Origin of the sequence: Kitasatospora sp. NPDC057015 (assembly GCF_042673745.1) — a bacterium.
Classification (GTDB): Bacteria; Actinomycetota; Actinomycetes; order Streptomycetales; family Streptomycetaceae; genus Kitasatospora.
In genome coordinates this window covers 1-113,849 of sequence record NZ_JBHUSG010000032.1, presented here as the reverse complement: position 1 = coordinate 113,849, position 113,849 = coordinate 1, and the positions used below count along the sequence as shown (strand labels likewise).

Below are 113,849 nucleotides of genomic sequence, written 5' to 3'. Positions count from 1 at the left end.
TCGTCGGACCACCCGACGACGAACCACCCGAACCACCACTGCTGCCACAACCCGTGAGCACCAGCGCACCGGTCACACAAGCAGCCGAGAGGAGAAGTGCAGATCGGTTCAAGGGAGTTACCACCTTAGGAGTTGATCTGAAGCCACCCGGGGGAGGGCAGGGCGGGGCGCGGGGCCGACCCGGGAGGGGCGGGGGTCGGGTCTCGCCGGTGCGCGTCCCTGCCCGGGGTCGGGCGTCGGATCGGGGTTGCGGAAGGTCTGGTGCTTCCTGGGTGTCGCCAGTCTTATCCCGGTGCCGGGGGGCGGAGCTAGGGCGGTGCCTCTCCGGTTATCGAATCGTTGCTGCGCAGTCATGCGCACAGTGGTGCAGAATCACGCAAGAACGGACAGATCGACCGTGAGAATCACGGCTTCACTGCGCAGTCGTGCGTAATGCTCTCTGTGATCGAGCAGAATCACGCATGGTGGGATGGTGTGACCGCTGGGTCCGGAGGGCGCCGTCGACGGCTGACGGGGCGTTCGGCCCGTCCCGTCCGGAAGCGGCGGTGAGGCGGTGTCAGCCGTCGGCGCGGTGGCCGAGTGGTGCACGTCGGAGGGGAGTTGGGGCCCGGCGCAGGGGGGTGGTTCGACGGCGGACGGCTACCGACGGGTACCTATAACGATTGTGGGATCAGATGGCACGAAGGCCGATGTATCGGCCGCCCTCACAGCGCGTCCCTAGTAGCTTCACGATTCGTGATCAGAACCTTCTCCCGCGTGCTGCCCGTGGTGGCCGCGGTCCTGGCCCTCGCCGCCTGCGATCCGACCACCCCGGCGCCCGCCGCGCCCAAGGCCGCCGCCCCCGTGGCCGCGACCTCGTCCGCCCCGCCGTCGACTCCCGCGTCACCCGTACCGCCCCCGGCGCCCGCCCCCGAACCGGCCGTCACCACGGAGGCCGCTCCGCCCGCGCCCGCCACCCCGTCGCCCGCCCCGTCCAAGGCCCCCGCGCCGGTCAAGACCGCGGCCCCCGCGCCCACCAAGGCCCCCGCGCCCGCCCCCACCACGGCGGCCCCGCCGGCCGAGCCGGCCGGCAGCTGTGCCCACCACACCGTCGGATCCTGCGGCTGGGACGTCGGCGTCCAGCCCTCGCACACGGGCCAGACGGCCGAGTGCAAGGACGGCTCCGCCTCGGACTCCGCGAACTTCAGCGGTACCTGCTCCGGCCATCAGGGCGTGCGCTACTGGTTCAAGTGACGCCGTGACCGCCGTGACGTCCTGACGCCTTGAGGCCTTGGCGCGCGGAACACCGGAGGGGGGCCCCCCCCGGAGCGGGGCGCCGCCGGGGTTGGGGCGCCGCGCGGCGGGCGCCCCGTCCCCCGCCCCCCCCGGCGCCACGGGGGGGGCGGCGGGCCCCCCGGGGGGGCCGCGCGCTCCCCCCCGGCCCCGGGCCGGGGGGGGGGGGGCCGCCTCCGGTGTTCCGCGTCCGGGCAGGTCAGGAGGGGTGGGCGCCGACGGCGTCCCGGATCTGCGCGCCGAGACCGCCGTTGACCCGGGCGCAGTTCGCGCAACAGAAGAAGCGTCCGGAGACCTCCACGCCATGGCCGACGATGCGCACCTGGCACTGCTCGCAGCGCGGCGCGAGCTTCTCCATCGCGCACTCGAAGCTGTCGAAGGTGTAGGTGTCGCCGGTGATCGTCTTCACCTCGAAGGCCAGCCAGTAGTCGTTGCTGCAGACGTCGCAAACCGCCATCGGATCGCTCTCCCTTCCTGTGGGCGCTGACCTGCCGGACGGCGCTCAGCGACTCCCAGTGTCGGAGCGGCCCCCGGGAGCGGCCATCGGCACTGCGCCATCCGGGGGACATCCGGTGGCGTCCGAGGGCCGTCCGGGGGCCGGCGGCGTTCAGGCCTGTGCCGCGGCCAGCTCCTCCAGGGCCCGCACGGCGCGGTCCGCGTCGTCGGCGGCCACGAAGAGGTGGTCGTGGTGGAAGCCCGCCACCACGTTGCAGCTGATCCCGTCCTCGGCGAGTCGGCCGGCCACCGCCGCGGTCAGGCCGACCGCCTCCAGCGCCGAGTGGATCTGCAGGGTGATCCAGGCGGCCACGTACTCGTACCGCAGGCCCAGGTCGTCGGCCTCCTCCTGCCGGACCACGACGGTCACGCCCTCGGGCTCGGCGACCGTGACCACCGGCCGCATGCCGGGCGGCACCTTGGCGGGCAGGGTGCAGTACACGTATCGCCCCGGGTTGAGCTGGGGGTGCATTCCGCTGAGCAGCTTCGCGAGATCTCTTTCACCGGCCATGGCGGCCACCGTAGCGGCTGGGTGGCCGGGTGTCCCGCCCTCGGCGGGTGTGGCGTCCGGACGGTGGCGGGGCGGGTCGAACGCGACCGGCGGGGCGTCCGGGGCCCGTGCGGCGGGCGGGGCGTTCGGGATCGGAGGGGCGTTCGGGGTGCGGGCGGTACGGGCGGCTACGCGTCGGCTGCGGCCTCCCGGGCCGCCCGCTCCAGCCGGTCCCGGTGGTCCGCCCACCACGCCTGGTCGCCGGGCGCCATGTTCTCGCCCCCGACCCGCTGGCCCACGGCGCCGTCGAGGAGCTCCCGGACGATGTCGGCGTGCCCGACGTGCCGGTCGGTCTCGGCGATCATGTGGACCAGGCTCCGGTGCAGCGTCACCTCGTTGCGATCCCCCCAGGGCACCCGGCCGACCGCGTCGAGGGGCAGGGCCTCGATCGTCGCGTCGGAGTGGGCCCAGGTCCGGCGGTACAGCCCGACGATCTGCTCGCGCGTCTCGTCCGCCCTCGCCCACAGGTCCGAGTTGGGTTCCGCGTCGGTCGCGATCCAGAGCCGCGGTCCGTCGAACGGCCGCCCGTAGGTGTCGCCGAAGTAGAGCGCTTCGGCGCCGGCCAGGTGCTTGACCAGGCCCAGCAGGTTGGTGCCGGTGGGGGTCAGGGGTCGGCGGACGTCGTACTCCGACAGTCCTTCGAGCTTCCAGAGCAGGGCGTCGCGAGCGTCCTGGAGGTAGAGCTGGAGGTCCGACTTCGGGTCAAGTCCGGTCATGGGTACCAGTCTTGCGGTCGCACGCCGCCTGTCCACCGGATTTCGCGGGCACCCGGTCGCCGCCGTGGATCCGCGCGGCGGGTGCGGCAGGTGTCGTGGGCGATGCGCGGACCGGAGCCGTTCCGCCGTGCTCCCACTCGTCGGGGCCCGGCCTCGGAAGGGCGCGTGCAGCGGTGCGGGCGACAGTCGGAATCCGTTGACGAGCGACAGTTAGCGATATATCGTCGAGGTATCGAGACAGTTACTTCGAGACTGTCCGCAACGAGAGGTGGTGGGCGTCATGCGCCCGGGAAACCGATATGGAGAGCAAGAGGGAGGCGGGCGCGGCGGACGTCGTCGCGGCCGTGGCCCGGAGTTCGGGGAGTTCCCCGGTGAGGGGTTCGAGGGGCGGCGGGCCTTCGGGTCGTTCGGGCCGCCGTTCGGTGGCGGGCCCGGTGGCCCGGGTGGTCCGGGGTTCCCCGGACGGCCGCCCGGCGGGCCGTTCGGCCACGGATTCGGCGGCCACGGCGGTCGCGGGCACGGCCCGCGGGGCCGGCGTGGCGGCCGGGCCAGGCGGGGTGACGTCCGGGCCTCGCTGCTGGCGCTGCTCAAGGAGCGGCCGATGCACGGGTACGAGATGATCGCCGAGATCGGCGAGCGCACCGGCGGGGCCTGGCGCCCGAGCCCGGGCTCGATCTACCCGACCCTCCAACTGCTGGAGGAGGAAGGGCTGATCACCGCGCAGGTGGTGTCCGGCAAGCGTCTGGTCTCGCTCACCGAGGCGGGCCGGGCCGAGGCCGAGGCGGGGGCGGACGAACCGTGGGCGGAGGCCGGCCGGGAGGTCGACTGGGAGGCCGTGCAGGAGGTCGGCCAGGCGCTCGGCGCGGTGGACGCCGCGATCCGGCAGGTGATGGCCACGGGCACCGAGGCGCAGCGGGCCAAGGGGCTCGCCGTCCTCACCGAGGCCCGCAAGAAGCTCTACCTGATCCTCGCCGAGGATGACTGAGCGGCACGGGGGGAGGGGACGGGCGGTGCCGCCGCCCGGCCGCGGCGCCCGCGCCGTGCGGCGACCGCCCGGCCCGCGGGGCCACGGCGCGGTCCCGTACGGCGCGGGCCCGTTCCCGGTGGTCCCCGTACGGCGGGCCCGGTGCAACGGGCCCGGGCGGGTTCAGTCCCGTACGGCGAACAGGGCCGCGCAGACCAGCAGCAGCACCGCCCAGCCGAACCAGAGCCAGCCGTTCGTTCCGATCGTCACGCTGTACAGGCTGATCAGCACCAGCAGGCCGGCGGCGAGGTAGGCCGCCTGCCGTCCGCGCCGGGCCGCGTCCTGTGCCCCGCGCCGGTGCGCGCCCGCGCGCACGGGGTGTCGTCCGGCTCGCGCCATGCCCGTCCTCCTGCCCCGCGGGCGGCCGTCCAGGCCGTCCACGCCGTCGGACGCGGCGCCCCCGTCAGCCGGGCGAGTGCCCGGACTGTTCGGAGCCGACCGCGGACTCCTCGGCCGGGCGACCCGACGCCGGCCCGTCGAACTCGTAGCGCCAGTGCCACCGGTAGCCCCGGTGCTGCTTGGCGCGGACGTAGACCAGCGTCTCGGCCGGCACGTCGCCGTGGGCGGGTACCGGCACCCGGTAGGTCTTGGGTACGCCGTTGAACGGCCCCAGCGGGATCGGCAGGATCCTGCCGTCCAGAGGTCCGCCGATGAACTCGGTGTCCGCGTTTCTCACTCCACCAGCCTCTCACCTCGGCGCATTCCGTGCGGCCACGGGTGCGGGCGGGGCCCGGCCGGCCCGTGGCCGTGACCCGCTGTGACGAGGGGGTGCGATGTGACGGGGGATGCACCGCCCCCGGTCATCCACAGGTCCCTCACACCCTTATCCTGCTCTGTACGCCCTCGGGTCATCACCCGGGTCAGCGGGCCCGTACGGGCCGGGTGAGGCGCGCGTCCGTGTGCCCGTCCGCCGAGCCGCAACTCTCGTACTCCGTACCGCGACCCGGAGCGTCGGCCGTCCGGTGACCCCGGCTCCGGCCGGGTGGCGGTGACGACAGGACCGGGCCTGCGGGAAGCAGCGGGGCCCGCGTGGTGTTGCCTCGCATGAGTTGCGTCGATGCTGTGCCGCACCAGGCACGGCAGGTGTACGGAAGGGGCCCGATGGAAGCCAGCAGCAGGTGGACGACCTGGTGGCAGAAGCGCGATCGTCAGCGGGTCCGCCCGGTGGCGTCGGACAGCCCCGCCGCCCGACTGGATCAGCTGCTCGGCGCCGTCCGCGCCGGCTTCCCGCTCGCACCCGCCGCGCATCCGGCCGGTTATCGCTGTTCCTGTGACCGGGTCGGCTGTCCGGCCCCCGCCCAGCACCCGGTGTCCTTCGCCTGGCAGACGCAGGCGACCACCGACCCCGAGCAGCTCGCCCGCTGGCTCTCCCGGGACCCGCAGGCCAACTTCATCACCGCCACCGGCCGCGCGCACGACGTCCTGGACGTCCCGGCCGAGGCCGGGGTGCTCGCCCTGGCCCGGCTGGCCGAGCTGGGGATCGGCGGTCCGGTCGCCGCGGTCGGCGAGGACCGCTACCTGTTCTTCACCGCCACCCGGGGCACCCCGGTGGACGAGGACGAGTGGTGGCCCAGCGCGTTGGACTCGACCCCCGACACCATGTCCGAGCACCCCGGCCTGCGCTGGCACTGCCGCGGCTCGTACACGCTGCTCCCGCCGGCCGCCCTGCCGGACGGCTCCGAGGTGCGCTGGCTGCGCGGGCCCGAGCAACCCCTGCCGGACCCGCTGCGGGTCCTGGACGTGCTCACCGACGCCTGCACCGAGGTGGGCGCGGTCGCCGAGGAGCAGTGGCTGATCGGCTGACCCGCCGACCTGTCCGATCCGCCCCGCCCGCCCGACCCGTTCGTCCGGGCGCTCCCGGGCGTACCGGGCCCGGCCGGAGCCTTCCCGGCGGCGGGCCCGGCCGGCCGCTCAGGGCAGGGTGAGGATCTCGGCGCCGTCCGCCGTCACGACCAGGGTGTGCTCGAACTGGGCGGTCCGCTTGCGGTCCTTGGTGACGACCGTCCAGCCGTCCTCCCAGATCTCGTAGTCGTAGGTGCCCAGGGTGAGCATCGGCTCGATGGTGAAGGTCATCCCCGGCTTGATCACCTCGGTGGCGCGCTCGCTGTCGTAGTGCGGGATGATCAGGCCGGAGTGGAACGACGTGTTGATGCCGTGCCCGGTGAAGTCCCGCACCACGCCGTAGTCGAAGCGCTTGGCGTAGGACTCGATGACCCGCCCGATCACGTTGATCTGCCGCCCGGGCTTCACGGCCTTGATCGCCCGGTTCAGCGACTCCCGGGTGCGCTCGACCAGCAGCCGGGACTCCTCGTCCACGTCGCCGCAGAGGTAGGTCGCGTTCAGGTCGCCGTGCACGCCGTGGATGTAGGCGGTGGCGTCGATGTTCACGATGTCGCCGTCCTGCAGGACGGTCGAGTCCGGGATGCCGTGGCAGATCACCTCGTTGATCGAGGTGCAGACGGACTTCGGGAACCCCCGGTAGCCGAGGTCGGACGGGTACGCGTCGTGGTCGCACATGTACGCGTGCGCGACGGCGTCCAGCTCGTCGGTGGTGACCCCCGGCGCGATCAGCTTCGCGGCCTCCTCCATCGCCTGCGCGGCGATCCGGCCGGCGATCCGCATCTTCTCGATCGTCTCGGCGCTCTGCACCTCGGGCCCGGTGTACGGGGTCGGTGCGGGCCGGCCCACGTACTCGGGGCGGGCGATGTGCGCCGGAACCTTGCGGGTGGGGGACTGGATGCCGGGTACGAGAGCCATGACGGCGAGTCTATCCGTCGGGTCCCGGCCGGCCCGGCGGTGTGTGCGCGGGCCCCGCCGGGCATGATCGACACGAGGCCGAGCAACGGACGTCCGACCGACAGGAGAGGCCCGAGATGGCTCTGGGATTCAACCGCAAGCCCACCGGGAAGCCGGGCGAGTGGTTCTACTGCATCAAGCACGCCAAGGTCGAGGAGGGCCCGGAGTGCCCGGCCAAGGACCGGCTCGGCCCGTACGCCTCCCGCGAGGAGGCCGGCCAGGCGCTGGCGATCGCGGACGAGCGCAACCGGGAGTGGCGCGACGACCCCCGCTGGCGCGACGGAGCGCCCGAGACCAGGGAGGACTGAGCGCCGTCACCCGGTGCCCGGCGCGCCGTCCGGGCCGGCCGCCGTCCGGCCCGGTGACCGCCGCCCGGCGGGTGTCACCGGAGCCGGCCCTCCAGGACCAGGGCCCAGGCGAGGCAGCCGAGGGCGCCGGTCGAGGCCACCGCGCGGACGACGTTCCAGCGCACCCAGGTGCCCTCGAAGTGCGCGCGCAGCCCGGCGAGGTCGGCGATCCGGTCCGGGGCGCCGGCGGCGGCGAGTTCGTTGTTGAGCGGCACGTTGACCGCCGAGGTGATCACGAACATCACCCCGTACAGCACGATCGCGGCCACGATCCACGGCAGCACCGACCGCGCGGCGCCGCGCCAGTGCAGTACCGCGGTGGCCCCGGCGAGCAGGATCGCGCCGCCGAAGCCGACCCCGAACCAGCCGTTGAGTATCGAGGTGTTGATCCGCTGCATCACGTCGACGAAGGTGCGGTCGTCCACCCCGCCCAGCGCGATCATCACGGAGCAGGCGTAGGCGTAGAAGAGGCCTGCGGTGAGGCCCATCGTGACGGTCGCCGCGAACAGGGTGGCGCATCTGAGCACTGACATCGTGGTCTCCCGGGGCTGAGGTCCTGGTCCGGACGGTTTCTGTCGCCCTGTCAGTCAACCGCCGCGGCCCCGGGCGGGCCATGGCCGAGAGGCTCACCGGCATACGCGGGCGTCCAGGCACTGTCCTAGACTCGGCGGTATGGACGCACTCGCCGGCCTGCTGGACGGGCCGAGGGCCCGGGGCGCCTTCCTGCTGCGGTTGGTGCTCGACCCGCCGTGGTCGCTGCGGATCCAGGACCGCGCGCCGCTCACCCTCCTGCTGGCGGAACGCGGCGGCGCCTGGATCGTCCCCGACCGGGCGGAGCCGGTCCGGCTGCGGCCGGGCGACATCGCGGTGGTCCGCGGCCCCGAGCCGTACACCATCGCCGACGACCCGGCCACCGAGCCGCGGATCGTGATCCACCCCGGTGAGCTGTCCACCACCCCGGACGGCCGGGAACTGTGCGAGGACATGACGCTCGGGGTGCGCACCTGGGGGGACGGGCCGGACGGCTCCGCCGTGCTGATCAGCGGCACCTACCAGCTGGACGGCGAGGTGAGCCGCCGGCTGCTGGCCGCGCTGCCGCAGGTGCTGGTGCTGCCCGCGGACGCCTGGCGGAGCCCGTTGCCGGCGCTGCTGGCGGAGGAGATCGGCCGGGAGGAGCCGGGGCAGGAGGTGGTCCTGGACCGGCTGCTCGACCTGCTGCTGATCGCCGTCCTGCGGGCCTGGTTCTCCCGCCCGGAGGCCGGCGCCCCGGCCTGGTACCGGGCGCAGGGGGATCCGGTGGTCGGGCGGGCGCTCAGGCTGCTGGACGAGGACCCGGCCCGCCCCTGGACGGTGGCCCTGCTCGCCGGCGAGACGGGCCTGTCCCGTGCCGCGCTGGCCCGCCGGTTCACCGAACTGGTCGGCGAGCCGCCGATGGCCTACCTGACCGGCCGGCGGCTCGCGCTGGCCGCCGACCTGCTCCGCGAACCGGACGCCACCGTCGGCGCGGTGGCCCGCCGGGTCGGCTACGGCAGCGCCTTCGCCCTCAGTACCGCCTTCAAGCGCGAACGCGGTGTCAGCCCGCAGGAGCACCGCGCGGGCGTCGGGGCCGGCCGTCGCTGAACGCCGGCCCTCGGCAGCAGGAGTGACGCGTCGTCAGCCGACCGGCTGCGGGCGCAGCTCCCGTTCGGCCTTCACCGCCGCGACGTGCGGGTCCGTCCGGGCGTCGTACGCGAGCAGCCTGGGCAGCGCCGAGGCCAGCGCCCCCACGCCGACCACGCAGGCCAGCCCGCCGGCCCAGATCGAGCCGCGGACGCCGATCACCCCGGCCATGGCGCCCACCCGGACCTGGCCCAGCTGCGGGCCGACCGAGTAGCTCAGCAGCTCCACCCCGGCCAGCCGGCCGCGCAGTTCGTCCGGGATCGACTGGTTCCACATGGTGGCCCGGCCCAGGCCGCTGACGTTGTCCGCGCCGCCCGCCACGGCCAGCAGGAGCAGGACCAGCCAGATGTTGCCGACCAGTCCGGCGCCGGCCATCGCCGCGCCCCAGCCGAGCGCCGCGAGCACCACCATCCGGCCGTGCCGGTGCACCCGGGAGGCCCACCCGCTGGTCGCCGAGACCACCAGGGAGCCGGCCGCGGCCGCGCCGTACATCAGGCCGAGGGCCCAGTGCGCCCCCAACTCGTCGGCGAGGAAGGGGAAGACCGCGTTGGGGAAGGCGAACAGCATGGCGCAGACGTCCACCACGTAGGTGCCGAGCAGCTCGGGCCGGCTGCGGGCGTACCGCAGGCCCGCCGCGATCCCGGCCAGCGAGGGCTTCTCGGCGCCGCTCGGCGGCGGCACCGCCCGCATCCGGGCGAGCAGCAGCAGGGAGGCGGCGAAGGTGGCCACGTCCAGCGCGTAGGCGGTCTGCACCCCGGCGAAGGCCACGATCAGCCCGGCCAGCGCCGGGCCGAGGATCGAACCGGCGCTGCGGTAGAGCGAGTTGAGTGCGTAGGCGGCGCTCATCTGGTCGTGCGCCACGATCCGCGGGGTGAGCGTGTCCAGCGCCGGGCGCTGCAGGCCGTCCAGCGCCGCGACCAGGGCGACCACCACGTACACCGGCCACAGCAGCGGCGTCGGCAGCAGCGCGTTGAGCAGCAGCAGCCCGGAGAGCAGGCCCAGCCCGGCCTCCGCGGCCAGCACCAGCTTGCGGCGGTCCAGCGCGTCGGCGAGCGCGCCGCCCCAGAGGCCGAAGACGATCAGCGGGATCAGTTCCACCGCGCCCACCAGGCCGACCGCGACGTAGGAGCCGGTGAGCTCCTTGATCTGCATCGGCACGGCGACGTACGTGAGGAAGGAGCCGAAGGTGGTGACGCAGCCCGCACTCCAGAGCAGCCGGAAGTCCCGGGAGGAGTGCCAGGGGGCCAGGTCCGGGCGCAGTCCGCGCAGCAGGGCGCGCAGTCGGCCGGTATGCGGGGGTTCGTCGCTCACGAAGGGGCATCCTCCGCCGTGCGCCGGTGGTCGCGCAACCGGATTTCCGGCGCCCGCCGGAACGGCCGCCCACCCTGCTGCGCCCGGTTCGCCGCGCGGCGGGCCCGGTCACCAGCGGGCGACCGGCGGCGCCGCCAGCCGCCGGGCCAGCGCGGACAGCCGGCCGCCGCCCCGCGGGCTCTCGCCGGCCGCCGCGCCGACCAGGTGCTGCACCAGTTCGAAGGGCTCCGCCGGGGCGTCCTCGACGGTCAGCGACTCGTGCGCCAGCGCGGCCAGCTCCCGGTCGCCGGTCTCCAGCGCGAGGACGGTCGCACCGGCCCGGCGGGCGTCCAGCACCCGCTCCAGCAGGGGCGGCCCGGCCGCGCCGGGGGCCACCACCAGGAGGGTCTCCCCGCGCCGGGCCGCCGCCAGCCGCGGCAGGCCGTGCGCGAGGTGGGCGGGCGCGCCGGCCGGCACCCGGTGGCGCAGCAGGGTGGGCGCCAGCTGTGGCACCGCGGACCAGCCGGCCTCGTCCTCCAGGTGGGCGGCCAGGTGCCAGGGCTCGTACTCGGCCGTCCCGACCAGCAGCAGGCCCTCGGCCGAGCGCCGGGTGACCGAGCGCCGCAGCGCGCCCGCGAAGGTCCTGGTCGACTCGATCCAGCCCGTCCCGGCCAGGGATTCCCGGAGTGCCGAAACTCTCACCGCGTCCATGGCGTCAAGGATGTCGTGGGGCCCGGGCCTTTGGCAGGATCATCGACATGACTTCCCTCGAATCAGCGACCAACCCGGCCCACGACCTCCCCGACGTCTCGCAGCTCGTCGTCGGCGTCCTGGGCGGCACCGGCGACCAGGGCCGGGGTCTGGCCTACCGGCTGGCCAAGGCCGGCCAGCGGGTGATCATCGGCTCCCGCACGGCGGAGCGGGCCGAGGCCTCGGCGGCCGAGCTGGGCCTCGGGGTGCGCGGCGCGGACAACGCGACCACCGCCCGCGAGAGCGACGTCGTGATCGTCGCGGTGCCGTGGGAGGGCCACGCCGCCACCCTGGCGGCCCTCCGGGAGGACCTGGTCGGCAAGATCGTGGTCGACTGCGTGAATCCGCTGGGCTTCGACAAGCAGGGTGCCTACGCGCTGAAGCCGGAGGAGGGCAGCGCCGCCCAGCAGGCCGCCGCCCTGCTGCCCGACTCCCGGGTCACCGCGGCCTTCCACCACCTGAGCGCGGTGCTGCTGCAGGACGAGACGATCGAGGAGATCGACACCGACGTGATGGTGCTCGGCGAGGAGCGCGCCGCGACCGACGTCGTGCAGGCGCTGGCCGCCCGGATCCCCGGCATGCGCGGCGTCTTCGCGGGCCGGCTGCGCAACGCCCACCAGGTGGAGTCGCTGGTGGCGAACCTGATCTCGGTCAACCGCCGCTACAAGGCCCACGCGGGCCTGCGGATCACCGACGTGTGACACCCGGCCCGGCCCGTACGGGCGCAACGCCCGGGCGCTGCGGGCACCGGAACCGCGCGGTGCGTCCGGGACCGCCCGCCGTGTGCCGGTGGGTCCGAGCCCCCCTCGGTCGCGCCGAGGGGGGCTTCGGCGACAATGGACCCGGACCGTACCCGGCCTTAGGAGCCCCCCGCCATGCCCCGCACCGCCCTCTACGCCTCGATCGTCCTCATCCTCGCGGTGTCCGCCGCGGTGGTGTCCTTCGTGCAGGGCAACTGGCTGGGCGTGGTCTGGGTGCTGCTGGCGGGCGTGTCGAGCAACATCGCCTGGTTCCACGTCCGCAAGGAGCGCCTGGCGAAGGCCGCCGCGGCGGCCGGCCCGGCCAGCTGAGCGCGGCGGCGGCCCGGGGCCGGTGACACGGGGGCCCCTACGCGGGCCCGGCGGGTCGCGCGGGGGCACGCTCGGGCCGCACGGTCCTGCGGTCGCCCGCCCGGTGACTGCTCAGTGCTTCCAGAACTGGAACAGGCCGACGCCGTCCCAGATCACCCTGCGGTCCACGCCGAACAGCTCGGTGATCTGGTAGACCACCTCGAAGAAGAGCCGGTTCACCTGGGGCTGCCACAGCAGGGCGAACACGGCCAGCATCCCGTACATCGCGAACGGCTCGACGGCCCGCCGCACCTTCGGCGAGAGCCACGGCTCGGCGATCCCGTAGCCGTCCAGGCCGGGCACCGGCAGCAGGTTCAGCAGCGCGGCGCTGACCTGGAACATCGCCAGGCAGGCCAGCGCCGCCGGTAGCGGTGAGATCGTTCGACCGCCGACCTCGACCAGGTGGCTCGGGTCGTCGAACCAGCCGGCGCCCACCGCCGTCAGCAGCACGCCCGCGAACAGCACGTTCACCAGCGGCCCGGCGGCCGAGACCAGGCTGTTCTTCAGCCGCCCCCGGATCCGGTGGCGCTCGATGTACACCGCGCCGCCGGGCAGACCGATGCCGCCCATGACCACGAAGACCACCGGCAGGACGAAGCTGAACAGCACGTTGGTGTACTTCAGCGGGTTCAGCGTCAGGTAGCCCTTGGTGCCGATGCTGATGTCCCCGCTGTGCAGCGCGGTGCGGGCGTGCCCGTACTCGTGCAGGCACAGCGAGACCATCCAGCCCGCCACCACGAACAGGAACACCCCGAAACCGGCGTTCCCGTAGCCCGACCAGACGGCCCAGCCGGAGGTGCCGAGCACCGCCAGCAGCACCCAGAACACCGGGCTGATCCGGCGGTCCCCGCTGCGCGAGCGCCGTGCTTCGGCAAAGGTCATGAGGGGTCTGCTCCGGAGGTCGGGGTCGGGGCGCGGACGGGCACGGGTGCCCGTGGAGGGCAGGGGACCGATCATGCCCGGCCGCCCCGGCCCGGACAAGCCGCCCCGGGTGAACGTACGGGACGGCGCGGCGGGTTCCTGCCCCGCCCGCGGGCGACGGGCCCGGTGTGCCCCCGGCCGGCCACCGGGCCCCGGAACCCGTCCCTCCGGTGGACCGGACGCCGTCCACCGCATATATGGGCGTGCGGGGTGCCGGGCGTCGATCAGAATGGGCGGGTGCACTACGGCATCCTCGGTACCACCACGGCCCACCACGACGACGGGACGGCGATCCCGCTCGGCGGCGCCCGGCTGCGCGCCCTGCTCGCGGCGCTCGCCCTGCGGCACGGCCGGCCGGTCTCCGCCGACCTGCTGGTCGAGGAGGTCTGGGGCGACGAGCCGCCGCAGGACGCGTCCGCCGCGCTGCAGACCCTGGTCGGACGGCTGCGGCGGACGGTCGGCCGCGCCGAGATCGGCTCCGGCCCGGCCGGGTACTGGCTGACCGGCCCGGACACCGACCTCGCCGAGTTCCAGCGCCTGTCCACCGAGGGCCGCCGGGCCCTGGAGGCGGGCGACCACGCCCTCGCCGCCGAGCGGCTGCGCGACGCGCTCGCCCTCTGGCGCGGCGCCGCGCTCGCCGACCTGCCCGACCGGGCCGGCCCGGCCGTCCGGCTGGAGGTCCAGCGCGAGGAGGTCCGCCGGGACCGGATCGCCGCCGACCTCGGCCTCGGCCGCGCCACCGAGGTCACCGCCGAACTGGCCGGGCTCGCCGAACAGCACCCGTTGGACGAGCAGGTGCAGTACCTGCTGATCCGCGCGCTGCACGACAGCGGTCGCGGCGCGGAGGCGCTGCGCCAGTACGAGCGGGTACGGCGCGCGCTGGCCAGCGAGCTGGGCGCCGACCCGGGCAGCCGACTGCGCCGGCTCCAGCGGGAGTTGCTCCACCCGACCGACCACGACCCGGCCGACCACGACCCGACCGCCGCCCCGGCCGACCGCGACCGGAGCCCGGCCCCGGCCGGCCGCGACCAGGCCGCCCCGCCGGTGGCCCCGAGCCCGGCCGCGGCGGGCTCGCCGGCCCCCCGACTCCCGCGGGAGCAGTCACCCGGCGAGGAGCCGGCGCTCCGCGACCAGCCGCCGCAGCCCGCCCCGCGCGCCGGCAACCTGCGGGCCAGGCTGACCAGCTTCGTCGGCCGGGAGGCCGACCTGGCCGCGCTCCGGGCCGCCCTGACGGCGGGCCGGCTCACCACGCTCACCGGCCCCGGCGGCTCCGGCAAGACCCGCCTCTCGGTGGAGGCCGGCCGCGCCGAACAGGCCGCCGGGCACTGGCCGGACGGCGTCTGGGCGGCCGAACTCGCCCCGCTGGAGAGCCCGGAGGCCGTTCCCGGCGCGGTGCTCTCCGCGCTGGGCCTGCGCGAGACGGTCCTGCACACCGGCAACAAGGTCGTCGAGGTGATCGAGCGGGCCCCCGACGACCCCGTCCGCCGGATCGTCGACCACTGCGGCCGGCGCCGGATGCTGATCGTGCTCGACAACTGCGAGCACCTGATCCAGGCCGCCGCCGACCTCGCCGACCGGCTGCTCGCCGAATGCCCCGGCCTGACGGTGCTGGCCACCAGCCGGGAGCCGCTCGGGGTGCCCGGGGAGACGGTGCTGCCGGTCGAACCGCTGCCCGACCCGGTCGCGCTGCGCCTGCTGGCCGAGCGCGCCGCCGCCGCCCGGCCGGGCTTCGACCCGGCGACCGATCCGGAGGCCTGCGCGGAGATCTGCCGCCGGCTGGACGGTCTGCCGCTCGCCATCGAACTCGCCGCCGCCCGGCTGCGGGTGATGACGCCGCGCCAGATCGCCGACCGGCTGGACGGCCGCTTCGCCCTGCTCACCGCCGGCAGCCGCACCCTGCTGCCCCGCCAGCAGACCCTGCGCGCCGTCGTCGACTGGAGCTGGGACCTGCTGGGCGAGCACGAACGCGCCGTGCTGCGCCGCCTGTCGGCCTTCGCCGGCGGCTGGACGCTGGAGGACGCCGAGGCGGTCTGCTCCGACGAGGCGGATGTGCCCCGCGCGGAGGTCGCCGACCTGCTGCTCTCCCTGGTCGACAAGTCCCTGGTGGTGGCCGGCCTCGACACCGACGGGCCGCCGCGCTACTGGATGCTGGAGACCATCCACGAGTACGCGGCCGAGCGGCTGGCGCAGGCCCCCGCCGACGACGTCCACCTCCGCCACCTGCGGCACTACCGCGACCTGCTCCGGGACTCCGAGCCGGACCGCTACGGCCCGCGGCAGATGGCCCTGCTCGGCACGCTGGAGCGGGAGCGGGACAACATCCGGGCGGCGCTGCGGCGCGCCGTCGACCGCGGTGAGGAGCAGGACGCGCTGGTCCTGGCCCTCGGCATGAGCTGGTTCTGGACGTTGCGCGGCTACAGCGCGGAGGCGCACACCTGGTTCGACGCGGTGGCCCGGCTCGGCCCGGACCCGTTCGCGGACGGGGCGCCCGCGCCCGAACCGCTGGCCGCCGACATCCTGCACTGCCCGCTGCCGATGGCCCCGGCCGTCCTGGACGAGGCCCGCCGCCAGCTGCGGATCAACCGGCTGATAAGCCTGTTCGAGGGCAACCTGGAGGTGCTGGGCGACCAGGACGCCACCGACCTGGCCCGCCGGATCATCCGGACGTACACCCGGGACCTGCCCCAGTCCTACCGCTTCCCGGCCCTGATGCGGGTCTTCGCGGCCTTCCTGGCCGGCCAGTTGGAGGACATGAAGGAGATGCTGGACGACGCGGTGGCCGGCTGCCGGGTCCACGGCAGCACCAGCGACCTGGCGTTCATCCTGCAGATCCGGGCCAAGATGATGAACGACTGGTCCGGCGGCCTGGCGGACGGGATCCGGGACGGCGAGGAGTCCCTGGCGCTGTTCACCCGGGCCGGCGACCGCTGGGGGATGTCGCAGGCGCTGGCCGCCCGCGGCGAGTCGCTCGCCACCGCGGGGGAGATGGAGCAGGCCGCCGCCGCGTACCGCGAGGCCATCGGGCTGGCCCAGGAGCTGGGCGCGCCGCAGGAGGTGCCGATACTGAGGGTTCAGCTCGGCAACACGATGATGGGCACGGACGTGGAGGCCGGGGAGCGGGAGGTCCGGGCGGCGCTGGACACGCTCGGCGAGGGCCACCAGGGCGGCAACGGCGCGGTGTTGTACGGCCGGCTGGTGCTCTGCGGCGTGCGCATGGTGCGGGGGGACTTCCCCGGGGCGCTGCACGAGCTGGATCTGCTGGACACCGAACAGCACTCCTTCGGCCCGCTGGTGCCCGAGGTGGTGCCGTCGATGATCGCCTGCACCCGCGGCTGGGTGGTCGCCCGGTCCGGCCGGCCGGAGGAGGGGCTGCGGCTGCTGCTGGACGGCTGGTCCCGACTGCGCGAGGTGAAGGGCCAGGCGGGGATCTTCGCCGAGCAGATGACGGTGCTGCTGGTGCCGGCGGCCGCCGGCGTGCTGCGCGCCTTCGCCGAACGCGACGGTGACCTGGAGTGCGCGCGGGTGGCCGTCCGGCTGCTCGGCCGGCACGAGCGGATGAACGGCCCCAAGGGCGGTCCGCTGGAGGTGCTGGACCGGCAGCAGACCTGTCAGCGGCTGCGGAGCATGCTGGGTGACGAGGCGTTCGAGGCGGCGTACGCCGAGGACGTCTCCTCGGCCACCGAAGGGACGGCCTGGCTGCTCGACTCGATCAGCGAGGTGCTGCGGGCGCGGGGCATCGAGGCCTGAGAGGCCCGGCCTGCCCGTGGTGTCAGAGGTCCCGAACGCCCCGAAGCCCTGCGGCTGTCGGAGCCGTCAGGGCGTTCGGGGCCTTCGAGGCCGGGCGCTCCGGCCGGCGGTCAGGTGCGCTTGCGGAACCGGGCCACGGCGAGCGGCGCGAAGATCGCGGTGACGGTGACCGACCAGATGACCACGATCAGCACGGAGTGCGTCAGCGGCCCACCGTTGAGCAGGTTGCGGCAGGCGTCCGCGAGGGCGGACAGCGGGTTGTAGTCGGTGAACGACTGCAGCCAGCCGGGCATCGAGTCGGTCGGCGCGAAGATCGAGCTGCCGAACTGCAGCGGCATGATCACCAGCATCGCCACCCCCTGGACGGCCTGCGCGCTGCGCAGCGCCATGCCCAGCAGCATCGAGATCCAGACCATCGACATGCCGAACAGCAGGGACAGGCCGATGGCCGCCAGCACCTCCAGCGGGCCGGTCTTCACCTGGAAGCCGAGGATCAGCGCGAAGACGATCAGGATGGTGAAGGAGAGCAGGGCCCGGCAGGTCTCCGCCGCGATCTTGGAGACCAGGACGGCGGAGCGGCCGATCGGCAGGGTCCGGAAGCGGTCCATCACCCCGGTCTGGAAGTCGCTGTTCAGGCCGGTGCCGACGGCCATCGCCAGGGTGATGCCGGTCTGGCCGAGCAGACCCGGGATCATGTACTGCTTGTAGGCGTCCTGGTTGCCGGAGATCGCGCCGCCGAAGACGTAGACGAACAGCACGGTGAAGATGATCGGCATCAGCACGGCGTCGAACATCGACTCCGGGTCGGCCTTGATCCGCATCAGGTTGCGGCGGGTCAGCGCGCCGATGTGGCGGAAGGTCGAGCGCAGGCCGATGCGCTGGTCGGGGTCGGCGGCCGGGGCGCGGACCGCGGGCGGGGTCAGGGTCGCGGTGCTCATGCGACGGGCTCCTTCACGGGGGCGGGGGCGGCGTCGGCCACGGCGGGCTTGCCGGTGATGGTCAGGAAGACCTCGTCCAGGCTCGGCACCTTGGTGTCGATCCCGGCGATGCCGAAGCCCCGGGTGCCCAGCACCCCGACCACGGCGGTCAGTTCCTCCTCGCCGGCGATCGGGACGGAGAGCAGCCCGGTGTCGGTGGAGAAGGTGGCGGCGGCGATGCCGCTCTCGCGCAGGCAGCGGGCCATCTCGGGCAGCTCGGCGGGATGGACGGGACGGACCTGCAGGGTCCGGCCGCCGACCTGGGCCTTGAGCTCGGCGACGCCGCCGGCGGCGATCACCCGGCCGCGGTCGATCACGGTCAGCTCGTCGGCCAGCTGCTCGGCCTCCTCCATGTACTGCGTGGTCAGCAGGACGGTGGCGCCCTCGGCGACCATCCGCTGCACCTCGTCCCAGACCTCGTTGCGGGTCCGCGGGTCGAGGCCGGTGGTGGGCTCGTCCAGGTACAGCACCTTGGGACGGCCCATCATGCTGGCGGCCAGGTCGAGCCGGCGGCGCATGCCCCCGGAGTAGGTCTTGGCGGTGCGCTTGGCGGCCTCGGTGAGCGAGAAGCGCTCCAGCAGCTCGGTGGCCCGCTCCTTGGCGTCCTTGCGGGAGAGGTCGAGCAGGCGGCCGATCAGGTAGAGGTTCTCGTAGCCGGAGAGCATCTCGTCGACGGACGCGTACTGGCCGGTGAGGCCGATGGTGCGGCGCAGCTGCTTGGGCTGGCGCACGACGTCGTAGCCGCCGACGAAGGCGGTGCCGGCGTCCGGCTTGATCAGCGTGGAGAGGATGCGGACCAGCGTGGTCTTGCCGGCGCCGTTGGGGCCGAGGACGCCGAGCACGGTGCCCGGGCGGACGGTGAGGTCGACGCCGTCGAGGGCCTTGGTCTGCCCGTAGTGCTTGACGATGCCGCGGACCTCGACGGCGTTGCCCGGATCGGCGGGGGCCCGGTCGTTCCGGGGGGTGGCGATTCGTGTCATGCTCCGAGACTGCCCGGCCCCACTGTCAGAGCGCTGACAGCCTGCTGTCGGGGCGGGCAGCTCGCTGTCACGCCCGCGGCCGCCCGCCGGCACTCCGCCGTCACGCCTGTCCGCCGCCCCGCCCGCCGGGCAGCGGGAACGGCAGGTGGCGGGCCCCTGCCGGGCCCGCCACCTGCCGTTCCTTCATGCCGAGCGCTGTTCGGCCGCGGTCACTTGAAGGTGTGCTCCGGCGCCGGGAAGCTGCCGGCCGAGACGTCCGCGGCGAACTCGCGGGCGGCGTCGCCGAGCACGGCCCGCAGGTTGGCGTACTGCTTGACGAACTTCGGCACCCGGCCGGCCGTCATGCCGGCCATGTCCGTCCAGACCAGCACCTGGGCGTCGGTGTCGACGCCCGCGCCGATGCCGACGGTCGGGATCGCGAGCTGCTCGGTGACCTGCTTGGCGAGTTCGGCCGGCACGGCCTCCAGCACGACGGAGAAGGCGCCCGCCTGCTGCACCGCCTTGGCGTCGCGCAGCAGCTGGTGCGCCGCCTCGTCGCCGCGCCCCTGGACGGGGTAGCCGCCGAACGCGTGGACGGACTGCGGGGTCAGCCCGATGTGCGCCATCACCGGGACACCGGCCTCGACCAGCAGCTCGATCGAGCGGGCGCTGCGCTCGCCGCCCTCCAGCTTCACCGCGCCGACGCCGGCCTCCTTCATCAGGCGGGCGGCGTTGTGCATGGCCTGGGCGGGGGACTCCTGGTACGAGCCGAAGGGCATGTCGGCGACGATCATCGCGCGCCGGGTGCCCCGGACGACGGCGGCGGAGAGCATCACCATCTGATCCATGGTCACCGGCACGGTGGTCTCGTAGCCCAGGTGGCAGTTGCCGGCCGAGTCGCCGACCAGCAGCACCGGGATGCCGGCCTCGTCGAAGACGCCGCCGGTCAGGGCGTCGTAGGCGGTGAGCATCGACCACTTCTCACCGCGCTGCTTCGCGGCGGCGAGGTCGCGGACGGTGACACGTCGGTTGGTGACACCGCCGTAGAGGGTGGCGGTGGTGGACGCCTGGGTCGGGGCAGGCGTGGGCGAAGAAGCGTTCATCGAACAGGCTCCTGAGAGGGTTGTGGTCTCGTGGCGCCGTACGGCGTCCCCGGATCACCTCCATGCTTGCACGGCTCGACGCGCGCGCAAAGAGGCGTGCGGCCCATGGGGTGCGATCTGCGGCACAGGGGCCCGGGTCGCGGCCTGATACCGCCCCCGGGTGTGTCGCCGGGACCCCCGACCGTGCCGCCGGGACACCCCCCGGGGGTCCGGACGGAAGTTTGCCTCGGCTTTACGATACGGACTCGTCTCGTATCGAAATCGACGCTACGCTGTTCGAGGGGGTTGCGAGACGTCATCGTCTCGGAAAGTCCCGCCAGTGTTTTCACAGAGGGACGGGAACGCCAATGACCACCGCAACCGTGCCACCCCGAGTGCCGGAAGCCATCCACCGCCGCCGCTGGGTCATCCTGAGCACCCTGGTGCTCGCCCTGCTCGTCGTCGTGCTCGACAACTCCATCCTCAACGTGGCGATGAAGACCATCGCCTCGCCCGCTCCGACCGGCCTCGGCGCCAGCCAGAGCGACCTGGAGTGGTCGATCAACTCCTACACGCTGGTCTTCGCGGGCCTGCTGTTCACCGCCGGCCTGCTCGGCGACCGCTTCGGCCGCAAGAAGTCGCTGCTGGCCGGCATGCTGGTGTTCGGCCTCGGCTCGCTGCTCTCCGCGCTGGCCTCCTCGCCCGGCGAACTCATCTCCTTCCGCGCGGTGATGGGCCTCGGCGGGGCCTTCGTGATGCCCGCCACGCTGGCCATCATCATGAACGTCTTCGAGCGCTCCGAGCAGCCCAAGGCGATCGGCATCTGGGCCGGCGCGGTGGGCCTGGCGATCGCGATCGGCCCGATCACCGGCGGCCTGCTGATCGAGCACTTCTGGTGGGGCTCGGTGTTCCTGGTCAACGTCCCGATCGTGGTCGTCGCCCTGGTCGCCATGGCGCTGCTCGTCCCCGACTCGAAGGACCCGAACCCCGGCCGGCTCGACCCGCTGGGCGTGCTGCTGTCCATCATCGGCCTGGTCGCCATGATCTACGGGATCATCAAGGGCGGCGAGCTGGCCGACTTCACCGCCGTCGCCGCGTGGTCGCCGCTGCTCCTCGGCCTGCTGGCGCTGGCCGCCTTCGTCTGGCACGAGCGGCGCACCGAGCACCCCGCGCTGGACATCGGCTGGTTCCGCAACAAGGTGTTCAGCTCCTCCGTCACGGTCATCGGGCTGGTGTTCTTCGCGCTGATGGGCGTCTCCTTCTTCGGCGTCTTCTACACCCAGAGCGTCCGCGGCTACAGCGCCCTGATGGCCGGTGTGCTGATGCTGCCGCTGGCCGTCGCCCAGCTGCTCTTCGCCCCCCGGGCCCGGCTGGTGGTGGACCGCTTCGGCATCCGCGCCACCTGCGCCGGCGGCATGGCGCTGATAGCCGTCGCCTTCCTCGGCTACCTGCTGCTCGACACCGACACCCCGATCTGGGTGCTGGTGGCGATCTCCTTCCTGATGGGCACCGGCATGGCCCACGTGATGCCCCCGGTCACCGTGGCCATCATGGCCTCGCTGCCCCGCGAGAAGGCGGGCGCCGGATCGGCGCTCAACAACACCTTCCGCCAGGTCGGCGGCTCGCTCGGTGTCGCCGTCCTGGGCGCGGTGCTCTCCACGGTGTACCGCGACGGCGTCTCGGACCGGCTGGGGCAGCTGCCGCCCGGCCTGCGGGACAAGGCCGGCGAGTCGCTGGAGGCCACCTTCGCGGTGGCGGACCGGCTCGGCCCGGCGGGCGCCGCGCTGGTCGCCCCCGCCAAGGACTCCTTCATCCACGCCATGCACGTGGTCGCCTCGCTCTCGGCCGGGGTCACCGTGGTCGGCGTCCTGCTGGCCTGGTTCCTGCTGCCGGCCAAGCTGCCGGGCGGCCCGGCCGCCGCGCCGCAGCCGGTCCGCCCGCTCACGCCGGAGGCGGCCGACGCCTGACCGGCCGACGCCTGACCGGCCCACGCCTGACGGCCGACGCCCGAGCCGGCCGACGCCCGACCGCGGACGCCCGACCGCGGACGCCGTGGCCGGCGGGCCTGCCGGGGCTTAAGGCGGTAGGTGGAGAATGGGCCCTGTCCCCCGGCCCCGGGGGACGGGGCCGGCACCGCCTGCGGGCCGTCGCCGCCGCGCCGGCCGGCGAGGGCGACGGTCGGGCCGGTCGGGCCGGCCGGGCGGGCACCGGGGAGTCGGCGCGTACCGAGGGAGAAGGAAGAGCGGGGATGGACACGGACACCAGGGCCTCGGCGGAGCACGACTGCGCCTTCTCCCCGGAGGAGTCCTGCGACGCGCCGCGCCGGGGCCGGCCGCGCAGCGAGGCGGCCGAGCAGGCCATCTTCGCCGCGGTCGAGCAGCTGATGGAGGGCGGCGCGAGCCTGTCCCAGCTCTCCGTCGAGGGCATCGCCGCGGCCGCCGGGGTCGGCAAGGCCACCATCTACCGGCGCTGGCCCAACAAGGAGGCCCTGCTGGTCGACGTGGTGGCCCGGCTGGAGGCGCCGGAGCCGCAGCTGACCGGGGGCAGCGTCCGGACCGACCTGGTCGAGATGATCGACTACATGCGCCGGCGCGGGCTGGCCAAGCGCTCGCGCTGGGTGCTCAAGGCGGCGCTCGGCCAGATGAACAGCTGGCCCGAGCTGCACGCCGCGTACAAGCAGCGGGTGCTGCAGCCCCGCCGCGAGCTGCTGCGCGCGGTCATCCGCCGGGGGGTCGCGCAGGGCGAACTGCGCGCCGACCTCGGCGAGGACCTGCTCGCCGAGATCCTGCTCGGGCCGATCCTGGTCCGCACCGTGCTCTGGGACGACTCCGACCTGAGCGACCCCCGGCTGGCCGAGACGATGGTCGACGCGCTGCTGGCCGGGGTCGCCGGCCCCTGGCCCGACGCCGGGTAGCCCGCGGCAGTGGCCTGTCTCACGAAACCGTGCCGCGCCGGAACCCCGGCGCGGCACGGTCGCGTCTGACCCGACATAGGCTGAGCCGGGAATCCGACAAATACGGCAGCAGCCCGAACGCCGACCGGCAGCACGGTCGGACGGTGACGAGCGAACGAGGGGCCACGCATGGCGCAGGCGGACAGGGCAGCGGCACCGGCGGACGGCGGCGCGACACCGGGCGCCGACGCGTCGGGCGCCGGCCCGGGCACGCGCCGGGGCCGCGGCTGGAGCCTCGGCCGGGACGACCGGGGCCGGTCCGGCTGGCGGCGCGGCTGGATCCTCGCCGTCCTGGCGCTGCTCACCGCCGCGCTGCTGGCCTTCCACTCCCAGGTGCCCAACGGCGTGGGCAACCTCGGCAGCCTGCTGGAGACCTTCCTGCCCTGGCTGGGCCTGGCCGTGCCGGTCCTGCTGCTGCTGGCCCTCTGGCGGCGCTCGGTGACGGCGCTGGTCGTGCTGCTGCTGCCCAGCCTGGTCTGGCTGAACCTCTTCGGCGGCCTGCTGACCGACAAGAGCAGCGGCAAGGGCGACTGGACCGTCCTCAGCCACAACGTGGCGGCCGCCAACACCGACGTGCCCGGCACGGTGAAGCTGCTGAACGACTCCGGCGCGCAGATCGTCGCCCTGCAGGAGCTGGCCGGCAAGCCGCTGCGCAGCTACGAGAGCGGGCTGGCCGAGGCGTACCCGTACCACGTGGTGCAGAACACCGTCGGGCTCTGGTCGAAGTACCCGATCAGCGGTGTGAGCGTGGTGGACATCAAGATCGGCTGGACCAGGGCGTTCCGCGCCCAGGTCACCACCCCGCAGGGGCCGGTGGCGGTGTACGTGGCCCACCTGCCCTCCGTTCGGGTGAAGTCCGAGGGCGGGTTCACGGCCGACCGCCGGGACGTCAGCGCCCAGGCGCTCGGTGACGCCGTGCAGGCCGAACCGCTGAAGAAGGTGCTGCTGCTCGGCGACCTCAACGGCACCATGAACGACCGCAGCCTGGCCCCGGTCACCTCGCAGATGCGCTCCGCCCAGGGCGCGGCGGGGGACGGCTTCGGCTTCAGCTGGCCGGCCTCGGCGCCGATGGCCCGGATCGACCAGATCCTCAGCAAGGGCGGGTTGAAGCCGACCAGCTCCTGGGTGCTCGGCGCGGACGGCAGCGACCACCGCGCGATCGCCGCCGACTACCGCTACGCGTAGCCACCGGCCCGGCGGCCCGCCCGGCCGCCGTGGCGGGGCGGGCGGGCCGCCGCTCGGTCAGCCCCGGCGCCAGCCGTTGGTGATCGGCAGCCGGCGGTCGCGCCCGAAGCCCTTGCGGGAGATCTTCGGGCCCGGCGGGTACTGCCGGCGCTTGTACTCGGCGGTGTCGACCAGGCGCACCACCCGGTCCACCACGGCGGGGTCGAAGCCGTCCGCCACGATCGCGTCCCGGCCCCGGTCGTCCTCGATGTAGGCGTCCAGCACGGTGTCCAGCAGGTCGTAGTCCGGCAGCGAGTCGGTGTCCACCTGGTCGGGCCGCAGCTCCGCGGACGGCGGCTTGGCGATGGTGTTCTCCGGGATCGGCGGCACCTCGCCGCGCTCCCCGGCCGCCTCGTTGCGCCAGCGGGCGAGCCGGAACACCAGCGACTTGTAGACGTCCTTGATGGGCCCGTACGCGCCCACCGAGTCGCCGTACAGCGTGGAGTACCCGACCGCCAGCTCGCTCTTGTTCCCCGGCGCGAGCACGATGTGCCCCTCCTGGTTGGAGACGGCCATCAGCAGCGTGCCGCGCAGCCGGGACTGCAGGTTCTCCTCCGCCAGGCCGGTCAGCCCGAGCGCGCCCATGTAGGCGTCGAACATCGGGGCGATCGACACGGTCCGCAGCTGCAGTCCGGTGCGGCGGGCCAGCTCGGCGGCGTCGTCGCGGGAGTGCTGCGAGGAGTACCGGCTGGGCATCGAGACGCCGTACACGTTGGCCGCGCCGATCGCGTCCACCGCGATCGCGGCCACCAGGGCCGAGTCGATGCCGCCGGAGAGACCGATCAGCACCGACCGGAAGCCGTTCTTGTGCACGTACGCCCGGGTGCCGGAGACCAGCGCGGCGTAGATCTCGGCCTCGTCGCCCACCCGGGGTGCGATCCCGGCGCGCAGCGGGACGGCGGGCGCGGGGGTGACCTCGCCGCCGAGCTCGGTACGGGTCAGGTGGAGTCCGTCGGCGAGCAGCAGCCCGTCGGTGTGGTCGGCCTGCGCGGCCGGCAGGTCGAGGTCCAGGACGAGCAGCCGCTCCTCGAACTGCGGGGCCCGGGCCAGCACCTCCCCGTCCGCGCCGACCACGATCGAGTCGCCGTCGAAGACCAGCTCGTCCTGGGCGCCGACCATGTTGACGTAGGCCAGCGTGCAGCCCGCCTCGGCGGCGCGGCGGCGCACCAGGTCCAGCCGGGCGTCGTCCTTGTTCCGCTCGTACGGCGAACCGTTGAGCACCAGCAGCAGGCCGGCGCCGGCCTCGCGGGCGGCGGTGACGCGACCGCCGTCCTGCCAGATGTCCTCGCAGATCGCCAGCGCCACGTCGACGCCGTGCAGGCGCAGCACGGCGAGCTGGTCGCCGGGCACGAAGTAGCGGTACTCGTCGAACACGCCGTAGTTGGGCAGGTGGTGCTTGGCGAAGCGGGTGACCACCTCGCCCCGGTGCAGGACGGCGGCGCAGTTCTGCGGCGAGCCGGCCGGGCGGCCCAGCTTGGCGGAGGCGTGCTCCGAGCGCCCGAGGTAGCCGACCACCACGGGCAGCTCGCCCAGGCCCTCGGCCGCGAGCCGGGCGGCCAGCCCGACCAGGGCGGCGCGCGAGGCCTCGACGAAGGAGGAGCGCAGCGCGAGGTCCTCCACCGGGTACCCGGTGAGGACCATCTCGGGGAAGGCGACCAGCTGGGCGCCGGCCTCGGCGGCCTCCCTGCTCCGGCGCACCACCTCCTCGGCGTTGCGCGTGAGGTCGCCGACGGTGGGGTCGATCTGGCTCAGGGCGAGACGGAGATTGGGCATGCCCCGAGTGTAATCGTCTATCTGACGCTATGTCTCGGGCGGGGCCCCGGAACGGCTGTGCAGCGGCAGTGGGGGCGACCGTCGAACCGCGGTGGAGCGGCTCGGGACGGGCTGCGGAGCGCCGCCGGCGCGGGTGCGCGGCCGGTGGTCGGCAGGTGTCCGGCGGGAGGAGGCGGCGCGTGGGCGGCGCCGGTGCGGCGGGCGGGTGGCCCGCAGGTGGAAGCACCCGACCAGGTGTCGGATTTCCGATGGTGATCCGCCATGATGGGGGCAGCCGCTTTCGAGCCGCTTCCGACGTAACACGAACGTAAAGAGCAGAGGTGAGACTGTCCCCATGGGCAAGCAGCAGGAGTTCGTGCTTCGTACGCTCGAAGAGCGTGACATCCGTTTCGTCCGGCTGTGGTTCACCGATGTACTCGGGTTCCTGAAGTCGGTCGCCGTGGCTCCGGCGGAGCTGGAACAGGCCTTCGAGGAGGGCATCGGGTTCGACGGCTCGGCCATCGAGGGCTTCGCCCGGGTCTACGAGTCCGACATGATCGCCAAGCCGGACCCGACGACCTTCCAGATCCTGCCGTGGCGCTCCGAGACCCCGGGCACCGCCCGGATGTTCTGCGACATCATGATGCCCGACGGCTCGCCCTCCTACGCGGACCCGCGGTTCGTGCTGAAGCGCACCCTGGAGAAGGCCTCCAGCCTGGGCTTCACCTTCTACACCCACCCCGAGATCGAGTTCTTCCTGCTGAAGAACCTCCCGGGGGACGGCACCGCGCCGATCCCGGCCGACCAGTCCGGCTACTTCGACCACACCCCGCGCGGCGTCGGCCACGACTTCCGCCGCCAGGCCATCACCATGCTGGAGTCGATGGGCATCTCGGTGGAGTTCTCCCACCACGAGGGCGCCCCCGGCCAGCAGGAGATCGACCTGCGCTACGCCGACGCGCTCTCCACCGCCGACAACATCATGACCTTCCGTCTGGTCATGAAGGAGGTCGCGCTGGAGCAGGGCGTGCACGCCAGCTTCATGCCCAAGCCGTTCTCCCAGCACCCCGGCTCCGGGATGCACACCCACCTCTCGCTCTTCGAGGGCGACCGCAACGCCTTCCACGAGTCCGGCGCGGAGTACCAGCTCTCCAAGACCGGCCGCTCCTTCATCGCCGGCCTGCTGCGGCACGCCGCCGAGACGGCCGCCGTCACGAACCAGTGGGTGAACTCCTACAAGCGCATCTGGGGCGGCTCGCAGCGCACGGCCGGCGCGGGCGGCGAAGCCCCGTCGTACATCTGCTGGGGCCACAACAACCGCTCCGCGCTGATCCGGGTCCCGATGTACAAGCCCGGCAAGCAGGGCTCCACCCGGGTCGAGGTCCGCTCGCTGGACACCGGCTGCAACCCCTACCTCGCGTACGCCGTGACCCTGGCGGCGGGCCTCAAGGGCATCGAGGAGGGCTACGAGCTGCCGCCCGGCGCGGACGACGACGTGTGGGCGCTCTCCGACTCCGAGCGTCGGGCGATGGGCATCCAGCCGATGCCGCAGAACCTCGGCGAGGCCATCGACCTGATGCAGCGCAGCGAACTGGTCGCCGAGACCCTCGGCGAGCACGTCTTCGACTTCTTCCTGCGCAACAAGCGCCAGGAGTGGGAGGAGTACCGCTCCGAGGTCACGCCGTTCGAGCTGCGCAAGAACCTCCAGGTGCTGTAACCGCAGGTCGGAGTACTCACCGGGGCGAGTGGACGCCCCGGGCCGGCGGATCCGTACCGCCGGCCCGGGGCCGTTCCACTCGCCCCGGGCCGTTCCCGGGCCGTCCGCCCGCCGCGCTACGGCCGCCGCAGCAGGTCCAGCGCCAGCGGGTGGAGCCGGGGGTTTCCCACCACCGCGGCGCCGTTGCCGGCCGTCCGGACTCCCCGGAGGTCGGTGAAGACCCCGCCGGCCTCCTCGACGATGATCTGACTGGCCGCCAGGTCCCACAGGTGCCCGGTCGAGTCCAGGCTGAGGTCGAAGCTCCCCTCGGCGACCCACATCTGGCCGAGCCAGCCGCCCGAGCCGAAGCTCCACCGCACCGCGCCGACCAGGTCCGCCAGTCGGTCGAGCAGCTCCCGGTCCCGCCACGCCTCCAGCTGCGAGAAGCTGAGATGGGCGTCGGCCAGGTCGGAGACGGTCGACACCTCCATCCGGCGGCCGTCGGCGTAGGCGCCCAGTCCGGCGGCCCCCCACCAACGACGCTCCAACGCCGGTGCGCCGATCACACCGACGACCGGCTGGTCGTCCTCGACCAGGGCGATCAGGGTGGCGAACGCCGGGTGGCCGCGGGCGTAGTTGTTGGTGTGGTCGACGGGGTCGACGACCCAGCGGCGCCGGGGCCCGGCGGTGTCCTGGTGGAACTCCTCCGCGACCAGCCCGTCACCGGGGCGCCTCGACGCCAGCAGCCGGGCGATCTCGCGCTCGATCTCCAGGTCGGCCTCGGTGACGAGGCTGCGGTCGGCCTTCACCCGAGGTTCGGCCCGGCGGAAGTGGTGGAGCGCGATCTCACCGGCCAGATCGGCCAGCTGCTGGGCGAGTTCGAGGTCCTCCGCGCGGGAGGGGGCGTCGGCCGGCCCGGACGGGAGCGGGGGGTCCGCGGGGATGGTCACGTCTGGCTCCGCCTTCCTGACTTCGCTGTCTTCCTGGCCGAAACCGATCTGTTCGGCCGCCGCCAACCCTACGCTTCTGACATACCGTCACAGGGGGAGAGGAGCGACCGGTCGACATGGTGACCGCAAGCTGGACCGGCGAGGACGCCGCGGAACGGGAGTTCGACTTCTTCATCAGCTACGCCCGGAGGGACGAGGTCGTCGCCCGGCAGATCCGGGACGTACTCGTCGCCAACGGCTTCTCGGTGGTGATCGACCTCGAAAGGCTGGCCTCCGGCGCGGAGTTCCTCCCGTGGATGGAGCAGGCGATCGGGGCGAGCGAACGGATCCTGGTGATCGCCACGCCGAACTACTTCGACCCCTCGTCCTACACAGCCCACGAGTACCGGCTGATGTTCGGCCGTAGAGGGGATCCCCAGGGGCGGGTGGTGCCCCTGATACTGGAGGAATGCAACGCGGAGATGGACTCGAAGCCACTGCTGGCCAGCGTCACGCCGATCCGTCTCGTCGGCATGGCGTCGAGCGAGCTGGAGCGCGAGCTGGTACGCCGCCTGACGAGCCCTCTGACGGCGGAGTACCCCGTGCCGCCTCAGCGGGTCGGTGACCAGGTGCTCCACGTGGACAACGCGCGCAGCCGGGACTGCTTCACCCTCGGTCCGCTCAGGACGACCTGGCGCCTCGTCGAGGGCGACGGCCAGCAACCGCTGACCCCGCAACGGGTCCGGGTCGAGGTCGAACCCGCCTTCGTGGAACTCCCGGACGACATGGTGCCGTGGTACGAGGAGATCCGGACCGAGCAGGAGCAGCGGCGCGCCCGGGGCCTGCCGCACCGCTGGAACGGCAACAGCTACGCGGTGTCGGGCCTGTCGATCGGGCGCACGCCGACCGACGAGAGCCCCGATCTCTGCCTGCGGCTCCAACAGGCCGACTACTACACCTTCCTGGCCACCCAGCAGCTCGACCGCGTCCTCCCGGACGGGACCACTCCGCGCAGCCGCTATCTGGACGGCATCGACCCCGAGGACGCACCGGCCTTCCTGAGCTGCAGCTTCGGCATCAACGTCGCGGTGGTCACCAGCGACAACCACCTCGTGGTGTCCCGCCGCAGCGGCCGGGTCGGGTCGTTGCCGGGGCTGTGGAGCTCCTCCGCGAACGAGGCGCTCTCGCGGGACCTCGACTCCCAGGGCCGCACCCCGCCCGACCTGTTCCGGGTCGCCCGGCGCGGTCTGGAGGAGGAGCTCAGCATCCAACAGCACGAGTGCAGCATGGAGTTGATGTTCTTCGGCATCGACGTGCAGCTCCAGCAGTGGGGTGCGGGGTTCCTCGCGAGGCTGCGCACGGTCACGGCCGCCCAGCTCCAGGAGCGCCGCAGCCAGGGCGTGCCGGACCGCTGGGAGCACGACCACCACGAGTTCGTCCCGTTCACCGTCAAGGACGTCGTCGGCTACCTGCTGCGGGAGGACCGGCGCGACGCCTGGACACCGATCGCTCCGGCGCTCTTCTACCTGGCGCTGGTCCGCGCCTACGGCAAGCGCGCGGTGACGCGCGACACCCGGAGGGTCCTGCGGGAGCTGGAACTCGACTCCGGCACCACCGTGTTCACGCCCACCCCGACCGGAGAGGTCCGATAGATGACGATCCTGGATGGCGCGCGGCGGGTGCTGCGCCGGCGCGCGGCGCAGCTGCTGGCGGGTATGGTCGCCGGTTCGGTGACCGGGTGGGCGATCTTCTCGTTATCCCGTGCCGACGGGCTGGTGCTGGCCACCGTGACCGGCGCCGTCGCCGGCGGCGCCAGCCTGCTGGCCTTCCAGTTGTACGGCCGCGCGGCCCGCCTCGCCGAGGTCACGGTGATGATCCCGCACCTCAGCGAGCTGCGGTTCGTGGTCAACGACGAGTCCCGGCAGGTGGCCTGGACGCTGTTCGTGGAGACCGTGACCCGGATCTCGATCCAGCCCCTGCAGGAGGAGGATGGCATCCTGCGCGAGTCGCTGACCTCCCTCTACGGCCTCTTCGCCACCACCAGGGAGACGCTGAAGTCCGGCCGCCCGTCCGTGCCGGTCGGCGACGGACGCACGGTCGAGCACTTCGCCATCGCCATGCTCAACAACGAGCTGCGTCCGTTCCTGGCCAAGTGGCACGTCAGACTCCGTGAGTTCGAGCAGGCGCACCCGGGCGAGCCGGAGTCCTCCTGGCCCGAGGGGCCCGTCTGCCGGGCCGATCTGCGCTCCCTGCAGGCCCGCATGTACGAGTACGCCGAGGGCTTCGCGAGCCTCGCCGGGGTTTCGGCCGCGGACGCGATGATCGGCGGGCCGCTGCCCGCCGCCGGTGGCACCGGAGTGCCGCCGGCGCGGCGCCGACCTGCCGCGGAGGCGTCCGGCTGAGCTGCGCGGGCCCGCCCGCCGGCGGGCGGGCCCGCGGGGGCGCACGTGCGAGGCTCCGGCCTCCGGGAGCTGGTCCCGCAGACCGGAGCGGCTCGGCGCCGGCAGCCGCCGGGCTACCGGGGTCGGATGATCGACAGGGAGTCGACGCCGAGGGTGACCGGTTCGTCGGTGGCGGGCGCGGCATGGAAGTTGCCGTTGTTGATGGACAGGCTCAGGACGGGGTACGAGACGAAGTCCGGGCCGACGCCCACGTGGTCCTGGTAGGCGGCGGTGAGGTTGTCCGGGTCGGTCCCGACCAGCCAGGTGACGTTGTCGGCGCCGAGTTCGGCGCCGACGTACACCCACCGGCCGGGGCCTATCTCGGGGGCGGTGTAGAGGACGTTGCTGTGCCCGGTGTGGTTGGCGAACTCCAGGCTGTCGGTGCGGTCGCTGTGCCACTCGAAGATGTCGAGCTCGTTGCCGCCCTCCCGCCAGGTCCACAGGGCGGGCCAGGCGCCCGACCCGGTGTCGGGCAGCCGGACGTGGGCGAGGATGGTGTCGCCCGTGCGCACTTCGGCGAGGTTCCCGCCGGAGTCGCAGGAGTCGCCGGTGGTGATCAGCCCGGTGTTCCAGAAGCCGTCCGGGCGGCGGGTGGCGGTGATGGTGAGGTAGCCGTTGTCGGTGTCGAGCGCGTCGGTGGTCAGGTGGTCGAGCTTGGCGTCGTTGGGGTTGGTCACGCACCGCGCGTAGGCGGCGGTCTGCCAGCCCCAGTCGCCGCCCCGGCCGACGGACAGGGTCTCGAAGGTGTCTCTGAAGACGATGTCGGTGCGGCCGTTCTGACCTGCGTGCGCGAGCGTGCCGGCCTGGGTCGCCGCGGTCGCGCAGATCAGCGCGAGGGCCAGTAGCCGGCGGGTCGGTTTCATGATCGTCGTCCTCCTGGGGAGGCTCGGCATGGTCGGTCCGGCGCGGTGGCGGCCGGTGTCCGTCCACTCACGATCCATGACGGCGCGGCGCCCCGCCCGCGCGCTGCTCCGACAGGACGAACCGGGCCGTGGCAGCCGTTGCCGAGGCCTTTTCTCCGGCGATTTCCGGGCGTCACGCTATCAGTAGGCGAATGCGGTGCTGCGGGGTCGGCAATTCGTGCGGATGTTCCGCTATCCGGCCGATAGCCGTGAATATTTTATGCGCGGTCGGGCTGCTCCCCCAGCGGAGTGATAATGCGAACCGTTGGAGTGGAAGTCCGCGCCGGAAATGGAGAGTCGTTCCCGGATTTGCCACTCTTCGTATTGCGGGATCGGCCCGTCAAACCAGGAGGTCGAGTCTCCAATGAATCGCGGTGGTTCGGTGGCCGTCGTGCTCGGCACACGGCCCGAGATCGTCAAACTGGCCCGCGTGGTGCGGGGTCTCGGTGAACACGGTCGCCTCGTCTACACCGGCCAGCACTACGACGACACGCTCTCCGGAAGCATCTTCCGGGGTCTGAACCTCCCCGCTCCGCACCTCCGGCTCGGCGGAATCGGCGGAATGCCCCGCGGCGCGCAGATCGGCGCCATGATTTCCGCTCTCTGCGACGCGTTCACGGCGGACCGCCCGCGCGTGGTCGTCGTCCAGGGCGACACCAACTCGACCTCGGCCGGAGCCCAGGCCGCGCATTACTGCGACATCCCGGTGGTCCACGTGGAGGCCGGACTGCGCTCACGCGACCGGGCGATGCCCGAGGAGATCAACCGGCAGGTGGTCGGCGTGATCGCGGACCTGCACTGCGCGCCCACCGAGGTCGCCGCGGACAACCTGCGGGCCGAGGGCGTGCCGCCGTCCCGGATCCGGGTCACCGGCAACACCATCGTCGAGGCGGTCACCGACTCGCTGCCCGGCCCCGAGGAGTCCCGGGCGATGCTGCGCCGGTACGGCGTCCCGGAGGACGGCTTCGTCCTGGTCACCCTGCACCGCCCGGAGAACACCGACGACCCGCACCGGCTGCGGCTGATCCTGACCGGGCTGGAGGAGCTCGGCCTGCCGGTGCTCTTCCCCGTCCACCCGCGGACCCTGCAGCGGGCCGAGTCGTTCGGCCTGCGCCGCACGCTGGCCGGCCTCGGCGCGGTCGACCCGGTGGACCACCGGGCGTTCCTCGGCCTCGCCCTCCACGCCCGCCTGCTGGTCTCCGACTCCGGCGGCGTGCAGGAGGAGTGCACGGTGCTCAAGAAGCCGCTGATCGTCCTGCGCAACAGCACCGAGCGGCCCGAGGCCGTCGAGGCGGGGTTCGCGACCCTGCTCCGCCCCGGGCCCGAGCTCGGCCGGGTGGCGCGCGCCCGCATCGGCGACACCACGCTGGCCGCACGGCTGGCCGCGCGCCCCTCGCCCTACGGCGACGGACGCGCCAGCGAGCGCATCGTGGACCTCGCGCTGGCCCTGGCCGGCCGGCCGGCCGCCGCGCCCGCCGCGCCCGCCGCGCCCGCCCCGCACACGTCGCCGGCCCATCACGGCGTTCCCGCCCCCCACGGAGCTGCGGCGGCGGACGCCGTCCCCCCGGTGGCTTCTCCCGTCCCATCCCACTAACGGAGGCATTCCATGTACCGACCCCACCACCACCACGCCGGCGGGGCCCTCGCCGCGACCGGCGCGGCCACCGGCAACCAGACCTTCCAGATCCTGCTGGTGGCCCTGCTGCTGTTCGTCGGCGGCGTCCTGCTACTGCGGGTCTCCCACCTGCGCAGGAACGACTGACACCGGCCTTTCGGCCCTGCCCCGTACCGCAGCACCGGACCGCGAGCAGCGGGCCGGTGCTGCGGTGTCTCCGCCGACTTCGAGGACGCACCGTGACTGACGGCAAGTACGCGCTGGTCGACCTGGCGATGGCACTGTCGCTGCTCTTCTCCCTCATGTTCGTCTGCTACGTGGTGTGCCTGGTGGTGCCCTTCGTGCGGCACAAGCCCCGCCCCTCCGGCGACGCCGACGACTTCCAGTGGCACTTCTTCATCCCGTGCCGGGACGAGGAGGCGGTCATCGGCGACACCCTGGCGTACCTGCGCACGCACTTCCCGACCACCCACCTCTGGGTGGTCGACGACGACTCGGACGACGCCACCGGCGACGTCACCGCCGCCCGGCAGGCCGCCGACCCGTACGTCCACCTGGTGCGGCGGACCCGCCCGGACGCCCGGACGGGCAAGAGCGACGCGCTGAACGCGGCGTACCGGGCGCTCACCGCCTGGCTGCCGCCCGACGCGCCGTTCGAGCGGATCGTGGTCGGGGTCTTCGACGCGGACGGCCACCCCGCGCCCGGCGGCCTCGACGTGATGGCGGCCGGGCACCTCTTCGGCGACCCGGTCGTCGGGGCGGTGCAGTGCGAGGTCCGGATGCGCAACCGCGACGACCGGCGGCCCGTCCCCGACGGCGGCCGGCTGCGCAACCTGGCCGCCCGGACCCTGGTCCGGCTCCAGGACCTGGAGTTCCGCACCACGACCGCCGCCATCCAGATGGCCCGCCGGCACACCCGGACGGTGGGCATGGGCGGCAACGGCCAGTTCACCCGGCTCTCCGCGATGCGCGCGATCACCGAGGGCGCGGCCGGCCCCTGGCGCGGCGCGCTGCTGGAGGACTTCGAGCTCGGCCTCGACCTGATGCTCGACGGCTGGCGCACGGCCTACACCACCGACACCTCGGTCGACCAGGAGGGCCTGTTCAGCCTCCGCCGGCTGATCGCCCAGCGCACCCGCTGGGGCCAGGGCAACATGCAGTGCACCCGCTACCTGGCCCGGGTCTGGCGCTCGCCCAAGCTCAGCCACTCCGGGGTGCTGGAGATCTCCTACTACCTGCTGCTGCCGTGGTTCCAGGTGTCCGCCTCACTGGCGTTCCCGCTGGTGCTGTTCTACTTCGGCCGGACCATCCTCCAGGGCGACGGCGGCTTCCTCGCCGACGGCGGCTGGGGGCTGTTCGTCGGGGCCGCCCTCGGCATCACCCAGTTCGCCCTCTGGGGGCCCGTCTACCGCTGGCGCTGCGAGCGGCAGGTCGGCTTCTGGAGCAGCCTCGGCTGGGGCGTGGCCTACGCGTTCTACATCTACATCTTCTACGTCACCGCCTGGCGGGCCCTGCTGCGGATCGTGACCGGCCGCCACCAGTGGGCCAAGACCCGCCGCAACGCCGAACTGCGGGTGGACGGCCCCACCGCCATCGAGTTCTGAGGCCCCTCACGGGCCCGCCCGCCCCCCTCCGCCGGGCGGGCCCACGAGGAGGGGCAGAGCGCGCACCGGCCCCGTAGGCTGACAGGTCGTACGGATGTTCACGGGTACGGGCGGACCGGAGGGGCGATGGCAGTGGAGGAACGGTCCGGCAGCCGGGTCAGCCGGCCGGAGATCAGGCTGGTACGGCGCGGGTTCACCGACCCCGCGGCCGCCCTGCGACTGCTGTCGGGCCCCGGCTTCGGCGCCCTCGCCGACGACCCCGTGCTGCTCGACGCCCTCGGCGCCACCGCCGACCCCGACCTCGCCCTGAACGGCCTCGCCCGGCTGCTGGAGGCCCTCGACCCGGCCGAGCAGCACACCCTGCGCGACACCCTCACCACCTCCAAGCCGCTGCGCGACCGCCTGCTCGGCGTCCTCGGCGCCTCCGCCGCGCTCGGCGACCACCTCGCCAGGCACCCCCGCGACTGGCACGTGCTGGTCACCTTCGAGCAGCAGGACATGCACCCCGGCCGGGAGGACTTCCTGCGCGCGCTCTACGACGGCGTCTGGGGCGGCGGCGCCCGCGAGGGCGCGCCACCGCCCCGCGGCGACCGCGGCGACCTGCTGCGGGTCGCCTACCGGCGCTGCCTGCTGGCCATCGCCGCCCGCGACCTCACCGGCACCACCGACCTCGCGCAGACCGCCGCCGAACTCGCCGACCTGGCCGGCTCCACCCTGCAGACCGCGCTCGACATCGCCGCCGGCGAGGACCCGCAGGCCGCCCGCGCCTGCCGGCTCGCGGTGATCGGCATGGGCAAGTGCGGCGGCCGCGAGCTCAACTACGTCTCCGACGTCGACGTGATCTTCGTGGCCGAACCCCGCGAGGGCGTCGAGGAGCACGCCGCCGTCCAGGCCGCCACCCGCCTCGCCGCGCACGCCATGCGGCTCTGCTCCGACACCACCGGCGAGGGCACCATCTGGCCGGTGGACGCCAACCTGCGCCCGGAGGGCCGCAACGGCCCCCTGGTCCGCACCCTGGCCAGCCACCTCGCCTACTACCAGCGCTGGGCCAAGACCTGGGAGTTCCAGGCGCTGCTCAAGGCCCGCCCGGTGGCCGGCGACGCCGAACTCGGCGCCGCCTACACCGACGCGCTGGCCCCGCTGGTCTGGCAGGCCGCCGCCCGGGACAACTTCGTCGCCGACGTCCAGCAGATGCGCCGCCGGGTGGTCGACTCCATCCCCGCCACCGAGATCGACCGCCAGCTCAAGCTCGGCCCCGGCGGCCTGCGCGACGTCGAGTTCTCCGTCCAGCTGCTGCAACTGGTGCACGGCCGCGCCGACCGCACGCTGCGCAGCGGCAACACCCTGGAGGCGCTCGCCGCGCTCTCGGCCGGCGGCTACGTCGGGCGCGCCGACGCGGCCTCGCTGGACGCCGCCTACCGGTTCCTGCGGACACTGGAGCACCGCATCCAGCTGCACCGGATGCGCCGCACCCATCTGATGCCCAAGGGCGAGGCCGACCAGCGGCGCCTCGCCCGCTCGCTCGCGTCGCTGATCAACGACGACACCCGGGCCGACCCGGTCGCCGCCCTGCAGCGCGAGTGGAAGCGGCACGCGGTGGAGGTGCGCCGGCTGCACGAGAAGCTGTTCTACCGGCCGCTGCTGGACGCCGTCGCCGAACTGCCGGTCGGCGCCGCCGGGCTCAGCCCGCAGGCGGCCCGCGAGCGGCTGGAGGCGCTCGGCTACGCCGACCCGGCCGCCGCGCTGCGCCACCTGTCCGCCCTCGCCTCCGGGGTCAGCCGCAAGGCCGCCATCCAGCGCACCCTGCTGCCGGTGATGCTCGGCTGGTTCGCGGAGTCCGCCGACCCGGACGCCGGCCTGCTCAACTTCCGCCAGGTCTCCGACGCCCTCGGCCGCACCCCCTGGTACCTGCGGCTGCTGCGTGACGAGAGCGCCGCGGCCGAACAGCTAGCGCGGGTGCTGTCGGCCGGCCGGCTCGGCCCGGACCTGCTGCTGCGCGCGCCCGAGGCGGTCGCGATGCTCGGCGACCCGCAGGGCCTGGTGCCGCGCGGGCGGGCGGCGCTGGAGCAGGAGATCCTGGCCGCCGTGGGCCGGGCCGGCTCGACCTCCGCCGCCGTCGCGGCGGCCCGCTCGGTGCGCCGCCGCGAGCTGTTCCGCACGGCCGCCGCGGACGTCCTCGGGCGGCTCGCCGACGACCCCGCCGAGGCCCTGGACGTGGCCGGGGAGTCGCTCACCGCGCTCAACGCGGCGACCCTGCAGGGCGCGCTGCGGGCCTGCGTGGCCGGCTGGGAGGCGCACAACGGCGCCCTGCCGACCCGGATCGCGGTGATCGCGATGGGCCGGTTCGGCGGCCGGGAGCTCGGCTACGGCTCCGACGCGGACGTGCTCCTCGTCCACGAGCCGCTGCTCGGGTCACTGGAGGAGGACGCCGCCCGGGCCGCCCACGCGGTCTGCAACGAGCTGCGCACGCTGCTCGCCGCGCCGTCCACCGAGCCGCCGCTGCTGGTGGACGCGGACCTGCGCCCCGAGGGCCGGCAGGGCCCGCTGGTGCGCACGCTGGCCTCGTACGCGGCGTACTACAAGCGCTGGTCGCACGTCTGGGAGAGCCAGGCCCTGCTGCGGGCCGAGCCGGTCGCGGGGGACACCGGGCTGGGCGAGCGGTTCCGGCAGCTGATCGACCCGATGCGCTACCCCGGGACGGGCGTGCCCGAGCGGGACCTGCTGGAGATCCGCCGGATCAAGGCCCGGATCGAGTCCGAGCGCCTGCCGCGCGGCGCCGATCCGACCACCCACACCAAGATCGGCCGGGGCGGGCTGGCCGACGTCGAGTGGACCGTCCAGCTGCTCCAGCTCCGGCACGGCCACCGGGTGCCCGACCTGCGCACCACCAGGACCAGGGCGGCGCTGGCCGCGGCCCGCGCCGCGGGCCTGGTGGCGCAGGACGACGCCGAGGTGCTGGACGCGGCCTGGGTGCTCGCCTCGCGGGTGCGGGCCGCCGTGATGCTGGTGCGCGGCCGGCCCGGCGACAGCTTCCCCGCGGACGCCCGCGAACTGGCGGGGGTGGCCCGCTACCTCGGCTACGGCGCCGGCCGCAGCGGTGAGCTGGTGGACGACTACCGGCGGGTCACCCGGCGGGCCCGGGCGGTCGTGGAGAAGGTCTTCTACGACTGAGGGTCACGGCCGAGGGTCTTCGGCGACCGGGGGCGACCCCGGGTGGGGCCGCTGCCGACCGGGGGAGGGGCCCACCCGGGGCGGTGCGGCGGAGCGCGCCGGCTCAGCGGCGGCCGGCGACGGGCTGGGGGGCGCTCCACTGCTCGGGCACCGTGACCGGGCGCTCGTCGCTCTCCCGGGCCGGCGTCCTGGGCAGCTGGTAGGCCCACACGTGGTAGACCGCGCGGGCCACCACGAAGCCGACGAGGAGGCAGAGGGCACCGCCGAGGGCGTCCATCCAGAAGTGGTTCGCGGTGGAGACGATGACCACCAGGGTGGCCAGGGGGTAGAGCACCCCGAGGGCCCGGACCCAGGCCCGGCGGGCCAGGAAGAAGATCGCCAGTCCGCACCAGAGCGACCAGCCGATGTGCATCGAGGGCATCGCGGCGTACTGGTTGGAGACGTGCGCGGCGGGGCCCGAGGCCATCGAACCCCAGGTGTCGTGGATCTTGACGGTGTCGATGAACCCGCCGCCGGTCATCAGGCGGGGTGGTGCCAGGGGGAAGAAGTAGAAGCCGACCAGGGCGATGCCCGTGGTCACGAAGAGCACCGTTCGTGCCGCCGCGTAGCGGCCCGGATGCCGTCGGTAGACCCAGACGAGCACACCTATGGTGACGATGAAGTGCAACGTCGCGTAGTAGTAGTTCATCCCGACGATCAGCCACGTGACGGAGTTGACCCCGTGGTTGACCGCGCGCTCCACGCCGGCGCCCAGCGCCCGCTCGAAGTGCCAGATCCAGGACGAGTGCAGCTGCGCGGTCGTCGCGTGCTCGGGGACGGCGTTGCGTACCAGTGAGTACAGCCAGTAGCTGACGCCGATCAGGGCGAGCTCGAACCAGAGCCGGGGTCTCGCGGGCGATCGGCGCTGCTCGCGGATCCTGCTGCGGATCGCCGCGGAGCGGCTCTGGGCGGCGCGGGTGGCTCCGTCCGGCATCCGGCCCTGGCGGGCCTGGCCTGCGACGGAACCGCTGCCGTACGCCGCGCCGGGGCGCGCGGCGCCTGGTGCGTGGATCTCGGTCGGTTCCCCCATGGACGAAGAGTCTGCCAGACGAGCTGTAGCCGTCTGCTCATCCTGTGGTTGTGGATTCTTCACCGGATGTCCCCCCAAGGGGTGAGGGGGTGGGTCCCACCGGGGGAGGGGGTGGTGCTGGTGGTGTCTTCGAAGACCGGAGGGACGGACATACGTCCCATTGTTACGCGATCGCGATCTAGGAGTCTAAGCGGGGGGTCGGCGATGAACGGGACGGGCCGTCCGACGGCGGCGGATCGGGCCCTGTCGGGGGGCGTAGGAGGCCGGGTCGATCGACCCCGGCGGCGCGCGGGCGCCGGGTCGGGCGTCGCGGGCGCCGGGCGGGCCCGGGGGCACGTGCGCGGGGTGGCTGCGCGGGTGGCTGCGCGCGGTGGCGCCCGTCCCGGCCGCGCCGGCCCGCCGGAGGCCAGGGGGCTCCGGCGGGCGACGCTGTCCCTGCCGCGGACGTCCCGACCCTCACCGGGTCGTCCGGGCCGTGCGGCTCCGCGCCATCGGCGGCCGCCCGACCGCGTGCACGGCGGGTCGGGGCGGCCCGGGTGTTCCGGTGGCACTGGTGTGTACGGCGGAGCGCGCGGTAATGACTCTGAGGGGTCCCCGCGGGGTGGGTCAAGGGGTCGGTGGAAACAATTTCAGCATCTTGCTGAAACATCTTTCACCCACTAGCGTCCACGCCACTCGATGGCGCTCCGACGGCCCGCCCGGCCGTGGCGGGGCCCATCCCGCCTGCCCGCCCCAAGGGAGCCCCTTCGTGGCCGATGTCCAGCCCCGCACGCAACGGAGCACGACGACCTACCGCAGACCCGGCCGCGCGGCCGTCCTGCTCGCCGCCTCGCTGATCGCGGCCACCCTCGGCAGCGCCGCCCCGCTCGCGGCCGCCGCCACCCCGCCGGCCCCGCCCTCCGACGCCGCGCTCGCCGGCTCCGCGGCCCGGCACGACCTCACCCGCGAGCAGTTCTACTTCGTCCTGCCGGACCGGTTCGCGAACGGCAGCACCGGCAACGACACCGGCGGCATCACCGGCACCCGGCTGGACAACGGCCTCGACCCCGCCGACAAGGGCTTCTACCACGGTGGCGACCTCGAAGGCCTGATCAAGCAGCTCGACTACATCCAGGACCTCGGCACCACCGCCATCTGGATGGCGCCGATCTTCAAGAACAAGCCCGTCCAGGGCGCCGGCGACAACGCCTCGGCCGGCTACCACGGCTACTGGATCACCGACTTCACCCAGGTCGACCCGCACTTCGGCACCAACGACCAGCTCAAGGAGCTGATCGCGAAGGCGCACGCCCGGGGCATCAAGGTCTTCTTCGACGTCATCACCAACCACACCGCCGACGTCATCGACTACGCGCAGAAGCAGTACGGCTACCGCTCCGAGGGCGCCTACCCGACGCTCGACAAGGACGGCGCGCCGGTCGACGAGACGGCCGCCGCGGACGCCGCCGCGGCGGGCGCCGGCACGGCCTTCCCCAAGGTCACGGCGAACTCGTTCCCGTACACGCCGACCTTCGCCTCCAAGGCCGACCAGAACGCCAAGACGCCGTCCTGGCTCAACGACCCGTCGCTCTACCACAACCGGGGTGACTCGACCTTCGTCGGCGAGTCCGCGACCGAGGGCGACTTCTCCGGCCTGGACGACCTCGACACCCAGAACCCGCAGGTGGTCAAGGGATTCGAGAAGGTCTACCAGACCTGGGTCAAGGACACCGGCGTCGACGGATTCCGGATCGACACCGTGAAGCACGTCAACATGGCCTTCTGGCAGCAGTGGGCGCCCTCGCTTAAGGAATTCGCCGCCAAGCAGGGGAACAAGAAGTTCTTCATGTTCGGCGAGGTCTACTCCGGCGACCCGGCCATCACCTCCCCGTACGTCACCAAGGGCAAGTTGCAGGCCACCCTGGACTTCCCCTTCCAGAACGCCGCGCGCACCTACGTCTCGCAGGGCGGCTCGGCGAAGGCGCTCTCCGACGTCTACGGCCAGGACTACCGCTACACCAGCGCCGACAGCGACGCCTACGAACTGCCGACCTTTCTCGGCAACCACGACATGGGCCGGTTCGGCAGTTTCCTGCGCAGCGACAACCCGGGCGCGGACGCCGCCACGCTGCTCCAGCGCGACCGGCTCGCCAGCGAACTGCAGTTCCTCACCCGCGGCCAGCCGGTCGTCTACTACGGCGACGAGCAGGGCTTCACCGGCGCCGGTGGCGACAAGGACGCCCGGCAGGACATGTTCGCCTCGAAGACCCCGTCCTACAACAGCGACCCGGTGATCGGCGGCTCCACCGGCTCCGCCGACCGCTACGGCAAGGACGGCGCCCTCTACACCGGCATCGCCGACCTCGCGGCGCTCCGCAAGGCGCACCCGGCGCTCGCCGACGGCGCGCAGATCGAGCGGTACGCGGCCGACGGCGCCGGCGTCTACGCCTTCTCCCGGATCGACGCCGGCCAGCAGGTCGAGTACGTGGTCGCGGTGAACAACTCCACCGAGCCCAAGAGCGTCACGCTGGACACCTTCTCGGCCGGCCAGACCTTCGACCGGCTCTACCCGGCGGCCGGCGGGCAGACCGTCAGCGGCGCCGACAAGAAGATCAGCATCGTCGTCCCGGCGCTCTCCTCGGTGGTCTGGAAGGCCGCCGGCAAGCTCGCCCCGGTCGCCGCCGCGCCGCAGATCACCCTGCGCGCCCCGGCCGACGGCTCCACCGGCACCGTGACCGTCGGCGCCGACCTCGACGGCGGCGGCTTCAACCGGGTCTCCTTCGCCGCCCAGGTCGGCACCGGCCCCTGGCAGGTGCTCGGCACCTCCGACAACGGCTCCAACAAGGTCACCCAGGACCTCGGCTCCGTCGCGCCCGGCACCGTGGTGCGCTACAAGGCCGTCGTGCAGGACTCCAGCGGCCACCTCCGCTCGGCCACCGGCGGCTTCACCACCGGCACCCCGCCGCCCACCCCGGCGCCCAGCGCCACCGCCCGGCCGTACGCGATCGTGCACTACCAGCGAAACGACAAGAACTACGACGGCTGGAACCTCTACGCCTGGGGCGACATAGCCGAGGGCGAGGGCACCACCTGGCCCGCCGGGCACGCCTTCACCGGCCGCGACGCGTACGGCGCCTTCGCCTACGTGAAGCTGAACAGCGGCGCCTCGGACGTCGGCTTCGTGGTGGAGAACAACGGCACCAAGGACGTCGACGGCGACCGCCACATCGACGTCGGCGCCACCGGCGAGGTCTGGATCAAGGAGGGCGACCCGACCGTCCGGACCGCCAACCCCGGCCCCGCGGACACCCAGCCCGCCGACACCGCGGTCATCCACTACCACCGCGCGGACGGCAACTACGACGGCTGGGGCCTGCACGACTGGACCGGCGCGGCCACCCCGACCGACTGGGGCAACCCGCTGCTGCCCGTCCGCAAGGACGCCTACGGAGCCGTCTTCGAGGTGCCGCTCGCCGCCGGGGCCACCAGCCTCAGCTACATCATCCACAACGGCGGCGACAAGGACCTGCCCTCCGACCAGTCGCTGGACTTCTCGGTCAGCGGCCACGAGGTCTGGCTGATCGGCGGTCAGGAGGGCCACCTGCTGCCGCAGAGCGCCACCACCAGCGCCCAGCTCGACCTCGGCTCCGCCAAGGCGCAGTGGATCGACGCCACCACCGTCGTCGTCCCGGCCAACTTCGGCGCCGCCGACGGGGCCCTCGCCGGCGGCACCAGCGCCCAGCTGGTCTACGACCCCGAGGGCGGCCTCAAGGTCGACAAGGGCGTGCTCAACAAGGACGGCCGCTGGCTGCGCCTGGAGCAGGCCAAGGGCGGCCTGACCGCCGCCCAGAAGGCCAAGTACCCGCACCTGGCGGGCTACCGCGCCTTCACCGTCGACCCCCGCGACGCCGGCCGGGTCACCGCGGCGCTGCGCAGCCAGCTGGTCTTCACCGAGCACCTGCCGACGGGCGCCACCCTGGCCGCCACCGGCGTGCAGATCCCCGGCGTGCTGGACGACCTGTACGCGGCCAAGGCCGCCAAGGCCGACTTCGGCCCGCAGTACTACAACGGCAAGGTCGCGCTCTCGCTCTGGGCGCCGACCGCCACCGAGGTGTCCGTCCAGATCTTCGACGGCCCCACCGGCGGCACCCCGAAGACCGTCCCGCTGAAGCTGGACGACGAGACCGGCGTCTGGGAGCTGGTCCGCGACGCGGCGGAGCTGAACGGCAAGTACTACCTGTACCAGGTGAAGGTCTGGGCGCCGAGCGTCCAGCAGAACGTGACCAACCTGGTGACCGACCCGTACTCGGTGGCGCTCTCCACCGACTCCGGGCGCAGCCTGGTCGCCGACCTGAACGCCAAGGAGCTCAAGCCCAAGGGCTGGGACAACCACGCCGTGCCGAAGGCGATCCCGGCCGGCCAGCAGCAGATCCAGGAGCTGCACGTCCGGGACTTCTCGACCGCCGACACCACCGTGCCGGTCGCCGAGCGCGGCACCTACCTGGCCTTCACCGAGTCGCAGTCGGCCGGCATGCAGCACCTGCGGGACCTCGCCAAGGCGGGCGTCACCACCATCCACCTGCTGCCGACCTTCGACATCGCCACCATCCGGGAGAACCGGGCCGACCAGAAGCTGCCCGCCTGCGACCTGGCCTCGCTGGCGGCCGACAGCGAGCAGCAGCAGGAGTGCGTGGCGGCCGTCCAGGCCGAGGACGCGTACAACTGGGGCTACGACCCGCTGCACTACAACGTGCCCGAGGGCTCGTACGCGACGGACCCGACCGGTACGGCCCGGACGGTGCAGTTCCGCCAGATGGTGCAGGCGATGCACGAGGCCGGCCTGCGGGTCGTCCTGGACGTCGTCTACAACCACACCGCCGCCGCCGGCCAGACCGAGCACTCGGTGCTCGACAAGGTGGTGCCCGGCTACTACCAGCGGCTCGACGCGGCCGGCAAGGTCACCACGGACAGCTGCTGCGCGGACACCGCGCCGGAGCACGCCATGATGAACCGGCTGGTCGTGGACTCGGTCACCACCTGGGCCCGCGAGTACAAGGTGGACGGGTTCCGCTTCGACCTGATGGGCCTGGACCCGAAGTCCACCATGCTGGACGTGCAGGCCGCGCTGCGGAAGATGACGCCGGCCTCGGACGGCGTCGACGGGAAGAACATCTTCCTCTACGGCGAGGGCTGGAACTTCGGCGCCGTCGCGAACAACGCCCGCTTCGAGCAGGCCAGCCAGCTGAACATGGGCGGCACCGGCATCGCCACCTTCGACGACCGGGTCCGGGACGCGGCGCGCGGCGGCAACTACCAGCTCTCCTCGGCGCCCCAGCAGGGCTTCGCCTCGGGCCTGTTCACCGACCCCAACGGCTCGGCCGACAACGGCACGCCCGCGGAGCAGAAGGCCCGGCTGCTGCACCAGATGGACCAGATCAAGGTGGCGCTGACCGGCAACCTGGCCGGCTACTCCTTCACCGACAGCTCCGGGAAGACGGTCACCGGCGCGGGGGTCGACTACAACGGCTCCCCGACCGGGTACGCGGCCAAGCCCGGCGAGTCGGTCGAGTACGTGGACGCGCACGACAACGCCGACCTGTTCGACGCCCTGGCGTTCAAGCTGCCGGTCACCACCTCGCCGGCGGACCGGGCCCGGATGCAGGCGCTGGCGCTCTCGCTGACCGCGCTCAACCAGGGTGCGGGCTTCGCCCAGGCGGGCAGCGACCTGCTGCGCTCCAAGTCGCTGGACGCCAACTCCTTCGACTCCGGTGACTGGTTCAACGCGATCCAGTGGGACCCGGCGCAGGGCAACGGCTGGGGCCGGGGCGTGCCGATGGCGGCCGACAACAAGTCGATGTGGCCGGTCTCCAAGTCGCTGCTGGCCAACCCGAACCTCAAGGTGGGCAGCGCCGACATCGCCTCGGCGACCGCGATCTACCAGCAGCTGGTGAAGATCAAGCAGTCCTCGCCGCTGTTCGCGCTGCCGACCGCGGCCGAGGTGCAGCAGCGCCTGTCGTACCCGCTGTCGGGCACGGCCGGCGAGACGCCGGGCGTGATCACCCTGCACCTGGACGGCACCGGCCTGAAGGGCGCGGAGAAGGGCATCACCGTGGTGTTCAACGCCACGCCCGCCGTCCAGAAGCAGAGCGTGGCCTCGCTGAAGGGCACTCAGCAGGCCCTGCACGCCGTCCAGGCGGGCGGCTCGGACCAGGTGGTCAAGGCCTCCGGATTCGACGCCGGTACGGGCACGTTCACCGTCCCCGCGCGCACCGTCGCGGTGTTCGTGCAGCGCTGACGGACCGGTTGTCGGGCGAGCCCCGCGTCACTCCCCCCACGGGAGCGGCGCGGGGCTCGCCGTCGTGCGCGCTGCGCGGGTGGTGGCCGCGGTGTCCGGGATGGGCGCAGGGGTGTCCGGATGGCGCCAGGATTGGCCGAAAACCGTTGCTGGCACGTGGGTCGCTGTGACGTGCCGGGGGTGCCCGGCGCTGGGGGAGAGGGTCCGGGCGGGGTGCCCGGGCCTGGCGCTGGTCAGTGCTTTCCGGGCGTGGCGGCGGCGACGGGCAGTAATGAAACCCATCTCCAGAAGTGCCATCGGCCGTAACACGGTCGACACCCACTGCTGACCATCGGCGGCGATGCTAATCGGCCATTCACTGGCATGCATCTGTCATTCATGACTCGTTTGCTGCCACGATTCCTCCGGCTGCAGACGCGGGGGTCCCCCACCCTCCGATGCAGTCGCATCAGGTCAGGTAAGGCGCATCGCACTTCCTGCACCACTCCCGGATCACCGCACCCGAGCCGCGCACCGGCGGCCGGGCGCCCCCACTGTGCCGCAACCCCGCGGCCAGGTTCTCTCCACCGTCCGCCAACCCGCGGCCGGTCGGAAAAGGAGTCCGTATGCCCCGCTACACCCATGCCCGGAAGGCCGCGGTTGTCATGGCCGCATCCACCGCGCTGCTCGTGACCGGCATGCCGGTCATCGCGCAGGCGGCGAGCCCCGCGCCTTCCGCAGCCGCCTCGCAGACGGTGGCCGGCCGGGACGCGCTGATCGCCTCCGCCAACCAGCAGACGGCGTCGCTCGCCCAGCAGCTCGGCCTGGGTACCCAGGAGAAGCTGGTCACCAAGGACGTCGTGCAGGACGCCGACGGCACCCGGCACCTGCGCTACGAGCGGACCTACGGCGGACTCCCCGTCCTCGGTGGCGACCTGATCGTCCACCAGAGCGCGGCCGGCGCCACCCAGGCCGTCACCAAGGCCAGCGAGGCCGTGCTCACCGGCGTCACCACCACGCCGGCGCTGGCCGCCCCGAAGGCCCAGGCCGCCGCGCTCGCCGCCGAGTCCGGCTCCGCCCTCGACACCGCCCCGCGGCTGGTCGTCTGGGCCGCCGACGGCGCCGCGAAGCTCGCCTGGGAGACGATCGTCTCCGGCAAGGAGAGCGACGGCACCCCGAGCCGCCTGCACGTCATCACCGACGCCGCCACCGGCGCGGTGCTCGGCAAGGCCGAGAGCATCAAGACCGGCACCGGCACCGGCGTCTTCGTCGGCAACGTGCCGCTGACCACCACGCTGAGCGGCTCCACGTACCAGCTCAAGGACGCCTCGCGCGGTGGGATGTACACCACCAACATGAACCACGGCACGACCGGCAACGGCACGCTGTACACCAAGTCGACCGACACCTGGGGCAACGGCCAGGCCAGCAACTCGGAGTCCGCCGCCGTCGACGCCCAGTACGGCGTGGGCGCGACCTGGGACTACTACAAGAACACCTTCGGCCGCAACGGCATCCGCAACGACGGTGTCGGCGCCTTCAGCCGCGTGCACTACGACAACAACTACACCAACGCCTTCTGGGACGACGGCTGCTTCTGCATGACCTACGGCGACGGGTCGGGCAACACCCACCCGCTCACCGAGATCGACGTGGCCGGCCACGAGATGAGCCACGGCGTCACCGCGGCCACCGCCAACCTGAACTACTCGGGCGAGTCCGGCGGCCTCAACGAGGCCACCTCCGACATCTTCGGCACGATGGTGGAGTTCTACGCCAACCTGCCCACCGACAACCCGGACTACCTGATCGGCGAGGTCATCGACCTCAACGGCAACGGCACCCCGCTGCGCTACATGGACAAGCCCTCCAAGGACGGCAGCTCGGCCGACTCCTGGTACTCGGGCGTCGGCAACCTGGACGTCCACTACTCCTCGGGCGTCGCCAACCACTTCTTCTACCTGCTCGCCGAGGGCAGCGGCGCCAAGGTGATCAACGGCGTCAGCTACAACAGCCCGACGGTCAACAGCATCGCGGTCACCGGCATCGGCCGGGACAAGGCGGCGGCGATCTGGTACAAGGCGCTCACCGCCTACATGACCTCCACCACCAACTACGCGGCCGCCCGCACGGCCACCCTCAACGCCGCCACCGCGCTGTACGGCGCGAGCAGCGCCGAGTACAACGCGGTCGCCACCGCCTGGGCCGCCGTCAACGTCGGCTCGCTGCCGTCCGGCACCGTGACCGTCACCAACCCGGGCAACCAGAGCACCGCGCTGAACGGCACCGCCAACCTGCAGATCGCGGCCTCCGGCGGCACCGCGCCGCTGACCTTCACCGCGACCGGCCTGCCGACCGGCCTGTCGATCAGCTCCACCGGCAAGATCACCGGCACGGCGACGGCCGCGGGCACCTACAACGTCACCGTGACCGCGAAGGACGCCGCCAACAAGACCGGCACCACCTCCTTCACCTGGACGGTGAGCACGGGCGGCGGCAGCTGCACCCCGGCCCAGCTGCTCGGCAACGCCGGCTTCGAGACCGGCACCGCCGCTCCCTGGACCACCACCAGTGGCGTCGTCGACAACAGCTCCGGCCAGGCCGCCCACGGCGGGTCCTGGAAGGCCTGGCTGAACGGCTACGGCTCCGCCCACACCGACAGCGCCGCGCAGACCGTCACCATCCCGGCCGGTTGCAAGGCGACCCTCAGCTTCTGGCTGCACATCGACACCGCCGAGACCGGCAGCACCGTGTACGACAAGCTCGCGGTGACCGTCAACGGCACGGCCCTGACCACGTACTCCAACGTGAACGCGGCGGCCGGCTACCAGCAGCGCACCTTCGACCTCTCGGCCTACGCGGGCCAGAGCGTCACCCTGAAGTTCAACGGCACCGAGGACTCCTCGCTGCAGACGAGCTTCGTGATCGACGACACCTCCATCGCCACCAGCTGACACCCGGCCCGGCCGGTGACGGCCGGGAGCGCGTGCACACCGAGTGAGTGACGGGCAGGGCCCGGCGGCAACCGCCGCCGGGCCCTGCCCGCGTGGCCCGCGGCCGTACGCCGGCACCGGGCCGTGTCCGGGTGGCCCGCGGCCGTTCGTGTGAACCCGGGCCCGTGCGGGTGGACGCCCCCGGGGGCCGGTCTCCGCCGATGCCCGGCCCCCGTACGCGGCGCTCGGCCGTGAGGGGACGGAAACGCGGCGGCAACACGAAACACGGTCGAAACACCGGTGTCTGCAACAGGAAATTTGGCCGGGCAAAACTCTCCCATCCGACTCGCGCGCAATCCGGCCCACCGGTCGTCCCGCCCCGCCCCCGGGGCGGCGGACCCCCGGGTGGCACCTCCGGTTGCGCGGGCCGCCGCTTGGGAAGGCACCGATCCGCATGCTCCTGGCTGAACCGACGACCGCGCTCGACACCGGTGACACCGCCTGGCTGCTCGCCAGCACCGCCCTCGTCCTGCTGATGACCCCCGGCCTGGCGCTGTTCTACGGCGGCATGGTGCGCACCAAGAGTGTGCTCAACATGATCATGATGAGCTTCGTCTCGATCGCCGTGGTCACCGTGGTCTGGCTGCTGGCGGGCTACTCGCTGGCCTTCGGCACCGACGCCGGCTGGGGCCTGATCGGCGGCCTCGACCACCTCGGGATGGCCGGCATCACCCCCTCCTCGCTGACCGGCCACGTCCCGACCGTGCTGTTCGCCACCTTCCAGCTGACCTTCGCGATCATCACCGCCGCCCTGATCAGCGGCGCCATCGCCGACCGGGCCAAGTTCGGCTCCTGGGTGGCGTTCACCGCCGTCTGGACGCTGCTGGTCTACGTCCCGGTCGCGCACTGGGTGTTCGCCCCCGACGGCTGGATCCTGTCCGAGCTGGGCGCCCTCGACTTCGCCGGCGGCACCGTCGTGGAGGTCAACTGCGGTGCCAGCGGCCTGGCGCTCGCGCTGCTCCTCGGACCGCGCCTGGGCTTCCGCCGGGAGGCGATGCGCCCGCACAACCTGCCGCTGGTGCTGCTCGGCGCGGGCCTGCTCTGGTTCGGCTGGTTCGGCTTCAACGGCGGCTCCGCGCTCGGCGCCAACGGCCTGGCGGCCTCGGCCCTGCTCAACACCCAGGCGGCCGGCTGCACCGGGCTGCTCGGCTGGCTGCTGGTGGAGAAGCGCCGCGACGGCCACGCCACCACTCTCGGGGCGGCCTCCGGAGCGGTGGCCGGTCTGGTGGCCATCACCCCCTCCTGCGGCAGTGTGGACCTGCTCGGCGCCCTGGTGATCGGCCTGGCGGCGGGCGTGGTCTGCTCGTACGCGGTGAGCTGGAAGTTCCGCTTCGGCTTCGACGACTCGCTGGACGTGGTCGGCGTGCACTTCGTGGCCGGTGTCATCGGCACCGTGCTGATCGGCCTCTTCGCCACCGCCACGATGACCGGCGGCCCGTCCGGCCTGCTGCACGGCGGCGGCCTCGGCCAGATCGGCAAGCAACTGGTCGCGGTGGTCGCGGTGGGTGCGTACGCCTTCGCCATGACGTACGGGATCGGGCGGGTGATCGACCGGGTGATGGGCTTCCGTGCCTCGGAGGAGCACGAACTCACCGGCCTGGACCTCGCCGTGCACGCCGAGACCGCGTACGATCACGGCGTCCTGGGTCATGGAACGACGGCCCACGCCACCGTGCTCACGCACTCGTCCGACAGGGCCTCCACCGTATGAAGCTGATCACCGCGATCGTCAAGCCGTTCAAGCTGGACGAGGTCAAGAACGCGCTGCAGGCGATCGGAGTGCACGGACTCACCGTCACCGAGGCCAGCGGCTACGGACGCCAGCACGGCCACACCGAGGTGTACCGCGGCGCCGAGTACCGGATCGATCTCGTCCCCAAGGCCCGGATCGAGGTCGTGGTCGAGGACGAGGACGCCGAGCGGGTGATGGACGCCATCGTGGCCGCGGCCCGCACCGGCAAGATCGGTGACGGCAAGGTCTGGGCGGTACCGGTGGAGAGCATCGTCCGGGTCCGGACCGGGGAGCGCGGGCCGGACGCCGTCTGAGGCCGTCGGGCACCGGGCCCCGGCCCGGTGCTCCCGCCCGCCCGGGGCCTGCTTCCGTACCGGTCCGCTCCGGCCCTCCGGTCAGGCGCCCTCCGGTCAGGGGCCGTCCCGTTCGGCGGCCGGGCGGCGGTCCATCGCGCCCTCGGCCAGGCTCCGCCATCGGTAGTTCTGCGCGATCCACTGCCAGGTGGCCAGGTCCAGCGGGGGGCTCGCCCGGGTGAGGCGGCCGGACAGGGTCGGGTCGGCGGGCTCGTGCAGGGTGCCGTTGTGCACCGAGACGGCCACCCGGGTGCCGTCCGGGCCGGCGTACCAGATCCGGTAGGTGGTCCAGCCGGTGGCGGGCGGGCTGAGGACCTCGGTCACCAGGGTGCCGGAACCGGCCGCCTCGGTCCGGCAGGTGTAGCCGCTCTCCGGTCCGGCGCTCGCCCTGGCCCCGCAGGAGGGGCCGGTCGCGGTGGAGGCCGGGCCGTGCAGTTCGACGGCCACCGTCACGGCGCCGTCGCCGTCGTCGTAGCGGACCCACAGGGCCGCGTCCAGCCGGGGATCGGGCCGGATCTCGTCCCCGAGGGGGTCGGAGGTGACGGCCGCCCGCGGGCCCACCAGCTCCACGAGCGCCGTGCGCATCGCGCTCTCCAGCGCGGTCGCGTCGGTCGGACCGGTGGTGGCGGACGGCGGGGTCGTCGGCGTCGTGGTCCGGGCGGCGGCGGTCGGGCCGGCCGGCGGCTCCGGCAGGGCGAGGACGGCGCCGGTCAGCGCGAGGGCGGCCACCGCGGCCACCGATCCGGCGATCCTCAGCCGGCGGAGCAGCAGCATCCGGCGCCCGCGCAGGTTGGCCTCGGCCACCATGACGGCGATGGGCGGGCGCAGGTCTTCGACGCTCTCGGCCAGCATCCTGGCGAGCTCGGTCTCAAGGTCGTCCAAGGCCGGTCCTCGGGGTGAGTGCGGTGTTCGGTGCGGTGGCGCGGTGTTCCGTGCACGGGGGCGTGGGGTGGTGCGGCCGGCCGGGCGGGTGCGCCCGGCCGGCCGTCGCGGGCGGCGGCCTCAGGGCCGCAACAGGAGTTCGCGGTCCTCGGCGAGGATCTCGCGCAGTCGCGAGAGCGAGCGGGTGCTGAGGCCCTTGACGGCGGCCTGGCTGGTGCCGAGCATGTCGGCCACGGCCTCGATGCTGTGGTCCTCCAGGTAGCGCAGGACGACCACGGCCCGGTTGCGCGGCGGTAGTTGGCGCAGGGCGGAGACCAGGGTCAGGCGCAGTTCGGTGCCCGGCCCGGTGAGGTCGTCCAGGGAGGCGGGGGAGTCGGGCACGTCCGCGACGGCGATCTCGCCGGAGCGCCGCAGCCGCCGGTGCGAGAGGTAGCAGCGCAGCAGCACCTTGCGGGCGTAGGCGTCCAGCGCCGGATCCTCCTCGCCGCGGCGCAGCCGGTCCCAGACGGCGTACATCTTGGCGAGCGTGGTCTGGACGAGGTCCTGGGCCTGGTGCCAGTCGCCGCACATGAGGTAGGCGATCTGGAAGAGCCGGGCGGCGCGGGTGGCGGCGAACTCCTCGAAGGTCGCTGCTTCGTCCATGTCCGCCCCCAGTGGCCGATCGTCCCCGTGGGGTGCGCACCCCTCACCCGTACAGATGCCCTGGCGGCCGAAAAGGTCTCACACGGATTTCCCGTACCGCCGGAATCGTTGCGTACGGGAGTCTTGACGCGCCGTCGGGGCGGTCATAAGTTCGGCGCTGCAAGTTTGCTGAAACTTTCAAGAAACTTGCGCAAGACGAATCCTGCCCCCACCCGTCCGTGCCCCCTGCATCCATGGACGGCCCAGGCTGCCACCTCAGCCCCCAGGAGACACCGTGGTCACCCCTGCCCCCATCCGCCGGCGTGCGCGCGTCGCCGGAGCGCTCACCGCCTCCGCGGCGCTGGCGCTCTCGCTCGGCACGGCGCTCACCGCCGCCCCCTCGGCCCAGGCCACCCCGCCGGGTGCCAGGGACGTCACCGCCACCCTGTTCGAGTGGCGCTTCGACTCCGTCGCCAAGGCCTGCACCGACACCCTCGGCCCCAAGGGCTACGGGTTCGTCGAGGTCTCCCCGCCCCAGGAGCACATCCAGGGATCCCAGTGGTGGACCTCCTACCAGCCGGTCAGCTACAAGATAGCCGGGCGGCTCGGCGACCGGGCGTCGTTCCAGAGCATGATCAACACCTGCCACGCGGCGGGCGTCAAGGTGATCGCCGACTCGGTGATCAACCACATGTCCGCGGGCTCCGGCACGGGCACCGGCGGTACCAACTACACCAAGTACAACTACCCCGGGTACTTCCAGGACCAGGACTTCCACTCCTGCCGCAGCGCGATCAGCAACTACGGCGACCGGTCGAACGTCCAGAACTGCGAGCTGGTCAACCTCTCGGACCTCAACACCGGCAGCGCCTACGTCCAGCAGACCATCGCCAACTACCTGAGCGACATGGCCGGGATGGGCGTCGACGGGTTCCGGATCGACGCCGCCAAGCACATCGCCTCCGGCGAGCTCTCCGCCATCAAGTCCAAGATGTCCAACCCGAGCGCCTACTGGGTGCAGGAGGTCATCTACGGCGCGGGCGAGCCGATCCAGCCCTCCGAGTACACCGGCAGCGGCGACGTCGACGAGTTCCGCTCCGCCACCTGGCTGAAGAGCGCCTTCAACGGCGGCAGGATCTCCGACCTGTCCACCTGGGGCAGCGGACTGCTGGGCAGCTCGCAGGCCCGCACCTTCGTCGACAACTGGGACACCGAGCGCAACGGCTCCACCCTCAACTACAAGTACGGCAGCGCCTACACGCTGGCGAACGTCTTCCTGCTGGCCAACCCGTACGGCTCGCCGAACGTCTACTCCGGCTACGCCTTCGCCGGCAACGACGACGGCCCGCCGAACGGCGGCACCGTGAACGCCTGCTACAGCGACGGGTGGAACTGCACCCACGCCTGGCGCCAGGTCGCCAACATGGTCGGCTTCCGCAACGCCGTCGCCGGCACCGGCATCACCAACTGGTGGTCCAACGGCAACAACGCCATCGGCTTCGGCCGGGGCAACAAGGGCTACGTCGCGATCAACCGCGAGTCCGGCCCGGTGACCCAGACCTTCCAGACCTCGCTGCCGGCCGGCTCCTACTGCGACGTCCAGCACGGCGACCCGACCGCCGGCGGCGGCTGCACCGGCACCAGCTACACCGTCGGCGGCGACGGGAGGTTCACCGCCACCGTCGCGGCCGGGGAGGCGGTCGCGCTGTACGTCGGCGCGAGCGGCGCCTCGCCCAGCGCCACCCCGTCGGCCAGCGCCTCGCCGACCTCCGGCACCAACAGCGCGACCGTCTTCTACAGCACCGACAAGAACTGGTCGGCCTACGACATCCACTACGCCCCGACCGGCGGCACCTGGACCACCGCGCCCGGCGTCGCGATGACCGCGGCCTGCACCGGCTGGGTGAAGAGGACCGTCGACCTGGGCAGCGCCACCGGCCTGGCCGCGACCTTCAACAACGGCTCCGGCACCTGGGACAACAACAACAGCGCCAACTACGCGCTGGGCACCGGCAACGTGACGGTCAAGGACGGCGTGGTCGGCAGCGGCGACCCGTGCGGCACCGCCACCGCCACGCCCACCGCCACGCCCACCGCCACGACCACGCCCACCGCCACGACCAGCCCGAGCCCGACCGCCACCGCGGTCGCCGCCGGCGCCTCCTTCGCGGTGAACGCCACCACCGTCGTCGGCCAGAACATCTACGTGGTCGGCAGCGTCGGCTCGCTCGGCACCTGGGACCCGAGCCAGGCGCTGCTGCTCTCCTCGGCGGCCTACCCGGTGTGGAAGCTGGACGTCGCCCTGGCGGCCGGTACCGCGTTCGAGTACAAGTACATCCGCAAGGACGCGGCGGGGAACGTCACCTGGGAGTCCGGTGCCAACCGCACCGCGACCGTCCCGGCCTCCGGCAAGGTGACCCTGAGCGACACCTGGCGCGCCTGAGCGGCCGGACACCTGACCCCGAAGCCCGCCCCGGACGCCGGTCCGAACCCCCGGTCCGGACGCCCGGTCCGAACTCCCCGCCCCACCGCGCCGCCCTCACGGGTGGCCCAGGCCCCGGCGCGGGCCACCCCCCGCGCCGGTCCCGGGCCGGATCCGACCTCCGGCCCGGCCCGGTCCGCCCGGCTCTGACACCGGGTGGACCACGCACGGCCGCCCCGCCTCCCGATCTCCGGTGAGGCGGGGCGGCCGTCGCCGTCTTCGGCGCCCGCGCCGTCCCGCCCCGGCTCCCGTCGCGGGTCGGCCGTCGGCCGTCGCGGGCCGGGTGTCAGCCGTCGGCCTTCAGCCGTCGCGGGTCGGCCGTCAGCCGTCAGCCCGGCGCCTCGGCGCGTACCCCGGACGAGTGGCTTGGCGCCGGTAAACCACCCGCAGGGGTTGGGCGCTGGCAGCATCGGAGGAGTGACCCCCACCACCCCCGGCAGCCCCGCTGCTCCCTCCGGCCCCGCCGTCCTCGACCTCGAACTCTGCGGCGGGCGCTGGGACGGCCACCGCAAGCGGGTGCACGCCTTCGCCCCGCCGCCGTCCCTGCGGATGGCGCTGCGGGCCGACCTGCCGGCCGCCGACCGCGGCGAGTACTGGCCGACGACCAGCGTCTACCGCCTCGAAGGGGCGGGCGGCCTCCCGTACTACCGCCACTGCCACGACGAGTGACCACGACGAGTGGCCCGCGACGAATCACCCGCGACGAGTGAGGAGTGCCCCGGCCGGTGCCGACCGGTTCAGCCCCGTCCGATGTAGGGCATCGCCGTCGCCATCACCGTCGCGAACTGGACGTTGGCCGCCAGCGGCAGGTCCGCCATGTGCCGTACCGTGCGGGCCACGTCCGCCACGTCCATGGTCGGCTCGGGCGCGATCCGGCCGTCGGCCTGCCGGACGCCGCTGCTCATCGCCGCCGTCATGTCGGTCGCCGCGTTGCCGATGTCGATCTGCCCGCAGGCGATCCGGTACGGGCGGCCCTCCAGTGAGAGCGACTTGGTGAGCCCGGTCACCGCGTGCTTGGTCGCGGTGTACGCGACGGAGTGCGGACGCGGGACGTGGGCGGAGATCGAGCCGTTGTTGACGATGCGCCCGCCCTGCGGGTCCTGGCTCTTCATCAGGCGGAACGCGGCCTGGGCGCAGAGGAAGACGCCGGTGAGGTTGAGGTCCACCACCGCCCGCCACTCGGCGTGACCGAGGTCCTCGACCGGCGTCGGGGTGCCGAAGGTGCCGGCGTTGTTGAACAGCAGGTCGAGTCGGCCGAAGCGCTCGGCGGTCTCCGCGAACAGCGCGTCGACGGCGGCGGGGTCGGTCACGTCGGTGGGGACGACCAGGGCGGTGCCCGCCGTGCAGAGCCGGGCCGTCTCGTGCAGCGGTTCGGCGCGCCGTCCGGCCAGGACCAGCTGCCGGCCGGAGGCGGCGAGCTCCAGCGCCACGGCGCGCCCGACACCGGTGCCGGCTCCCGTGATGACGGCGATCTGCTGGGGCATGGCGGGCTCCTCGTCGGACGGGCTGGGCCGGTCGGCGCCGCGGCCCGGCTCCGATCACCGGGGGCGGCACCTTCGATGATCGGCGATCGGGGCGGCGGCGTCACTGGTGGGAGGCGCCGAAGACGGGCCCGGACGGCGGGGTTCCGCCTGTTGGTACGTCCCGGCGCGGTACGTCCCGGTGCGGGCCGGTCCCGCGCGGGGTCCGGCCGGCGGGGTCCGGCCCCGTGCCGGGCCGCCCCCTCCGTTCGGCGGGGGGCCGGATCCGCCACCCCCGCCGAACGGAGGGGACGTGCCCCGCCGGTCCGCCGGATCGCGGGAATTCACCCGGGCGCCACCGCGGCGGGCGCAACCGGGCCACGGGGGAGCGCGTCATAAGATCGCGGGGAGGCGCGCGCTCCACCTCAGGGGGCGCGCAGTTTCCGGGGTTCGCGCCACCCGCGCCCCGGCCCCGCCACGGCCCCACCCGGGGGCCACCGCCGGCTCCCGACGGGGCGGGCGTGACACCGGTCGGAGAGTTCTCACCGTGCAGCCGCAGTCGATCCGTTCCCGTGCCCTCCTGACCGGTGCCGTCGCCGGCGTGCTGGCCGTCACCCTGGCCGCCTGCGGGAGTACGACCACCGGCGGGAAGACCGACACCGCGAAGGACGGCTCCCCGACCGGCGGGCCCGCGAGCGGGAGCAGCACGCCGAGCGCGCCGCCGACCACCACCGCCCCGCCCAAGCCCAGCAAGGTGCTGATGCCGACCGGGCCGGCCGCCGCCTTCGGCAAGGCGCGCGACACCGCGGCCGGGCAGATCCTGCTGACCACCCTGGCCGGTCCCAAGTCGGGGGTCTCCGGCAAGGTGTGGGTCTGGCTGCCTCCGGAGTACAACGACCCGAGGTTCGCGAAGACCGGGTTCCCGGTGCTGACCCTCTTCGCGGGCGGCCAGAGCGCCGGCTACAACACCTGGACGGACAACCAGCTGCCGATCCAGGAGGCGGACGCCGAGCTGTCCAGGCAGGGCAAGGCGCACCCGTTCATCATGATCATGCCGGTGCAGAACCTGGACTCCAACGAGGCCAAGGCCCTGGAGTGCAGCGACATCCCCGGCCAGCCCAGGATCGGCACCTGGATGGCCGAGGACATCCCCGACTTCGTCCGCGCCAACTTCCGCACCCTCAAGGGCCGGGACGGCTGGGGTCTGATGGGCGCCTCCACCGGTGCGTTCTGCAGCGCCAAACTCGCGCTCCAGCACCCCGACAAGTTCAAGGCGGCCGTCCCGATCGACGGCTACTTCAACCCTGACTCCCCGCTCTGGAAGGGCCACGACGCCGACCGGCTGGCCAACAGTCCGGACGCGATGGTCGCCCAGGGCAAGGCGGACGTGCGGATGCTCGCCACCGCGGGCGGCGCCAACGGCTACGAGATGAAGCTCGTCAAGGAGTGGGTGGCCAAGGCCGCCGCGCCGCTGAAGGTGGAGTACTTCGAGCAGCCCGGGGGAAAGCACCTGACCACGGACTTCAAGAAGATGATCCCCGACACCCTGCAGTGGCTCAGCAGGAACCTGGCCGGCCCGGAGGCCGACTGATCCCGTGGCCGGCCCCCGGCGGGGACTTCGCCCGGCACCCGGCGTGGAGTTCTCCCGGCGGTCCGGGACTTCTTCCGGCACCGCCCCCGGCGGCCTCGCCGGACGGGGCCGGAGCGGCGGCCGCAGGCCGCTGACCTGCGCGTCAATCGGACATTCATTCGCTCCTGATCGACTGTGACCACTCTGGTGATCCCAGACCCGGCCTGCGAAGAGAGCGTCATGCCCAGCCACCTGTTGCCCGTCAAGCCCCCGCACGTCCCCGCCCAGACGGACCCCCGGCACGAGCAGGACACCGACGAACCGGACACTCACCCGCGGTTCGCGGGCCTGACGCTGATGCACGCCGCCCTGCGCCGCGACCTGGCCCGGCTGCCCGACGCGCTGCGCCTGCTGCAGCCCGGCGACGAGGCCCACGGCCAGGCCCTGCAGCGGCACTGGGACTTCCTCACCGCCATGCTCACCTGCCACCACGAGCAGCAGGACAGCCGGCTCTGGCCGATCCTGCGCCGCTTCGCCCCGGAGCTGCGGCTGCTGCTCAACTGGCTGGAGGACGACCACCACAACCTCGACCACTCCTTCACCCGGGTCACCACCCTGGTGCGGATCGCCACCCGGGACGCCGGCAGCAGCTGGCCGGTGGCCTACGCGATCGAGGACCTCGCGGCCCGGCTGGAGACCCATCTGCGCATCGAGGAGCGCCAGTTGCTGCCCCGGATGGAGAAGGTCTTCACCGAGTCCTCCCGGGTCGGCAGCCTGCCCGAGCTGCTGGACCTGCTGCGCGCGGCCAACGGCCCCGGGACGGCCGACGCCCTGACCTGGCTGCTGGACGGCGTCGACGAGCGGATCGTCCAGCGCCTGCTGGCGGACTGCGACGACACCACCGCCCGGCACTGGCCGCACTGGCGTGCCACCTACGAGCGCTGCACCAACCCGCTCTGGGGCCCCACCACCGACTGACCGCCCTGCCCGCCCGGGCCCCTCCCGCTGCCCGAGGCCGCAGTAGGCCGCGGCCCCGGCCGTCAGCGGACGCCGAGTCCCGCCAGGTACCCGGCCGGCCGGGCCGGATCGTGGGTGGCCAGCCCCACGTACCCGTCCGGTCGGACCACGAACAGCCCGCGCCCGTACGCGGCGGCGGCGGGCCCGCCGGTGAGCCGCAGTGCCCGGACGCCGGCCGGGACGGCGGGCAGCTCGCAGTCCACGGCGAGCACGGTCGGCCCCGTCCCGCGGAAGAGCTCGAACAGCCGCCCCGGCGCGCCGTCGGGGCCGGCGTACGGCGAGTCGGGCGCCCGGTCGCCGGCCTGCAACGCGTCCTCGGCCAGGCCCTCGCGGGTCTCCACGCTCAGCGGTCCGCCCCGGTACCCGACGTTCAGCTGGTCGGTGTCCCTGCCCCGACGCGCCGTCCGGTCGTCCGCGCCACCGAGCTCCGCACGGTGCAGGCCGGTGCTGATGCCCAGCACCGAGGCGGCGACCGGGAAACGCTCCTCCTGGTAGCTGTCGAGCAGCGACTCGGGCGCCCCCGCGCGCAGCACTCCGGCGAGCTTCCAGCCCAGGTTGTACGCGTCCTGCACGCTGGTGTTCAGGCCCTGGCCGCCGGCCGGGGAGTGGATGTGCGCGGCGTCCCCCGCGAGGAAGACCCGGCCCTGCCGGAACCGCTCGGCCAGCGCCGCCCGGGGGCGGAAGTCCGAGGCCCAGCGCACCTCGGTGACCGCGCTCTCGGCCAGGTGGGTGCGGCCGGCGACGGTCCTGCGCACCCCCTCGGGCGAGGTGTCCGGGGCGCCGTCCTCGAACTGGGCGAAGAGCTGGAAGTCCTCGGTGCCCGGCATCGGGCAGAGCAGCAGCGCGCCGCCCGCGGCCTTCGGCCAGACGTGCCAGTTGTCGCGGTCCAGCCCCTCGATCCGGACGTCGGCGACCAGCGCCGGCCGCGGGTCCACCTCCTCCCCGTGCATCGCGACGCCGACCGCCCGCCGCGCCGTGCTGCGCCCGCCGTCGGCGGCGACCAGGTAGCGCGCGGTGACCGTCCGGGTGTCGCCGCCGACCCGGGTGAGCCGGGCCTCGACCCGGTCGGGGTGCTGCTCCAGCCCGGTCAGCGCGGTGCCGAAGGCGACGCGCCCGCCGAGCTCCGACAGTCGGGCGTGCAGGATCTCCTGGGTGCGCCACTGCGGGATCATCCAGACGTCCGGGTAGGGGGTGGCGGGGCCGGCGGTGCCGCGCTCGACGAGGTCCCACTCGCCGTGCCGCTCGCCGTCCTCCCAGGTCATCATCCGCGGGTAGGGCGAGCCGGCCGCGTGGACGCGGTCGAGCACGCCGAGGTCCTCGAAGACCTCCTGGGTGCGCGGCTGCAGCCCCTTGCCGCGCGAGCCGGGGAACAGCGCCTCGTCCCGCTCGACCAGCAGGGCGCGTACGCCGTGCCGGGCGAGGTCGCAGGCGAGGGTGAGGCCGGTCGGTCCGGCGCCGACGATCAGGACGTCGGTGGTCTCGTCCTGCTGCCCGTCCACTGCCCTGTTCTCGATCACGAGCTTCTCCTTAACGTTGTTAAGTTGCTGGCGCTTCCGAGGATGGGCTTAACGGTGTTAAATTGTCAAGGGGGGTCGGCGGAGACTCGACGAAGGACGGGCGTGGCACAGAAACTGGACCGGGCGCAGGTGGTCGACACCGCCCTGCGACTGCTCAACGAGACCGGCCTCGACGGCCTCACGCTGCGCCGGATCGCCACCGAACTCGACGTCAAGGCACCCGCCCTGTACTGGCACTTCGCCAACAAGCAGGCGCTGCTCGACGAGATGGCCACCGAGATGCTCCGCCGGATGGGCGCCGGCGCCGGCATCCCGGACGGCTGGCGGCAGGCCCTCGCCACCAGCTGCCGCACCCTGCGCACCGCCCTGCTCGGCTACCGCGACGGTGCCAAGGTGTTCAGCGGCACCCGCCTCACCGACCAGAGCCACAGCGGGGGCCAGAACGCCCTGCTCGCCGCCTTCACCGCCGACGGCTTCCAACTCCCCGACGCCGTACAGGCCTTCTTCACCGCGTACGCCTACACCATCGGCTTCGTGATCGAGGAGCAGGCCGTCCACCCGCACCCCGGCGGCCGGCCCGCCCCGGAGTACGACCCGGCCGCCCGCGCCGAGCAGATCGGCCCCGACCACCCCCTCGCCGCCGCCGCCGGCCCGGGCCTGTTCACCGACTACGAGCAGCGCTTCGAGCGCGGCCTGGCCATCCTGCTGGCGGGCATCGAGGCCGAGCTGCGCCCGGGCCGGCCGGCCTGAGAGGCGGCCGCGGGCGGCTCCGGCAGCCCTATCCGACCGAGCGGCGGCTCAGCCGCGTGCCGCCGGCTCCGGGCGGAACCGCGCCAGCTCCCGGCGGAACCGCACCCCCGGCCGGCCGTCGAGGTCGACCTCCCCGACCGGGGTGAAGCCGTTGCGTTCGAGGACGGTTCGGGACGCCGGGTTGTCGAGGGTGGTGCACGCGACGAGGGCGGTGAGGCCGTAGTCGGTGGCGGCGAGGTGGCGGATCTCCGCGACGGCGGCCGTGGCCAGGCCCCGACCGGTGGCGGATTCGCCGATGCGGTAGCCGAGTTCGGCCTCGCCGCCCTGGACGTCGACCAGGTTGACCCGGCCGAGCAGCTGGCCGGTGTCGTCCAGCAGGAGGTGGAAGTGGCAGGCTCCGGTGGCCTGTTCGGCGAGCAGGGCCCGATGGCGGGCGGCGAACTCGGCGAAGTAGGCGTCGCCGCGGTCGGGTACCGTTCGGGCGAAGTACGCCCGGTTCTCCCGCTCGAAGGCCAGCAGGGCGCCTGCGTGCTCGGCCCGGAGCCGCTCGAACCTCACCATGGCTCACCAGCATACGGATCGCCGCTCGGGCCGGGCACGGTGAGCGGGCCGGCCCGGCCCGAGCGGCGATCCGGTCGGTCTACTCCGGCAGCCGGTGCTGCCAGTTCAGCGGGGTGACGGTGATCGCCTCGTCGGGCGAGCCGCTCCACTTGGCGTTCAGCCCGGCCTCGGCGAGGGCGGCGACCACCTCGCGGCCCACCTCCGCCGTCTCCTCCTCCGAGTGCCGCAGGCTGCCGTACCGGAGCGTCAGCCCGCCACCGGCGGCGGCCCGTTCGGTGTCCTGCTCGTGGAAGAAGACGAATCCGCGCGAGTCGTCGTCCGCCTCGCCGCCGATCTCGGCGTAGCCGCAGCTGCTGCAGCAGGTGAAGTCCATCGCCGCGACGATGCCGTCGGCCTCCAGCGCGTCGAAGGCCTCCACCAGCCGGTCGACGTCCGTCACCTCGGGCCAGCCGGCCTGCTCGGCCAGCCGCTCCTCCCACAGGGGCGTGACGATCTGCTCGGCCTGGTCCTCCGTCAACCCCTGGTCGTCCAGGAAGTCCACCAGGGACTCGGCTATCTCGTCCGGCTCCTGGAACCCACCGCGGATCAGCTCCCGGGCGCGCTCCTGGGCATCGTGCAGTACGTCGGGGGCGAGGGAGGATTCCTGGGTCATGCGCGAATCCTCGCACCTGCCTAAGACAATCCCGCTGCCCGGGTGGCAGCTGCGTTGCTAGTCTCCCCCCGATGACCTCACTCTTCGAGCCCGCGCTGCTCACCCGGCTCCGCTCCGCGAACCGCATCCTGATCGCCGGCGCGGGCGGCGGGTTCGACGTCTACGCCGGCCTGCCGCTGGCCCTCGCGCTGCGCGAGGCGGGCAAGGAGGTGCACCTCGCGAACCTCTCCTTCAGCCACCTCTACGGCCTCGACGCGGAGGTCTGGCTGGCGCCGGACGTGGCCCGGATCGGCCCCGGGACCCACACCGCCGAACGCTACTTCCCCGAACGGACGCTGGCCCGCTGGCTGCGCCTGCACGGGATGCCCGACACCGTCTGGGCCTTCGCCTCGGTCGGGGTCCGGCCGCTGCGGGCGGCCTACCGCGCGCTCGTCGCCGAGCTCGGGATCGACGCGATCCTGCTGGTGGACGGCGGTACCGACATCCTGATGCGCGGCGACGAGTGCGGCCTGGGCACCCCCGAGGAGGACATGGCCAGCCTGGGCGCGGTCGCGGGGCTGACGGAGGTCCCCGAACGGCTGGTCGCCTGCCTGGGCTTCGGGATCGACGCCTACCACGGCGTCAACCACTCGCTGGTGCTGGAGAACCTGGCCGCGCTGGAGCGGGCCGGCGGCTACCTCGGCGCCTTCTCCCTCCCGCGGCAGAGCCGGGCCGGCGCCCTCTACCTGGACGCCGTCGAGCACGCCCGGGCGGCCTTCCCCGAGCATCCGAGCATCGTCCAGGGCTCGGTGGCCGCCGCCCTGCGCGGGGAGTTCGGCGACGTGCGCTTCACCGAGCGGACGAGGGGCGGCGAGCTCTTCGTCAACCCGCTGATGACGCTCTACTTCGGGGTCACCGTCGAGGCCCTGGCGGCGGCGAACCTCTACCTGGACCGGATCGAGCGCACCACGCTGACCCGCCAGATCAGCTCGGTGGTGGAGGAGTTCCGCGACGGCCTGCCTCAGCAGCGCCCGCCGCGGCAGTTCCCGCACTGAGGCGGCGCCGCCGGGGGCGCGCGCAGTCACCGGAGGGCGCGCTCAGCAGGCCGCGAGCCGGAACTCCAGGTTGCCGAACTTCACCTGGTCGCCCGGTCGGACCCGGACCGCGCCGGCCACCCGCCGCCCGTTCACGTGCGTGCCGTTGGTCGAGCCCAGGTCGTAGAGCATCCAGCCGCTGTGCTCGCGTCGCAGCTCGGCGTGCGTACGCGACACCGAGGCGTCGCTCAGCCGCAGGCCCGACCCCGGCAGCCGGCCGATGGTCAGCAGCCCGGTGCCGGACTCCGGCAGGTTGAGCCCGGGCAGCCGCTCCAGGCGCCAGGCGTCGCGCAGCCCCACGCCGAAGGCGGAGAGCCGGCCCACGGTCCGCAGCGCCAGCCGCGACACCGGCCGGCTCTCGGGCAGGTCGGCCAGCACGGCGTCCAGCTCGGCCCGGCTGCGCGCCTGGAGGACGATCTCCATCCGGGTCATGAAGGTGTGGTGCGACAGCCGGCCGCTCCCGGCGCCCTCGCGCAGCACCCCGAGCGCCCGCTCCCGCTCGGCCTCGGACGGGCGGGCCACCCGGGTCCGGAACTCAGGAGAGGTCATGGGGTGATTGTCGGGTTTCCCGGACCGCGCTGTCCAGAAGCCGGCGGGACGTCAGCTCGCGGTCGGACCGCGCCACCGGCCGTCCGGTACCCGACCACCGGCCGTCCGGTACCCGACCACCGGCCGCGTGCCCTCGCGCCACCGGCGGCGTTGTGCCGCACGACCGGCCGCCCGGTGCCGCGGCGGAAGGCGGCGGGCGGCGGCCTCAGCCCTTCTGCGCGGCCGCGAGGATCTTGTGCAGCGTGTGCAGGAACCGCCCGGTGCCCTTCCCCCGGTACGCCTTGCCGAGGACGTCGCCGGGGTTGGTGTTCATCCGCCCGCCGCGCAGGTGCATCACCACGAAGGCGGCACCGCCGTCCGCGCCGACGATCTCGTAGTCGCCCTTGGGAGAGGTCTGCGGCAGCTCGTAGTCGTCCGGCAGCGGCTCGGGGAGGAAGACCACCACCAGCCGGGTGTCCGGGTCCGCCTCGCGTCCGTCGAAGGGGTCGGCTGCCAGCAGCCGCTCGACCTCCCCGACCGTGCGCAGCATGGTCGGCACGGCGTAGCCGAGGGAGTCCTCCAGGTGCTCCTCGATCCGCCGGGTCAGCTTCGCGCGGTCGCTCTCGGAGGTGTGGAAGAAGACGTTGCCGCTCTGGATGTACGTGCGGACCCCGCTCAGCCCGAGCTCGGTGAAGAGCGCACGAAGCCGCTCCATCGTCACGGTGCGGCCGCCCACGTTCACGGCCCGGAGGAAGGCGATGTACGTCGTGTCGGTCATGCCGCCAGTGTGGCACCGGGGGCCGACACGCGTCGGCCCCGGCGGCGCGGGTGACCCGGGCCGCCGGGGCCGAACGGTCCGGGGCGGTGGCGCCGTGCGGGGCCGACCGGGCCTCAGGCCTTCGGCGGCAGGATGGACTTCACGGCCTCCGGCGTCCGGGCGACGATCGCGTGACCGTCGTCCGCGGTGATGATCGGACGCTGGATGAGGACGGGGTGCTCGGCCAGCGCCGCGATCCAGCGCACCCGGTCACCGGGCTCGCGGGTCCACTGCTTCATGCCGGCGTCCTTGGCCGCCTGCTCGTCCAGGCGGGTGATGTCCCACGGTTCGAGGGAGAGCCGCTTCAGCACCTGCTCCAGTTCGGCGGCGGTCGGCGGGTCCTCCAGATACCGCCGCACGGTGTACTCGGCCCCGACGGCCTCCAGCTCGGTGAGCGCGGACCGGCACTTGCCGCAGCGCGGGTTGATCCAGATCTCCATTCCGTCAGGGTACTCACCCGCCCGCCGCCCGCACCCGAGCGCCGCCGCGGCGGCCCGCCGTCCCCGCCGCGCCGCCGCAGGCGGGAGCAGCGCGCGGGAGCACCGGGCGCGAACACCGCGCGGGAACTCCGCACCGGGCCCGCGCGGTTCTCAGGGTGGCCCGGAGGGCGACGGGGTGATCCGGGGACAGGGGGAGGGAACCGGAATGGACGGCGAAGAGATCATCGGCCGGCTCGTCGGCACGCAGGGGCGGGCGGACCCGTACCCGCTCTACCGGCGGGCGCACGAGTTGGGGGCCGTCCTGCCCTGCGGGGCGGGGCAGGCCATGGCGGTCGGCCACGGCGCCGCCAACCGGATCCTGCGCGACCCCGCCTTCGGCGTGGCCGACCACGACATGCAGGCCGAGTGGGACCCGGACTTCACCCGGCACTCCTCCACGGTGCTGCTGAGCCGCTCGGTGCTGGAGAGCAACGCCCCGCACCACGCCCGGGTGCGCTCGCTGATCGCCTCGGTCTTCACCGCCCGCCGGGTGGCGGCGCTGGAGCCGGCCGTGCAGGCGGCCGTCGGCGAACTGCTGGACGAGATGGCCGACCGGGGCGCCGACGGCACGCCGGTGGACTTCATGGACGCCTTCGCCTTCCGGCTGCCGGTCGGGGTGATCTGCGAACTGCTCGGAGTCCCCGCCGCGGACCGCTACCGCTTCCGCGGCCTCGCCTCCGACCTGACCAGCGCCCTGGAGTTCATCGCGGACCCCGCCGAGCTGACCGCCGCCGACCTGGCGGCCGACGAGCTGGCCGGGTACTTCACCGAGCTCGCCGCCGAGCGCCGGGCCCGGCCCAAGGACGACCTGGTCAGCGCACTGGTCGAGGTGGCCGCCGCCGACCGTACCCGGCTGTCGGGGCAGGAGTTGCTCGCCAACCTCGTCCTGCTGCTGGTCGCGGGCTTCGAGACCACCACCAACCTGCTCGGCAACGGCCTGGCCCTGCTCTTCGACCACCCGGCGGCGGCCGACGGCCTGCGCGCGGGCACCGTCACCCCGGCGGGCCTGACCGAGGAGGTGCTGCGCTTCGACTCGCCGGTGCAGCTCACCTCCCGGATCGCCCTCGCCCCCGGCCTGGCCGTCGAGGGGGTGGAGACCCCGGCGGGCAGCGTGGTGTTCGTCCTGCTCGGGGCGGCCAACCGCGACCCCGCCCGCTACCGGTGCCCCGAGGTCTTCGACCCCACCCGGACGGACAGCCAGCCGCTCAGCTTCGGCGGCGGCCCGCACTACTGCCTGGGCGCCCAGCTGGCGAAGCTGGAGTCCGCGGTGGCGATGCCCGCGCTGCTCGGGCGCTTCCCCCGGTTGGCCCCGGCCGGCGTGCCCGTCCGCCGCGACCGTCTCGTCCTGCGCGGCTTCGAGACGCTGCCGGTCGGCCTGACCTGACAGCGGGCGGTGCACCCGGCCACCGGCGGCCCGCGGCCGGGTGCACCGGCGACCGGCGGCCGCCACCCGGTCACCGACCGGCGACCTGGGTGAGGATGGGAGCGGTGGCCGGTGCGCCGCCGCCCCCGTCGCCCAGGAGGCCCGAGCCGTGCCCGTCGCCGACCGCCCGCCGTCGCCGGCCGCGCCCGCCCAGGGCATCCCGCGCTGGGTGGCCTGGCTGCCGGTGCTGCTGATCGTCTTCGACGTCGGTGCCGAGGCGCTGTTCCCCCGAACGGTCGCGGCGGGCTTCCTGCTCACCGCGCTCCCCGTGGTGGTGGCCTTCTCGTACGGCCCGGGCACGGCACTGCTGGCCACGGTGGGGGCGATCGGGCTGCAGCTCGCGCTGGCGGCCCGGGTCGGGCACCTGACCGAGCAGCACCACATCTGGATCTACATCGCCACCCTGCTCTCCGGGGCGATGGGCACGGCGCTGGCCTGGCAGCGGACCCGCCAGGAACAGCACCTGGACCGCGCCCGGACGGTCGCGGAGACCCTGCAGCGCGCGGTGCTGCGCCCCGTCCCCGAGCGGGCCGGCGGCCTGCGGGTGGCGGCGCTGTACCGCGCGGCGCACACCGACTCGCCGGTCGGCGGCGACCTGTACGCGCTCTGCGACACCCGGTTCGGGGTGCGGGTGCTGCTCGGCGACGTCCGGGGCAAGGGGCTGGAGGCCGTCCGTACCGTGGCCGAGGTGCTCGGCGCCTTCCGCGCGGCCGCGCACGACGTCGCCGACCTGGCCGAACTCGCGGGGCAGCTGGACCGCACGGTGCTGCGCGAGGCCGTCGACCGGGGCGACGAGGAGCTCTTCGTCACCGCGGTGCTGCTCCAGCACATCGCCGGGTCCGGCCGGGTCGAGGTGGTCAACCGGGGGCACCCGGACCCGCTGCTGCTCTCCGGTACGGCGGCCGGCACCGTCGGTTGCCCGGACGAGCTGCCGCTCGGGCTCGGCCACCTCACCGCCGGGGCGGGCCCGTCGCGGGTCACCACCGTCGCGCTGCCGCCCGGCCACACCCTCCTGGTGTACACGGACGGGGTCAGCGAGGCCCGGGACGTCTCCGGTGCCTTCTACCCGCTGGCCGGCCGCCTCGCCTCGCTGGGCACGTCCGCCCCCGAGCTGGTGGTGGCCTTCCTCGACCGGGACGTCGGCGCGTACGCCGGCCGGCTCGCGGACGACCTCGCCGTGCTGGCCCTCAGCCCGCTGCCCGCCGGCTCCTGACCCGGGGCCCCGGCGCTCCCGTCGCCTGCCGTGGGTGAGCGGCCGGGCCGGCGCCTCAGCCGGCCCCGGGAGCGAGCCCGAGCTCGGCGAGCGAGGCCGCGCCGGTGGCGGCGTGCTCGCCCCCGGCGAGCAGCAGCGTCCGTGCCGACTGGTAGCGGCAGCCGGCCGCCTCGAAGGCCGCGGCTGCGGCGAGCTGGCGCGGCAGGTCGCCGTCCAGCAGCGCCTCCGCCCGGTCCAGCTGCGCGGTGGCGACCGGGTTGCCGGCGACGGTGCTCCGGGCGGCCTCGACCCGGCTCCGGGCGCCCGGGTGACCGGCGAGCACCGACGCCTCCGCCCGGAGCGCCGTGTACCAGTGCAGCCAGACCCAGGACACCCACTTCCACACCTGGGCCGGCTCCGGCGCGACCCGCTCCAGGGCCGCCTCGGCGTCCCCGTGGTGGAGCAGCACCAGGGCGTCGAAGACCGCACCGTAGCCGTGGCGGTGTTCCGCCGCCAGGCCGGCCCGGTCGACGATCTCCAGCCAGGCGGCCCGGGCGCCGGCGTCGCCGCGCAGGCCGTGCACCGCCGCGACCGCGGCGGCGGCCGGCCCGAGCGAGAACGACCGCTGCCGGCCGCCCCGCTCCCAGGCGTCGAGGAACCGCACGCTGCCGGCCAGCACCTCGTCGGTGTGGCCCGCGAAGGCGTCCGCGACCAGCAGCCAGGCCGTGGCGTGGTGGCCCACTTCGGCAAGCAGGGGGTGGTCGGCGAGCTGCCTGCCCCACTGGCGGGCGGTCGGCAGGTTCCCCACGCCGAGGGCGGTGCCGGCGGCCATGGCGAGGGCGTCGATCCGCTCGTGGGTGGCGGCGGGGGTGGGCGGCAGCGGGGCCAGCAGGTCGATCCGGCGGCGGGCCGCGGCTGCGGCGGCGAAGGCGTCGCCGGCCCAGCTCCGGGCGCCGGACAGCGCGTCGAGGGCGGCGGACTCGGCCACCGGGTCGCCCGAGCCGCGGGCCAGCGCGACCGCCCGTTCGGCGTACCGTACGGTCTCCTCGACGGTGTTCTCCGGGGCCCCCTGGACGGCGCCGAAGGCGTCCGCGAGCACCGCCGCCTCGGCCAGCGCGACGGCCGCCTCCGCCGCCGGACCGCCCTCGCCGGACAGCTCCCGCGCCGTCGAGAGCACGGCGGTCACCTCGTCCACGGCGGGGATCCGCGTGAACTCGCTGGAGAAGCGGTACGCGACGGTGGCGGCCGCCGCCAGGTCCCGGCCGGCGCCGGCGGTGTCCCCGGCCAGGCGGGCGGCCTCCGCGGCGGCGCGGTGCAGCCGGAACATGTCGTCGCCGAGCCTGCGGCACCCGGCCACCCCCGCGGCCTCCCGCAGCGCCGCGGCCCGGTCGGCGTCGCCGGCGAGCGCGGCCGCCTGCTCGAAGTGCTGCTGGGCCTCGCCGAGCAGCGTGCGGGCGAAGGTCAGCCCGGCCAGCGCCAGGGCGAGCCGGTGGGCGTCCGAGCGCTGCTCCGGCCGGGCGGCGGCCCGGGCGAGGGCGGCCCGGAGGTCATCCGCCACCGCGTCGAACCGGGCGCGCCAGTCCGGGCCCCCGGCTCCCGCCAGGGCGCTCGCCTCGCCCGAGCACCAGCCCAGGTGGCGGGCCCGGGCGTCCGTCAGTTCACCGGCCTCATCGAGCCGTTCGGTGCCGTACTGGCGGATGGTCTCCAGCGCCTGGTACCGCGTGCCGGTCGGGGACGGCGCCACGGCGAGCAGGCTCTGGTCGGCGAGCCGGCCGAGCCCGTCGGCGACGGCGGCCGGATCCAGCGGGGCGAACCCGGCCACCGCGGCGGCCGCCTCGGCGGTGAACGGCAGCACGAACACCGACACCCGGCGCAGCAGCGCCCGATCCGGCGCCTCCAGCAGGTCGTGGCTCCAGTCCAGTGCCGCCCGCACCGAGCGGTGCCGTTCGTCGGCGCGAGGTCCGCCGGCGAGGATCCGCAACTGGTCGGAGAGGCCCGCCGCGAGGCCGTCCAGCCCGAGGGTGGGCAGGCGTGCCGCGGCCAGCTCGATCGCCAGTGCCATGCCGTCGAGGCCCTCGCAGATGGCGGCGATCCGGTGGTGCGCGGCCGGGTCCGGCGGCCGGCCCACCGCCGCCGCCCGCTCCACGAACAGCGCCACGGCCTCCGACTCGCCGCCGCCGGCCCGGGACAGCGCAGGGACGGGGAAGACGCGTTCGAACGGCACCATCATCCGGGCCCGGCTGGTCGCGAGCACCCGCAGCAGCGGGCAGGCCGTCAGCAGCCGTTCCAGGAACGGCGCCACCCCGTCGCGTATCTGCTCGCAGTTGTCGAGCACCAGCAGCGCCCGGCGGTCGGCCAGTGCCGTCGACACCGCCTCGTCCAGTCCCCGCCCGGGCTGCTCGCCGACCCCCATGGCGGCCGCGACGGCCGCCGCCACCCGCCCCGGATCGCCGACCGGGGCCAGGTCGACCAGCCACACCCCGTCGGGGAAGTCGCCGGCCGCCTCCGCCGCCACCGCCAGCGCCAGCCTGGTCTTCCCCACCCCGCCCGGACCGACCGCGGTGACCTGCCGGTGGGCCCGCAGCGCCTCGGCCAGCTCCGCGCGCTCGCGCACCCGGCCGACGAACGCCGTCAGCGGCGCCGGGAGGGCGGGCGCCGACGGCGGCCGCCCGGCGGGCGCGAGTTCGGCCGCGCACCGGGACAGCGCCCGCCGGTCCGGCACCGCCAGCCGGCGCAGCAGCGAGGAGACGTGCGACTCGACCGTGCGGACGGAGATGAACAGGTGCGCGGCGATTTCCGCGTTGCTGAGGTGCTCACCGAGCAACGCGAGCACCTCGGTTTCCCGAGCCGAGATCACTGGAGTGGACACCGACCCATTATCCGTGGTGGCCTCCGTGGTCGGCACGGAGGCGGACCGCGCCGGGACGGGAGAGGCTGTGAACACAGGGGGTCGCACCCGGCGGGACACGCCGGGAGGACAGTGACCCGCGACCATCAGCCACAGCCGGCCCTCCCGGGCGGCTCACCACCTTACGGAGCGACCATGACCGGTTCCGCCACCCAGGGGATCAGGACCGTGCTGCACCCCGTGTCCGACCTGGCGCAGGCCAAGGCGGTGTACGAGGCCCTGCTCGGCGTCCCGCCGCAGACCGACTCGCCCTACTACGTCGGCTTCGAGGCGGCCGGCCAGCACATCGGACTGGTGCCGAGCGGGGGGCCGCAGAGCCCGACCACGCCGGTGGCCTACTGGCACGTGCCGGACATCGAGGCGAAGCTGGCCGAGGTGACCGCGGCGGGCGCCACCGTGAAGGAGCCCGCGCACGACGTCGGCGGCGGCCGTCTGGTGGCGACCGTCACCGACCCCGACGGCAACCTGCTCGGCCTGCTCCAGGACCGATGAACGCCGACCCGCGCCCCCGCGACCTGCGCCGCCGTGACACCGAGCACCGGCTCGCCCACGACGTCGACGTCTGGGTGGCCAGCGCCTCGGCGGACGGCGCGCCGTACCTGGTGCCGCTCTCCTTCGACTGGGACGGCGCGGCGCTGCTGGTGGCCACCCCGGCCGACAGCCCGACCGGCCGGAACCTGGCCGCCGGCCGGACGGCTCGGCTGGGCCTCGGCGACACCCGCGACCTGGCCATGATCGAGGGCGAGGTCGAGGTGATCGGCATCGACGAGCTGCCGCGCGAGCAGGGCGACCGGTTCGCCGCCCGCGCTGGCTTCGACCCGCGCACGCCGGCCACCCCGTACCGCTGGTTCCGGATCACGCCCCGTCGCATCCAGGCCTGGCGGGAGGCGAACGAGCTGCCGGGGCGCGACCTCATGCGCGACGGCCGCTGGCTCGCCTGACCCCCGCACCGCGACCCGCTCGGCAACCGATCAGTTTCGGAGAAGCCGCCGTCGGGGCGGACCGCCAGGATGGGGATCGCCCCGACGGAGCCGTGCAGGAACCCGGCCGCACAACAGCCCCGCCGCACAACAGCCCGGTCCCGCAAACAGCCCGGTCGCACAACAGCCCGGCCGGGTACGAGCCCGACCACACCCCAAGTGCCATGCCGCGTAAGAGAAGGAAGCAAGCCATGAAGAGCACGGAGAAGCCCGCCGGAAGCGCCGAGAAGTTCGACGGGTTCACCGAGGAGGAGCGCGACGCGATGAAGGAGCGCGCCAAGGAGCTGAAGGCCGCGGCGCGCCGCAGCCCGCGCACGGCCAAGGCGGACGGCGAGCAGGACGTACTCGCGAAGATCGCCGAGATGGCGGACGCGGACCGCGCCCTCGCCGAGCGGCTGCACGCGATCGTCGGGGCCGCCGCGCCGTCCCTCACGCCGAAGCTCTGGTACGGGATGCCGGCGTACGCCAAGGACGGCAAGGTGCTCTGCTTCTTCCAGAGCGCGGGGAAGTTCAAGGCGCGGTACGCGACCCTCGGCTTCAACGACGTGGCGAGCCTCGACGACGGCGCCATGTGGCCGACGGCCTTCGCCCTGACGGAGCTGACCGCCGACGTCGAGGCCCGGATCACCGAGCTCGTCACCCGGGCCGCGGGCTGAGGGGCCTCTCGGGGTGCCCCCCTCGTCACCGTCGTCGTCCAGCGGTGCCGCACCCGCGAACGCCCCGTCGCCTGCGGACACATGAACTTCTGACGATGCGCTTCCGCAGGTCGGCGGCCCTCTTGCAGGCCGTGGAACGGACCGAACACGGTCGCCTGTACAAACGGGTGACCGTGGGTCAGGTGCCCGGTACCGTGACCGGGCGGGCCAGTACCTGGTCCAGGACGTCGGCGAGCAACCGCGCCGGGTCCGCTACCGGCGCCGTGACCCGCATCGCGACGATCGCGTCCGGTCGCACGAGCAGGGCCCCGTCGTCGGGCAGCCATGGTGCGCGGACCCGGTCCGCCGGCAGGCCGGCGCCCGCCGCGGTGGCGAGCCACCGGTCGCCCGCGGCACCCACCAGCAGGGTCCACCGGGATGCGACCAGGTCGAGCGTGGAGACCCCGTCGACCCACGCGTGGGGCACCCGTGAACCCGGCGACCCGTCCAGCGCCGCCACCAGGTCGACCGTGGACGGGAGTTCCGGCCGCGGATCGACGACGGCGGCCGAGTCGTACCGCTGGCCGAGGTGCACGACGGGCGCCGCCCACACCCCCGCCGCAGCCCTGGCGGCGTCGGCCCCGGACCCGCGCCCCCAGTGCAGCGCCGGGTCGGCGAACCTGCGCATCGCCTGGTCCAGCGTCGCCGCGGCGACCGGCTCGCGCTCCTGCGCGTAGGTGTCGAGCAGGCCGGCGCCCGCATCGCCGTGGTGGACGGCGGCCAGCTTCCACGCCAGGTTGTGGGCGTCGGCGACGCCGGTGTTGAGGCCGAACGCACCCAGGGGTGCCACGGTGTGGGCGGCGTCGCCGACCAGGAACACCCGGCCGACGGCGAAGCGGTCGGCCAGCGCGCTCCGGGGCCGCCACGGCAGCACGCTGCACACCTCGACGTCGAGGTCGGGATCGCCGACCGCCGCGCGGACGACCGCGACGCAGCGTTCGTCCGTGAAGTCCTCGGGGTGCTCACCCCCGTCGACGTCGCAGGTGACGTGGAAGACCCAGGTGGTCGTTCCGTCCACGGTCACCAGCAGGCCGGGCGCCGCCGGCGTGGTGATCGTGCAGGTGCCGAAGGACATCCCCCGCAGATGGGGTCGGAGGTCGGCGCGGAACAGGATGTTGATCTTCGACCTGCCCAGGTCGCCCGCCCCGGAGGTGCCCACGCCGAGCGCGGTCCGCACGGGGCTGTGCGTGCCGTCCGCGGCCACCACGTGCGCGGCGCGCAGCGAGTAGCGACCGTCGGGCCCCTCCAGCTCGACGTCGACCCCGTCGGCGTCCTGCGCGATGCCGACCAGGCGGGTCGACCAGCGCACATCCGCTCCCCGGCGCGCCAGGTCGGCCGCCACCACGGCGTCGAGGCGGTCCTGTGCGCAGACGCCGCGCAGCCTGAACGGCGTCGTGTCCGGCTCGGTGGTGGACGGGATCGGCATGGGCACGGTCACGACGTCGCCTGCGCCCATCTCGACGACGGTCCGTGCCACCGCCTTGGCCGTGGCACCGCGCAGGTCGACGGCGACGGCGTCGACGGCGGTGTCGAGTCCGAGTTCACGCAGGATCTCGACCGTCCGGGGCCCGATGCCGGTGGCGCGCGGGTGGACCGACGGCCCCGAGCGTCGTTCGACGAGCACCGCGGGGACACCGTGGTGGGCGAGCAGCGCTGCGGTGAGCAGTCCGACGCTGCCGCCCCCGACCACGACGACCGGAACTTCCAGATACGCTGTTTCCGTCATGGATACACCGTAGCCAGAAGCTAGAATGCCGGTCAACGAGAAGGGGGAGCACCCGATGACCGAACCCGATCCCTGGTCGGTGTGGACCAGGCCTCGCCCCGAACCGGCCCGACGCGCCCCGGGAGTGGACCAGTACGTGGCCGCCGCACTGGCCGTCGCCGACGCGGAGGGCCTGGCCGCGGTCTCGATGCGCCGGATCGCGAGCGACCTCGGCTCCGGGACGGCCACCCTCTACCGCTACATCACCAGCCGCGACGAGTTGGTGGACCTGATGGTCGACGCGGCCCAGGGCGAGGACCCGCTCCCCGAGCCCACCTCGGACTGGCGCACCGACCTGGCCGCGGTCGCGCACGCCCAGCGCGCGACCCTGCTGCGGCACCCGTGGCTGGCGGCCGAACTGGCGGGCAGGCCCTCGCTCGGTCCCAACACGCTGCGGCGGGCCGAATCCGCCCTGCGCGCCGCCGTCGCGCTCACGCCGGACATCACGCCGGCGTCGCAGGCGCTCAGTGCCGTGCACGCGTACGTGCTGGGCTCGGTGGCCACCCAGCAGGCCGCTCGGCGCGCCGAGCAACGCACCGGTCTGAGTGAGGAGCAGTGGCAGCGCAGCCTCGGCCCCTACATCAGCGGCGTTCTCGCGGCGGGTGAGCACCCGATGCTCGCCCGCCGCGTCCACGAGGCCGAAGAACCCGACCCCGACGCGGAGTTCGCATTCGGCCTGGAGTGCCTGCTCGACGGCCTCGCCGCCCGAGCGGGCCGCTGACCGGTTTCGAGTGCACCCGGACCCGACGGTGGGGATCCGAGGCGATCCGAGGTCCGGGCTCCCGGTTCCCCGCCGTCCGCGCAGGCTGTCGGTCCCCATCGGCAAACCGGATCCCCGGCCCTCGACCAGGAAACAGGAAGGGTGGGCTGACCGATCAGCGGCTCGGCCCTGACAACGAAGGCCGCCACCCCAGAGGGATGGCGGCCTGCCCGCACATTCGATGCACACGGCGGTGAGGTCGCGAGTCCGACGCGCGAAGCCCGAATCCGCTTCCGCAGGTCAGCGACTTGCCGACCGGCTGACCTGCGGAGAAGCGGAGGAGCCGATGTGCGTTTCCACAGGTCGGAGGCGCCTCTACAGGTCGTAGTTCTGATCGAACATGCCGCTGGCCTGTCGAAATAGGGGTCACGCGGAAGTTCGTTTCGCAACCAGTGCACATGGGGCAGCAATGACAGTGAGGTGCGGTGAGAAGCGCCGCGAGGAGATCAGAGGTCAAGTCACCAGCTCTCCTTGTGGCGCTCTGCGGTGCTACTGGACTTGATCGAGGGCTGTCGGGTCGTCTATGGAGTCCACCTGCACCGGAGACGTCAGGGCGTCACGTGGCAGGATCGGTTGATGCCTCACCCGAGCCGGGCTGTTCATGGACGGATGACCTGCACCTGGCCCGACATCACGGGTGCAGCTGACACCATGCCGGAGCTGTTGGGCGCACATCGACGCCCAGCGACCTTGTCCGGGGCTGCTGGTATACATGGCGCTCGACGTCAATTTCCGGGGGTACGAACCACTGATGCGAGTCTTCTTTCAGCCCGCGAAGCTCTCGAAGAAGCTGATCATGGACCACTACCGGGACACCGTTCTCAGCCCAGTCGAAATTGAGGAGCACGCCGACCTGCTGGACGAGCAGGTGAGGAAACGCTTGAGCAACGAGTTCCCTCAGGGCGCAGCTCAGATGTGGGGCGTCGTTCCTGGCAAGGGCGAGCGGAACGTTCTCTTCTACCGACAGTTGAAGCCGGGCGACTGGGTGTTCTTCACGGGTGACAACCACCTGTACTTCGGTGGCAGGGTGCGGGTGGTGTGGCGGGACCGTCTCCTCGCAACTCGGCTCTGGGGTACGGACGAGGCTGGCAGCACCTGGGAGTGCATGTACGCGCTCTCCGATGGCAGGACGTACGACGTCCCCATGGCCGAGATTCGCCGGGTTCTTGGGTGGGAGAACGAGAACCGGCACGTTCGGAACTTCCAGGCGCTGAGTGACAGTGCGAGTGAGCTCCTGCACGACCTGCTCAACCTTGACCGCGCGACCGGCGAGCTGTCAGCGAAGGAGCGGGAAGACGCAGAGAGTGCGCTCAAGGAGTATGACGGGCCGCTCGAGCGAACCGCCCAGCGGGCTTACCGGGCTGAGCAGTCGCTGCTCAAGCAGCAACTCCTCCCCGGTACGGAGGGTGAATGTGCACTCTGTGGCCGGACACTCCCTCGGGCCTTCCTTGTGGCAGCCCACATCAAGAAGCGTTCGGTCTGTACGGACGAGGAGAAGCGGGACTTCCGCAATGTGGCCATGCTGGCTTGCCTGCTCGGGTGTGACGGGCTCTTCGAGCAGGGATTCATCGGTGTCGGAGCGGACGGCGAACTCCTGGTCAGCCCAGCAGCCGAAGCCTCAGCTGCGGTTTTGCAGCATGTTGACCAGATCCTCGCCAACCGCACCGTCTCATGGTGGAACCCGGACCGTGAGAAGTACTTCGCATGGCACCGCACCCACTCGTTCAAAGAGTTCACCGTCCATTGAGTCCGTCGGGGCAGAGAGTCGAAGCCGCCATCGTCGCCCGGTGCGTCGCAACCGCTCCGACCACCCCGGCGGTCACAGCCCGTCCCGCTGACCAGCCCCTCCGCCGCCTCGCCGCGAACGTTTACCGCGCCCTGCCTGAGGCGGCCAGACCGAGAGCCTGCGTGCTGTTGCCACCCGCACCGCTTTCACCTGGCTCGCCGGTCGGCCGCGCCTGGGCGATGCCGCGCCGGCCCAGCAGCACGTGGTCCTGGGTGACCGCTCGCGTCGTGAGATGCATGAGAACGGGGGCCGTCACGCTCCGTGAGGAGGGTGGCGACCCCCGACGCCGCACCAGGCGACACGCTCATTTCACATGGGCGAAGGCGGGCGAGCAGCAGCGATAGCTTCTGAGAAGCGGTCAGAGTGCCTACGCGGGCATCCTGGCCAACTGGCTCATAGAGGCTGATCTACAGGTCGTAGTACAGCTCGAACTCGTGCGGGTGGGGCCGCAGTGCGATCGGGGCGATCTCGTTGGTGCGCTTGAAGTCGATCCAGGTCTCGATCAGGTCGGGCGTGAAGACGCCGCCGGCGAGCAGGTACTCGTGGTCCGCCTCCAGGGCCTCCAGCACGGCCGGCAGTGAGGCCGGGACCTGGGGGACGGACGCGTGCTCGTCGGGTGCGAGCTCGTACAGGTCCTTGTCGACCGGCTCCAGCGGCTCGATCTTGTTCTTGATCCCGTCGAGGCCCGCCATCAGCATGGCCGCGAAGGCCAGGTACGGGTTGGAGGACGGGTCGGGGGCGCGGAACTCGATGCGCTTGGCCTTGGCGTTCGAGCCGGTGATCGGGATGCGGATCGCGGCCGAGCGGTTGCGCTGCGAGTACACCAGGTTGACCGGCGCCTCGAAGCCGGGGACGAGGCGGTGGTAGGAGTTCACCGACGGGTTGGTGAAGGCGAGCAGCGACGGTGCGTGCTTCAGCAGGCCGCCGATGTAGTAGCGGGCGGTGTCGGAGAGTCCGGCGTAGCCCTGCTCGTCGTAGAACAGCGGCGAGCCCGCCGTCCACAGCGACTGGTGGACGTGCATGCCGGAGCCGTTGTCGCCGAAGATCGGCTTCGGCATGAAGGTGGCGGTCTTGCCGTTGCGCCAGGCGACGTTCTTGATGATGTACTTGAACAGCATCAGGTCGTCGGCGGCGTGCAGCAGCGTGTTGAACTTGTAGTTGATCTCCGCCTGGCCGGCGGTGCCCACCTCGTGGTGCTGGCGCTCGACCTCCAGGCCGGCCGCCGCGAGCTCCAGCGACATCTCGGCGCGCAGGTCGGCGAAGTGGTCGACCGGCGGGATGGGGAAGTACCCGCCCTTGTACTTGACCTTGTAGCCGCGCGCGTCGCCCTCGGCGGAGCCGGTGTTCCAGGCGCCGGCCTCGGAGTCGATGTGGTAGTACGAGGCGTTCGCGCTGGTCTCGAAGCGCACCGAGTCGAAGACGTAGAACTCGGCCTCGGGCCCGAAGAACGCGGTGTCGGCGATGCCGGACGAGGCCAGGTAGGCCTCCGCCTTCTTGGCGACGTTGCGGGGGTCGCGGCTGTAGGCCTCACCCGTGATCGGGTCCTGGATGAAGAAGTTGATGTTGAGGTGCTTCTCCTTGCGGAACGGGTCCAGGCGGGCCGTGGCAAGGTCGGGGACGAGTGCCATGTCCGACTCGTGAATGGCCTGGAAACCGCGGATCGACGAGCCGTCGAACATCAGGGTCTCGGCCGGGTCGAACGTCGCCGCAGGCACCGCGAAGTGCTGCATGACGCCTGGCAGGTCGCAGAACCGGACATCGATGAACTTCACGTCGTTGTCCGCGATGTACTGCTTGACCTCGGCGGCGTTGTTGAACATCCATCTGGCCTTTCCGAAAGGGGACCACCGGCTTCAGCTGGTGGGGAGTTTCGTCCTTGGATCGTAAGGGCGCAGGCCGGGAGATCGCTGCGCCGCGTCGATGGCGCGCCGGGCCGCCGGCGGTGCGGTGCCCCGGGTGAAGTTCGACTGCCCTCCTTCGTGCGGATTGCGCCTCACCCTAGGAATCAGCCGTTTCCGGTTGGTGACTTCGATGTTTCCCCCATGTTAACCAGCGAGGTCGGACGGGCGGCAAAGTCGTACGATTCCGGGTAAATCACCGGGCCTGTCCACCAGGTTCGGGGGAAGTGGTCTGGACCACTCCGGAGGGTTGGAGAAGGCCCGGGCGACCCGCCGGGGGAGGCGGTGACAGGGCGCCCCGACGGCCCGGTTAGTGTGGATTCGTGGACACCAGAGAAGCGTTGGGATCGTGGATCGACGGCCCGAAGGCGGCCGCCGAGAGGATGGGCGCGGACTTCGGTTACCGCGGCGAGCGCCTCGGGCTGCCCAAGGAGGGCCCCGGCTCGGTCGCCGGACCCGGCCGCCGGATCGGCGCCCTGGTCGTCGACGGCTGGCTGGTGGCCCTGATCGCCTACGGGCTGATCTCCCGCGGCGAGCAGGGGCAGGCGAACCTCTGGACCACGCCGCTCTTCTTCGCCGCCACCGCGCTCCTGCTCGCCACCACCGGCACCACCATGGGCAAGCGGCTGTTCGGCCTGCGGGTGGTGCGCCTGGACGGCGGGCGGGCCAGCATCCCCCAGGTGTTGCTGCGCACCCTGCTGCTCTGCCTGGCCGTGCCGGCGCTGGTCTGGGACCGCGACACCCGCGGCCTGCACGACAAGGCCGTCGGTACGGTCGAGGTCCGGATGTGACCTGCTGAGCCCGTCCCGCACGGACGGGTGGACGGGCGGAACGGGACGGGCGGCGGACGGGCGGGCGGTGCACCCCGGCCCCCGGCCCGAGGCCCGAGGCCCGAGGGCCCGACGCGGCCCGTACCCGGTTCGGCCCGTACCCGGTCCCGACTCGATCGGAAACCGGTCCGCCGGGGAACGGATCCGCGCAGGAACGACCGGCACCCGAAAGCCATCGAACGACATCGGCCCGATCGGTATCGCTCCCTCTCGCTCCACAGCCGGTCGGACCCGCTCGGGAATCGCTGTCGAACGGACATTCCAGAAGGCCCGACACCGAGACGGCCCGACACCGAGAAGGCCGGACACCGGACAGACGTCAAACGGCCCCGTCGCGGAAACTCCGCGACGGGGCCGTGTCGTGTTCGAGGGGGACGGTCAGCGAACCTGGCCGCCCTTGGGCATCCGGGCACCCTTGGGCATCGGGCCCTTGGGGATCGGCGCCTTGGAGAGCAGGTCGCCCAGGGCGCGCAGCCGGTCGTTGGTCTCGGTGACCTTGGCCGGGGTGATGGCGCGCGGCAGACGCATCAGGTGGACCTGCAGCTTCTTCAGCGGGATCTCGCCCTCGCCGGTGCCCACCACGATGTCGTGGACCGGGATGTCGCCGACGACCCGGGCCATCTTCTTCTTCTCGGAGGCCAGCAGCTGGCGGACCCGGTTCGGGTTGCCCTCGCCGATCAGCGCGATGCCCGGGCGGCCGACGGCGCGGTAGACCGCGTCCTGGTTGCGGGTGACCGCGACCGGGGTCGGGTTGGCGCTCCAGCCGCGCTTGATGTTGTTGAGCACGGCCGCCACCGCGCCCGGCTGTCCCTCCATCTGCCCGAAGGCCGCACGCTCGGCCCGGCGCCCGAAGACGATCGCCATGGCCAGGAAGGCCACGATGAAGCCCAGGATGCCCAGGTAGATCGGGTGATCGATCGCAAAGCCGATGGCGAGGAACACGCCGAAGGTCAGCAGGCCGACGCCGGCGATGATCAGGCCGATCTTGGTGTCGACCTTCTTGGTCATTTGGTACGCCAGACGGATCTGCTTGAGTCGCCCGGGGTTCTCGGATGTTTCCCTCGCCATAACGCTCATGGTACGTGCCGGGAGCGTGGGATTTCCAAGCACGGTGCCGGATCGCACCGAACCGTGATCCGGGCGGCCGAGCCCGGCGCCCGCCGCGGGCCCCTCCCGGGGTCCGTTCAGCGGCGCAGGGACTCCGGCGCCGGGCCGGTCGGCAGGGCTCCCGTGGCCCGGTCCGCGGCGTGCCGGCGGTTCTCGCAGACCGCCGCCCAGGCGTTCTGCCGCGCCTGCCGCTGCCCGCTCGCCAGCAGCACGCTCTCGGCCAGTCGCAGCGCCGTGCCGCCGACCGATCGAATCCTTGCCTGCATGTCCGAACAGCTCCCCTCGATGTCGCGAAGGTCCTGACCTTCACATGGTCACCACTCGGTGTTACCAGCCGGTGACCAGGCCGTCAAAGCCTGATGAAAGCCGGACGCCCCTTTGGCGGAACGGGGCACGGCCGAACGGGAGCGGGCCGCCCGCCGGCCCCCGCGCGCCCGGCGGGCGGCGCGTCGTGCGAGCGCCGCTGGTCGGGGGAGGGGGCCCGACCGGCCGGCGGGTCGGCCGGTCGTCGCGGGCGCCCCGCGCACGAGGACGGGAGGGGTGGGGCCGCGGCCCCACCCCTCCCGTCCTCGTGCGTCCGACGTCACACCGCCGGGCGCGGCGCCGCCGAGCGGCCCGCGCCGTCGGGCAGGTGTCAGACGGCCGCCTTCGCGCGGTGCTCCAGGGCCTGGCGGTAGAGCCGCCCGGCCCGGTAGGAGGACCGCACCAGCGGCCCCGACATCACGCCGGCGAAGCCGAGCTCCTCGGCCTCCTGCTGCAGCTCCACGAACTCGTGCGGCTTCACCCAGCGCTCGACGGGGTGGTGGCGCAGCGACGGCCGCAGGTACTGGGTGATGGTGATCAGCTCGCAGCCGGCGCCCACCAGGTCGGACAGCGCCTGGCTGACCTCCTCGCGGGTCTCGCCCATGCCGAGGATCAGGTTGGACTTGGTCACCAGCCCGGCCGCGCGGGCCTGGGTGATGACGTCGAGCGAGCGCTCGTAGCGGAACGCCGGGCGGATCCGCTTGAAGATCCGGGGCACCGTCTCGACGTTGTGCGCCAGCACCTCGGGCCGGGACGAGAAGACCTCGGCCAGCTGCTCGGGCACCGCGTTGAAGTCGGGGATCAGCAGCTCGACGCCCGTCCGGCCGCCCTCGCGCCCGGCGGTCTGCGCGTGCACCTGGCGAACCGTCTCGGCGTACAGCCAGGAGCCGCCGTCCTCCAGGTCGTCGCGGGCGACGCCGGTGATGGTGGCGTAGTTGAGGTCCATCGTCACGATGGACTCGGCGACCCGGCGCGGCTCGTCCCGGTCGAAGTCGGCGGGCTTGCCGGTGTCGATCTGGCAGAAGTCGCAGCGGCGGGTGCACTGGTCACCGCCGATGAGGAAGGTCGCCTCGCGGTCCTCCCAGCACTCGAAGATGTTGGGACATCCCGCCTCCTGGCAGACGGTGTGCAGTCCCTCCTTCTTCACCAGCGACTGGAGGGCCGTGTACTCCGGGCCCATCTTCGCCCGGGTCTTGATCCACTCAGGCTTCCGCTCGATGGGGGTCTCGCTGTTGCGGACCTCCAGGCGCAGCAGCTTCCTGCCGTCGGGTGCGACAGCGGACACGTGCGACTCCTAAGAACTAGACGGGGTACCCCCAGGGTACGCCTGTGCTTGTACGGCTCTCCACGGGCCCGGCCCCCCTAATCGCAGGACTCGGGGTGGCGTTCGGGCGGTCCCGTCCGGGCAACATCCGCCGCCCGGCCGGGATTCCCTACCGGGCCAGGGCGGGTTCGGCGAGTTCGGCGAACACCTCGGCGAGGTGCTTCTCGACCACCGGGAGCGCCTCGCCGACCGGGAAGGCCCGGCCCAGCTCGGTGCTGACCGAGCCGACGCCGGCGTCCCGGATGCCGCAGGGCACGATCCGGTCGAACCAGGTCATGTCGGGGTTGCAGTTCAGCGCGAAGCCGTGCATGGTCACGCCCCGCGCGACCCGCACGCCGATCGCGGCCAGCTTGCGGTCGTCGCCGCGCTGGCCGGCGTTGGACGCCGCGTACTCGGGGCCGGCCAGGCGGGGGTCGATGCCCAGCGGCAGGCCCATCCGCAGGGTCAGGCTGCCGATGTCGACGACCTGGGCGGGGTCGACCACGGCGTCCGGGATGCTCGCGCCGAGCACCCACACCCCGCTGCGGCCCTCGACCCGGGTGGTCTCCACCCCGAACTCGCCGCAGGCGCGGATCAGCGCCTCCTCCAGCCGGCGGACGTACGCGACCACGTCCATCGGCTCCGGCAGCTTCACGATCGGGTAGCCGATCAGCTGGCCCGGACCGTGCCAGGTGATCTCCCCGCCGCGGTTGACCTCGACCACGGGGGTGCCGTCCAGCGGCCGGTCCTCGGGATTGGTGCGCCGGCCCGCCGTGTAGACCGGGGGGTGCTCCAGGAGCAGCACGGTGTCGGGGATCTCGTCGGCGACCCGCAGGGCGTGCAGTCGCTGCTGCTCCTCCCAGGCCTCCTGGTACGGCACCGACCGATCGCCGATGCCCATGCGTACGAACCGTACGTTCTCGCTCACCGCTGCTCCTTGCCAGGCGTTCGAGACCAACCTCGCCACTGTACGCCCGACCGGGTGAAACCCGTCCGGGCGTCCGTTCCGGGTGTTCGAGGCGGGCCCCGGCGGCGGGTCGGCCGGGCCCGCGTTCAGCCGTCGGCGAGCAGTTGCAGACGCAGGGCGAGCTGGAGTTCCAGGGTGCGTTCGGGGTGGTTCCAGTCGTGGCCCAGCAGGGCCTCGATCCGGTCCAGGCGCTGGACGACGGTGTTCACGTGGACGTGCAGTTCGTCCTTGGCCCGGGTCAGGCTGCTGCCGCTGTCGAAGTACGCCCGCAGGGTGCGGACCAGCTCGGTGCCGCGGCGGGCGTCGTAGTCGAGCAGCGGGCCGAGGGTGGCGCCGACGAAGCCGTCCACGTCGTGGCCGTCCCCGAGCAGCACGCCCAGGAAGCCCAGCGCCTGCGCCGAAGCGCCGTCGCCGGGCCGGCCGAGCACCCGCAGCGCCCGTACGCAGCGCACCGCCTCGGCGTGGGCGGCGGCCAGCGCGGGCGGGCCGGCGGCCGAGCGGCCGGCGCCCACCGTCACCGGGAACCCGGTCAGCCGGGCCAGCCGGTCGGCAGCCTGCTCGGCGGCCGCGCCCGGGGTGGTCGAACCGTCGTCGGGCAGCAGCAGCACCACGTTCTCGCCGTGCTCGGCGCTGACCCCGCGGGAGCCGAACAGGTAGCGCCCGGCCGCTCCCGCCAGCCGGCCCCGGCCGACCGGCGCGGCGGCCTCGGCGACCAGCACCAGGTGCGGGCGGCCGAGGTCGACGCCGAGCCGCCGGCCGCGCGCGACCAGTCCCGCCGGGTCCCGGTCGGGGGCGGTCAGCAGGTCCGCCAGCAGCTCGCCGCGGACCCGGTTCTCGGTCTCGGCGACCGAGCGGCGCATCAGCAGGAGCAGTGCCGTGACCACTCCGGCCCGCTCGAACAGCCGCCGGTCCGCGTCGTCCAGCCCGGGCCGCCCGGACAGCACCAGGCTGCCCAGCGGCTCCTGGCCGGCCAGCACCACGCAGACCCAGCTGTCGCCCCGGCGCACCGCCCGGCCCTCGGCGCGGGACGCGGCCACCGCCTCGGCCAGCCCCGCGCCGGTGCCGGCCTGGCCGGCCAGGGTGTTGCCGTCGGCGTCGTGCACCGCTATGCCGCCGTCCAGCAGTACGGCGACCTCGGCGGCCACGTCGGCGACCTCGGCGCCGCGCAGCACCAGGTCGGTGAGCCGGTCGTGGGCCTGCTCGGCGCGCTGGACGGCGGCCGAGTGGGCCTGGATCACCGCGTTGGCGCTGTTCAGGCCCGCCAGCGCGGCCCGGGTGTCGGCCAGCGACTTGGCGGTGTCCAGGGCGATCGCGGCGTGCGCGGCCAGCGAGCAGAGCAGGGCGACCTCGTCGGGCGAGAAGGCGCGGGGCGAGCGGTCCGCCGCGAACAGCACCCCGATCACCCGGCCGCCGAGCAGCAGCGGCACCCCGATGATCGCGACCAGGCCCTCGTCCAGCACCCCGGCGTCGATCTGCCCGGTGTGGTGGAAGCGCCCGTCGGTGCGGTAGTCCGGCGTCGCGTAGGGGCGGGCGCTCTGCGCGACCAGGCCGCCGAGGCCGTCGCCGAGGCTGAGCCGCAGGTTCTGGAAGAGCGCGGAGACCGAGCCGTCGGTGACCCGCATGTACGTGTCGCCGGCCGCCTCGTCCGGCAGCGTCAGGTACGCGGTGTCGGTGCCGAGCAGCAGCCGGGCCCGGCGCACGATCGCCTGCAGCACGTCGTCCAGGTCCCGGGAGGCGGCGAGGTCGCCCGCGGTGTCGAACAGCGCCGTCAGCTCCGCCTCCCGGCGTCGGTGCTGGCGCAGCGTCCGGTGCACCCGCAGGGCCAGCCAGGTCGCGTCGTCGATCGCGGCGAGGACGTCCGCCGGCTCGCCCCGCAGGCGGGCGTCGGCGAGCACCCCGGCGAAGTCCTCGGTCGCGGCGCCGGAGGCGAGCAGGTCGAGCAGCCGGCGCAGGGCGGGCGCCGCGCCCGGGATCGGGTCGGTCATGGTGCAGTCGCCAATCGGCAGAGTCAGGCCTCGGGGGGACGGTCCGGTACGGGCACGGAAGCGCGATGGTACGCCCGATGGCGTCCGGGACGGCCGGCAAGCCGGCGCCCCGGGTGGATCGGGCGCCGGCTTGCCGGGGGCGGACCGCCCGGACCGCCCGGGGCGGCCACGGGTGGTGACGGGTCCGCTCAGGCGGTGACGGCCTTCGCGGCGGCGGCCACCGGGGCGTTCGCCTCCACCTCGGCGTCCACCTCGGCCAGGTCACGGCCGCGGGTCTCCTTGGCGCAGAGCACCGCGAGCACCGTGATCACCGCGGCGATCGCGACGTAGACCGAGATCGGCGTCGAGCTGCCGTAGTCCTTCAGCAGCGCGGTGGCGATCAGCGGCGCCGGGGCGCCGGCCGCGACCGAGGCGAACTGGGCGCCGATCGACGCGCCCGAGTACCGCATCCGGGTCGCGAACAGCTCGGAGAAGAACGCCGCCTGCGGGGCGTACATCATGCTGTGGAAGACCAGACCGATCGTCACGGCCAGCAGCAGCGAGCCGAAGGACTTCGCGTCGACCAGGGTGAAGAAGACGAAGGCCCACACCCCGACGCCGACCGCACCCACCAGGTAGACCGGCTTGCGGCCGACCCGGTCGGAGAGCGCGCCGAACAGCGGGATCAGGGCGAACTGGATCGCCGAGGCCACCAGGACGGCGTTCAGCGCGGTCTGCTTGGGCAGGTGGACGTGGGTGACGGCGTACGCCAGCACGAAGGTGGTCATCACGTAGTACGAGATGTTCTCCGCCATCCGGGCGCCCATCGCCACCAGCACCTCCCGCCAGTGGTGCCGCAGCACGGCCACCAGCGGCGGCTGCTCGGCGCTCTGCTGCGCGGCCTTGCGGGCCTCCGCCTTCGCCAGGGCCTGCTGGAACAGCGGCGACTCGTCCACCGAGAGCCGGATCCACATCCCGACCAGCACCAGCAGCGCCGAGAGCAGGAACGGCACCCGCCAGCCCCAGGACAGGAAGGTCGACTCCGACTGGACGGCCGTCAGCAGCGACAGCACGCCGGCCGCCAGCAGGTTCCCGGCGGGCGCCCCGCCCTGCGGCCAGGAGGCCCAGAAGCCGCGCCGGCGGGCGTCCCCGTGCTCGGACACCAGCAGCACCGCGCCGCCCCACTCGCCGCCGAGCGCGAAGCCCTGCACCAGCCGCAGCGCGGTCAGCATGATCGGGGCCGCCACGCCGACCTGGTGGTACGTCGGCAGGCAGCCGATCAGGGTGGTCGAGCCGCCCATCAGCAGCAGGCTCACCACCAGCAGCTTCTTGCGGCCGATCCGGTCCCCGAAGTGACCGAACACCAGGGCGCCCAGCGGGCGGGCGGCGAAGCCGATGGCGTAGGTGAGGAAGGACAGCAGGGTGCCGGTCAGCGGGTCGCTGTTGGGGAAGAACACCTTGCCGAAGACCAGCGCGGCGGCGGTGCCGTAGAGGAAGTAGTCGTACCACTCGATGGTGGTGCCGATCAGGCTCGCGCCGACGACCTTCCAGAGGGGGGAGCTGGTTCTCGCTACGTCGGGAGAACTGGCCATGGGGTCCACCTGTCTTCTCTGCGGGTGAGGGCGGGTCAGGGGTGCTGCGGGGGGAGGGGTGGTGCGGGGGACGGGGTGCTGCGTGACGGGGTACGACGGAGTCCGGGGGAGGGACGTGGGAGGGACGTGGGAGGTGGGGCAGGGCGGAGCGGGACGTGGGGGACGGGCCGGGCGGGGGGATCCTCCGGGGAGGCGGTCAGTGGGCCGTCCAGCCGCCGTCCAGGGGCAGGCTGGCGCCGGTCAGGTACGAGGCGTGCGGCGAGCAGAGCCAGAGCATGAGCTGCGCCACCTCCTCGGGCTCGATCAGGCGTTTGACGGCGGTGCGGTCGAGCATGATCCGCTCCACCACCTCGTCCTCGGCGATGCCGTGGGCCAGGGCCTGGGCGGCGATCTGGCGCTCCACCAGGGGGGTGCGCACGTAGCCGGGGTTCACGCAGTTGCTGGTGACGCCGTGCGGGGCGCCCTCCAGGGCCACCGTCTTGCTCAGGCCCTCCAGGGCGTGCTTGGCGGTGACGTACGCGGACTTGAAGGCGCTGGCCCGCAGCCCGTGCACGGAGGAGATGTTGACGACCCGTCCCCAGCCCTGCTCGTACATGTGCGGCAGGGTGCGGCGCAGGATCCGGAACGGGGCCTCCACCATGACCCGCTGGATCAGGGTGAAGCGGTCGGGCGGGAACTCGTGCACGGGGGCGACGTGCTGGAGGCCGGCGTTGTTGACCACGATGTCCGCGTCGGCCGGCAGGGCGTCCACCGCGGCCGGATCCGACAGGTCGACGATGTGGGCCACGCCGTTGATGCGTTCGGCGAGCTCGGTGGCCGGCCCGGCGGCCAGGTCGACGACGTAGACCTTGGCGCCGGCCTCGGCGAGGGCCTCGGCACAGGCCAGGCCGATGCCCGAGGCCGCGCCCGTGACCAGGGCCGTCCGGCCGGTGAGGGCGCCTGCGGGGGGCCGGTCCGAAGTGGTGTCCATGGCCCAGAACGGTAGGAATTCGCGGGCCGCTCTCCTATGGTCCCCGTCGCCACAGTGTCCACGGCCGGTGTGGTGGTCCGCCCCATGGGGCGGGCCAGGGCGGGCGGCCCGGCTCAGGCCGGCCGGCGCCCGGCGGGAGGCAAACCACAGCCCGCCCGGCTTCAACACAATGGGCGCCCTTGCTTCACCCGTTCGGAGGATTGCCCGGCCAGAACCGCACATAGCGCCCGAATGCTCGCTACATTCACGCCGATTCCCGACAGGGGGCGCCGCTCAGGTACCGGGGGACTGGACTGTGCCGGAGCGGCGCTTCGAGAGGTGTTGACTGACTATGCCCCAACGGCCCGCAACAGACAGCCCGGCGTACGGACCGCTCGACCCGCTCGACCCGCTCGACCCGCACGAAGGGCCGGACGGGCGCGCCCGCACGGAGGCCTCCGGCGGCCTGCACCAGGACCGGGGGCCGCACCGGGACGCCGGGCCGCCCGCCGGCGCCGAGGCGGCCGGCCCCGCGCTCCCCGGCGGCGCCGGGCACGCCGACGACCCGAGGGACTCCGAGGACACCGGGCACCCGGGCGAGGCGAGGGTGCCGGCCCCCGCCGCCGGCTCCGCCCCGGCCGGCTCCGCCCCCGCCGTCGGAGCGGGCGACCCGCCCGCCACCGGCCCGCAGAACGGCCGCCTCGCGCTGCTGATCGACGAGGCGGGCTTCTCGCACGCCGGTCTGGCCCGCCGGGTCGACCAGCTCGGCCTGGAGCACGGCCTCGACCTGCGCTACGACAAGACCTCCGTCACGCGCTGGCTGCGGGGCCAGCAGCCGCGCGGCGCCACCCCGGCACTGATCGCCGAGGTCTTCACCCGCCGCCTCGGCCGCCGGCTCACCGCCCTGGACCTCGGCCTGGACGCCTGCGCACCGGTCTACGCGGGGCTGGAGTTCGCCGAGACGCCGCAGGAGGCGGTGGACATCGTCGCGAGCATGTGGCGGAAGGACAGCGGCCCGCAGTCCGAACTGCGCCGGATCGCCTTCACCCCGGCCGGCCTGGTCGTCCCCAGCCGGGACTGGCTGATCGGCCGGACCGACGAGCGGGTCGCCCGGGACGGCTCGGTGCCCGGCCTGCTCGACCCGCCGCCCGGCCCCGGCGGTGCGTCCGGCGGACCGGGCGCACCGGGCGCACCGGGCGGGTCGGGCGCACCGGGGCAGGGCTCCCCGGCCGGTCAGGGCGGCCCGGCGGGCCCGGCCCGCCCCGGCGACCGCGGCCCGGAGCGCCCCGCCGACCGCAGGCCCGGCGGGGCACCCCCGGGGCCCGGCGCCCTGGGCCGGGTCCCGGTACAGAACCGGCGCCCGCCCGTCGCGGTCGAGCCGCCGTCCGGCGACCAGACCGGCGAGCCCCGGCCGGCCCTGCGGGTCGGGCGCGGCGACATCGCCGCCGTCCGTGCCGTCGGGGACCTCTTCCGGGCGCTGGACCAGGCCTACGGCGGCGGGCACGCCCGGCAGGCCCTGGTGCGCTACCTGGAGAGCGAGGCCGAGCCGATGCTGCGCGGCCGCTACGGCGAGCAGATCGGCCGGGCGCTCTTCGGGGCGGTCGCCGACCTCACCCGGCTGGCCGGCTGGACCTCCTTCGACATCGCCGCCCACGGTCTCGCCCAGCGCTACTTCGTCCAGGCGCTGCGGCTCTCCCAGGCGGCGGGGGACCGCGCGCTCGGCGGCTACGTGCTGGTCACCATGAGCCAGCAGGCGGTCCACCTCGGGCACGGCCGGGAGGCGGTCCAGCTGGCCCGGGTCGCCCAGCAGGGGGTGGGCACCTCGGCGCCGGCCGCCGTCCAGTCGCTGCTGCACGCCGCCGAGGCGCGCGGCCACGGTCTGCTCGGGGACGTCCGGGCCTGCACCACCGCGCTGGTCCGCTCCGAGCGCTCGCTCGCCGCGGCCCGTCCGGGCGACGACCTGCCGTCCTGGGCCCGCTTCTTCGACGAGGCCCAGCTCGCCGACGAGTTCGCGCACTGCTATCGCGACCTCCAGCAGTGGCGACCGGCCGCCCAGCACGCGGAGAAGTCGCTGCGGCTGCGCTCGCCCGCGTACGCCCGCAGCCGGATCTTCTGCCGGCTGGTGCTGGCCACCGCCCGGCTCGGGATGGGCGACCTGGACGAGGCCTGCGCGATGGCCACCGACGGGCTGCGGGCGGCCGGTGAGATGCGCTCCGCCCGCACGCTGGAGTACGTGCGGGACTTCCACCGCCGCCTCGCGCCGTACCGCGGCAGCCCGGTGGCCCGGGCCTTCGAGGAGGCGGCCCGCCAGTCCGGGGTGATCTGAGGGCCCCGGCGCTCGCCGGTGCGCGCCCGCCCGCGCTCCGGCACGGCCCCCGGAGGGACGGGGCGGGAACGGGAAGCGGGGGAGCGACGTCGCAGCCCTGCGGCGGCGTCGCTCCCCGGCTCCCCGGTCTCCCGTCGTCCCCTCCCCGGGTCGTCCCGGCGCTCCCGGAGGCCCGGCTCCGCACCGCCCCGACCGCGGTCGCGCCGCGACGACCGCTACGCCGCGACGACCGCTACGCCGTGACCACCGCTACGCCGTGACCACCGCTACGCCGCGACCTCCGCCTCCCGGCCCGCCGCCGGCAGGCCCAGGTCCCGCAGGACGGAGTCCGCCGCCCGGCGGCCGGAGACCAGCGCGCCCTGCACGCTGCTGGTGTCCCGGTGGTCGCCGCAGACGTACAGCCCGGCGAGCACCCGGACCGGCCGGCGGAAGTTGTGCGGGGGCGGCATCGCGGGGACGGCGTCCGGGACGTGGCGCACGCTCAGGAAGCCCCACCCGGTGGTGGAGGTGCCGTACAGCTCCGCGAGCCGCGCCCGCACCGCCGGTTCGAGCCCGGCCGGCCCGGCGGCGTCGAAACCGCGGCGGCCCAGCACGGTGGTGGCGATCAGCGCCTGCCCGGCCGGCGCGTAGGACGGGTGCAGTTCGCTCAGCACCAGCGAGTGCGAGACCAGCGGCAGACCGGTGCCGGGGCGGTCGCCGTCCAGCAGCAGCACCGGCTCGCTCACCGGCGCCCGGTCGGCGGCGTGGTAGTACGTGGTCACCGGGTGGAAGCCGGGCAGCCGCAGCCCGGGCATCAGCTCGGCGGCGGAGGAGGCGTCGGTGGCGATCACCACGGCCCGGGCACCGATCCGGCCGTGGTCCGCCGTCTCGACCCCGTCCGCCGCGATCGAGGTGACCCGCACCCCGAGCCGTACCGTGCCGCCGGGCAGGGCGGCGGCCAACTGCGCCGGCACCGAGGCGATGCCGCCGGCCGGTAGGCAGAGCCGCCCGCGCGCGTACGAGCGCAGCACCAGGTCGGCCACCCGGCTGCTGGTGCCGAGGGCGGGGTCGCTGAGCAGGGCGCCGAGCAGTGGCCGCAGGACGCCGTCGACGGTCCGGGCGGGCAGCCCGCGCTCGGCCAGGGCGCGGGCGGCGGTGGTCTCGGGGCGGGCCAGCAGTCGCCCGGCCGGAGTGGCGGCGTGCCGGCTCAGCCAGCCGCCGAGCCGGGCCCGGTCCAGCGGGCTGCCGAAGGGCGTGCGGGTGGCCGCCTGGCGGGCGGTGGTCGACTGCGGGTCGCCGGCCCGGTAGCGGCGGCCGCCGCTGTGCACGAGGGCCCCGGGCGCGAGCGGGCGCAGGTCGAGCCGGTCGAGGTCGAGGCGGCGGCGCAGCTCGGGGAAGGCGGTGTTGAGCAGGTGGCTGCCGTGGTCGAGCCGGAACCCGTCCACCTCGCGGGTGGCCATCCGGCCGCCGATCCGGTCGGTGGTCTCCAGGACCTGGACGGCCAGCCCGTGGCCGGTCAGCGCGCGGGCGGCGGCCAGGCCTGCGAGGCCGGCGCCCACCACCACGACGTCGGGGTCGGACTGGCGGCGGGTACGGCGGGTGAAGTCGTATGCGGGCACTGGAGTGCTCCCTCCCTGGTCCCGGATCTTCGGCCGACGCAGGCAGCGGGGTGCCGGGACACGGTCCGACCATGTGATGCCCCGTCACTGTGGGAATCAGACAGTCGGGCCCGGTCGGATCCGTGGCCGCGCCGGGATTCGGTGGCACGGGGACGGGGCACGGTCACGCACCGTGCGCCGGGACGCCCGGATGGGTGGCGGACGGGCGCGCACGGTGACGTGGGGCGCGCGGCGTACCTCGCATGTGCTCCCGTGCGCCCCCTGCACCGCTTCCCCCGCCGGGCCCGGGGAGCGCCCGCCCGGGCCGGGAAGGCCCCGCCGCGCCCCTCGTCCCGTCGTTCCGCGGCCCGGCCGGCGGTACCGCCCGCCCCGGGCCGGGAAGGCCGCAGGGCCCCCGGGGCGGCGCTGCGCGCCGACGCTCGACGGGGGCGGCGCTCGACGCCCGGGAAGGAGTCCCGAACGGCCCGTAGCGGCCGAATGCCCTGGTCAACACACCCGCTCGGCGGTATGTCCCCGAGCTCGGCGGGTGGGAACCCTACTGTCGCCGTGACACCGTCGAGGAAGGGAACACCTGACCATGAACCGAACCTCCAAGCTGCTGCTGGTGCTGGCCGCCGCCGCCGGCATCGCCGGCCTGCCGGGCGTCGCCGTCGCCGACGTCAACTTCGACGCTTCGCCCGGCCCTTGGGCGATCGTGCTCGGGGACGGCAACCAGCTGGCCGGGGACGACATCTTCAACGTCGGCGGTGACAACACGGTCGGTTCGTTCAACGGCGAGGGCAGCGGGGTCCTCGCGGGCTGACCGTCCGTCCGAGGGCGAACCCGTGCCGCCGGAACGAGACCCGTTCCGGCGGCACGGTCGTTCCCGCCGCCCTTCTCCGCTCCGCCGCCGTCCCGACGGCAGCCGGCAGCCGGCAGTCAGGCAGCCCGCCGCCGGCAGTGGCCGCCGGCGGCCCCGGGAGCCGGTCGCCTACAGGGCGGCCCGGACCGCCGACTCCACATCGGGGTGCCGGAACCGGAACCCGGCCTCCAGCAGCCGCTCGGGGAGGACCCGGTGGCTGCCGGCCACCTCGATCGCCAGCTCGCCGAGGGCGGCCTTCAGGACGGTCTCCGGCACCGGGAAGGGCGTCGGACGACCGAGCACCCGGCCGACCGCCGCGGTCAGCTCGCGGTTGGTCACCGGCTCCGGCGCGGTCAGGTTGACCGGCCCGGCCACCTCCTGGTGGTCGATCAGGAAGCGCAGGGCGGCGATCTCGTCGGCCAGGGAGATGTAGCTCCAGTACTGGGCGCCGGACCCGAGCCGGCCGCCGAGCCCCAGCCTGAACAGCGGGAACAGCCGCGCGCCCGCGCCGCCGCCGGTGGACAGCACGAGTCCGGTCCGCGGGTGGACGACCCGGATCCCGGCGTCGGCGGCGGGCCGGGCGGCGGCCTCCCACTCCACGCAGACCCCGGCGAGGAAGTCGTCACCGGCGGGCGACGACTCGGTGATCACCCGGTCGCCGGTCTGGCCGTAGTAGCCGACGGCCGAGGCGCTGACCAGCACCCTGGGCGGGGTCGCGGCCTTGGCCAGCGCGGCGGCCAGGGTCTCGGTGCCGAGCACCCGGCTCTCCCGGATCTCCCGCTTGTAGGCGTCGGTCCAGCGGTGGTCGCCGACCCCGGCGCCGGCCAGGTGGACGGCCGCCTCGACGCCGGCCAGCCCGGCCCGGTCGATCTCCATCCGCAGCGGGTTCCAGCCGACGCCGGTGGTGCCGTCGGCCTGCGGTCCGGTCCGTGACCGGTGCCGGACCAGGCGGACGACCTCGTGGCCGTCGGCGAGCAGCGAGTCGACCAGGGCGGAGCCGATGAATCCGGTGGAACCGGTGACAGCGATGCGCATGGGCCCATCCTCGCAGCTCCACCCCTTCGAGCCGGGGACCTCGGCTGGTTAGCATGACGCCCATGCGAGACGACGATCTGATCATCCGTTCGGCCCGGCCGGAGGACGAGCGGGAACTGGCCGAACTCAACCGCGCCGCCTGGTCGTGGCTGAGCGAAGTCTCTCCGAGGCCGGCCGAAGGCGCCGGCGTCTTCGACGAGCGGCACCCGCCGGAGCAGTACCTGCTGGCCCTGCTGGACGGCCGGCTGGTGGGCTACATCCGCCAGGTGCCGCCCACCCCGCTGGCCAGCAACCGGCACGTGCGCCAGATCCAGGGCCTCGCCGTCGACGGTTCGGTCCGCGGCCGGGGCATCGGCCGGGCCCTGGTCGAGGCCGCCTGCACGGCCGCCCGCGAGGACGGCGCCCGCCGGATCAGCCTGCGCGTGCTCGGCCACAACGCGCCCGCCCGCCGGCTCTACGAGAGCTGCGGGTTCCGGACGGAGGGCTCGCTCAGCGAGGAGTTCCTGCTGGACGGCCGGTACGTGGACGACATCTGGATGGCCCGCCGGCTCGACGGCGAGGGCTGACGGGCGCCGCCGGGCCTCCCGGGTGGGCCCGCCGGCCGCCCCCGTCCACGGTTCGCGTACTGCGGATCCGGTGGCGGCGGCCGGCCGGCCGCCGGCCCGCGGCGGTCCACCGGGACCCCCGGCCGGGCACGGTTGCCGAACCGTGACAGAAGGGACCGCACTGTCACCGGTGGCCCCTGTCTGGGAGCGGTCCGCGGCGGGTACGGTACGGCGGTGAGCAACTCGACGCCTCCCGGGTGGTACCCCGTACCGGGCACAGGGCCGGACGGCGCGGCCTCCCAAGAGTGCTGGTGGGACGGCACGGCCTGGACCGCCGAGGTCCGTACGGCGCCGGGCGCCCGGCCGCCCTCGGGCGCGCAGATCGCCGACGCCCCCACCCAGGCCTGGGAGGGCGCGGCGCCGGCCGTGCCGCAGCCCGCCCCGGGGCAAGGGCAACCGCCCGGCTACGCCCCCGTCGGGCAGCCCGGCGCCGGCTACGGGTACCCGCCGCAGCCCGCTGCCGGCTACGGCTACCCGCCGCAGCCCGGCACCGGTTACCCGCCCGGCTACCCGGTGGGCGGCGGCCAGCCCGGCTACCCGCCCGGCGGGATGTACCCGGGCGTCCCGCCCACGCCGCGCAGGGGCGGTACCGGCGTGGTGATCGGTGTGGTGGTGGCCGTGCTGCTGGCCGGCGGGATCGCCGCCGGGGTGGCGCTGAGCGGGGGGGACGACCCGAGCCCGAAGCCGTCGCCCACCCTCGCCCTCCCCTCGGAGCCGGTCGGCCCGTCCGAGAGCCCGGCGGGTTCGCCCAGCCGGCAACCGAGCCCCACGGCCGCGCCGCGCAGCACCGCCCCGGTGGCGGTCACGGGGACGGTTCCCGACGCCCAGCACGCCATCACCGTGCCGGTGCTGACGGGCTGGACGTCCGGTACCCCCGGCTCCACCGCGACGGTCTCGCTGACCAGCGGCCCCTACACCTGCCCGGGCACCGGCGGGAGCTGCGTCCGGGGCCAGTTCTCGATCAAGACGGATCCGGTGGAGGGCTCCACCGCGCGGGCGGCGGCCGAGGCGGCGATGCCCGCGTACGCCGGGGCGATCTTCTCCGGCCTGGCCTCGCACACCGACGCCGGCTCCGCCGCGACCACGGTGGCGGGCGTGGCGGGCTACGCCGTGCGCTGGCACGTCCGGACGAGCGACGGCACCACCGGCTACGTGCTGCTGGCGGCCGTCCCGGCCGAGGGCGGTGGCTACGTCGTCCTGAACGGCGGGGTGGACGAGGACCCGAAGGCGCCGGACCGGTCCGCACTGGAGCAGATCCTCAAGGGCATCAAGCAGGACGGCAGCGCGAGCGGCAGCGGCGTGTGACCGGGGCGCGGCGGCGGCCCGGTCACCGGCCGCCGCCGCCCCCGCGCCGCGGCTACTCCCCGAAGCGCTCCCAGAGCCGGGGGAACCGTTTCGCCATCGTCTCGGCGTCGCCGAAGTCCAGCGGCGGGCCCTCCGGCCCGGCCGGCTGCCGGAGCCCGAGGTCGGGCAGCGGCAGTCCGGTCAGCTGCTCGTACGCCTCGTCGGCCGCGTAGCCGACGTCCTCGGCGTCGCCGTCCTCCTCCTCGTCGAAGTCGGGCACCAGCTCCGCCAGGTCGTCGGGCTCCTGCAGGGCGCCCTCGAAGACCTCCCGGCCCTGGCCGATCAACCAGCAGCGGAAGTAGTCGAAGGCGTCCTCCGAGGCGCCGTCCAGCAGCAGGTGGGCGGCGCCCCACAGGTCCGTCCGGTAGGCGCGCTGGAAGCGGGCCTCGAACAGCCGGGCGAAGTCGATGACGTCGTCCGGCGTCAGCTGGGCGAGCCGCTCCACCATCCGGTCGGCCTGCTCGTCCGGGTCGCCCTCGGCGGCGTCCCGGGTCTCGTCGATGATCTGCCAGAAGTCCGTCTCGTACATCACCGCTCCAGCATCCCTGGTCACTCGGGCAAACGCATGCGAAGTCGGCGTGAAACGCGGAAACCCCCGCTCCGTCCGAGGACGGAGCGGGGGTCGCGGCAGCGGGGGAGGCCCGCTGACGGCCCTACAGGCCGAGGTCGCCCTCGAAGGCGCCCTCTTCCAGGCGGGCCTTGACCGTGCCCAGGTAGCGGGCGGCGTCGGCGCCGTCCACGATCCGGTGGTCGTACGACAGGGCCAGGTAGACCATGTCGCGGACGGCGATGGTCTCGCCCAGGTCCGGGTGGTTGATCACGACCGGGCGGCGCACGGTGGCGCCGATGCCCAGCATGCCGACCTGCGGCTGGTTGAGGATCGGGGTGTCGAACAGCGCGCCGCGCGAACCGGTGTTGGTCACCGTGAAGGTGCCGCCCGCCAGCTCGTCCGGCTTCAGGCCGCCGTCACGGGTGCGGGTGGCGAGGTCGGCCACCTTCTTCGCGATGCCGGCGATGTTGAAGTCACCCGCGCCGTGGATCACCGGGACGAACAGGCCCTTGTCGGTGTCCACCGCCACGCCGATGTTCTCGACGTCGTGGTAGGTGATGGTGTCGTCCGCGTTGACCTTGGCGTTCAGGACCGGGTGGACCTTGAGCGCCTCGGTGGCGGCCTTGATGAAGAACGGCAGCGGGGAGAGCTTGACGCCCTCGCGCTGCAGGAAGCCGTTCTTCGCCTTGTTGCGCAGCTGCATGATCCGGGTGACGTCCACCTCGACCACGGTGGTCAGCTGGGCCGACACCTTGAGCGAGTCGACCATGTGCTTGGCGATGGCCTTGCGCACGCGGGTCATCGGCACGGTCTGGCCGCGCAGCGGGGACGGCGCGGCGGCGGCCTTCGGCGCGGCGGCGGCGGCCGGGGCCGGGGCGGCTGCCACGGCCTTGGCGGCCTCGGCGGCGGCGATGACGTCCTGCTTGCGGATGCGGCCGCCGACACCGGTACCGGTGACGGAGCCCAGGGCGACGCCCTGCTCGGCGGCGAGCTTGCGCACCAGCGGCGTGACGTACGCGTCGGAGCTGTCGGCGACCGGAGCGGCGGCCGGAGCAGCCGGGGCGACCGGGGCCGGAGCGGCGACCGGGGCCGGCGCGGCGGCGACCGGCGCGGCGACCGGGGCCGGGGCGGCGGCCGGAGCCGGCGCCTCGACGACCGGGGCCGGGGCGGCCGGGGCCGCCTCGGCGACCGGGGCGGCGGCGGCGACCGGGGCGCCCGAGCCGTCGTCGATGACGGCCAGCTCGGTGCCGACCTCGACCGTCTCGTCCTCGGCGACCTTGATCGCGGCCAGGATGCCGGAGACCGGCGACGGGATCTCGGTGTCGACCTTGTCGGTCGAGACCTCGAGCAGCGGCTCGTCGACCTCGACGCGCTCACCCTCGGCCTTGAGCCAGCGGGTGACAGTGCCCTCGGAAACGCTCTCGCCCAGCGCGGGCAGTGTTACTGAGACCGCCATGGTTTCAGCGACTCCTTCAAAGTCTTGCGTACGGATGGGGGAAGTAGGCGGGGAGCGCGATCAGTCGTGCGCGTGCAGCGGCTTGCCGGCCAGCGCCAGGTGCGCCTCGCCGAGGGCCTCGGACTGCGACGGGTGCGCGTGGATGAGCTGCGCGACCTCGGCGGGCAGTGCCTCCCAGTTGTAGATGAGCTGGGCTTCGCCGACCTGCTCACCCATGCGGGCACCGACCATGTGGACGCCGACCACGGCGCCGTCCTTGACCTGGACGAGCTTGATCTCGCCGGCGGTCTTGAGGATCTTGCTCTTGCCGTTGCCGGCCAGGTTGTACTTGAGCGTGACGACCTTGTCCTTGCCGTACAGCTCCACGGCCTTGGCCTCGGTGATGCCCACCGACGCGACCTCGGGGTTGCAGTACGTCACGCGCGGCACGCCGTCGTAGTCGATCGGCACGGCCTTGAGGCCGGCCAGGCGCTCGGCCACCAGGATGCCCTCGGCGAAGCCGACGTGGGCCAGCTGCAGGGTCGGGACGAGGTCGCCGACGGCCGAGATGGTCGGCACGTTGGTGCGCATGTACTCGTCGACCAGGACGTAGCCGCGGTCCGTCGCGACGCCGTTCTCCTCGTAGCCGAGGCCGGCCGAGACCGGGCCGCGGCCGATGGCGACGAGCAGCAGGTCGGCGTCGATCTGCTTGCCGTTCTCGGTGGAGACGCGGACGCCGTCCTGGGTGTACTCGACACCGGAGAAGCGGGCCTTGAGCTCGAACTTGATGCCGCGCTTGCGGAACGCGCGCTCCAGCAGCTTGGAGGAGTTCTCGTCCTCCAGCGGGGCCAGGTGCGGCAGGGCCTCGACGATGGTGACGTCGACGCCGAAGGACTTCCAGACCGAGGCGAACTCGACGCCGATCACGCCGCCGCCGAGGATCACGGCGGACTTCGGGATGCGGTCGAGCTTGAGCGCGTGGTCCGAGGAGATCACGCGGTCGCCGTCGATGGTCAGGCCGGGGAGCGACTTCGGCACCGAGCCGGTGGCGAGGACGATGTGGCGGCCCTCGACGCGCTGGCCGTTGACGTTCACCGAGGTCTGCGAGGAGAGCTTGCCCTCGCCGGTGATGTAGTGGACCTTGCGGGAGGCGACCAGGCCCTGCAGGCCCTTGTACAGGCCGGAGACGACGTCGTCCTTGTACTTGTGGACGCCCTTGATGTCGATGCCCTGGAAGGTCGCCAGGACGCCGAAGTCGGCCGCCTCGCGGGTCTCGTCCGCGACCTCGGCCGCGTGCAGGAGGGCCTTGGTCGGGATGCAGCCGCGGTGCAGGCAGGTGCCGCCCAGCTCACCCTTCTCGATCAGGGCCACGCTCAGGCCCAGCTGAGCGGCGCGGAGCGCCGCGGCGTAACCGCCGCTTCCGCCTCCGAGAATGACAACGTCGAAAACGGTGCTGGCGTCGTTCGCCACGTCACGTCCTCCATGCAAAGGGGTGCGGATCGCCGGGCCGGTCGCGGTCCGGTGGGTCGGGAAGCCTTTGTAAGGCGCCCAGTCGTGCCGGAAATACATCTTCGCACTTGTTCGCGGCGGCTGATGTCCCGGCCCGCCCCGGGGGCATCCGGGCGGCCCGTCGCAGGGGGTCGAACGTCCCGTACGTCAGGGTATCGCCGCAGCTCACAGGGCTGATGCTGGCTCGGTGAGCCGCGCTCCGCGGGGCGCTGGGCCCGGGGAGTTCCACCCTGTGGAACAAAGTTTCGCCCGCAGCGAACAGGGGTGCGGCGGACCCGTCGGGTTATTACCGCCAGGTAACCGAGAAATGGAATGAAAAAGGCCCGGCGCCTGTTGAGAGGCGCCGGGCCGGTGGCCCCGGAGACCGGGGCGCGGGTGGAACGGGTCAGGCCTTGTCGCCCGCGGCGGTCCGCTCCGCGAAACGGACCAGGGTGCGCACCGCGCTCGCCGTGCCGCCCTTCGGGGTGTAGCCGTACGGCGCGCCCTCGTGGAAGGCCGGGCCGGCGATGTCGAGGTGCGCCCAGTCGGTGCCCTCGCTGACGAACTCCTTCAGGAACAGCCCGGCCACCAGGCCGCCGCCCATCCGCTCGCCCATGTTGGCCAGGTCGGCGATGGTCGAGTCGGTCATGCCCTTGCGCAGCTCGGCGGGCAGCGGCATCGGCCAGGACTGCTCGCCGGCCTCCTTCGCCGTCGCGTGCAGGGTCTCCCGCAGCTCGTCGCTGTTGGACATCACACCGAAGGTGCGGTTGCCCAGCGCCAGCACCATCGCGCCGGTCAGCGTCGCCACGTCGACGATCACGTCCGGGTTCTCCTCGCCGGCCCGCACGATGGCGTCGGCCAGCACCAGACGGCCCTCGGCGTCGGTGTTGAGCACCTCGACGGTCTTGCCGCCGTACATCCGCAGCACGTCGCCGGGGCGGGTGGCCGAGCCGGACGGCATGTTCTCGGCCAGCGCCAGCCAGCCGGTGATGTTGACGGCCAGGCCCAGCCGCTTGGCGGCGACCACGGCGGCGAACACCGCGGCGGCGCCCGACATGTCGCACTTCATGGTCTCGTTGTGGCCGGCCGGCTTCAGCGAGATGCCGCCCGAGTCGTAGGTGATGCCCTTGCCGATGAAGGCGAGCGTCGCCTTGGCCTTCGGGTGGGTGTAGGCCACCTTCACCAGCCGCGGCGGGTTCGCCGAGCCGACGCCCACGCCGAGGATGCCGCCGAAGCCGCCCTTGGCGAGCGCCTTCTCGTCCAGCACCTCGACCTTGAGGCCGTGCTCCTTGCCGGCCGCCTGGACGACGGTGGCGAAGGCCTTCGGGTTGAGGTCGTTCGGCGCCATGTTGATCAGGTCGCGGGCGCGGTTCATCTCCTCGCCCACCGCGGTGGCGCGCTCGACGGCCGCCTTGGCGTCCTTGCCGCCCTTACGGCTCGTCAGCACGACCAGCTCGCCGACCGGCTCCTTGCCGTTGCCGTTGCTCTTGTAGGTGCCGTAGGCGTACGAGCCCAGCAGGGCGCCGAGCGCCACGGCGCCGGCCTCCTCCGCCGACTCGGCCGGCAGGGCCAGGGCGACCTTCTTGCTGCCCGCCAGGGTCCTGGCCGCGACACCGGCCGCGCGGCGCAGCGCCTCCTCGGAGAACCCCTCCTCGGCGTCGCCGAGGCCGACCGCGAGCACGAGCGGCGCCTTCAGTCCGGCGGGGGAGGGGACCTTGACGGCCTCGCCCTCGCCGCCGGTCGCGCCCAGGGTGGTGAGGACCTCGGCCAGCTTGCCCTCGAACGCCTCGATCACGGCCTCGGCACCGGGAGCCACCACGACGCCCTTCGGGCCCTTCGCCACGCCGACCACCAGGGCGTCCGCACGCAGCGAGGCGGCGGAGGAGGTGCTCACAGACAATGCAGTCACGTATTTGCGTCCTGTTCTTTCGCGTCCACGGCCGGGTGCGGCGGTGATGCCGCACCGGCGTACCCCCGCGTCGCCGGGATCCACCCGGCCGGCTCCGGTTCCGGGGCCCCTGGCGCGTGCGCCGCCTCCGGCGACCGCACACAGCAGAGGTCCCGGCTCCTCGGCGAAGAGCGGCCGGGCAGTACCCGCGACGGTGCAGGGCTACGGTGCTCCCCGCATGGTAGTCCGCATGCTGGGATCACGCCGCCCCCGGTACCCGCCCGTGGCCGGGCGCCGCACGGGTTCCGGCCGCCGGGCGCCGCGGCCGGGGGTGCGCGGGCGCCGGCCCCGGCCGCTCGGCGGGCCGGCCGGCCGCGCCGCCCGTGCCGAGGTCGTCCGCCGCGCGCCCGTGCCATGACGCCAGGTCAGAAACCCTGCGTGGGGCCTCGTCCGGCCCGGCGGGAGCGCAGTCCCGCTCCCCCGGGGGCGCCGCAGGGGCCGGCTCAGCCCCGGGCCGTCGCCGGCCCGTCCCGGTCCGGGCGCAGGCAGACCACACCGTCGAGCAGGACCACCACCACCCGCCCGGCCGGGTCGACCTCGACCGCCGTGACCGGTGAGCCCAGCCGCAGTTCCACGCAGCCGTCCCCCTCGGCGGGGCACTGGATCCGGACCACCCCGTCCGTCCAGGCGGCGGCCATGACCAGACCCGCGGACGTCTGGGCCACCGACACCGAGACCACCGGGCAGGGCCGTTCGTGCAAGGGCTCCGGCAACGGCGGGAAGGTCGGACTCCAGCCCCGGACCCTCCCGTCGACGCCCCCGCTGAGCAGGAGCGGGACCGGCGCCGCCGCGAGGTCCTGAGCCGGCAGCAGGACACCGCCGACGGCGGTCACCGGCCCGTCGTGCAGCCGCTCCCGGCTCTCCTGGCCGGGCACCGGCCAGTGCACCACGCCGGCCGGGTCGCCGACGGCGGGCAGGTTGGTCAGCGCGCTGACCGCCTCGGCCGGCAGCGCCGGCGGGGCGGCTCCCGCCACCGACCGCGGGACGCCGGTGACGTCCAGCGCGAGGATGGCGCCGTCGGCCAGGCAGGCGAGCGCCCGGACGCCCGGCGGCGCCGAGAAGGGCGCGGGGGCGGAGAGCGCGCCGGTGGCCAGATCGGCGGAGCGCAGCACGCCCCGGCCGTCCGCCAGCAGCAGTTGACCGGCGTACGGGCCCGCGCCGAGCGCCGCGGTGACCAGCGGCGGCTCCGCGGGGGGCAGCCAGTGCGCCCACTCGGCCCGCCACCCCGCGCCCCCGGCGGGCGGCGGGGCCGGAGCGTGCGAGGGGCCCAACAGCCGTACCCGCAGCAGCTCGGCGCGGACGGCGGCCTCGGGCTCGTGCACCAGCGCGGGGCCGGCCGCCCGCCAGGCCGGGGCGAGCCGGCTGCCCGGCCGGGCGGCGAAGGCGGCCGTGACGGCCGTCGGATCCGCCTGGGCGAGGACGGCCGGATCGTCCAGCAGGGCGTCCAACAGGCCGTCCGCGCCGCCGGCCCGGACGGCCTGCCCGAGCAGCAGGCCCAGCCGCTTCCCGCCCGCTCCCGGCAGGTCGAGGGCGCCGTCGGGGGTGCGCGGCAGGGCCGCGTGCAGCGCCGTCAGGGCCGCCCGCGGGTCCGGTTCGGCGAGGGTGGCGGTGACCTGCTCGCGCAGCGGGCCCGCGGGGAGCCACCAGGTGTCCCCGGCGGGGGAGTCGGGCGGCAGCAGCTCCCCGGCCCGGCGGACGGCCCCGGGGTCGGCCAGCAGGGACCACTCCGGCCCGGTGAGCGGGCGCCCGGCCGCGGCGAGCGCGGCCAGGGCCGGCCGCAGTTCCGCCGGCAGGGCGGCCCACCAGGCGGCTGCCACCGGCCCGGTCGGCGGGCCGGCGCCGGGCGGGACCTTCGCGGCCAGCAGGGCCGCACCGGGGCCGGGGTAGGCCTGCTCGGCGTCGAACGGCGAGTCGCCGCGCAGCCGTTGGTACCAGGAGGCGAAGCGGCCGGCGTCGGTCCAGAGCGGGTCGTCCAGCTCCAGGACGGCGGCGGGTGCGACGGCGGTCAGTGCGGCGGCCTCCGGCGAGCCGGTGGCGGCCTCGACGAGGAGTCGCAGGCCCGGCAGCGCCAGCAGCGGATCGAGCAGCCCGGCGCTGATGGCGGCGGGTTCGGCGGCCCGGTCGAGGTCCCGCACCACCAGCAGTCGGGGGCGGTCGTCCTCGCGCAGCGCGGCCGTCAGCTCGGCCGGGGTGCGGGCGCTCGCGCCGAGCCGGTGGCCCAGCGACCAGGTGGCGCCGTCCAGGGTGAGGCCGGTGGCGGCCAGGACGGCGTCCGGGCGGTGCCCGGCGGGCGTGCCGGGGCTCGCGCAGGCGGCGACCAGCCAGGTCAGCAGGTGGGTCTTGCCGCTGCCGGGCGGCCCGGAGATGCGGCAGAGCCGGGGTGCGCGCGGATCGTCCAGCCAGCTCAGCAGTGCCCGGCCGGCCGGTTGCCGCCCGGCCCGCAACGGCGGTAGCCGGCGCTCCAACCCGTCCACGCTGCCCCCTATGCCGTGTCCGACCGGTCCCGCCGGGCGCCCGGTGCCGCGCCCCGGTCCGACCCGAGTGGTCGGACGCGGCCCTGTCGTGATCACCGCCGATTCTACGAGCCGTCGAACGGCTGCCCGACCCGCACCCGAAGGACCGTGGGCCGTCACGGGCCGTCACGGGTGGCCCGGCGCGGGGCAGTCGGGGCGACCGGCCCGGTTGCGGCGGGCCGTCCCTCAGGCCAGGGCCAGTGCGAACAGGCAGGCGGTGGCGGCGGTCTCGGCCATGGCGCCCAGCACGTCGCCGGTGACGCCGCCGAAGCGGCGGACGCAGCGGCGCAGCAGTGACCGGGCGGCGAGCAGGCCGACGACCAGCGCGAGCGGCAGCCGCAGCGCCGACCAGCCGTCGGTGAGGCCGGCCAGCGCGAGCAGCAGGGCGGCGCCGGCCGAGACGGCGAGTGCGGCGGCGGCCGGTACGGTGCTCGCGACCATCGCGCCCAGCCCGCCGGGCCGCGCGGCGGGAACGGACCGCAGGCAGCCCCAGGCGAGCGCGCAGCGCGCGGTCACCGCGCCCGCGAGCACCGCGAGCGCCCCCCGCCCCGGCGACTGCTCGAACTGGCCGGTCAGCGCAGCGATCTGGGCGAGCAGGACGAGCAGCAGGGTGAGCACCCCGAACGGCCCGATGTCGGACTGCTTCATGATCCGCAGCGCGTCCTCGGCGGGTCTGCCGCTGCCCAGACCGTCCGCGACGTCCGCCAGCCCGTCCAGGTGCAGCCCCCGGGTCAGCGCGGCCGGCACGGCGACCGCCACGACCGCGCCGAGCAGGGCCCCGGCGCGCCAGGCAACCAGTGCGCCCGCCGCAGCGGCGAGCACCCCCAGCACGACCCCGACCGCCGGGGCGCAGAGCATCGCCCGCCCCGCGGTCGGCCGGTCCCAGCGCGCGACGCGTACCCGGAGCACCGACAGCGTGCCGAAGGCGAACCTCAGCCCCTCGAACCGCAACGCCTCGGCGCCCGGCGCGGAGCCGTCGGAGCCGGCCGTGCCCGGTGCGGGGCCCTCCGGGCCGGAGCCCGGCTGCCGCGACACGGCGTCAGACCCGGCCCAGCAGGTCCGCGGCCGACGGCAACTTCGGCTGCTCCCGCGGTGCCTGCGGCGGCGGGGGCACGGCCGTCTCCTCGGCGAGGGTGTCCGCCGCCGCCTGCAGCAACGGCAGGGCCATCAGCGCGCCGACGCCCTCGCCCATGGTGATCTTCTGGTCCTGCAGCGGGATCAGCGTGAGCCGGTCGTACGCCTTCGCCTGCGCGGGCTCGCCGGTCGCCTGGCCGGCCCGCCACCACTCCGGCGCCCGGAACGCGATCCGCTGCGCGACCAGCGCGCAGGAGGCCGAGACGACGCCGTCCAGCACCACCGGCAGCCGGCGGACCGCGGACTGCAGCAGGAAGCCGGTGATGGCGGCGAAGTCCGCGCCGCCGGTGGCCGCCAGCAGGGCCAGCTGGTCGCCGAGCACCGGCCGGGCCCGCCGCAGCGAGTCGCGGACGGTGGCGCACTTGACCATCCAGACCCGGTCGTCGATGCCGGAGCCGCGGCCGGTGACCGCCGCCGCGTCCGTTCCGCACAGGGCGCCGACCAGGACGGCGGCGACGGTGGTCGAGCCGACCCCGAGGTCGCCGAGCACCACCAGGTCCGTGCCGGCGTCGGCCTCCTCGTCGGCGACCGCCATGCCGGCCCGGAACGCCCGGGCGGCCTCCTCCTGGCTCAGCGCGTCCTCGACGTCGATCCGGCCCGAGCCGCGCCTGATCCGGTGCCGGACGACCTCCTCGGGAAAGCCGTCGGGGTCGGCGTCCACCGCGACGTCGACCACCCGGATGCCGGCGCCGAAGCGCCGCGCGAGCACCGCGACCGGGGCGGTGCCGTCCAGGACGGCCCGCACGCGACCGGCGGTGCCGCCGTCGGCGGACAGCTCGGAGACGCCCAGCGAGGCCACCCCGTGGTCGCCGGCGAACAGCAGCACCTTGGGCGCGACCAGCGGCCGTACCGGGGAACGCCCCTGTACGGAGGCCAGCCAGCTGCCCAGCTCCTCCAACTGGCCGAGGCCGCCGCGCGGCCGGTCGAGCGCCTGCCAGCGTTCGTCGGCGGCCCTGCGGGCGCTCTCGTCGGGGCGCTCGACGAGCGAGGAGAACGTATCCAGATCCACGGTCGTGTCCATCGCTGGGAAGGCTACACGGCGTGGGCCCGCATCAGGTGGGTGGCCTGTCAGGCGGCGGGCTTCACGGTCACCACCTGCCCCGCGACCACCAGCAGCACCCGTTCGGAGGCGTCGGCCACCGCCATGTTCAGGCGCCCCAGGGTGTCGCGGAAGCGCCGGCCGGCGGCCGTGGCCGGGACGACCCCCATGCCGACCTCGTTGCTGACGGCGACCACCTGACGGTCCGTCGCACCCCAGGCGGCCGCCAGCGCCGCGCAGCGCCGCTGGACGGCCGCCTCGCCGCCGGCGGCCCAGTGCGCGTCGTCCCAGGCGAGGCACTCGTCCATCACCGTGGTCAGCCAGAGCGCCAGGCAGTCGATCAGCACCGGGGCCGGGTCGGAGCCGTCCCGCAGCACGCCCTCCAGGTCGCAGGTCTCCGCCGTCCGCCAGCTGTCCGGCCGCCGCTCCCGGTGCAGCTCGACCCGCTGGGCCCAATCGGGATCACCGTCGCGGGTGCCGCCGGTCGCCACGTAGAGGACGTCGCGGTGCCCGGCGAGCAGCTGCTCGGCCCGGGTGGACTTGCCCGAGCGGGCGCCGCCGAGGATCAGGGTGCGGGGGAGTGCCATGGTGGTCATCCTGCCGGAAGAGGCGTAGGGGTGATCGCTGCGGGCAGGCTAATGTGCGCAGCACGACACAGCAGTGCGACACGGCAGCACGGCGCAGCGGCAGGACGGCACCGCGCAGCAGCCGTACGGCGCAGCGGTCGGGGCAGTGCAGCAGCAGGACAGAGCGGTACGACCAACCAGTCGTCAGCGGGAGGAGCCGGGCATGGTCTGGACGTGGCGGTACGAGAAGGCGGACGGCACCGTGGTGGCCCCCGCGGGCGGGAGCCAGGAGGAGTTCCCCGGTCAGGGCGACGCGGAGTCCTGGATCGGCGAGAGCTGGAAGCAGCTGGTGGAGGACGGCGTCGACACGGCCGTGCTGCTGGACGACGACCGGGTCATCTACTCGATGAGCCTGCACGAGTCCTGAGGGTCCCCGCGGTCCGTCCCGGCCGGCCACGAGTCCTGAACCCGTTCGGGGCCGGCCCCGGCGTCCCGCCGGGCGGTGCCGTCCCGCCGGGCCGTTCCGTTCGATCGGCCTTTCCCGTCCGCCGTCACGGCTTCGCTCGCGGGCCGGGGCGTCCGGGCAGGGGCGGCCGCGCTGCGGTCACTTGGCGCCGATCACGTGCAGCAGGCCGGCTATCTGGCGGTACGGGTCGGTCTTCCCGGCGCGCTCCTCGGCCTCCAGCAGCTGGGCCAGGCGGCGGCCGTCCACGGGCGGCGCCGCGTCGTCCGCGGCGTTGTCGGTGAAGACCCGCACGCCGTACCAGTGCTTCAGCGGCACCGAGACCTCGCCGAGGGTGACGGCGAGGTCGGTGATCCGGTCGGCGCGGGCGGTGAGCCCCAGCCGGTTGTAGTAGCGGTCGCTCTCGAAGGCGTGCAGCGCGGCGCGCCAGTCCCCGGCCGCGCCGGGGCGCATGGCCAGCGCGTCGCGGTTGCGGGCCACCAGCGAGAGGACGCCGCCGGGGGCGATCAGCCGGGCCAGCGAGGCGATCATCGGGTCCGGGTCGGGCAGGTACATCAGGACGCCGTGGCAGAGCACCACGTCGAAGCTCCGCGCGCCGAACCAGCGCCCGCACTGGTGGCCGTCCCCGCTGAGCAGCTGGACCCGGCCGCGGACCTCGGCGGGCTCCTCGGCCAGCGCGCCCTGGGCGACGCCGAGGGCGACCGGGTCCGAGTCGATGCCGGTGACGAAGTGGCCGGCCCGGGCGAGGCGCAGTGCCTGGGTGCCCTGGCCGCAGCCGACGTCGAGGACGCGCTGGGCGGTGCGCCCGGAGAGCTCGTCGGCCAGCTGCCGGGCGATCATCTCCTGGCGGACCAGGTTGCGCAGTCCGCCCTGGCGCTCCGGCCAGGGGCCGGCGCCGCCGGCGAACGAGCCGCTGCGCGAGGGGAGCCGGTCGTGGCTCCCGCCGCCCTGGCCCGGCAACGCGTACAGGCCGGGCCCCTCCCAGGTGGGAGGGGCCCAGCCCGAGTTCACCGGCTCGGCGGTCAGGGCTTGGCCCCGCGCTTGACCTGGGGCTTGGGCAGCCGCAGGCGGCGCATCTGCAGGATGCGCATCAGGCCGTACGCGACGGCGCCCCGGGTGTTCTGCCCGGCGAAGCGCTCGCCGAGCTGCTTGCGCAGGCCGAGGCCCAGGCGCACGAAGTCCAGGATGACCAGGACGAAGAAGGTGAGGAAGAGCAGGGTGGACAGGAGCTGCAGGGCCGGCACCCGCACGACGCTGAGGATCAGGATGACCACGGCGGCGGGCAGGAAGAACTCGGCGAGCGACCAGCGGGCGTCCACGTAGTCGCGGGCGAACTTGCGCACCGGGCCCTTGTCACGGGCCGGCAGGTAGCGCTCGTCGCCCTCCAGCAGCGCGGTGCGCTGCTTCTCGCGCTCGGAGCGCATGCGCTCGCGGGACTGGCGGGCGGCCTCCTTACGGTCCTTGGGGACGGTCACCCGGGTGCGCCGGTTGGACTCGGCCTCACTGCGCTTGGGCGTGGGCCGGCCCTTCTTCGCCTGCGGGTCGCGGGCCTGGCTCGTATCGCTCTGCTTCTCCAGCACGGCGGCGGAGGCAGTGGCATCGTCTGTACGGCGTCGGAACACACCCCCAGCGTACGGGGTGGACGAGCGCTTCTTCCCGTGCCCTTGGACCCAAACAGATATCGATCAAGATTCCGATGATTCCGGCCGGCCCCCGGCGCGTCCAGTACGGGGTTCCCTCCCCCTGGCGGATCATGGGATCGGGGTCGGGTTCCACCCCCGGGATGAGGCGTCGGCACGGATGGCTGTAGCAGTCTTGTTGCAGGCAGGTGCACTGCGGCGATCGCCTCGCTGCACATACACTCGTCGTGTCTGGTAACGAGACTGAGACCGCAGGCCGGAGAAGGGGGCACCCGAGGCCCATGAGCGACGGAATCATGAAGCGTATGGGGCTGATCTTCAAGTCCAAGGCCAACAAGGCCCTGGACCGTGCAGAAGATCCGCGTGAAACGCTCGACTACTCGTACCAGAAGCAGCTCGAACTGCTGCAGAAGGTGCGCAGGGGAGTGGCCGACGTGGCCACCTCGCGCAAGCGCCTGGAGCTCCAGCTGACCCAGCTGCAGCAGCAGTCCGCGAAGTACGAGGACCAGGGGCGCAAGGCGCTCTCGCTCGGTCGGGAGGACCTCGCGCGCGAGGCCCTGACCCGCAAGGCCAGCATGCAGACGCAGATCACCGACCTGGAGACGCAGTACCAGCAGCTCCAGGCCGAGGAGGAGAAGCTGACGCTCGCCTCCCAGCGGCTGCAGGCCAAGGTGGACGCCTTCCGTACGAAGAAGGAGACCATCAAGGCCACCTACACCGCCGCCCAGGCGCAGACCCGGATCGCGGAGTCCTTCTCCGGGATCTCGGAGGAGATGGGCGACGTGGGCCTGGCGATCCAGCGGGCCGAGGACAAGACGGCCCAGATGCAGGCCCGCGCGGGTGCGATCGACGAGCTGCTGGCCTCCGGCGCGCTCGACGACGCCAGCGGCCTCGGCCGCAAGGACGACATCGAGGCCGAGCTGGAGCGGGTGGCCGGCGGGTCCGACGTCGAGCTGGAGCTGGCCCGGATGAAGGCCGAGCTGACCGGCGGCTCACCGGCGGCGCAGCCGGCGATCGAGCAGGGCAAGCCCGGTGCCCAGGGCAAGCAGGACACCCCGGGGACGATCAACTACAACAAGTGATCCCACTCCTACGGCATCGGCCACGACAGCAGGGAGACTCAGCGGCATGATCATGAGGGTCATGGGGGAAGGGCAGTTCCAGGTGGCGGACGACCACCTGAACCGGCTCAACGAGCTGGACGAGGAACTGCTGCGTGCGCTGGAGTCGGGGGACGAGGAGCACTTCCGGACCGCGCTGGACGGTCTGCTGGCCGCGGTGAAGACGTTCGGCAGTCCGCTGCCGGACGACTCGCTGGAGCCCTCCGACCTGATCCTCCCCGATGCCGAGGCGACCATCGACGAGGTCCGCCGGCTGCTGCGCGCCGAGGGCGACGGCCTGATCCCGGGCATCCCCGAGTACGGGTAGGCGGCGACCGGCGAGCGGGCCGGTACGTGTGAGGGCGGGCACCCCCCGGGGGGGTGCCCGCCCTCACACGTACCGGGGTGGCTACGGCAGGGCCAGCATCCGGTCCAGCGCGGCCTTGGCGTACTTCTCGGTCTCCGGGTCGACGGTGATCACGTTCGGGACGCGACCCTCGACCAGCGACTCCAGCGCCCAGACCAGGTGCGGCAGGTCGATCCGGTTCATGGTCGAGCAGAAGCAGACCGCCCGGTCGAGGAAGACGACCTCCTTGTCCGGGTGCGCCTTGGCGAGCCGGCGGACGAGGTTCAGCTCGGTGCCGATGGCCCACTTGGAGCCGGGCTCGGCGGCGTCCAGCGCCTTGATGATGTACTCGGTCGAGCCCACCATGTCGGCGGCCGAGACGACCTCGTGCTTGCACTCGGGGTGCACCAGCACGGTCACGCCGGGGATGCGCGCGCGGACGTCGTTCACCGAGTCGAGCGAGAACCGGCCGTGCACCGAGCAGTGTCCGCGCCAGAGGATCATCTTGGCGTCGCGCAGCTGCTCGACGGTCAGGCCGCCGCCCGGCTTGTGCGGGTTGTAGAGCACGCAGTCGTCCAGCGACAGGCCCATCTCGCGCACGGCGGTGTTTCGGCCCAGGTGCTGGTCCGGCAGGAAGAGCACCTTCTCGCCCTGCTCGAAGGCCCACTCCAGCGCCCGCTCGGCGTTGGAGGAGGTGCAGATGGTGCCGCCGTGCTTGCCGGTGAAGGCCTTGATGTCGGCCGAGGAGTTCATGTACGACACCGGCACGGTGACATCGGCTATGCCGGCGTCGGTCAGCACGTCCCAGCACTCGGCGACCTGCTCGGCGGTGGCCATGTCGGCCATCGAGCAGCCGGCCGCGAGGTCGGGGAGGATGACCTGCTGGGCCGGGCCGGTGAGGATGTCGGCGGACTCGGCCATGAAGTGCACGCCGCAGAAGACGATGTACTCGGCCTCCGGGCGGGCGGCGGCGTCGCGCGCGAGCTTGAACGAGTCGCCGGTGACGTCCGCGAACTCGATCACCTCGTCGCGCTGGTAGTGGTGGCCGAGGATGAACACGCGGTCGCCGAGCGCGGCCTTGGCCGCGCGGGCGCGCTCGACGAGGTCGGGGTCGGAGGCTGCGGGCAGGTCGCCGGGGCACTCGACGCCGCGCTCGCTGTTGGGGTCGGCCTCGCGGCCGAGCAGCAGCAGGGCGAGCGGCGTCGGAGTGGGGTCGACGCCGTAGGTCTCAGTGGTGGTGGTCACGGGCGGGTGCCCTCCTGGTGCGGCCGGGTCCGTCGAAGCGGCCTTCTCGTCTATCTGACGCTATCTATCATAACCCGGTTAGCGTCAGATTGACGATGGCCGTCCTGTCGATGTGATCAGAACCGCTCGACCAAGCGGAGTCTTCCCGGCGTGTGCCGGACGGTGTTCGGCAGGCCCTACGGTTGGCTGGCGGGATGAAGGCAATCGCGATCAGGCAGTACGGCGGCCCCGAGGTCGTCGAGTACACCGACCTCCCCGATCCCAAGGTGGGGCCCGACTCCGTGCTCGTCCAGGTCCGGGCGGCCGGGGTCAACCCGGTCGACTGGAAGCTCCGGGAGGGGTGGCTCGACGGGATCCTGGACGCGCACTTCCCGCTCGTCATGGGCTGGGACGTCGCCGGGGTGGTGCGGGCCGTCGGCGGCGCGGTCACCGAGTTCGCCCCCGGGGACGAGGTGATCGGGTACGTGCGCAAGGACGCCGCGGAGCACGGCACCTACGCCGAGCTGGTCTCCGCCCCCGTCCGCACCCTGGCCCGCAAGCCCGCCGCGCTCGACTGGGCCCAGGCCGGCGGGCTCCCGCTGGCCGGCCTCACCGCCTACCAGAGCCTGGTCCGGGCGCTGCGGATCCGCTCCGGCGAGACGGTGCTGGTGCACGCCGCCGCCGGCGGGGTCGGCCACCTCGCGGTCCAGATCGCCGGGTCGCTCGGCGCCCGGGTGATCGGCACGGCCGGCGAGCGCAACCACGCCTACCTGCGCGAGCTCGGCGCCGAACCGGTGGCGCACGGCCCGGGCCTGGCCGAGCGGGTCCGGGCGCTGGCGCCCGGGGGCGTGGACGCCGCCCTGGACCTGGTCGGCGGCGACGCCGTCGAAACCTCCGCCGCGCTGGTCGCCGACCCCGCCCGGATCGCCTCGGTCGCCGACTTCGGGGTGGTCGCCCGCGGCGGCCACTACGTCTGGGCCCGTCCGGACGCCGAGGACCTCACCGCCCTCGCCCGCCTGGCCGACGAGGGCCGGCTCACCGTCACCGTCGCCTCGGCCTTCCCGCTCGCCCAGGCCGCCTCCGCGCAGGCGCTGAACGCCGAGGGCCGGACCAGGGGCAAGATCGTGCTCCTGGTGGACTGACCGGCCCGATCCGCCAGAATGGGCGGTGAACCGTTTCCGCGGATCACCGCCCGGCACGCCCGCACCACCAGGAGCCCCGCACCGATGAGCACGAGCCGACCGCCCGAACCGGGCGGGGCCTCCCTGGACGAGACCGACCGACTCCTGCTCGCCCAGCTGGGCCGCGACGGCCGCGCCTCGTACGCCGAGATCGGTCTGCTGGTGAACCTCTCCGCGACCGCCGTCCGCCGGCGGATCGACCGGCTGCGCGCCCGCGGCGTCGTCCGCGGCTTCACCGTGGTGCTCGACCCGGCCCTGCTCGGCTGGCAGACCGAGGCCTTCGTCGAGGTGTACTGCCGGGAGCGGACCGCGCCCGAGGAGATCCTCGCCAGCCTGCGGCAGTTCCCCGAGGTCGTGGCCGCCTGGACGGTCACCGGCGACCCGGACGCCCTGGTCCACCTGCGCGCCTCCGACACCGGGCACCTGGAGGCCGTCATCGAGCGGATCCGCAAGGAGCCGGGCGTCCAGCGCAGCCGCAGCTCGGTGGTGCTCTCCCGGCTGATCGGCTGAGCCCGGGCGCCGCTACCGGGCGCCCCGCGGGCCGCGCCACCCCGGTGTCCCGCCCATGGCTGTCCCGGGTGTCCCGGGCGTCCCACCGGCCCCACGCAGGAATCCTGCGTGCGGGCCCCCGAACACGCCCGAAAGCTGCCCGACCGGCCGGGTTCCGACGCGCGGGCGGGCCACCGCGCTGCCTAGGCTGATCATGCCGGTCCGCCCCGCCCTCCCCGCCGCGCGGCCCGGTCCCCCCGACACCCGAAGCCGAGAGGGACACCCGTGTCCGCAGCCCCCAACCGCATGCACCGGCCCGACAGCGAGCTGGTCGACCTGGTATTCGACTACATGCGCGAGCGGCTGCAGTACGACCCCGTGCCGCTCGACCACCCCGGCGACGGCGACCACCTGTGCGCCAGCCTGGCCGGGATCCTCAACGCCACCGGCAACGACCCCGCCGACGTCCTGAAGCTGTACGACCACGAGCTGTCCCGCGCGGTCATCTCCGCCGACAGCCCGCGCTACCTCTCCTTCATCCCCTGCGCGCCGACCAAGGCCGCGCTGCTCTTCGACATGGTGGTCTCCTGCGCCTCCCTGCAGGGCATCTCCTGGCTGGAGGCGGCCGGCGCGATCGCCGCCGAGAACCAGGTGCTGCGCCTGATCGCCGACCGCGCGGGCCTGCCCCAGTCGGCCGGCGGCACCTTCGTCTCCGGCGGCTCGGCCGGCAACCTCTCCGCCCTCGTCGTCGCCCGCGACACCGCGCGACGCACGCTCGGCGTGGGCCGGGAGACCACGCTGCGGATCGCGGTGGCGGACCAGGTGCACTCCTCGGTCAAGAACACCTTCAACATCATCGGCGTCGAGGCCTTCGTCGTCCCGACCGTGGACCGCCGCTTCACCGGCGAGGCCCTGCGCGCCGCGCTCGCCGCCGACCCGCACCCGGAGACCGTGATAGCGGTCGTGGGCACGGCCGGCACCACCAACGAGGGCATCGTCGACGACCTCCAGGGCCTGTCCGAGGTCACCCGCGAGCGCGGTCTCTGGTTCCACGTGGACGGCGCCTACGGCGGCGCCGGGCTGTTCGCGCCCTCCGTCCGCGAGCGCTACAACGGCATCGAGCACGCCGACTCGTTCGTGGTGGACCCGCACAAGTGGCTGTTCGCGCCGTTCGACTGCGCCGCGCTGGTCTACCGCAACCCGCAGCTCGCCCGCGCCGTGCACACCCAGGACGCCTCGTACCTGGACGTCCTGCACACCGAGGGCGACGAGTGGAACCCCACCGACTACGCCTACCACCTCACCCGCCGCGCCCGCGGCCTGCCGCTCTGGTTCTCGCTCGCGGTGCACGGCACCCAGGCGTACACCGACGCGATCGAGGAGGGCCTCCGGCTCGCCCGGGAGAGCGCCGAGCTGATCCGCGGGACGGAGCACCTGGAACTGCTGCACGACCCGCAGCTGTCCGCCGTCTGCTTCCGCCGCAAGGGCTGGACCAACGACGACTACTACCGGTGGTCGCGGCAGCTGCTGGAGGACCAGATCGGCTTCGTCACCCCGACCGGCTGGGACGGCGAGACCGTCGCCCGGTTCGCCTTCCTGCACCCGGGCACCACGATGGAGATGGTCAGGGAGATCCTCGACACCATGGCGTGAGCGTCGCCACCGCCGGGCGGGCCGGGGCCGTGCGCGGCGCCCCGCGCGCCGCGGTCCACCGAGTCCAGCAGGTGCCTGTGCACGGCGCCGCCCCGGTGGACCGGGATGTCCCCCGGATC

Annotated in this window: 95 protein-coding genes and 1 pseudogene (1 of these 96 running past the window's edge); 46 read left to right on the top strand and 50 right to left on the bottom strand. The window is 73.8% G+C overall.

All coding sequences use genetic code 11. The features are described from left to right. Positions 1-112, bottom strand: the 5' end (the start) of a protein-coding gene (locus ACFTWP_RS26500) for an extracellular solute-binding protein (RefSeq protein WP_380267341.1). 1,163 nt of this gene lie to the left of the window's left edge; 112 of the gene's 1,275 nt are visible here — the first part of the coding sequence; its start codon is at positions 110-112; its stop codon lies beyond the left edge, outside the window. Positions 113-735: 623 nt separating this feature from the next. Here ACFTWP_RS26500 and ACFTWP_RS26495 point away from each other — a divergent pair. Next, on the top strand, positions 736-1,233 hold the full coding sequence (locus tag ACFTWP_RS26495; protein ID WP_380267340.1) for a DUF3761 domain-containing protein: 498 nt from the start codon (positions 736-738) through the stop codon (positions 1,231-1,233). A 238-nt stretch (positions 1,234-1,471) separates the two neighbouring features. Here the strand turns inward: ACFTWP_RS26495 and ACFTWP_RS26490 are convergent, their stop codons facing one another. The 3 genes from ACFTWP_RS26490 to ACFTWP_RS26480 all read right to left on the bottom strand — a co-directional run bounded on the left by ACFTWP_RS26490 (position 1,472) and on the right by ACFTWP_RS26480 (position 3,033). Further along, on the bottom strand, positions 1,472-1,729 hold the full coding sequence (locus tag ACFTWP_RS26490) for a Prokaryotic metallothionein (protein ID WP_380267337.1): 258 nt from the start codon (positions 1,727-1,729) through the stop codon (positions 1,472-1,474). A 150-nt stretch (positions 1,730-1,879) separates the two neighbouring features. After that, positions 1,880-2,278: an ACT domain-containing protein gene (locus tag ACFTWP_RS26485; RefSeq protein ID WP_380267336.1), complete on the bottom strand. Its 399-nt coding sequence runs from the start codon at positions 2,276-2,278 to the stop codon at positions 1,880-1,882. A gap of 167 nt (positions 2,279-2,445) precedes the next feature. After that, positions 2,446-3,033, bottom strand: a complete 588-nt coding sequence (locus ACFTWP_RS26480; protein ID WP_380267335.1) for a DinB family protein — start codon at positions 3,031-3,033, stop codon at positions 2,446-2,448. 280 nt (positions 3,034-3,313) lie between these two features. On the opposite strand from ACFTWP_RS26480, the gene ACFTWP_RS26475 reads away from it, so the two are divergent. Further along, positions 3,314-4,018: a PadR family transcriptional regulator gene (locus tag ACFTWP_RS26475; protein ID WP_380267348.1), complete on the top strand. Its 705-nt coding sequence runs from the start codon at positions 3,314-3,316 to the stop codon at positions 4,016-4,018. Between the two features lie 162 nt (positions 4,019-4,180). Here ACFTWP_RS26475 and ACFTWP_RS26470 read toward each other — a convergent pair whose 3' ends face one another. Together ACFTWP_RS26470 and ACFTWP_RS26465 are read right to left on the bottom strand one after the other, a co-directional pair. Next, on the bottom strand, positions 4,181-4,396 hold the full coding sequence (locus ACFTWP_RS26470; protein ID WP_380267334.1) for a hypothetical protein: 216 nt from the start codon (positions 4,394-4,396) through the stop codon (positions 4,181-4,183). A 64-nt stretch (positions 4,397-4,460) separates the two neighbouring features. After that, entirely contained in the window at positions 4,461-4,733 is a 273-nt protein-coding gene (locus tag ACFTWP_RS26465) for a hypothetical protein (protein WP_380267333.1), read from the bottom strand. A 425-nt stretch (positions 4,734-5,158) separates the two neighbouring features. Here ACFTWP_RS26465 and ACFTWP_RS26460 point away from each other — a divergent pair, with 425 nt between their 5' ends. Beyond that, positions 5,159-5,860 (top strand): bifunctional DNA primase/polymerase, encoded by a 702-nt coding sequence (locus tag ACFTWP_RS26460; RefSeq protein WP_380267332.1) that lies wholly within the window; start codon positions 5,159-5,161, stop codon positions 5,858-5,860. 108 nt (positions 5,861-5,968) lie between these two features. Here the strand turns inward: ACFTWP_RS26460 and map are convergent, their stop codons facing one another. Further along, positions 5,969-6,814 (bottom strand): type I methionyl aminopeptidase, encoded by an 846-nt coding sequence (gene map, locus ACFTWP_RS26455; RefSeq protein ID WP_380267331.1) that lies wholly within the window; start codon positions 6,812-6,814, stop codon positions 5,969-5,971. Positions 6,815-6,930: 116 nt separating this feature from the next. Here map and ACFTWP_RS26450 point away from each other — a divergent pair, with 116 nt between their 5' ends. Beyond that, the gene (locus tag ACFTWP_RS26450; protein ID WP_380267330.1) at positions 6,931-7,161 is read left to right on the top strand and encodes a hypothetical protein; all 231 of its coding nucleotides are present in this window, start codon (positions 6,931-6,933) and stop codon (positions 7,159-7,161) included. Positions 7,162-7,235: 74 nt separating this feature from the next. On the opposite strand, the gene ACFTWP_RS26445 is transcribed toward ACFTWP_RS26450, so the two are convergent. Continuing rightward, positions 7,236-7,733: a DUF1772 domain-containing protein gene (locus ACFTWP_RS26445; protein ID WP_380267329.1), complete on the bottom strand. Its 498-nt coding sequence runs from the start codon at positions 7,731-7,733 to the stop codon at positions 7,236-7,238. 139 nt (positions 7,734-7,872) lie between these two features. Here ACFTWP_RS26445 and ACFTWP_RS26440 point away from each other — a divergent pair, with 139 nt between their 5' ends. Continuing rightward, positions 7,873-8,820 carry an AraC family transcriptional regulator gene (locus tag ACFTWP_RS26440; RefSeq protein ID WP_380267328.1) on the top strand — a complete coding sequence of 316 codons (948 nt, stop codon included), beginning with the start codon at positions 7,873-7,875 and terminating at the stop codon, positions 8,818-8,820. A 33-nt stretch (positions 8,821-8,853) separates the two neighbouring features. Here ACFTWP_RS26440 and ACFTWP_RS26435 read toward each other — a convergent pair whose 3' ends face one another. Next, complete coding sequence (locus tag ACFTWP_RS26435; protein WP_380267327.1) at positions 8,854-10,170, bottom strand: MFS transporter; 1,317 nt, start codon at positions 10,168-10,170, stop codon at positions 8,854-8,856. 108 nt (positions 10,171-10,278) lie between these two features. Beyond that, positions 10,279-10,860 (bottom strand): hypothetical protein, encoded by a 582-nt coding sequence (locus tag ACFTWP_RS26430; RefSeq protein ID WP_380267326.1) that lies wholly within the window; start codon positions 10,858-10,860, stop codon positions 10,279-10,281. 47 nt (positions 10,861-10,907) lie between these two features. On the opposite strand from ACFTWP_RS26430, the gene npdG reads away from it, so the two are divergent. Both npdG and ACFTWP_RS26420 read left to right on the top strand, forming a co-directional pair. Beyond that, the gene (gene npdG, locus ACFTWP_RS26425; RefSeq protein ID WP_380267325.1) at positions 10,908-11,600 is read left to right on the top strand and encodes an NADPH-dependent F420 reductase; all 693 of its coding nucleotides are present in this window, start codon (positions 10,908-10,910) and stop codon (positions 11,598-11,600) included. Positions 11,601-11,774: 174 nt separating this feature from the next. Beyond that, positions 11,775-11,969 (top strand): hypothetical protein, encoded by a 195-nt coding sequence (locus tag ACFTWP_RS26420; protein ID WP_380267324.1) that lies wholly within the window; start codon positions 11,775-11,777, stop codon positions 11,967-11,969. A gap of 111 nt (positions 11,970-12,080) precedes the next feature. Here the strand turns inward: ACFTWP_RS26420 and ACFTWP_RS26415 are convergent, their stop codons facing one another. After that, positions 12,081-12,890, bottom strand: a complete 810-nt coding sequence (locus ACFTWP_RS26415) for a site-2 protease family protein (protein WP_380267323.1) — start codon at positions 12,888-12,890, stop codon at positions 12,081-12,083. Between the two features lie 276 nt (positions 12,891-13,166). Between ACFTWP_RS26415 and ACFTWP_RS26410 the strand changes: the two genes are divergently transcribed. Next, positions 13,167-16,676 (top strand): BTAD domain-containing putative transcriptional regulator, encoded by a 3,510-nt coding sequence (locus ACFTWP_RS26410; RefSeq protein WP_380267322.1) that lies wholly within the window; start codon positions 13,167-13,169, stop codon positions 16,674-16,676. A 110-nt stretch (positions 16,677-16,786) separates the two neighbouring features. On the opposite strand, the gene ACFTWP_RS26405 is transcribed toward ACFTWP_RS26410, so the two are convergent. From ACFTWP_RS26405 to panB, 3 genes are all read right to left on the bottom strand, one after another. Then, a complete protein-coding gene (locus ACFTWP_RS26405; protein WP_380267320.1) occupies positions 16,787-17,614 on the bottom strand; it encodes an ABC transporter permease in 828 nt (275 codons plus the stop codon). After that, on the bottom strand, positions 17,611-18,633 hold the full coding sequence (locus ACFTWP_RS26400) for an ATP-binding cassette domain-containing protein (protein WP_380267319.1): 1,023 nt from the start codon (positions 18,631-18,633) through the stop codon (positions 17,611-17,613). Before ACFTWP_RS26400 ends, ACFTWP_RS26405 begins: the two co-directional genes overlap by 4 nt. A gap of 209 nt (positions 18,634-18,842) precedes the next feature. After that, positions 18,843-19,715, bottom strand: coding sequence for a 3-methyl-2-oxobutanoate hydroxymethyltransferase (panB, locus tag ACFTWP_RS26395; protein WP_380267318.1), 873 nt, complete (start codon positions 19,713-19,715; stop codon positions 18,843-18,845). A gap of 347 nt (positions 19,716-20,062) precedes the next feature. Between panB and ACFTWP_RS26390 the strand changes: the two genes are divergently transcribed. From ACFTWP_RS26390 to ACFTWP_RS26380, 3 genes are all read left to right on the top strand, one after another. Continuing rightward, entirely contained in the window at positions 20,063-21,661 is a 1,599-nt protein-coding gene (locus ACFTWP_RS26390; RefSeq protein WP_380267317.1) for an MFS transporter, read from the top strand. Positions 21,662-21,942: 281 nt separating this feature from the next. Continuing rightward, positions 21,943-22,608 carry a TetR/AcrR family transcriptional regulator gene (locus ACFTWP_RS26385; RefSeq protein ID WP_380267315.1) on the top strand — a complete coding sequence of 222 codons (666 nt, stop codon included), beginning with the start codon at positions 21,943-21,945 and terminating at the stop codon, positions 22,606-22,608. Positions 22,609-22,776: 168 nt separating this feature from the next. Next, positions 22,777-23,832 (top strand): endonuclease/exonuclease/phosphatase family protein, encoded by a 1,056-nt coding sequence (locus ACFTWP_RS26380; protein ID WP_380267314.1) that lies wholly within the window; start codon positions 22,777-22,779, stop codon positions 23,830-23,832. A gap of 57 nt (positions 23,833-23,889) precedes the next feature. Here the strand turns inward: ACFTWP_RS26380 and ACFTWP_RS26375 are convergent, their stop codons facing one another. Next, positions 23,890-25,644, bottom strand: coding sequence for an NAD+ synthase (locus ACFTWP_RS26375; RefSeq protein WP_380267312.1), 1,755 nt, complete (start codon positions 25,642-25,644; stop codon positions 23,890-23,892). Positions 25,645-25,978: 334 nt separating this feature from the next. On the opposite strand from ACFTWP_RS26375, the gene glnA (ACFTWP_RS26370) reads away from it, so the two are divergent. Further along, entirely contained in the window at positions 25,979-27,340 is a 1,362-nt protein-coding gene (glnA, locus tag ACFTWP_RS26370; protein ID WP_380267311.1) for a type I glutamate--ammonia ligase, read from the top strand. Positions 27,341-27,456: 116 nt separating this feature from the next. Here glnA (ACFTWP_RS26370) and ACFTWP_RS26365 read toward each other — a convergent pair whose 3' ends face one another. Continuing rightward, positions 27,457-28,269 carry an inositol monophosphatase family protein gene (locus ACFTWP_RS26365; RefSeq protein WP_380267310.1) on the bottom strand — a complete coding sequence of 271 codons (813 nt, stop codon included), beginning with the start codon at positions 28,267-28,269 and terminating at the stop codon, positions 27,457-27,459. A gap of 116 nt (positions 28,270-28,385) precedes the next feature. Between ACFTWP_RS26365 and ACFTWP_RS26360 the strand changes: the two genes are divergently transcribed. Then, complete coding sequence (locus ACFTWP_RS26360; protein ID WP_380267309.1) at positions 28,386-29,900, top strand: toll/interleukin-1 receptor domain-containing protein; 1,515 nt, start codon at positions 28,386-28,388, stop codon at positions 29,898-29,900. Beyond that, positions 29,901-30,650, top strand: a complete 750-nt coding sequence (locus tag ACFTWP_RS26355; RefSeq protein ID WP_380267308.1) for a hypothetical protein — start codon at positions 29,901-29,903, stop codon at positions 30,648-30,650. A gap of 113 nt (positions 30,651-30,763) precedes the next feature. On the opposite strand, the gene ACFTWP_RS26350 is transcribed toward ACFTWP_RS26355, so the two are convergent. Then, complete coding sequence (locus ACFTWP_RS26350) at positions 30,764-31,552, bottom strand: beta-glucanase (protein WP_380267307.1); 789 nt, start codon at positions 31,550-31,552, stop codon at positions 30,764-30,766. A 403-nt stretch (positions 31,553-31,955) separates the two neighbouring features. On the opposite strand from ACFTWP_RS26350, the gene wecB reads away from it, so the two are divergent. From wecB to ACFTWP_RS26330, 4 genes are all read left to right on the top strand, one after another. Further along, positions 31,956-33,185 (top strand): non-hydrolyzing UDP-N-acetylglucosamine 2-epimerase, encoded by a 1,230-nt coding sequence (gene wecB / locus ACFTWP_RS26345; protein ID WP_380267306.1) that lies wholly within the window; start codon positions 31,956-31,958, stop codon positions 33,183-33,185. Between the two features lie 12 nt (positions 33,186-33,197). Further along, complete coding sequence (locus tag ACFTWP_RS26340; RefSeq protein ID WP_191293368.1) at positions 33,198-33,353, top strand: hypothetical protein; 156 nt, start codon at positions 33,198-33,200, stop codon at positions 33,351-33,353. Positions 33,354-33,445: 92 nt separating this feature from the next. Beyond that, complete coding sequence (locus tag ACFTWP_RS26335; protein ID WP_380267304.1) at positions 33,446-34,810, top strand: glycosyltransferase family 2 protein; 1,365 nt, start codon at positions 33,446-33,448, stop codon at positions 34,808-34,810. Between the two features lie 126 nt (positions 34,811-34,936). Next, positions 34,937-37,981, top strand: a complete 3,045-nt coding sequence (locus tag ACFTWP_RS26330; RefSeq protein ID WP_380267302.1) for a bifunctional [glutamine synthetase] adenylyltransferase/[glutamine synthetase]-adenylyl-L-tyrosine phosphorylase — start codon at positions 34,937-34,939, stop codon at positions 37,979-37,981. Positions 37,982-38,084: 103 nt separating this feature from the next. Here ACFTWP_RS26330 and ACFTWP_RS26325 read toward each other — a convergent pair whose 3' ends face one another. Continuing rightward, positions 38,085-39,050, bottom strand: a complete 966-nt coding sequence (locus tag ACFTWP_RS26325) for a phosphatase PAP2 family protein (protein WP_380267299.1) — start codon at positions 39,048-39,050, stop codon at positions 38,085-38,087. A gap of 748 nt (positions 39,051-39,798) precedes the next feature. Here ACFTWP_RS26325 and pulA point away from each other — a divergent pair. The 4 genes from pulA to ACFTWP_RS26305 all read left to right on the top strand — a co-directional run bounded on the left by pulA (position 39,799) and on the right by ACFTWP_RS26305 (position 50,342). Next, complete coding sequence (gene pulA, locus ACFTWP_RS26320; protein ID WP_380267298.1) at positions 39,799-45,324, top strand: pullulanase-type alpha-1,6-glucosidase; 5,526 nt, start codon at positions 39,799-39,801, stop codon at positions 45,322-45,324. A gap of 605 nt (positions 45,325-45,929) precedes the next feature. Further along, positions 45,930-48,257, top strand: coding sequence for a M4 family metallopeptidase (locus ACFTWP_RS26315; protein WP_380267296.1), 2,328 nt, complete (start codon positions 45,930-45,932; stop codon positions 48,255-48,257). Between the two features lie 433 nt (positions 48,258-48,690). Beyond that, entirely contained in the window at positions 48,691-50,007 is a 1,317-nt protein-coding gene (locus ACFTWP_RS26310; RefSeq protein WP_380267295.1) for an ammonium transporter, read from the top strand. Further along, the gene (locus ACFTWP_RS26305; protein WP_380267293.1) at positions 50,004-50,342 is read left to right on the top strand and encodes a P-II family nitrogen regulator; all 339 of its coding nucleotides are present in this window, start codon (positions 50,004-50,006) and stop codon (positions 50,340-50,342) included. The genes ACFTWP_RS26310 and ACFTWP_RS26305 overlap by 4 nt, the downstream gene beginning before the upstream one ends. Before the next feature lie 96 nt (positions 50,343-50,438). Here ACFTWP_RS26305 and ACFTWP_RS26300 read toward each other — a convergent pair whose 3' ends face one another. Together ACFTWP_RS26300 and ACFTWP_RS26295 are read right to left on the bottom strand one after the other, a co-directional pair. Next, positions 50,439-51,263 (bottom strand): hypothetical protein, encoded by an 825-nt coding sequence (locus ACFTWP_RS26300; RefSeq protein WP_380267291.1) that lies wholly within the window; start codon positions 51,261-51,263, stop codon positions 50,439-50,441. Between the two features lie 120 nt (positions 51,264-51,383). Further along, on the bottom strand, positions 51,384-51,905 hold the full coding sequence (locus ACFTWP_RS26295; RefSeq protein WP_380267288.1) for a SigE family RNA polymerase sigma factor: 522 nt from the start codon (positions 51,903-51,905) through the stop codon (positions 51,384-51,386). Between the two features lie 274 nt (positions 51,906-52,179). On the opposite strand from ACFTWP_RS26295, the gene ACFTWP_RS26290 reads away from it, so the two are divergent. Continuing rightward, positions 52,180-54,327 (top strand): carbohydrate binding domain-containing protein, encoded by a 2,148-nt coding sequence (locus ACFTWP_RS26290; protein WP_380267286.1) that lies wholly within the window; start codon positions 52,180-52,182, stop codon positions 54,325-54,327. A gap of 456 nt (positions 54,328-54,783) precedes the next feature. Then, positions 54,784-55,035 (top strand): hypothetical protein, encoded by a 252-nt coding sequence (locus ACFTWP_RS26285; protein ID WP_380267285.1) that lies wholly within the window; start codon positions 54,784-54,786, stop codon positions 55,033-55,035. 68 nt (positions 55,036-55,103) lie between these two features. On the opposite strand, the gene ACFTWP_RS26280 is transcribed toward ACFTWP_RS26285, so the two are convergent. Next, positions 55,104-55,850 (bottom strand): SDR family oxidoreductase, encoded by a 747-nt coding sequence (locus ACFTWP_RS26280; protein ID WP_380267283.1) that lies wholly within the window; start codon positions 55,848-55,850, stop codon positions 55,104-55,106. A 523-nt stretch (positions 55,851-56,373) separates the two neighbouring features. Between ACFTWP_RS26280 and ACFTWP_RS26275 the strand changes: the two genes are divergently transcribed. Both ACFTWP_RS26275 and ACFTWP_RS26270 read left to right on the top strand, forming a co-directional pair. After that, positions 56,374-57,417 (top strand): alpha/beta hydrolase, encoded by a 1,044-nt coding sequence (locus ACFTWP_RS26275; protein ID WP_380267282.1) that lies wholly within the window; start codon positions 56,374-56,376, stop codon positions 57,415-57,417. Positions 57,418-57,636: 219 nt separating this feature from the next. Next, positions 57,637-58,374, top strand: a complete 738-nt coding sequence (locus ACFTWP_RS26270; RefSeq protein WP_380267280.1) for a hemerythrin domain-containing protein — start codon at positions 57,637-57,639, stop codon at positions 58,372-58,374. Positions 58,375-58,436: 62 nt separating this feature from the next. Here ACFTWP_RS26270 and ACFTWP_RS26265 read toward each other — a convergent pair whose 3' ends face one another. Further along, positions 58,437-59,930, bottom strand: coding sequence for an FAD-dependent monooxygenase (locus ACFTWP_RS26265; RefSeq protein WP_380267278.1), 1,494 nt, complete (start codon positions 59,928-59,930; stop codon positions 58,437-58,439). 102 nt (positions 59,931-60,032) lie between these two features. Here ACFTWP_RS26265 and ACFTWP_RS26260 point away from each other — a divergent pair, with 102 nt between their 5' ends. Continuing rightward, a complete protein-coding gene (locus ACFTWP_RS26260) occupies positions 60,033-60,680 on the top strand; it encodes a TetR/AcrR family transcriptional regulator C-terminal domain-containing protein (RefSeq protein ID WP_380267277.1) in 648 nt (215 codons plus the stop codon). Positions 60,681-60,728: 48 nt separating this feature from the next. Here ACFTWP_RS26260 and ACFTWP_RS26255 read toward each other — a convergent pair whose 3' ends face one another. Both ACFTWP_RS26255 and ACFTWP_RS26250 read right to left on the bottom strand, forming a co-directional pair. Then, positions 60,729-61,241, bottom strand: coding sequence for a GNAT family N-acetyltransferase (locus tag ACFTWP_RS26255; protein WP_380267276.1), 513 nt, complete (start codon positions 61,239-61,241; stop codon positions 60,729-60,731). Positions 61,242-61,320: 79 nt separating this feature from the next. Further along, the gene (locus ACFTWP_RS26250) at positions 61,321-61,893 is read right to left on the bottom strand and encodes a DUF6891 domain-containing protein (RefSeq protein WP_380267275.1); all 573 of its coding nucleotides are present in this window, start codon (positions 61,891-61,893) and stop codon (positions 61,321-61,323) included. Positions 61,894-61,964: 71 nt separating this feature from the next. Here ACFTWP_RS26250 and ACFTWP_RS26245 point away from each other — a divergent pair, with 71 nt between their 5' ends. After that, positions 61,965-62,927, top strand: coding sequence for a DUF1152 domain-containing protein (locus ACFTWP_RS26245; protein WP_380267274.1), 963 nt, complete (start codon positions 61,965-61,967; stop codon positions 62,925-62,927). 42 nt (positions 62,928-62,969) lie between these two features. Here the strand turns inward: ACFTWP_RS26245 and ACFTWP_RS26240 are convergent, their stop codons facing one another. The 3 genes from ACFTWP_RS26240 to ACFTWP_RS26230 all read right to left on the bottom strand — a co-directional run bounded on the left by ACFTWP_RS26240 (position 62,970) and on the right by ACFTWP_RS26230 (position 64,751). After that, positions 62,970-63,515: an FHA domain-containing protein gene (locus ACFTWP_RS26240; RefSeq protein ID WP_380267272.1), complete on the bottom strand. Its 546-nt coding sequence runs from the start codon at positions 63,513-63,515 to the stop codon at positions 62,970-62,972. Between the two features lie 205 nt (positions 63,516-63,720). Next, positions 63,721-64,272 (bottom strand): DUF1697 domain-containing protein, encoded by a 552-nt coding sequence (locus tag ACFTWP_RS26235; RefSeq protein WP_380267271.1) that lies wholly within the window; start codon positions 64,270-64,272, stop codon positions 63,721-63,723. A 113-nt stretch (positions 64,273-64,385) separates the two neighbouring features. Then, a complete protein-coding gene (locus ACFTWP_RS26230) occupies positions 64,386-64,751 on the bottom strand; it encodes an ArsC/Spx/MgsR family protein (protein WP_380267270.1) in 366 nt (121 codons plus the stop codon). Positions 64,752-64,956: 205 nt separating this feature from the next. Here ACFTWP_RS26230 and ACFTWP_RS26225 point away from each other — a divergent pair, with 205 nt between their 5' ends. After that, positions 64,957-66,174, top strand: coding sequence for a cytochrome P450 (locus tag ACFTWP_RS26225; protein ID WP_380267269.1), 1,218 nt, complete (start codon positions 64,957-64,959; stop codon positions 66,172-66,174). A gap of 148 nt (positions 66,175-66,322) precedes the next feature. Further along, the gene (locus ACFTWP_RS26220; protein WP_380267267.1) at positions 66,323-67,426 is read left to right on the top strand and encodes a PP2C family protein-serine/threonine phosphatase; all 1,104 of its coding nucleotides are present in this window, start codon (positions 66,323-66,325) and stop codon (positions 67,424-67,426) included. A gap of 55 nt (positions 67,427-67,481) precedes the next feature. Here ACFTWP_RS26220 and ACFTWP_RS26215 read toward each other — a convergent pair whose 3' ends face one another. Beyond that, positions 67,482-70,274 (bottom strand): ATP-binding protein, encoded by a 2,793-nt coding sequence (locus tag ACFTWP_RS26215; protein ID WP_380267265.1) that lies wholly within the window; start codon positions 70,272-70,274, stop codon positions 67,482-67,484. Positions 70,275-70,448: 174 nt separating this feature from the next. On the opposite strand from ACFTWP_RS26215, the gene ACFTWP_RS26210 reads away from it, so the two are divergent. The 3 genes from ACFTWP_RS26210 (at position 70,449) to ACFTWP_RS26200 (ending at position 71,949) form a co-directional block, all read left to right on the top strand. Next, complete coding sequence (locus tag ACFTWP_RS26210; RefSeq protein WP_380267264.1) at positions 70,449-70,805, top strand: VOC family protein; 357 nt, start codon at positions 70,449-70,451, stop codon at positions 70,803-70,805. Then, positions 70,802-71,254 carry a pyridoxamine 5'-phosphate oxidase family protein gene (locus ACFTWP_RS26205; protein ID WP_380267263.1) on the top strand — a complete coding sequence of 151 codons (453 nt, stop codon included), beginning with the start codon at positions 70,802-70,804 and terminating at the stop codon, positions 71,252-71,254. Before ACFTWP_RS26210 ends, ACFTWP_RS26205 begins: the two co-directional genes overlap by 4 nt. A 230-nt stretch (positions 71,255-71,484) precedes the next feature. Then, positions 71,485-71,949, top strand: coding sequence for an iron chaperone (locus ACFTWP_RS26200; RefSeq protein ID WP_380267262.1), 465 nt, complete (start codon positions 71,485-71,487; stop codon positions 71,947-71,949). Between the two features lie 178 nt (positions 71,950-72,127). Here ACFTWP_RS26200 and ACFTWP_RS26195 read toward each other — a convergent pair whose 3' ends face one another. Beyond that, the gene (locus tag ACFTWP_RS26195) at positions 72,128-73,714 is read right to left on the bottom strand and encodes an FAD-dependent monooxygenase (RefSeq protein WP_380267261.1); all 1,587 of its coding nucleotides are present in this window, start codon (positions 73,712-73,714) and stop codon (positions 72,128-72,130) included. 55 nt (positions 73,715-73,769) lie between these two features. Between ACFTWP_RS26195 and ACFTWP_RS26190 the strand changes: the two genes are divergently transcribed. Both ACFTWP_RS26190 and ACFTWP_RS26185 read left to right on the top strand, forming a co-directional pair. Then, positions 73,770-74,474 (top strand): TetR/AcrR family transcriptional regulator C-terminal domain-containing protein, encoded by a 705-nt coding sequence (locus ACFTWP_RS26190; protein WP_380267260.1) that lies wholly within the window; start codon positions 73,770-73,772, stop codon positions 74,472-74,474. A gap of 751 nt (positions 74,475-75,225) precedes the next feature. Then, positions 75,226-76,260, top strand: coding sequence for a hypothetical protein (locus ACFTWP_RS26185; RefSeq protein WP_380267259.1), 1,035 nt, complete (start codon positions 75,226-75,228; stop codon positions 76,258-76,260). A gap of 446 nt (positions 76,261-76,706) precedes the next feature. Here the strand turns inward: ACFTWP_RS26185 and glnA (ACFTWP_RS26180) are convergent, their stop codons facing one another. After that, entirely contained in the window at positions 76,707-78,119 is a 1,413-nt protein-coding gene (gene glnA, locus ACFTWP_RS26180; protein ID WP_380267258.1) for a type I glutamate--ammonia ligase, read from the bottom strand. A gap of 401 nt (positions 78,120-78,520) precedes the next feature. Here glnA (ACFTWP_RS26180) and ACFTWP_RS26175 point away from each other — a divergent pair, with 401 nt between their 5' ends. Further along, positions 78,521-78,988 carry an RDD family protein gene (locus ACFTWP_RS26175; RefSeq protein WP_380267256.1) on the top strand — a complete coding sequence of 156 codons (468 nt, stop codon included), beginning with the start codon at positions 78,521-78,523 and terminating at the stop codon, positions 78,986-78,988. A 417-nt stretch (positions 78,989-79,405) separates the two neighbouring features. Here ACFTWP_RS26175 and ACFTWP_RS26170 read toward each other — a convergent pair whose 3' ends face one another. The 7 genes from ACFTWP_RS26170 to ACFTWP_RS26140 form a co-directional block, all read right to left on the bottom strand. After that, positions 79,406-80,095, bottom strand: a complete 690-nt coding sequence (locus ACFTWP_RS26170) for a DUF4191 domain-containing protein (protein WP_380267255.1) — start codon at positions 80,093-80,095, stop codon at positions 79,406-79,408. Between the two features lie 116 nt (positions 80,096-80,211). Continuing rightward, positions 80,212-80,400 (bottom strand): hypothetical protein, encoded by a 189-nt coding sequence (locus tag ACFTWP_RS26165; RefSeq protein WP_380267254.1) that lies wholly within the window; start codon positions 80,398-80,400, stop codon positions 80,212-80,214. A gap of 368 nt (positions 80,401-80,768) precedes the next feature. Beyond that, entirely contained in the window at positions 80,769-81,722 is a 954-nt protein-coding gene (locus tag ACFTWP_RS26160; protein WP_380267253.1) for a lipoyl synthase, read from the bottom strand. Positions 81,723-81,870: 148 nt separating this feature from the next. Beyond that, positions 81,871-82,641: a lipoyl(octanoyl) transferase LipB gene (gene lipB, locus ACFTWP_RS26155; protein WP_380267346.1), complete on the bottom strand. Its 771-nt coding sequence runs from the start codon at positions 82,639-82,641 to the stop codon at positions 81,871-81,873. Positions 82,642-82,793: 152 nt separating this feature from the next. Continuing rightward, on the bottom strand, positions 82,794-84,692 hold the full coding sequence (locus ACFTWP_RS26150; protein WP_380267251.1) for a helix-turn-helix domain-containing protein: 1,899 nt from the start codon (positions 84,690-84,692) through the stop codon (positions 82,794-82,796). Between the two features lie 188 nt (positions 84,693-84,880). After that, positions 84,881-86,263 carry an MFS transporter gene (locus ACFTWP_RS26145; RefSeq protein ID WP_380267250.1) on the bottom strand — a complete coding sequence of 461 codons (1,383 nt, stop codon included), beginning with the start codon at positions 86,261-86,263 and terminating at the stop codon, positions 84,881-84,883. A gap of 196 nt (positions 86,264-86,459) precedes the next feature. Next, the gene (locus ACFTWP_RS26140; protein ID WP_380267249.1) at positions 86,460-87,233 is read right to left on the bottom strand and encodes a 3-hydroxybutyrate dehydrogenase; all 774 of its coding nucleotides are present in this window, start codon (positions 87,231-87,233) and stop codon (positions 86,460-86,462) included. A gap of 331 nt (positions 87,234-87,564) precedes the next feature. Between ACFTWP_RS26140 and ACFTWP_RS26135 the strand changes: the two genes are divergently transcribed. After that, positions 87,565-89,538: a regulator gene (locus ACFTWP_RS26135; RefSeq protein ID WP_380267248.1), complete on the top strand. Its 1,974-nt coding sequence runs from the start codon at positions 87,565-87,567 to the stop codon at positions 89,536-89,538. A 266-nt stretch (positions 89,539-89,804) separates the two neighbouring features. On the opposite strand, the gene ACFTWP_RS26130 is transcribed toward ACFTWP_RS26135, so the two are convergent. Further along, positions 89,805-91,136, bottom strand: coding sequence for an NAD(P)/FAD-dependent oxidoreductase (locus tag ACFTWP_RS26130; RefSeq protein WP_380267247.1), 1,332 nt, complete (start codon positions 91,134-91,136; stop codon positions 89,805-89,807). Positions 91,137-91,713: 577 nt separating this feature from the next. Here ACFTWP_RS26130 and ACFTWP_RS26125 point away from each other — a divergent pair. Beyond that, positions 91,714-91,938, top strand: coding sequence for a hypothetical protein (locus tag ACFTWP_RS26125; protein ID WP_380267246.1), 225 nt, complete (start codon positions 91,714-91,716; stop codon positions 91,936-91,938). Between the two features lie 168 nt (positions 91,939-92,106). On the opposite strand, the gene ACFTWP_RS26120 is transcribed toward ACFTWP_RS26125, so the two are convergent. Continuing rightward, the gene (locus tag ACFTWP_RS26120; protein ID WP_380267245.1) at positions 92,107-93,012 is read right to left on the bottom strand and encodes a TIGR01777 family oxidoreductase; all 906 of its coding nucleotides are present in this window, start codon (positions 93,010-93,012) and stop codon (positions 92,107-92,109) included. Positions 93,013-93,074: 62 nt separating this feature from the next. Here ACFTWP_RS26120 and ACFTWP_RS26115 point away from each other — a divergent pair, with 62 nt between their 5' ends. Both ACFTWP_RS26115 and ACFTWP_RS26110 read left to right on the top strand, forming a co-directional pair. Then, positions 93,075-93,578 carry a GNAT family N-acetyltransferase gene (locus ACFTWP_RS26115; protein ID WP_380267243.1) on the top strand — a complete coding sequence of 168 codons (504 nt, stop codon included), beginning with the start codon at positions 93,075-93,077 and terminating at the stop codon, positions 93,576-93,578. A gap of 213 nt (positions 93,579-93,791) precedes the next feature. Continuing rightward, entirely contained in the window at positions 93,792-94,922 is a 1,131-nt protein-coding gene (locus ACFTWP_RS26110) for a hypothetical protein (RefSeq protein WP_380267241.1), read from the top strand. 52 nt (positions 94,923-94,974) lie between these two features. Here ACFTWP_RS26110 and ACFTWP_RS26105 read toward each other — a convergent pair whose 3' ends face one another. The 8 genes and pseudogenes from ACFTWP_RS26105 to cobU all read right to left on the bottom strand — a co-directional run. Then, positions 94,975-95,490, bottom strand: coding sequence for a DUF4240 domain-containing protein (locus ACFTWP_RS26105; protein ID WP_380267344.1), 516 nt, complete (start codon positions 95,488-95,490; stop codon positions 94,975-94,977). A gap of 124 nt (positions 95,491-95,614) precedes the next feature. Further along, positions 95,615-96,967 carry a 2-oxoglutarate dehydrogenase, E2 component, dihydrolipoamide succinyltransferase gene (gene sucB, locus ACFTWP_RS26100; protein ID WP_380267240.1) on the bottom strand — a complete coding sequence of 451 codons (1,353 nt, stop codon included), beginning with the start codon at positions 96,965-96,967 and terminating at the stop codon, positions 95,615-95,617. Between the two features lie 60 nt (positions 96,968-97,027). Further along, positions 97,028-98,416 (bottom strand): dihydrolipoyl dehydrogenase, encoded by a 1,389-nt coding sequence (gene lpdA, locus ACFTWP_RS26095; protein WP_380267238.1) that lies wholly within the window; start codon positions 98,414-98,416, stop codon positions 97,028-97,030. Positions 98,417-98,840: 424 nt separating this feature from the next. Further along, a complete protein-coding gene (locus ACFTWP_RS26090; RefSeq protein ID WP_380267237.1) occupies positions 98,841-100,343 on the bottom strand; it encodes a leucyl aminopeptidase in 1,503 nt (500 codons plus the stop codon). Positions 100,344-100,825: 482 nt separating this feature from the next. Beyond that, positions 100,826-102,856 carry a hypothetical protein gene (locus ACFTWP_RS26085; RefSeq protein ID WP_380267235.1) on the bottom strand — a complete coding sequence of 677 codons (2,031 nt, stop codon included), beginning with the start codon at positions 102,854-102,856 and terminating at the stop codon, positions 100,826-100,828. Positions 102,857-103,081: 225 nt separating this feature from the next. Beyond that, positions 103,082-103,846: an adenosylcobinamide-GDP ribazoletransferase gene (locus ACFTWP_RS26080; protein WP_380267343.1), complete on the bottom strand. Its 765-nt coding sequence runs from the start codon at positions 103,844-103,846 to the stop codon at positions 103,082-103,084. A gap of 88 nt (positions 103,847-103,934) precedes the next feature. Continuing rightward, the gene (locus ACFTWP_RS26075) at positions 103,935-105,050 is read right to left on the bottom strand and encodes a nicotinate-nucleotide--dimethylbenzimidazole phosphoribosyltransferase (RefSeq protein ID WP_380267233.1); all 1,116 of its coding nucleotides are present in this window, start codon (positions 105,048-105,050) and stop codon (positions 103,935-103,937) included. 47 nt (positions 105,051-105,097) lie between these two features. Then, a pseudogene (gene cobU / locus ACFTWP_RS26070) lies at positions 105,098-105,643 on the bottom strand (bifunctional adenosylcobinamide kinase/adenosylcobinamide-phosphate guanylyltransferase); the annotation flags it as partial. Positions 105,644-105,857: 214 nt separating this feature from the next. Between cobU and ACFTWP_RS26065 the strand changes: the two are divergent. Continuing rightward, a complete protein-coding gene (locus ACFTWP_RS26065) occupies positions 105,858-106,061 on the top strand; it encodes a hypothetical protein (RefSeq protein WP_380267232.1) in 204 nt (67 codons plus the stop codon). A 177-nt stretch (positions 106,062-106,238) separates the two neighbouring features. Here ACFTWP_RS26065 and ACFTWP_RS26060 read toward each other — a convergent pair whose 3' ends face one another. Both ACFTWP_RS26060 and ACFTWP_RS26055 read right to left on the bottom strand, forming a co-directional pair. After that, a complete protein-coding gene (locus tag ACFTWP_RS26060; RefSeq protein ID WP_380267342.1) occupies positions 106,239-106,937 on the bottom strand; it encodes a class I SAM-dependent methyltransferase in 699 nt (232 codons plus the stop codon). Positions 106,938-107,119: 182 nt separating this feature from the next. Beyond that, a complete protein-coding gene (locus ACFTWP_RS26055; RefSeq protein WP_380267231.1) occupies positions 107,120-107,719 on the bottom strand; it encodes a DUF3043 domain-containing protein in 600 nt (199 codons plus the stop codon). 323 nt (positions 107,720-108,042) lie between these two features. Between ACFTWP_RS26055 and ACFTWP_RS26050 the strand changes: the two genes are divergently transcribed. Next, entirely contained in the window at positions 108,043-108,819 is a 777-nt protein-coding gene (locus ACFTWP_RS26050; protein WP_380267230.1) for a PspA/IM30 family protein, read from the top strand. A gap of 46 nt (positions 108,820-108,865) precedes the next feature. Then, positions 108,866-109,165, top strand: coding sequence for a hypothetical protein (locus ACFTWP_RS26045; protein ID WP_380267229.1), 300 nt, complete (start codon positions 108,866-108,868; stop codon positions 109,163-109,165). 81 nt (positions 109,166-109,246) lie between these two features. Here the strand turns inward: ACFTWP_RS26045 and nadA are convergent, their stop codons facing one another. Next, entirely contained in the window at positions 109,247-110,428 is a 1,182-nt protein-coding gene (nadA, locus tag ACFTWP_RS26040; protein WP_380267228.1) for a quinolinate synthase NadA, read from the bottom strand. Between the two features lie 194 nt (positions 110,429-110,622). On the opposite strand from nadA, the gene ACFTWP_RS26035 reads away from it, so the two are divergent. The 3 genes from ACFTWP_RS26035 (at position 110,623) to ACFTWP_RS26025 (ending at position 113,730) form a co-directional block, all read left to right on the top strand. Further along, positions 110,623-111,549 (top strand): NADP-dependent oxidoreductase, encoded by a 927-nt coding sequence (locus ACFTWP_RS26035; protein WP_380267227.1) that lies wholly within the window; start codon positions 110,623-110,625, stop codon positions 111,547-111,549. 84 nt (positions 111,550-111,633) lie between these two features. Continuing rightward, positions 111,634-112,098 (top strand): Lrp/AsnC family transcriptional regulator, encoded by a 465-nt coding sequence (locus tag ACFTWP_RS26030; protein WP_380267225.1) that lies wholly within the window; start codon positions 111,634-111,636, stop codon positions 112,096-112,098. Between the two features lie 264 nt (positions 112,099-112,362). Continuing rightward, positions 112,363-113,730: a pyridoxal phosphate-dependent decarboxylase family protein gene (locus ACFTWP_RS26025; protein WP_380267224.1), complete on the top strand. Its 1,368-nt coding sequence runs from the start codon at positions 112,363-112,365 to the stop codon at positions 113,728-113,730. The last annotated feature ends 119 nt before the right edge of the window (positions 113,731-113,849 follow it).

Coding starts and splice junctions, on each gene's coding strand:
- ACFTWP_RS26235 (WP_380267271.1), bottom strand. CDS start 64,272: ATGACCGACACGACGTACATCGCCTTCCTCCGGGCCGTGAACGTGGGC.
- ACFTWP_RS26165 (WP_380267254.1), bottom strand. CDS start 80,400: ATGCAGGCAAGGATTCGATCGGTCGGCGGCACGGCGCTGCGACTGGCC.
- ACFTWP_RS26405 (WP_380267320.1), bottom strand. CDS start 17,614: ATGAGCACCGCGACCCTGACCCCGCCCGCGGTCCGCGCCCCGGCCGCC.
- glnA (WP_380267311.1), top strand. CDS start 25,979: ATGGGCAAGCAGCAGGAGTTCGTGCTTCGTACGCTCGAAGAGCGTGAC.
- ACFTWP_RS26305 (WP_380267293.1), top strand. CDS start 50,004: ATGAAGCTGATCACCGCGATCGTCAAGCCGTTCAAGCTGGACGAGGTC.
- lipB (WP_380267346.1), bottom strand. CDS start 82,641: ATGGGCATCGGCGATCGGTCGGTGCCGTACCAGGAGGCCTGGGAGGAG.
- ACFTWP_RS26210 (WP_380267264.1), top strand. CDS start 70,449: ATGACCGGTTCCGCCACCCAGGGGATCAGGACCGTGCTGCACCCCGTG.
- ACFTWP_RS26150 (WP_380267251.1), bottom strand. CDS start 84,692: ATGACCGACCCGATCCCGGGCGCGGCGCCCGCCCTGCGCCGGCTGCTC.
- ACFTWP_RS26135 (WP_380267248.1), top strand. CDS start 87,565: ATGCCCCAACGGCCCGCAACAGACAGCCCGGCGTACGGACCGCTCGAC.
- ACFTWP_RS26340 (WP_191293368.1), top strand. CDS start 33,198: ATGTACCGACCCCACCACCACCACGCCGGCGGGGCCCTCGCCGCGACC.
- ACFTWP_RS26205 (WP_380267263.1), top strand. CDS start 70,802: ATGAACGCCGACCCGCGCCCCCGCGACCTGCGCCGCCGTGACACCGAG.
- ACFTWP_RS26450 (WP_380267330.1), top strand. CDS start 6,931: ATGGCTCTGGGATTCAACCGCAAGCCCACCGGGAAGCCGGGCGAGTGG.
- ACFTWP_RS26390 (WP_380267317.1), top strand. CDS start 20,063: ATGACCACCGCAACCGTGCCACCCCGAGTGCCGGAAGCCATCCACCGC.
- ACFTWP_RS26310 (WP_380267295.1), top strand. CDS start 48,691: ATGCTCCTGGCTGAACCGACGACCGCGCTCGACACCGGTGACACCGCC.
- ACFTWP_RS26490 (WP_380267337.1), bottom strand. CDS start 1,729: ATGGCGGTTTGCGACGTCTGCAGCAACGACTACTGGCTGGCCTTCGAG.
- ACFTWP_RS26380 (WP_380267314.1), top strand. CDS start 22,777: ATGGCGCAGGCGGACAGGGCAGCGGCACCGGCGGACGGCGGCGCGACA.
- ACFTWP_RS26060 (WP_380267342.1), bottom strand. CDS start 106,937: ATGATCGCCCGGCAGCTGGCCGACGAGCTCTCCGGGCGCACCGCCCAG.
- ACFTWP_RS26330 (WP_380267302.1), top strand. CDS start 34,937: ATGGCAGTGGAGGAACGGTCCGGCAGCCGGGTCAGCCGGCCGGAGATC.
- ACFTWP_RS26115 (WP_380267243.1), top strand. CDS start 93,075: ATGCGAGACGACGATCTGATCATCCGTTCGGCCCGGCCGGAGGACGAG.
- map (WP_380267331.1), bottom strand. CDS start 6,814: ATGGCTCTCGTACCCGGCATCCAGTCCCCCACCCGCAAGGTTCCGGCG.
- ACFTWP_RS26325 (WP_380267299.1), bottom strand. CDS start 39,050: ATGGGGGAACCGACCGAGATCCACGCACCAGGCGCCGCGCGCCCCGGC.
- ACFTWP_RS26295 (WP_380267288.1), bottom strand. CDS start 51,905: ATGGACGAAGCAGCGACCTTCGAGGAGTTCGCCGCCACCCGCGCCGCC.
- ACFTWP_RS26415 (WP_380267323.1), bottom strand. CDS start 12,890: ATGACCTTTGCCGAAGCACGGCGCTCGCGCAGCGGGGACCGCCGGATC.
- panB (WP_380267318.1), bottom strand. CDS start 19,715: ATGAACGCTTCTTCGCCCACGCCTGCCCCGACCCAGGCGTCCACCACC.
- ACFTWP_RS26045 (WP_380267229.1), top strand. CDS start 108,866: ATGATCATGAGGGTCATGGGGGAAGGGCAGTTCCAGGTGGCGGACGAC.
- ACFTWP_RS26120 (WP_380267245.1), bottom strand. CDS start 93,012: ATGCGCATCGCTGTCACCGGTTCCACCGGATTCATCGGCTCCGCCCTG.
- ACFTWP_RS26400 (WP_380267319.1), bottom strand. CDS start 18,633: ATGACACGAATCGCCACCCCCCGGAACGACCGGGCCCCCGCCGATCCG.
- ACFTWP_RS26225 (WP_380267269.1), top strand. CDS start 64,957: ATGGACGGCGAAGAGATCATCGGCCGGCTCGTCGGCACGCAGGGGCGG.
- ACFTWP_RS26460 (WP_380267332.1), top strand. CDS start 5,159: ATGGAAGCCAGCAGCAGGTGGACGACCTGGTGGCAGAAGCGCGATCGT.
- ACFTWP_RS26140 (WP_380267249.1), bottom strand. CDS start 87,233: ATGGACACCACTTCGGACCGGCCCCCCGCAGGCGCCCTCACCGGCCGG.
- ACFTWP_RS26250 (WP_380267275.1), bottom strand. CDS start 61,893: ATGACCCAGGAATCCTCCCTCGCCCCCGACGTACTGCACGATGCCCAG.
- ACFTWP_RS26350 (WP_380267307.1), bottom strand. CDS start 31,552: ATGAAACCGACCCGCCGGCTACTGGCCCTCGCGCTGATCTGCGCGACC.
- ACFTWP_RS26245 (WP_380267274.1), top strand. CDS start 61,965: ATGACCTCACTCTTCGAGCCCGCGCTGCTCACCCGGCTCCGCTCCGCG.
- ACFTWP_RS26105 (WP_380267344.1), bottom strand. CDS start 95,490: ATGTACGAGACGGACTTCTGGCAGATCATCGACGAGACCCGGGACGCC.
- ACFTWP_RS26030 (WP_380267225.1), top strand. CDS start 111,634: ATGAGCACGAGCCGACCGCCCGAACCGGGCGGGGCCTCCCTGGACGAG.
- wecB (WP_380267306.1), top strand. CDS start 31,956: ATGAATCGCGGTGGTTCGGTGGCCGTCGTGCTCGGCACACGGCCCGAG.
- ACFTWP_RS26195 (WP_380267261.1), bottom strand. CDS start 73,714: ATGACGGAAACAGCGTATCTGGAAGTTCCGGTCGTCGTGGTCGGGGGC.
- ACFTWP_RS26230 (WP_380267270.1), bottom strand. CDS start 64,751: ATGGAGATCTGGATCAACCCGCGCTGCGGCAAGTGCCGGTCCGCGCTC.
- ACFTWP_RS26420 (WP_380267324.1), top strand. CDS start 11,775: ATGCCCCGCACCGCCCTCTACGCCTCGATCGTCCTCATCCTCGCGGTG.
- ACFTWP_RS26485 (WP_380267336.1), bottom strand. CDS start 2,278: ATGGCCGGTGAAAGAGATCTCGCGAAGCTGCTCAGCGGAATGCACCCC.
- ACFTWP_RS26255 (WP_380267276.1), bottom strand. CDS start 61,241: ATGGTGAGGTTCGAGCGGCTCCGGGCCGAGCACGCAGGCGCCCTGCTG.
- ACFTWP_RS26170 (WP_380267255.1), bottom strand. CDS start 80,095: ATGGCGAGGGAAACATCCGAGAACCCCGGGCGACTCAAGCAGATCCGT.
- ACFTWP_RS26475 (WP_380267348.1), top strand. CDS start 3,314: ATGCGCCCGGGAAACCGATATGGAGAGCAAGAGGGAGGCGGGCGCGGC.
- ACFTWP_RS26145 (WP_380267250.1), bottom strand. CDS start 86,263: ATGGCCAGTTCTCCCGACGTAGCGAGAACCAGCTCCCCCCTCTGGAAG.
- ACFTWP_RS26440 (WP_380267328.1), top strand. CDS start 7,873: ATGGACGCACTCGCCGGCCTGCTGGACGGGCCGAGGGCCCGGGGCGCC.
- ACFTWP_RS26375 (WP_380267312.1), bottom strand. CDS start 25,644: ATGCCCAATCTCCGTCTCGCCCTGAGCCAGATCGACCCCACCGTCGGC.
- ACFTWP_RS26035 (WP_380267227.1), top strand. CDS start 110,623: ATGAAGGCAATCGCGATCAGGCAGTACGGCGGCCCCGAGGTCGTCGAG.
- ACFTWP_RS26125 (WP_380267246.1), top strand. CDS start 91,714: ATGAACCGAACCTCCAAGCTGCTGCTGGTGCTGGCCGCCGCCGCCGGC.
- ACFTWP_RS26185 (WP_380267259.1), top strand. CDS start 75,226: ATGGCGCTCGACGTCAATTTCCGGGGGTACGAACCACTGATGCGAGTC.
- ACFTWP_RS26430 (WP_380267326.1), bottom strand. CDS start 10,860: ATGGACGCGGTGAGAGTTTCGGCACTCCGGGAATCCCTGGCCGGGACG.
- glnA (WP_380267258.1), bottom strand. CDS start 78,119: ATGTTCAACAACGCCGCCGAGGTCAAGCAGTACATCGCGGACAACGAC.
- ACFTWP_RS26315 (WP_380267296.1), top strand. CDS start 45,930: ATGCCCCGCTACACCCATGCCCGGAAGGCCGCGGTTGTCATGGCCGCA.
- ACFTWP_RS26190 (WP_380267260.1), top strand. CDS start 73,770: ATGACCGAACCCGATCCCTGGTCGGTGTGGACCAGGCCTCGCCCCGAA.
- sucB (WP_380267240.1), bottom strand. CDS start 96,967: ATGGCGGTCTCAGTAACACTGCCCGCGCTGGGCGAGAGCGTTTCCGAG.
- ACFTWP_RS26360 (WP_380267309.1), top strand. CDS start 28,386: ATGGTGACCGCAAGCTGGACCGGCGAGGACGCCGCGGAACGGGAGTTC.
- ACFTWP_RS26280 (WP_380267283.1), bottom strand. CDS start 55,850: ATGCCCCAGCAGATCGCCGTCATCACGGGAGCCGGCACCGGTGTCGGG.
- ACFTWP_RS26200 (WP_380267262.1), top strand. CDS start 71,485: ATGAAGAGCACGGAGAAGCCCGCCGGAAGCGCCGAGAAGTTCGACGGG.
- ACFTWP_RS26470 (WP_380267334.1), bottom strand. CDS start 4,396: ATGGCGCGAGCCGGACGACACCCCGTGCGCGCGGGCGCGCACCGGCGC.
- ACFTWP_RS26445 (WP_380267329.1), bottom strand. CDS start 7,733: ATGTCAGTGCTCAGATGCGCCACCCTGTTCGCGGCGACCGTCACGATG.
- npdG (WP_380267325.1), top strand. CDS start 10,908: ATGACTTCCCTCGAATCAGCGACCAACCCGGCCCACGACCTCCCCGAC.
- ACFTWP_RS26075 (WP_380267233.1), bottom strand. CDS start 105,050: ATGGACACGACCGTGGATCTGGATACGTTCTCCTCGCTCGTCGAGCGC.
- ACFTWP_RS26385 (WP_380267315.1), top strand. CDS start 21,943: ATGGACACGGACACCAGGGCCTCGGCGGAGCACGACTGCGCCTTCTCC.
- ACFTWP_RS26355 (WP_380267308.1), top strand. CDS start 29,901: ATGACGATCCTGGATGGCGCGCGGCGGGTGCTGCGCCGGCGCGCGGCG.
- ACFTWP_RS26480 (WP_380267335.1), bottom strand. CDS start 3,033: ATGACCGGACTTGACCCGAAGTCGGACCTCCAGCTCTACCTCCAGGAC.
- ACFTWP_RS26050 (WP_380267230.1), top strand. CDS start 108,043: ATGGGGCTGATCTTCAAGTCCAAGGCCAACAAGGCCCTGGACCGTGCA.
- ACFTWP_RS26240 (WP_380267272.1), bottom strand. CDS start 63,515: ATGACCTCTCCTGAGTTCCGGACCCGGGTGGCCCGCCCGTCCGAGGCC.
- ACFTWP_RS26065 (WP_380267232.1), top strand. CDS start 105,858: ATGGTCTGGACGTGGCGGTACGAGAAGGCGGACGGCACCGTGGTGGCC.
- ACFTWP_RS26270 (WP_380267280.1), top strand. CDS start 57,637: ATGCCCAGCCACCTGTTGCCCGTCAAGCCCCCGCACGTCCCCGCCCAG.